Genomic DNA, 115,343 nt, shown 5'->3' with positions numbered 1-115,343 from the left:
CGATGTGTGGCTCTTCAATGGCCTGATGAGCTATCTGGCCCATCGCGGCCTGCGTGACAACGCCTTCATCGCTGCGCATACGAACGGCTTTGACGAGGCACTGGCGGTAGCCGATGCCGACTGCGCCGATCCCGCCACGGTAGCGCGTCTGTGCAAGGTGGATCTGCAAGACCTGCTGGCCTTCTACGAAGCCTTTGCCGAGACCGAGAAAGTCGTCACCGGTTTTTCCATGGGCGTGAACCAGTCCTCGGTGGGCACCGACAAGGTCAACAGCATCATCAACTGCCACCTGGCCACGGGCCGCATCGGCAAGCCGGGCACGGGGCCGTTCTCCATCACCGGACAGCCCAATGCCATGGGCGGACGCGAGGTCGGTGGCCTGGCCAACATGCTGGCCGCACACATGGATCTGGATCAGCCCCTGCATCGCGAGATCGTGCAGGATTTCTGGCAATCCCCGCGCATCGCGGACAAGCCGGGCCTCAAGGCCGTGGACATGTTCCGCGCCATCGAGGAGGGTCGCATCAAGGCGGTGTGGATCATGGCCACCAATCCGCTGGTGAGCCTGCCTGATGCCGACCTGGTGCAACGCGCGCTGCAGAAGTGCGAGCTGGTGGTGTCTTCCGACGTCGTCATGCAGACCGATACCAATGCGCTGGCCCACGTGCTGCTGCCGGCACTGGCCTGGGGCGAGAAGGACGGCACGGTCACCAATTCCGAGCGCCGCATTTCAAGGCAGCGCGCTTTCCTCACCGCACCGGGTCAAGCCCGCGGTGACTGGCAGATCATCTGCGAGGTCGCACGACGCATGGGCTTTGCGGGATTCGATTTCGACGGCCCGCATGCGATCTTCGATGAACATGCGCGGCTCTCCGCCCATCGCAATGGCGAGACCGATGGCGGGCGTGCACGGCGTGTCTTCAACCTGTCCGGCCTGACCGGCATGGACAAGGCTGCGTATGACGCCATGGCACCGATCCAGTGGCCGGTGCAGCGCTTGTCCGATGGCAGCGTGAGCGGCACGGCGCGCGTCTTGCAGGATCATCGTTTCTCGCACCCCGATGGGCGTGCGCGTTTTGTACCGACCGCGGCGCGCGCGCCGGGGCATGCGCCCTGCGAGGATTACCCGCTGATCCTCAACACCGGTCGTGTGCGCGACCACTGGCATACCATGACGCGCACCGGCAAGTCGGCCACGCTGGCCAGCCATATTCCTGAATCCTTCATCGACATCCACCCGCAGGATGCGTTGCTGTATGGCGTGCGTGAAGGTGGCCTGGCGCGCATCAGCAGTCGCTGGGGCGCGATGGTGGCGCGCGTGCAGCATGGCGGCGGCATTCCGCGTGGCAATGTGTTCGTGCCCATCCACTGGAACGGGCAATCGGCCTCCGATGCGCGCGTGGGTGCGGTGGTCAATCCGGTGGTCGACCCGGTCTCGGGCGAACCGGAGTTCAAGCACACGCCGGTAGCAATCGAGGAATTCCGCGTGGGCTGGCATGGTTTCATTCTCACCCGCCATGCGCTGGACCTGGACGACATTACGCATTGGACGCGCGTACAGGGCCGCGACTTTGTGCGATATGAACTGGCCGGACGCAATCACATCAGCGACCACACGGCCTGGGCGCGCGCACTGCTGGGTGTGCAGGCCGATGATGCGGACTGGCTGGAGTATGAAGATTTGAGCGACGGCAGCTATCGCGCGGTCCACGTAGTGGAGGATCGCATCGACATGTGCCTGTTCATGTCGGCGCGACCTGACCTGCCCTCGCGCTCGTGGCTGGCGGGGCTCTTTGCCAAGGAGAAACTGGAAGAAGCGGACCGCGTCGGTCTGCTGGTAGGCCAGCCCATCGAGAAAGGCGCCGATACCGGACCGACCGTGTGTTCCTGCTTTGGCGTGGGCCGCAACACCATCTGCAACGCCATCCGCGCGCAGGGCCTGAGCGAAGTGAGCCAGGTGACGGCCTGCCTGAAGGCGGGCGGCAATTGTGGCTCGTGCGTGCCGGAGATCAAGAAGCTGATGGTGGAGATCAAGGTAGTGGCCGAGGCCGAAGCACGGGAGCGTGAGACGGCGGCCTAGGGCCTGACAGCGTGGATTACGATGTTTGTTGACCGTTTGCAAGGGATGCTGCTATTATCTCGCTTCTCGGAGTGTAGCGCAGCCCGGTAGCGCACCTGGTTTGGGACCAGGGGGTCCAAGGTTCGAATCCTTGTACTCCGACCACTCATCAAAAACGGGCTGTCGTGGACAGCCCGTTTTCTTTTCTGGATCGTTGACGGTAGCGCATTGGCGCAGCATCACACCGTCAGCCACGCCGAACTGCCCTTAGCTCAACTGGATAGAGCAATGGCCTTCTAAGCCATAGGTCGGGGGTTCGAGTCCCTCAGGGCAGGCCACATTTCCCGGCATTTTTCCTTGCAGATCAGGCACTTGTGGGCCAACGGCGGACGGCGTTCACCGGGCCCAGTCATTTATTTTACCTCGGCACTGTGCTCAAAGTGTGCTCAGGTTCCCGCCTTCCAACCCGTTTTGAAGCCCAGACGGCGCAACATCGCAAAAGTGTCACAGCACTCCACACCAACCTTTCGACTGACATCTGGCACTTTTTGATTGGCGCGTTGCTTTGCCGGCTTAGAAACCTCATTAGACACGACACACCTAGAAGCTGGATCGGATAGGCCGTATGCGATCAAGAACGGATCTCGTCCAACCTGCTCTACTTCCACATCAGTGAGGTTTGGGGCATATGTATCCATCACCCTTTGCAACAGACCGCCATCAAACTCCTCCGGCAAGACCAAGTTCTTCTCCACATCAGCAGAGTGCAACCACTCATTCAGCCCGTCCTTTTTGGCGTTTGGCCCACCCTTAACCTCCTCGAAAGTCTCTAGCGGCATGGCAACTCGACCGGATAAGGCACTATGCAGCAGCCACTCCCAAAACTCTGGAACCATGTCCACTGCGTAGTATTTGTTATGAGCGTCAATAAGGACGTTCGCATCGAGCAAATACAACTGAACAGGAGAAGATGCACTCATGCGCTCTCCACCAAGGTCGCAACGTTACTGGCCTTGACTCCAAGAACCTTTCCCGCCTTAGTGGGAGTAAGAATTCCCTCATCCAAAGTGCGTCTTACTACGTCCAGTAACGCGTTACCTAGACGATGGCGACGGACGACGAAATAGGAAGGCCCGCCCTCAGAGGTATCCGCCTTTTTCGCGCCCCGGTCCTGAAGCCACACTTGTCTGAAATGCTCAGTCACATCCTGCCAAATTGCTTCGTTCAACCGATCCGCCTTGAACAAGCGGTAGGCAACCATGCTACGACTCACGTTGCATCTATCTGCATACGCACTGATTGAGTTAATCAAGGCATCACGGCTGCTGGTGTCGAATCTTTGTGCACGCAAGTCATCTGCGGGCAACAATATCTCGCTCGCCACCTCATTACAGAAACGCTCTAGGCGTTGATCAAATGCCCCGCCGCTAAGGCCAGTAGCTCCGAGCCAAATGTGGGCGAGTTCATGGAGAAGCGTGAACGACCATGCCGCCTTTGCATCTTGGTCATTTATGATGATGAAGGGAGATATTTCGTCAGCGAGCGCGAAACCTCTAAATACCTCCGCGCTTATGTTCGAGTGGTGACTGCCCAAATTGCCAATCAAGAGTACAAAGACCCCGGTATGCTCTACCAAGCCACGAAGATACTTGAATGCCTCCTCTGCTGCTCGCTTACGACGGAACTCAGTTAGGTCAAACTGCAAACGTTTAACAAGCTTCGCGCTAACATCGGCCACAGGCTGATCCAGGCTGACGCTTCCCACGAAAGTAAGCGACACAGCCTCTTCCGCCTCCACCACCGCTTCACGGACTAGACGCTGACGAACAAACACGTCTCGCACCAACGCATCCAATGGCCCTGCACTCTCTTGGCGGCGCGCCTCTGGAATTGTCCTAAAGTCCTCGCCGCGCTCGCCCTGCAATGGGGGCTGAGCGAGATAGAAAGTGAGCAGCGGCCTCCTGTACACCTTGGCCATACGTAGCACCACACTCCGACTCGGAAAACTGGCACCTGATTCATACTGACTCAGTACTTCCTCGCCTCGGAGCTTTGCGTTACCTAGCTGAAGGCGCGCAGCAGCATCCACCAGAGAAAGACCCGCAGTCTCTCTGGCCCATTGCAACACTTGAGGATTTACACTGGACATTGCTAAATAAAACTGTTGTGACACATGGATTTGCAACAGACTACCATATCCCCAGCGTGGCCCATGAATATGAGTTACGGGCCAAAATTTGATCCAGATTTTCGTGGGGACTACTGCGCCCCGCGCTCGCCCGCACTCCCCCATACGCCCGCGCCGATATGACGCGCACGACAAGATACACGCGGGGGAAGAGAACGCACGCGCACGCTCCCGCCCAACACTTCGTTAGCTATCGATGCCTCTGGGGCTTGCGAGAACGAGCTACAAGGCCACCGCAGGCTGGCGGATGGTCGCTACCTACTTCAGTACTGCAAGGCTCATAGGGCTGCACACCCTGCCAACGAGCCGGTAATCAATCGACCGTTTCATTACCAGCCTGAACCCTGTTCAGAGGTGGTAAGAAAGTCCTTGTAAACGCATTGATTACCAGTCATAATTATTTCCACGTTTGTTTTCCATGGAATGCCATGACCGCTCATACCTCCCGCACCTTCCTGTACGCCCGCGTCTCTACCGCAGACCAGACCACAGACAACCAGCTCCTCCTAGCCCAGAAGGCCGGGTACGACATCCTCCCACGCCGAGTCCGTGCGGAGACCATCAGCGGCACCGTCCCGGCCATGGAACGGCCCGTGTTCGCGCAGCTAGTGTCAGAGCTTGAGCCGGATGACATCCTCGTGGTCGCCAAGCTGGATCGGCTGGGCCGGAATGCCTCGGACGTGGACCGAACGGTAGAGATGCTTCGACTGAAGGGCGTCCGGGTGGTGGTGCTCGACCTGCCGGTGATGGAGGTAACCAGCGCAGCCGGAGAGCTGGTGCGCCGCATGTTCGCTGCCTTCGCCCAATTCGAGAGGGATCAACTGGTTGAGCGTACCCACGCTGGACTTGCGCGGGCCAAGGCAGAGGGCAAAGCACTGGGCCGCAGGGATGTCCTTGCCGTGCTCGCAGAGAAGCGCGGGATGGGCCTGCCTCAATTGCACGAGGAGATACGCGGCAAGCTGGCTGAGGGAGCAACAGCGCGAGGGCTGGCGAAGGAGTACGGCGTCTCGCATCCCACCATCATGAAAACAGCACGGCTCACCGGATGACGTCAATCATCACATGCGCATCACAACTTGACAGCGGCAGCGGTAAGTCATCGAGCAACACGTGAGCGACCTGACGCACGTGCTTTAGCACCAGACGCTAGGGCCTCCGCTTCTCCCACATCGATGATATCTCTGAGTACACTCTGAAAATTGCTCGGTGTACTGTTTAGCCTCAATCCAAAAAATGTACCTTCAAACGAGCATGGCTCAATAAGTCTTTCCTGCTTACGTCCCACAAGCATTGCTGTGCCACTCCCCAAAGCAAACCATCCAAAACTGGCCGCAAGTTCACTGAGCACATATAACCCGTATCCCGAATTATCATAAATATTCTCGACTTCGCTAAGCCCTGCAGTGCGTGACACGCCAGGTCGGACAGCAAGCGGCAGAGCCTCATCATCGAAGAAAAAATCATGTGTTCTCGATAGTGTCCTCGCGATGCCTACCCCCTCATCGACGATGGCAACCTCGACCTGCCCGCCGTACCAACGCTGCCCACAGATGAAACACTCGTCCGCTTGGGAATGTTCAAATACGTTACGGATAATCTCTCTCACGGAATACGTGTACGTTCTCAATCGCTCCGAATCGTCGAAAGAGCCCGCTAAAACTCCGCCGATCCGCCTTGCCTCTTCCTCAATGGCCTCATACCAGCTCTGAACGCCTCGAATCACTACATCCACCTCCGGCCTCCTGATGGAGCGAATCGGTAGGTAACGGACTGATCCATTCCTTTGCCCAACCTTATTACCTCGATTCAAGTGAACAAAGTCAAAGAAGCCCATGTGCATAAGGTATGAATGAGCACTCACAGAAGCGCTAACGCCGCGCTGGTATGTGGCATAGCCACACTCCCGCCTATAACTGACCCATCGTCGCAATTTAGAGCCTACAACTAACATCCCGCTCGGATAGGAGTACTTGAGCTGTGAGAAGTCCACTGTTACGTTATCTTCGTCAAGCGAAGAGTCTAGTTGCAAACACAACGCGTCCAGCGCTTCGCGCTCAAATTTAGCCGGCATTAGAACATCCATCTTGCTATCCAATTGAATAAACCCTGCGTACGACCGTGGGCAATATGGCCAGAATAAAATCGTGACCTGATTGAGAACCTTTATTCCATAAAGCCGGAAATCCGTACCGGAGCAAGACATCTAAACTGCCCCGCAAAAAACTCTTGCAAACAAAATCCGAATTCTTGTAATATTCGGTCCCCGGCGAAAAAGAGTCGGGAGTTCGCTACGGCGAGCTAACCAATGCTGTCGTGCCCGCGTGTGATTTCACACCAAAACATAACGACGCAAACCGCTGACGAGCTCTAACCCTCGTTAGTCGGATTCCAAAGGGCCACTACTTATACCTTCCTTCGCTGGAAGTCGTGTAAGCGGTGGCCCTTTTTGCGTTTTGGATTCGGCTCTTTGGTTCGTTCTTTAACAATTTGATAGTCACTGGCAGCGTAGTGAACTGCTGGTGAGCCGTAGACAGACTCGGCAAGTTTACTCACTGGCAAGCCAAGACCGGCAGGCTATTGAACGCCTGCTATACCAACCAACAGGAGAAAATATGCAAGCCACGAAAATCACCGCATCCACTCAGCTGGACAACACCTTTTCCGATGGTACCCGCTGGCTGATTCGCCGTATTCGCTATTCGTTGAGCCAGATGTTGTACCAAACCGAGGATATCTGGAACCGTTTAACGGGCACAGAAAAGGCACAGCGTGTTACAGAGTTCCGTAATGCTCGCAATTTACTGATTGAGCTAACCCAAGACCAAAGCCCAACTATCGAGTCTCCTTGGAGTCAGTGCGAGAGCGAAGAAGAATATCTGAGCATGGGGGCCGATCATCGCTACCCCGACAAGTGGTACAAGTTCGCGCCGGAATGGATGCAAGTAGCTCACGCCCACCTGATGGTGGCAGTTACCGAAGAAGATACTCGCTTGAACGGCAGAACTTAACTTAGTCGCCACCGCTCTAGTCGTCGAAAAGGTAGCAGATTAGAAATGTAATGGCAACCATCCTAACAGGGCCAGCCGGGGGCAATCCGGCTGCCCTTATTTCCCGCCGTGCTATTTCGGTCAGCTATATGACACACAGAAGCCGCATAAGTGGGCTGGGTGGTCTGTACGTGGTGGCTCACGTTAAAAGGCATGTGGCCGTACGGGCAGAGGGAAACCTCTGGGTCACAAGGGAGGCTCTGTAAATAGGTACGAATCCGACGCGACGTCAGGGTAACTATGAGCCATCTTCGTTTGCATGGTGCTTCTTCTGGAGTATCTGTGGAAACGGGGAGGGAAGATGTAATAGGAAACGATCCTCCGCTCTGTCAGAGGAGTAATACCTAGGGTATTCCTTGGGGTATCCCAGAGTATCCCAAAGGATGGGCACAAGGAGTACCTGCCTAAACCATTTCACAGAAGACCTACGCGGGATACACTGAAGACACATCAGCAGTCCGTGCAACATCCTCCGTATTCCGTCCGTACTCACCTTCTATCCATTGCACAGCGTCCAGTACCACACCCGGTACCGAACCTGCCATAGCAGCACCTTTGCCTCCCTCTTCGAACACAAGCCAGCCAAGCCTAAGAGCCCACAGAGCACGCCATGACCAGCACTCGCACCTCTGAATCCCACATACCTGAACCTCATCCACTTGAACATAACGAAGTAGAGCGGCAGCACTTCCTTAGCACTCTGGATTGTGCATCTCCTATCGGCAGGAGCGCGTACCGCCGTGCTGTTGAAGCCCTCACCGGATCGCTGCCAACATGGGCCATCCGTGGCAAGCCGGGACGGAAGCCGTCTAGCAGGGAAGCACCACGAGTCTAACAAGAACAGCAGGTTCAGCCCGAACAGGAGGCCAGCCTGCATTGCACAGTACAGAGCAGCACTTAACCAGCAAAGGACAGCAACATGAAGAAGCAGGACTACAGCGGCACCACTGAGTATCAAGAGGGCTACACGAAAGGTGAAGCAACAGCCGGGACATGGCGAATAGCAAAGCGGACATCGCTGTGGAAGCGCGGCACCCGCACCGAATTCAGGAATGACGCCATCAGGCGTGATCTCCGTTTCCGGAACATCCCCGAGAAGTCCACCGAGGGGCAAGCGTTCAGCCAAGGTTTTATCGCGGCATACACCCGTGCCTTTGCCCGTACCTGCGGTCACTAAGGAACATCCAGCATGGGATGGGCAGCATTAGCAAAGGCGGCAATGGACTGGACGGGCAGCTACTTACAGGCCCGTACACAACACAGCATCAGCTTGGCACAAGGCATCATGGACGATGCCAACACCTACGCACAGAACCTCGTCAACAACGCCAACACGGACGCGGCCAACCTGACCCGGCAGGGCCAGAACCAAGTCGCAGCCGCCGAGGCATCGCTCGGCAACGCGCAGCGGAGCATCAGCAACCAGAACAAGCTGGATGCCGCAGGCACCCAACTCGACACCCAAGCCCAGAATTTCGCCCGTCTGCAAGATCAGATGACGCGGGGCGGGCTGGAGGACAGCCTCCGGGCGTCCGAGCAGATGGGGGCGCTACACGCGCAGCAGGCCGCCTCGGGTACCGGTGGATCATCCGCAGCGATGATGCACGCCACGCTGGCTCTCTCGGTGGCACGGCAGAACACCATCCGAGACAACAACCAGCAGTACACGAACTACGACATGCAGCAGCAGCGCATGGGCCTGATCCAGAACACCATCAGTAGCTTAGACGAAGGGCAGACCTTCGCCCCTATCGACTACAACGTGAACGTGGCCCCGCTGGTGCAATCTCCGCTCCGCATGGATCAGTTCGCGGGCAGTGCTGTATCGCAAGCTTGGGTCGGCATGCTGGGTAAGGACGCAGGTTCCCTCACTCAGAGTATCGGCTCGTGGAAGGGCGGTACGGACTGGAGCAAGGTACAGGCCGACGATAGCAACGTAGTCAACATGAATGACGGCTGGAACAACTTCAGCACGAAGAACTTCAGCTCTACCCCGAACCTCGGCTCAGGAGTCTACGGGATGGGCGGTAGCGCAGGTAGCAGCGGCAACTTCTTCTCCTCGGAGTCTTACTCCGGGAGCGGTAGCTACCAGTTGTACTAAGTGCATTGAGTGCAGGCGCGGGGCTTCGGCCCTGCTCCTCGCTTCTCTGTTTGCGCGTGCGCCATCTGTTTCCTTTGCTCCAACTTGAAGTGCACGCGCAAGGCCACGCATGCTGCCCTCGCTGCGGGCGACTGATGCGCCGCGCCCTGCTCTATCTGTTGATTGCTTACACGCTGGTGGTTGATGTGGCCGTGGCCGCTTTCATCGCCAGCACTGCATACCACAAACACCTCCCGTCCTGCGCCTGGACTCAATCGGCCCAAAACTGGGCCCATTAAAGGAACCTACGATGACACCCAAGCTGCTCGCTGTGACTCCGACCATGACCACCGTGGAAATCGCCCTGCTCACGGGCAAGGCGCACAAGCATGTGATGCGGGATACGCGCCAGATGCTGACCGAGCTGCGCGGAGAGGCAAATCTCTCTACCTTCGAGGCCAGCTACACCGATGACCGCAACCGCACCAAGCCTGCCTTCGCTCTGCCCTACCGCGAAACCATGATCCTCGTGTCCGGCTACAGCCTCCAGATGCGGGCGAAGATCATCGACCGCTGGCAAGAGCTGGAGCAAGCGGCCAAGGCACCGGCCATCAACCTGAACGATCCGGCCTCCCTGCGTACTGCGCTGCTAGGCTACACGGAGAAGGTGCTGGAGCTGAAAGCCACAGTGGCAGAACAGGCACCGAAGGTGGAGGGATTCGAGCGAATCGCCGATGGACACGGCCCGCTGGCCATGCTGGCCGCTACCAAACTTGGACTGTTGACACCATACTCATCACCTTCTATTACGAAGCAACAGACTCACGCCCCCCGCAAGATTCTCCACAGACAAATCTGTAGTTGAACTGATATCGCTAGTTGCTCGGCCAAATTCGTCGTCTATTTGCAGGGTTGTCGCCATTCGAAGCGCCTCCATCTGCGCCCTACTCAGATGGAAATTTGCCCGAAACGTAGCCCAACCATCTCTTTGATTCAACTCAAAAAACCAAGCGTCCAATGCTTTGGGGCGGATTTTCTGACGTTGATCGACTATGAATTGAATATTCCCTTGTTCAGACACAGGAAATTGGCCTAGTCGGGTCGCTTGGAACTGCTGAAGTGAGAACGCTGCCATCACGCTAAGAAGATATTCCCCGCCAACTTCTACGAATGACAGAAGCACCATATGCCCCGATGCGATTTCTTGCCGTACTGTTAGTCGGGGCACTCCGCTCTTCTCGACAACGATACTCCAGCTAGAGAGAGGAGAAATTGTGTTATCGATTCGTAGTTGACGCGCAACTTCAGGGGCTATCCAACGTATGCTATTACTTGCGGTTACTGACGCGATGTCGATCATTTGACGATCCACTCCCATCGAAGCAACGTAACTCGCAAGAGTTGTAACCGTGACTTGCGAATCGCCTTCACTCAGATTTCCGCCTATTGTCGAGAACTGGTGAACTCCGAATCTACCTCCTTGGGCAATAGTTCGGCGCACTCCGCCAATGAAAGCGAGTGAACACGCAGAGGCACAAATTACGTCCGTCGCCACAATTCGATCATGATAGCCATCGGGACTACGATCTCGAACTTCTTCCGTGTATATCGGAGCAAGTTCCGTATCGAGCTTCAAACGCCGTATTAGTCGCCCTAGCGCTATGCGCCCTAACAGGCTTCCCCCTGGGCTATCGAAGACAAGCGTTGGATTCTTGTTGAAGTATTTGTCCTTCGCGGCACGGCTCGTAAGAAACGCCTGTAACTTATCAGCTGAATCGGTCTCTATCCTGCCTTTGGCCAGGACGCGCATACCACAAAAATCTCCGTTCCCAGAACAAGGCGTGTAGGTCTCGAAAGTCATGGGTTCATTTGACATCGCTGAAGCCCCGCTTGCGCAGCCAGTCAAGATCGTCGCTGCGAGGAATTTCACCAATAGTCGCCGACACCACATATCGAATGTCGCAGTGCATCGCATCGTTTTAGCAGAGTTTCCCACTATGAAGGCGTTACGATTTTCGTTTTCCAGCCTCATCCCATCCCCGTATATTAAAGTCCGCTTTACAAATTATGGGGCACGGAAGTGGGTATTGGAATACTTGACGCTGGTATACCCGCACGCGTAAACTTCTGTCTGTCGCGAACAAAGACGCGGCCGGGTTTAGCAGCCCGAATGACAGAGGCGGACAACCGCCACTCGGCGGTATTTTTACGTCCGTATCTCGGCACCTCCTATGGGCGGCAGTGATGGGGAGGCTTCGGCCTGCCGGTTTCCTTTGTCTCCGGTCTGCTAACCCCGTCATTTGCTGCCCACCCCGTTTAGCAGCGGGATGCGTGGTTCTTCACCGACAAAGGAGGCACTATGCTAAGCATCATCACGTCCATATATCTCAGGGTGACATTCCCCACCCCCGCCGCTAGTGCTCACCAGCAGGACACATTCTCCGCCATTGCAGCAGCGCAGGGGGCCGCATGAAGGTCTGTGCACGCGGCAAGTACCGCATGAACGTGTATGACCGCTATGGTGACACCATGTCCCACCGTTGCTACAACAGTAGCACCAGTTGCGCCAATGCAGCATGCGCGTTGCTCGGACGCGGGTACTGGGCAAGGACTGTGACCGTGACTGATTTTGGGACGCGCTACGACCCTTTGAGGCACGTCGGGAGAGCCGCTGCCTAACTGGCATTCCGTCTACCGATAAGTAAGGCCCGCCTATGACGAAAATAGATTAGTCGAGCTTCAAAGCTAGTTTAGACGCCTCAAGGTGGGTGTATCGCTGGAGCATACGCATGTCCTTGTGGCCGCTGATAGATGCCACCTCTATGGGATGGAGCCCCTTTTCAAAGAGCCGCGTGACCGCCTCATGTCTCAAATCATGGAAGCGCAAGTCCTCGATTCCGGCGCGCTTACGGGCGTTCTGGAAGGCCCGCTTAACTGCCTCGCCGGTCACTCCGGGGAACACAGGGCCAGCACGATCCGGCGTTGGCTCAATGAGCGCAAGCCTTCGCAGTAACGCAATTGCTCGCATCGAGAGCGGCACAGTCCTATGGTCGCCGTTCTTGGTGTCGGGTAGGTGCGCCGTGCGCTTATCCAGATCGATATGACTCCAATCGAGCGACACTATCTCTCCTTGGCGCATGGCCGTCTCGATGGCAAACAGAATAATGGAGGGCAGGAAGCCGCCCTGTGCCGCCTCAGCAGCAAGAAGCAACCGATCTAACTCATTGCCACGTAATCGCCGTATCCTACCCTTAGAAAGCTTCGGCTTGCGCGGCAGCGCGAACGGGTTACTTGCCAGCATCAGCCCCCATTCTCTCCGAGCCATGTTAATCACGGCCGACATGAGGTGCATCTCACGGGTCACAGTATCGGGGGCAACCTCCACCAAACGACGGTCCCGCCATTGTGCAATGATCGGCGGAGTGAGGCTTCCCACCGCGTGACTTGAGATATTGTCCCGCATCAGCTTACCAAGCCGCAGCACTTCACTCTCCGCTGACTTCTTCGATGGTGATATAAGGACACTGTACTGCGCCATAAGATCGCGGAACGGCGTTGCTCCCGAAAACAAAGCCGGCTCTGGCGGCGCGGGGATAGAATGGGCTAGGGGCCGCAATTGCCGTTTCCTTGGCCGTGGCTCTTCCCGCAAATTCGCGTTCTGACGTAGCTCGGCCTCCACTGCCTCAATCCATTGTTCGGCAGCCTCTCTTGAGTGGAAGGTCTGCGATCGTGCTGGGTAGCCTCCTAGGCGCACACGAGCTTGGTATGTGGTCGCCCTCTTGTTATCGTCCCGTACTTGGATCGTGCCCATACAACTCTCCTCGGAGTGGAATCGTCGCGGGGCAAAACCTCGTATTAGGCAGCACCTCTCAGCCCTTGTGGGGCGACACCAACGCCCTTAAGTGCGTGTGGGGTGAAGACCTTCAGTGTGCCACACAATATGTTGAACATGCTCATTGGACAGCACGCACTCAATCTGACGGATAGAATAATCGAATACGAACAGAACGGATGCTGACATGTGGTCAACAGCAATGTGGGGCTTTCTGGGGCTGACTGCAACGGTCGGACTCACTTGGGTATCAATGACTGGCCCGCTGGAGAAATGGGGAAGCGTGCTAATTGCCACGACTTCGATACTAGGAGTAGCCACTCTCTTCTGCTTTGTCATGATGCTTTTGGGAATTGTCCGGAAGCGGTCTCATGGCGGCCCGAAACTGGAGCTGCTGGTGGGGCAAGAAGGGCGGTATTTTGAAACACGTAGCCACAATATCTATAATCTGTCGAAAACCGTACTGATCGGGGTAAAGAACTCGGGGAGTACCTTGCTCACCAATTGCAAACTGGAGTTTGAAGCCACCGACAAGGACAGCGGTAAACAGCAAACTTGGCACAGAGACGGGCCGTTCAGCCTATACATTGGGGAGGAGCGCCTTGTCAGCCTCGCTATGTATGGCGAGCCGGTTCCTCCACATCCTCAGGGAACGGACAGAATTCAACTCAGTGCAATACCAAGCTCCAACTTTTGGCGTCCGCCCGCATTACCCTTGGCCGGTGGAGTCGTCAAAGTAAGAGCCTTCAGCAGCGAGACTCCACCGTACGAACTGCATTGCAAGCTCTGGGTAGAAAACGATAAGCTGAAATGGGAGAGACTATAAGCGAATCAGCCGAGCTTTTGCACCAGCATGGATACGTCGAGGTGCGTATAGCGATCCAACATAGCCAGCGTCTTGTGCCCGGTGATTCGGGCCACCTCAATGACGTTAAGCCCTTTCTCAAATAGCCTACTCGTTGCCTCATGCCGTAGGTCGTGGAAGTTAACCTCCCCCATCCGGGCGCGGACGGCTGCACGCTTGAACGCTTGGGTAACGGAGTCGGGGGCGAGAGAGAAGACCTTCCCGGCATCTTCCGGCCTCATGCCCTCCAGTAGCTCTAAGGCCACCGTGGACAGCGGTACAGTCCTTGGCTGGTCGGTCTTCGTCTCGGGCAAGTAAACAGACCTTAGTTGTAGATTGACGTGCTCCCAACGGATGCCGACTATCTCGCTCCTCCGCATGGCTGTCTCCACGGCGAATCGGATGATGATCTTCAGTTCTGGGGATTCTGTTGCCGCCACGAGCCTGTTCACATCCTCGGGAGGTACCCGCATGTCCCGCCCCTTGGGCATAGAGGGCCGCTTCGTCCTCGGGATACCATTGGGTAACACCACGCCCCACTCCTCGGCGGCTGTCTTGTATGCCCGATGAAGGAGGTTCAACTCGTGGATGACGGACTGCGGCCCGACCGAGAGCAGACGCTTGGCCTTGTACTGGGCGAGGATGATGGAAGTCAGGGTATGCACCCGGTAATCGCCGAGGGCGGCGTACAGGTGCTGAGAGCGGGATAAATCGGCTTTGTGGGATGCCTTGGCGACGGACACCTCTTCGAGATACCTCTCCAGCATCTCTCGGATGGTCATGGTCTGGCCCGAGGTAGAACCCGCGAACTGCTGTCGAGCCATCTGAGACTCTACGTCGCGGCCCCATGCTTGGGCCTCGGCTTTCGTGTCGAATGTCTTTGTTTGTTGTGGATAGCCCTGCATGCGGACTTGTGCTTTCCACCTCCCACGGTACTGACTGATTGTTGCCATTGCGACCTCACATACGGTCGCCGTCACTTAGGTAGTAGTGTGCTCAAAATGTGCTCAGGACTGCTCAACTGGATACAGCGCCGCGTCCCGTAAGGGATGCAAGCCAACGAGCAATGGCCTTCTAAGCCATAGGTCGGGGGTTCGAGTCCCTCAGGGCAGGCCACATTTCCCGGCATTTTCATTGCAGCACACGCAACCGCGGCGCTCAGGATCAGTGGTGACCGCCTGATCTGTATCGACCATCAATGCAATGGCAGGCAATGACTGACCACCAGCCACCATTGTTCAGCGATCCCAAAGAAATGAGCTCGCTGATTCCGCATTGAAGAACAGCAAGACAAGAGGGACGCCACGCTGCATCCCTCTTGTCTTCACCCATGCGCGTGCGCACCGACCAGCAGCATTTCACCGCTGCGCTCCGCGACTGGTGCCACGGCCACGGGCGTGGCTGCGGGCACCATCTCAATGGGCTTGTCCCTTTCAGGATCAAGCTTGAACACCTGCACCGCCCCCGCCAACTGTACCGCCTGCTCCTGCAAGGACTGCGACGCCGCAGCCGCCTGCTCCACCAGCGCCGCATTCTGTTGCGTCGCCTGATCCATCAATCCGATGGCCTGATTGACCTGGACGATGCCGTCACTCTGTTCGGCACTGGCGGCCGTGATCTCGCCCACGATATCGGCCACGCGATGCACACTGCCCACGACCTGCTGCATCGTCGCACCCGCCTGCGCCACCAGACGGCTACCGCTTTCCACCTTGCCGACCGAATCATCGATGAGCTCCTTGATCTCACGGGCCGCCGCTGCCGAGCGCTGCGCCAGTGAGCGCACCTCGGAGGCGACCACCGCAAAACCGCGCCCCTGCTCGCCTGCGCGCGCCGCCTCCACGGCAGCATTCAGGGCAAGGATATTGGTCTGGAAAGCGATACCGTCAATCACGCTGATGATGTCAACGATCTTCAGGGACGAGGCATTGATCTCTTCCATCGTCTTGACCACCTCCTGTACCGCCTGACCACCCTCGCTGGCCACACCGGAGGCAGAAATCGCCAGCGCATTGGCCTGCTGGGCGTTATCGGCATTCTGGCGCACGGCAGCGGTGAGCTGTTCCATGGCCGAAGCGGTCTCTTCAATGGACCCGGCCTGGGATTCAGTGCGGCTGGACAGATCCAGATTGCCAGCCGCGATTTCTGCCGTGGCTGTGCCAATGGTATTGGCGCTATTGCGCACATTGCTCACGATGCGCACCAGACTGTCGGTCATCTGCTGGATGGCCTGCATCAACTGGCCGACCTCATCATTGGCGCGATGACGGATGCGGGTGCTGAGATCACCCGTGGCAATGGCGCGCGCAGTCAGGATGGCTTCACCCAGCGAGGTGGAAATGGCGCGCGAAATCAGCTGCCCCACCAGCGCCACCACCACACACACGAACAGGCTCATCAGCACGGCCTGGTAGATCGCCGAACGCAAACTGTTCTGGGCCGTCTGCACACCCTGCTGGCCGAGCTGCTCGTTGTGGCGGCGATGTGCAGCCAGCGCGTTGATGAGCTTGGTACCGGGCGGAACCACGTAGTGCTCCACGGCCGCCAGCGCTTCCTCGTTCTTGCCTTCGGCACCCAGCGCGATGACCCGCTGTCGGTTCTTCTCATACTCGGCAAAGGCATCACGGTCTGCCTGCAGCAACTGCCGGTCGGTGGCATCGGAGAGGACGTCCTTCTCGTAGCGATCAAAGGTGGCAAGGACCTGGTCACGCAGCGTGCTCATGGATTTTTCCAGCTGGAGACGGGCGGCGGCATCGGTCGCGGCGGCATAGCGCCAGATACCGACACGGATACCGAAAATCGCCTCGCTGGCCTCGCCCAGTACCAGCAGACTGGGCACGGTGTTGACCGAAGAATAGCTGGCCGCATCGGCAATGCGATTGCTGTGATAGATGCTCAAACCGGTGACGCCGGCCAGGCCCAGAACGACGGCGAGCAGAAGCAGACGGATTTTATTGGCAATGGTCATGATCAGGTTTCCTGCGCTCGATGTGGACGCGCATCAGGTGGATGGACTGAAATGGGTTGGGTTGACGCCAAAAAATTATATGTCCGCAAAAAATATGGAAAATCCACATGTGCCCGCATCTTGATACGAATCATGATTGCTGCCTGGAAAACGACGCTGGATCAAACGAGCGTAAAAACTAAGTTGCATCCTCCGCAAAAGCGCGTATAAGTGGACTCATTCAATAAAAAGAATTAGTAAATCCGGCAAAAGAAAATAGTCCCCGCAAGCTCAATTCAGCCAGTGAGTTCAATGGATCGAACCAGGGAGAAAGAAAGTACATCCGGAAGAAAGGCAAGGAAAACTAAGTTTTTCGCCATGCCTTTGGCGTACGCGGAAAAGAAAACAGCGGAGCCATCCTGCGCTCCGCTGATTCAGAAGACGATGAATCTGCTGCTATGCGCCCTGCCGATAAATATCCGGACGCGAGATATGCCACACGAAGTCACCGCGATTGATGGCCTCGAAACCACAGCTGGCATATAGCCACGGTGCGGTAGAAGTGGTCAGCATGACCCGACGCAGTTTCTGCAGGGTCGGATGCTGGTTCACCGATTCGATCATCCAGCGCCCCAGACCCTGGCCGCGCAAGTCGCCGACGACGAAGACGTCGCACAGGTAGCCGAAGGTGGCATGGTCGGTCACCACGCGGGCAAAACCGATCTGCTGCTTGCCGCGATAAAGACCGAAGCAAAGGCTGTTGGCCAAGGCGGTACGCACGGTGTTGAGGTCGATGCCGGGGGACCAGCTCGAATGGGTCAGTACGTCGTGGATGAGAGGGATGTCCAGCCGGTCGGGATCGGTGTCGATGAGGAAATCATCGCGCCGCCAGATCAGGTGATGGCTCATGGTCGTTCCTTGCTTGATGGCTTGTTGTCGTAAAAAGTTTGCCCTGGTGCATGTTGCCTGTTACTGCGAAAAACAATTTAGAACGTTTCTCCTCTTCCGGAATGGGCACGCCAACCCGCCCTGGCGAGCTGCTGCAGCGCGTGCTGACGGGCTTGACGACGGATCTGCGACAGTGCAAAAAATCGCCCGATTTATCTTTTCCGTGGATGAGATTCGTTCCGTGGCCGTTCATGATGCCACAGCCGCCCCCGCCTTGCGCAAGGCTTTCCATCGGGCAAGAGCGTCTGACTGACGCTTTCGGCTGAAACATTGCTTGCACTTCCGTTACACCTTGTCGACTCAAGCTGGCAGACCATGAATTCACTTCGGTGCGACGGCAGCGACCACGATCACCCGTATGGCTCCCGCGCACGCCATTGGCAAGGAGAACGACATGAACAAGATATCCCTGGCCTGGGCTACCTGCCTGGTCTTTTCGCTGGTCTCGGGCCTGCCCGTGCAGGCGCAGACGGCCTATGCGCCACCTGCACCGGTCTATACCCAGCAGCAGCTGGACCAGATGCTGGCACCGGTGGCGCTCTACCCGGATTCCCTGCTGGCCCAGGTCCTGATGGCCTCGACCTATCCGCTGGAGGTGGTGCAGGCCCAGCGCTTCGTGGAAGCCCGACCTGGCCTGCAAGGCGATGGGCTGGCCCGCGCCGTGGCCCCCATGCCCTGGGACCCGAGCGTGAAGGCGCTGGTGCAGTTTCCCTCGGTGCTGGCCATGCTCAATGACCGCCTGGACTGGACCCAGCAACTGGGCCAGGCCTTCCTCGGCCAGCAAGCCCCCGTGATGGATACGGTGCAGAACCTGCGCGAGCGTGCCCGCATTGCCGGCACGCTCGAATCCAGCCCGCAGCAGCGCGTGGTGGTGCAGGATGAGATGATCGAGATCGTGCCGGTCAATCCGCAGGTGGTCTACGTGCCCTACTACAACCCGACCGTGGTCTATGGCAGCTGGTGGTGGCCCTCGGCCCCGCCAGTGGTGTGGGCACCGCCGCCGCGCTATCGGCCGCCCAGCTATGAACCGGGCTTCTCGGCCAGCATCAGCTTCGGGGTGGGCATCGGCGTGATGCGTGCCGTCTTCGGTGAGGCGCGGCCGGACTGGCGCCAGCGCCAGGTACTGGTGACGCAGACCCGCATCAACAACGTCACCAACGTCAACAACACCAACATCATCCATCAACGCTATGTCAACAATGTCACCGTCAACCGCAACGTGACGATGAACCAGCGCCCGGTGGTATGGCACCACGATCCACGCTATGCCGGTGGGCGCTATGCCCAGCCATCCGCGCCCGCCGTGGCACCGCCGCCGGGACACCATGCACCGGCTGTGCGGCCACTGCCGGTGGTCGACAACGTGCAGCAGCGCCTGGCCCAGCAAGACCAGTTCCGCCAGCGCCAGGCCGTCGAGCAGCAACGCCAGCGCGAACAACAGGCCAATGACCAGCAACGCCAGCGTGAGCAGATGATCCGCGATCAGCAACACCAGCGCGAGCAGCAAGCCCAAGAGCAGCGCCAACGGCAACAGGCCGAGCAACGGCAGTGGCAGCAGCACCAGCAAGGTCAGCAGCAGAGACAGCAACAGCGCGAGCAGCAGATGCGCGAGCAGCAGATGCGCCAGCAGCAGATGATGAACCAGCAGCGCGAGCAGCAGCATCGCCAGATGGAGCAGGCCCGGCAGCAGCAACAGCAACAACATGAGGTCGCGCAACGTGAGCAGCACCAGCAGCAGACGCGGCAGCATGAAGCTCATCCGCGCCGTGACGACCGGCGCGACGAGCGCTCCTGATCTGGTCACAACGCCGCCCGCCCGGCCCTGAGCAGCCCGCCGCCCGCACGTTGCCCATCAGCAAACATGCGGGCAAGCGGGCCGCTTCAGTTATAATCTCGGGTTTTCCAGAGCTGTCGGAACAGGGCGTGCGGCGCCTCCTTGCCAAAGGAACAGTGCGCGCAGCCCGAGGCCATGCGGGTTGGATCGTCCAGCCGCGCCGGGGGCCGTGTTCCGCCCGGCTCCCACCCCGACCGATCCGCCATGCAAGAACCCAGCAACGAACTCCCCGACGTCGCCGCCACCGCTCCTGAGGCCGCTGACGCAGATAACGCCAGCGCGCCTGGCGCCACCACCAAGGTCTCTTCCGACCTGATCGCGCGCGAAGTCAAGCGCCGCCGCACCTTCGGCATCATCTCCCACCCCGACGCCGGCAAAACCACGCTGACCGAAAAGCTGCTGCTGTTCTCGGGCGCGATCCAGCTGGCCGGTACCGTGAAGGCCCGCAAGAGCGGTCGCCACGCCACTTCCGACTGGATGGAAATCGAAAAGCAGCGCGGCATTTCGGTAGCCAGTTCGGTGATGCAGTTCGAGTACCGCGACCACGTGGTCAACCTGCTCGACACCCCCGGCCACCAGGACTTCTCGGAAGATACCTATCGCGTGCTCACCGCCGTGGACTCGGCGCTGATGGTGATCGATGCCGCCAAGGGCGTGGAAGAGCAGACCATCAAGCTGTTGAACGTCTGCCGCATGCGCAATACGCCCATCATCACCTTCATGAACAAGCTGGACCGCGAAACCCGCGATTCGCTGGAGCTGTTGGATGAGCTGGAATCGGTGCTGAAGATCCAGTGCGCGCCGGTGACCTGGCCGATCGGCATGGGCAAGAATTTCCGTGGCGTGTATCACCTGCTGCGTGACGAGATCATGCTGTTCAAGGCCGGTGAAGAACGCGCCAACGGCAACGTGGAAATCATCAAGGGCATCGACAATCCCAAGCTGGCCGAGATGTTCCCGCTGGAAATCGAACAGCTCAAGATGGAAGTGGAACTGGTGCATGGCGCCTCCCACCCCTTCAACCTGGAGGACTTTCTGGCCGGAGTGCAGACCCCGGTCTTCTTCGGCTCGGCCATCAACAACTTCGGCGTGCGCGAGATCCTCGATGCGCTGCTGGACTGGGCACCGGGTCCGGGCGGACGCGATGCCACCGTGCGCGAGGTCAAGCCGACCGAGGAGCCGTTCTCCGGTTTCGTCTTCAAGATCCAGGCCAACATGGACCCGGCCCATCGCGACCGCATCGCCTTCCTGCGCGTGTGCTCGGGTCGCTTCGAGCGCGGCATGAAATTGAAGCACCTGCGCCTGAACCGCGACATCAAGGTGTCTTCGGTGGTGACCTTCATGGCCTCCAGCCGCGAACAGGTGGAAGAAGCCTATGCCGGCGACATCATCGGCCTGCCCAACCACGGCAACATGCAGATCGGCGACAGCTTCTCCGAAGGCGAGATGCTGCAGTTCACCGGCATCCCCTACTTCGCCCCGGACTTCTTCCGCGTGGCACGCATCCGCAATCCGCTCAAGATCAAGCAGTTGCACAAAGGCCTGCAGCAGCTCGGCGAAGAAGGCGCGGTGCAGGTCTTCAAGCCGGTGACTGGCAGCGACCTGATCCTGGGCGCGGTCGGCGTGCTGCAGTTCGAAGTGGTAGCCAGCCGCCTGCTGAATGAATATGGCGTGGATGCGGTGTTTGAAGGCACCAGCATCAGCAGCGCCCGCTGGATCAGCTGCGATGACAAGAAGAAACTGGCCGACTTCGAGAAGTCCTCGGCCGGCGCCAACCTGGCCATCGATGCGGCCGGTAACATGGCCTACCTGGCCAGCTCGGGCGTGAACCTGCGCCTGACCCAGGAACGCTGGCCGGAGATCACTTTCCATGCGACCCGTGAGCACGCGGCCAAGCTGGATTGACCAGGCGTTGAGCGCATCGACCGGCCCGCGCCGGTCATGAAATGAAAATCGCCCGACAGGCGCAAACCTGTCGGGCGATTTTCTTATGCCTTGCTGATGGGGAATTACTTGGCGTTCTTGAACGCTTCCACACCGGCCAGGATTTCAGCACGGGCAGCGTCCGGGCCTTCCCAGCCCTCGACCTTGACCCACTTGCCCTTTTCCAGATCCTTGTAGTGTTCGAAGAAGTGCTTGATCTGGTTCAGACGCAGTTCGTTCAGGTCTTCCGGCTTTTGCCAGTGGGTGTAGATCGGCAGGATCTTGTCGACCGGCACGGCCAGCAGCTTGGCGTCGATGCCCGATTCATCGGCCATCTTCAGCACGCCGATGGGGCGGCAGCGCACCACCACGCCCGGGATCAGCGGGAACGGGGTGATCACCAGCACGTCGACCGGGTCGCCGTCTTGCGACAGGGTCTGGGGAATGTAGCCGTAGTTGCACGGATAGTGCATGGCGGTACCCATGAAACGGTCGACGAAGATGGCGCCGGTGTCCTTGTCCACTTCGTACTTGATCGGATCGGCGTTCATCGGGATTTCGATGATCACGTTGAAGTCATTGGGCAGGTCGCGGCCAGCGGGGACGTTGTTCAGGCTCATGGGATTCTCACTAGGGAAAGAAACGAAAAGCGGTTTTCGGGTCGCCACCGCCTGAGCTTAATGCTCGATGCAATAAGCATTAAGCTGGGCTTAATGCTCAAACCAGGCCGTGCCAACACCGGAAAGCCGCAATTATAGCGGCATTCAGGCTCAGTCCGGCATCTTGGCCGGTGCAACTTACGCCAACATGACAGCGCCCGGCCATGGTCATGAAAAAGGCGGAAGGGCTTGCGCCGCTTCCGCCTTGGTCATTGACCCGCACAACAAGTTCAGCGGATGGCCGTCGCCAGGGCGCATTGCTTGTAGTGGGCAGCGGCCTGGTCGGGCTGGTCCAGGGCCTCATGCAGCTGGGCCAGGGCCAGGTGCGATTCACGCACGGTGCGGGGTTCGATGGCGTCCGAGAGGGCTTGCTCCAGATGGCGCTGGGCCTTGCCCCACAGCTTCTGGCGCAGGCAGAACATGCCCAGGGTCAGCGCCAGTTCGGCATCCGTCGGGTTCTTGGCCAGCCAGGATTCGCAATGCTCGATCTGCGACAGCAAGGCCGGCGAGCCGGCTTCGGCGGTCGACTCACGATAGGCGCGCAGCAGGCGGATATCCCAGTCGGCAGCCAGGGCGCGTTCCAGCAGACTGCGCGCCTCGTCATGCAGGCCACGGCTGGAGAAGGCCTGGGCCGCCCGCACGGCGATGTAGGGCTTCAACTTGTCGGCACCGGGTACGCCGTTCCACAGCAGGCGAATCGATTCGGCATCGTGCGAGCGGTCCGACAGCAAGGCATCGTAGGACATCTCGCGCAGGCGATTGGACAGGGCCGGATGCAGGGCATTGCGCTTGTCCAGGGTCTGCACCAGGCGCAGTACCTCGGGCCAGTTCTTGGCTTGCTGGTTGGCCTTCAAGGCCCACTGCAGGGCCTGGATGTGGCGGGTGCCGTTGGCGTTCAACTCTTCCACCGTTTCCAGCGCCTGTTTGAAGTGATGTTCGTCCACTTGCAGTTCCAGTGCCGTCATCAGGCGCGCAGCTTTCAAGGTCGGATCGACTTCGGTACTGGCCAGCCAGATGTCGCGGCGCTCGCCCTGGCGCATGCGGTGCGCGGCACGGGCTGCGATCAGGGCGGCGATGCCGGCGTTGTCGGGCAGGTCGGAGGCGCGTGTGGCAGACTTCTCGGCCTGGCCGAAGCGGCCTTCGAAATAGGCCTTCAGGGCATCGCGCAGGGCCTTGTTGCTTTCATTCTCGCGCTTGGCACGACGATAGGCGATCACGCGGCCGGGCAGCTTCTGCGTCAGGCGGATGGCGCGGATGACCACATAGATGGTCAAAAACACCGCCAGCACGGCGAAGAGGAAGAAGTTCAGGGACAGGTCGATGCGGTACGGCGGATAGAACAGCACCACATTGCCCGGGTTGAAGCGCGCCAGCACGGCCAGGCCGATGGCGGACGCGAAGAGGGTCAGAAGCCAGAGCAGTATTTTCATATCAGGTTCCCGTCAGCGGCTCACGGACGGGCCTTGTAGTTGCGCACGGCGTTGAGGCTTTCGGCCAGCGTGGGCAACTGAATGGAGACATTGCTGCCCTGTACCTGCTTCAACAGCGCCTGGGTAGTCTGGACCTGCTTGGCGCGGGTATCGAAATACTTGGCGATGGTGTCCTGGGCCGACGACAGGTCATTGCGGAAGGCGAACTCGTTGCGTGAAAGCAGGGCCAGGCGCGCATTGAGCAGGCGCAGCTTGAGGTTCTCTCGCACGAAGTAGGCCTGGCCCGGCGAGAGCAGGATCGCTTCCGGTGTCTGCACTTCACGGATGCGCACCAGCTGGCGCAGTTCGGACCACATCTCGGTGCTCATGCTCTGCCAGGTCTCACGCGCACCGGCCAGCCATTGCGACCAGGCCGAGGCTTCGGCGGGTGCGGCTTCGGCCCGGGTCTTGCCATGCTTGGTCTCGCCCTTGGCGGCGGCCTTCACCGGCTGCGGCTTGGGCTCGCTGGCCGACTCCACCGGATGCTCGTCCACCAGCAGCGGCAGGGTATCGACCTGGCCGATGGCGCTATCGAGGCGCACGGCGATGCCGGCGATGTCCACCGTCGGCAGGGCCTTCAGGCGCTCGATGTCATGCGCAATGGCACGACGGATCACGATGAACTGCGCCTTGTCCGAACGCGACAGGCTCTTGTCGGCATTCTGCAGGGCAATCAGCGCACCTTGCACGTTGCCGGCCAGCTCCAGCTGCTGGTCTGCAGTGGAGAGCACTTCCTCGATTTCGGAGAGGGCCCAGTCGTCGCGGTTCTTGTTCAAGTCCTGGTACATCTGCTCCAGCGCCAGCTGCTGGCTCTGGGATTCGGCCTGCTTGCTGTCCAGCACGCTGACCTTGGATTGCAGCTCCTTGGTGCTTTCCTGCACTGACTTGAGCACGCCCTTGAGTTCATTGCTGTTGTTGTCGCCATTCTGCAGGCGCTGCGCGACTTCGCTGCGCAGGTCGCGCAGTTCGGTATGCGAAACCCACCACTGCGCGCCCAGGCCGGCGATGACCAGCAGCAGCACGATGGTCTGCGCACGCTGGCGGCGACGCAGCACCGCCGTGCCATCGGGCGGGGTGAAGGTATAGGACGCCTGCGGCGCCGCTGCACCAGCGTTGTGGCTGGCTTGCGGTTGAGGCTCCGGCAATTGGGGGGTGGGTTGCTGTTCGTTCATGGGCTGGATTGTAACGCGGCAAATTACGCGGCCGCTCAGGGAGCGGGTGGAGCAAGGGCGGCAAGCAGGCGTTCGTCACCCGATCCGGTCAGGACCACCTGCACGAAACCCTGCTCCCGCGCGGTCTCGGCGATCCTGTGGTGAGAGACGACGATGCGTTGTCGTTGCAGTTTTACCACACGTTCCTCACCTCCGGCTAGTCTTGCCAAGTGAAGCAAATTGCGCAAGGCCTCGGAACTGGTGATGACCCAGTCGGCCCCGCCATCGAGCAAATCCAGCAGTTGCAGGCGGCTTGGCGCATCCAGTTCGGGGGCCAGGCGGCGATAGGCGGTGAGGAATTGAACCTCCACGCCCTGTTGTTGCAAAGCTTCACTCAGGAAATCGCGGCCGGCCTGGCCGCGCACAATCAGAGCACGCCTGCCGCGCAATTGTTCCAAAGGGAGGGATTTGAACAATTCCTCGGAATCCATCTTGTCGGCGCGTTGGGGGCCGTAGATGGTGGCATTGCCCCCATCGACGCCATGTCCGCACAAGGCCACCCTGCTGCCCTCTCCCACGATGCCGATTGGCACATCGCGCGGCCATTGCTGCAGATGGGCAAAGACGGCATCGATGGCATTGGGACTGACGAAGACCACCAGTGCGAAGTCTTGCAGGCGCGCCAGCGCGGCCTTGAGTTCGCTGTCATCGTCCACCGGACCGATGACCAGGAGCGGAAACACCACGGCACGCCGGCCCAACTGCTGCACGCGCTCGGCAAAGCTGGCGGCCTGTTGCAGTGGCCGCGTCACGACCACTGGCAACGATGCGGGGGGTTCAGGCCGAAGCGGCATCAGCCTGGGCCTTGCAGGCCGCCAGAATGGCATCGGCGCCGCGCGCCTTGAGCAGCTCGGCCACTTGCGCACCGAGCGCCTCGGGCGCATCCGGCGAACCTTCGGCCTCGGCGGCAGCGGCTTGCGCGCCATCGGGGGTGGCGATCATGGCGCGCAGGTGCAGGCGCTCGCCCTCCAGCGTGGCATAGGCCGCCAGCGGAATCTGGCAGCTGGCTCCAAAGATGCGCGAGACCGAGCGCTCGGCGGCCGAGACCACGGCGGCGGGCTCGTCATGCAGGGGAGCCAGCAGGCGCTTGATATCGTCACGGCCCTCGGGGATCTCGATGGCCAGCGTGCCCTGGCCGGGCGACGGCAGGCTCTGTTCGGGATCGAGGAAGGAGCGGATGCGCGCCTTCAGACCCAGGCGGTTCAGTCCGGCCACGGCCAGGATGATGGCGGCATAGTCGCCGCGATCCAGCTTGGCCAGGCGGGTATCGAGATTGCCGCGCAGCGGCCTGACCACCAGTTGCGGATAACGCGCGGCGATCATGGCCTGGCGGCGCAGGCTGCTGGTGCCGACGATGGCGCCAGCGGGCAGCGCATCGAGCGAATCGTAGTCGTTGGAGACGAAGGCGTCGCGCGGATCTTCGCGCTCCAGGATGGCGGCCAGCTCGAAGCCTTCGGGCAGGTCCATGGGCATGTCCTTCAGGCAGTGCACGGCGAGGTCGGCGCGGCCTTCGGCCATGGCCACCTCCAGCTCCTTGACGAACAGGCCCTTGCCGCCGACCTTGGAGAGCGCGCGATCAAGAATCTGGTCGCCACGGGTGGTGGTTCCGAGGATATTGATGCTGCACTGCGGATATAATGCGGCCAGACGGTCCCGCACGTACTCGGCCTGCCACATGGCAAGGCGGCTCTCACGCGAGACGATGACGATGTTGGAAGGAGGAAATTCTTTCAAGACGGGCTTTCCGATTCAGTCGTGGCACCCGCGGCCGAGGAGACAGGGAAAGCAGGAGACCGGCGAATCCAGACTGAACAATACGATTAAAAAAAGCGATCGAGGGCAAGCAGCAACGAACATCGATCACAGAGACCAGAAGCGAGACGCACACCAAAAACGAGGCAAACAAACGAGCCAAATTCTAGCACGCACACCCACGGCAATCCGATCCACAAGCACGACTTTCTCCTCCGAAAACCGCAGCAACCGTTGATCATGGCGACCAAAAATCCAACACCACGCAGTGCCCGTTCCACTCCCTCCACCCCCCGCGCCACCGCTGCCACCAAGAGCAGCCCGGCCAGCAAGACCATCAGCAAACCCGCCCGCAGCACCGACAAGGATGCGCCGCTGAAGGAAGACATCCGCCTGCTCGGGCGTCTCTTGGGCGAAGTCGTGCGGGAACAGGAAGGCGATGACGTCTTCGAGGTGGTGGAAACCATCCGCCAGACCGCCGTGCGTTTCCGCCGCGAATCCGATGCCAAGGCCGGCGCCGAGCTGGACAAGCTGTTGAAGAAACTGACCCGCGACCAGACCAATTCGGTGGTGCGCGCGTTTTCCTATTTTTCGCACCTGGCCAACATCGCCGAAGACCAGCACCACAACCGCCGCCGCCGCGCGCACCTGCTGGCCGGCTCCGAAGCCCAGCCCGGCAGCGTGGCCTATGCCCTGTCGCGGCTGGATGATGCTGGTGTCTCGGGCGCACAAGTGCGCAGCTTCCTGAAGGAAGCACTGGTCTCGCCGGTGCTCACCGCCCACCCCACCGAAGTGCAGCGCAAGTCCATCCTGGACGCCGAGCGCGAGATCGCCCGCCTGGTGGCAGAACGCGACCTGCCCTTGACACCGCGCGAACTGCGCCACAACACCGAACTGCTGCGCGCACGCATCGCCACGCTGTGGCAGACGCGCATGCTGCGCTATACCAAGCTGACGGTGGCCGACGAGATCGAGAACGCCCTCTCCTACTACCGCATCACCTTCCTGCGCGAACTGCCGGCGCTGTATGACGACATCGAAGCCGAGATCGACAGCCAGTTCCCCTCGCGCGCCAAGACCCGCACCGCAGAACTGCCGCCCTATCTGCAGATGGGCAGCTGGATCGGCGGCGACCGCGATGGCAATCCCAACGTCAATGCCGCCACCATGCAGCATGCCTTGAAGCGCCAGTCCACCACCATCTTCGATTACTACCTCGACGAAGTGCACACGCTGGGCGCCGAGCTGTCCATCTCCACCCTGATGGTCGATGCCAGCCCGGAACTGCTGGCCCTGGCCGATGCCTCGCCGGACCATTCCGAGCACCGCGCCGACGAACCCTACCGCCGTGCCCTCATCGGCATCTATGCGCGCCTGGCCGCCACCGCCCGTGCGCTGGGCGTGGTCAACATCCTGCGCCAGGAAATCGGTGCCGCCGCCCCCTACGCCAGCCCGGCCGAATGCGTGGCCGAACTGGAGGTGCTGGTGAGCTCGCTGCAGGCTCATCACGGTGCCGCCCTGGTCAAGCCGCGCCTGGCCGGATTGAAGCGTGCCGTGGAGATCTTCGGCTTCCACCTGGCCACGCTGGACATGCGCCAGAGCTCCGACGTCCACGAGCGCGTGCTGGCCGAGCTCTTTGCCAAGGCCCAGGTCGAGGCCGACTATGCGGGCCTGACTGAAGAACGCAAGATCGCCCTGCTGCTGGGCGAACTGTCCAGGCCGCGCCTGCTGTATTCGCCCTATCTGCAGTACGCCGATGAAACCAATTCGGAGCTGACCATCCTGCGTGCGGCGCGTGAAATCCGCCGCCGCTATGGCGAACGCGCCATCCGCAACTACATCATCTCGCACACCGAAACCCTCTCCGACCTGCTGGAAGTCTTGCTGCTGCAGAAGGAAACGGGGCTGCTGCACATCGAAGGCAACCAGTTGCACGCGCTGGATCTGATGGTCATTCCGCTCTTCGAGACCATTCCCGACTTGCGCTGCGCCGCCGAGATCATGCGTGGATGGCTGACCCTGCCGCAGGTCAAGGGCTTGATCGCCAAGCACGGCAAGCTGCAGGAAGTGATGCTGGGCTATTCGGATTCCAACAAGGATGGCGGCTTCCTGACCTCCAACTGGGAGCTCTACAAGGCCGAAAACCAGCTGGTGGAACTGTTCAATGAAGCCGGCGTGACGCTGCGCCTCTTCCATGGTCGCGGCGGCACCGTCGGTCGCGGCGGCGGCCCCAGCTACCAGGCCATCCTGGCGCAGCCACCGGGTACCGTCAACGGCCAGATCCGCCTGACTGAACAAGGCGAAATCATCGCCTCCAAATTCTCCAATCCGGAAATCGGCCGCCGCAACCTGGAGCTGCTGGTCGCCGCCACCCTGGAAGCGAGCCTGATGCCGGCCGCCGCCGACGGCAAGGAAGCCAGGAAGCTGGCCGAGTTCGAGCGCGTCATGGAAGAACTCTCCGAACGTGCCTATCGTGCCTACCGCAACCTGGTCTACGAGACCCCGGGCTTCACCGATTACTTCTTCGCCGCCACGCCCATTGCCGAGATCGCGCAACTGAACATCGGTTCGCGTCCGGCCTCGCGCAAGGCCACGCAGCGCATCGAGGATCTGCGCGCGATTCCCTGGGGCTTCTCGTGGGGCCAGTGCCGCCTGCTCTTGCCGGGCTGGTATGGCTTCGGCAGCGCGGTCTCGGGCTGGCTGGAAGAAGCCGGCAACGCGAGGGAGAGCGCAAAACGCCTGGCCACCCTGCGCGCCATGTGCAAGGAATGGCCGTTCTTCGCGGCCCTGCTGTCGAACATGGACATGGTGCTCTCCAAGACCGACCTGGCCGTGGCCTCGCGCTACGCCGGGCTGGTGGCGGACCGCAAGCTGCGCAACACGATCTTTGGCCGCATCACCGGCGAGCATGAACGCACCAGCGCCATGCTCTCGTCCATCACCGGAACCAAGGATCGGCTGTCGGGCAATCCGCTGCTGGCACGTTCGATCAAGAACCGCTTCGCTTATCTCGACCCGCTGAACCACCTGCAGGTCGAGCTCATCAAACGCCATCGTGCCACCGCTGCAGCCAAGCGTACGCCGGAAGAGCGCGTGCAGCGCGGCATCCACCTCACCATCAACGGGGTCGCCGCCGGCTTGCGCAATACCGGCTGAGCCAAGCTGTCGTCATGCCAACAAGAGGGCTGCCCGCCGATGCGGGCGGCCCTTTTCGTTTGGATTGCTGCCAGGAGACGCCCCGTCTCAAGTTCAGCGTTTGCATGCCGATAACAGATGGCTGTGATGACATTTGACGAAGCGACAAGCTGTTGCGGGCGGCGCACAAATGCGCCCACGCTTTTGTGATGGATCAGTTTTTTTGCACCGCAAAACTGAATCCATCCTGCCGCTCAGCGCTTCACTTTTGTAAAATGTAAGCTGAAGAATTCAAATACACATAATCGTTGCAATCCATGAAGCATATTGCTTCAGCGACCATGTTCTTCCGAGATGGGAATGGTTGCCGGGCGACGATCGGGCATCGAAACAGGGAATCAGACATCATGCGACATTGGGGAAAACCACTGGCTGCGTTCTGCATTGCAGCATCGCTGGCCGTGATCGGCACCTGGGCGCAGGCGGCCGCCTATTCGGCGCCGCCGCCACCACTGGAAGCGCGCCGCGTATCGCTCACCAGCGTGGACAACAAGGGGGGCAAGGCCACCGCGCTCTATGGGGTGTGGATCAAGGCACGCAGGACGCTCAACAGCAAGGGACCGTATCCGACCGTGATCGCGCTGCATGGCTGCGGCGGACTGTACAGCATCATCAAGGATGGTCGCGGCGAATTCACGCCGCGCCACCTGGCCATGGCACGGGTTCTGACCGATGCCGGCTACAACGTCCTGTTCCCGGACAGCTTCACCCCGCGCGGTCGTCGTTCGACCTGCCAGGACTCGGTGGCCCAGCGCGAGGTCAGCGCCATGAACCGCCGCTTCGACGTCGAAGCGGCCCTGCACTGGGTGACCGCGCAGCCGGACGTGGACGTCAAGCGCATCGCCCTGCTGGGCTGGTCGCATGGCGCCTCGACCGTGCTGGCCTCACTGAACCTGGCCGAAACCGATGTGGCCATCCGCAAGATCCAGCCGCGCGCGGCGGTGGCCTTCTATCCGGATTGCCGCCCCTACGCCAAAACCAGCGAACCCTTCAAGCCGGCCGCACCGCTGCTGATCCTGATGGGCGAAAACGATGACTGGACCCCGCCCCAGGCCTGTGAAGCCATCGAACAGAAGATGCAGGGCAGCGATACCGAGATCGCCCTGCGTCTCTATCCGGACACCTATCACGACTTCGACGCCCCCGGTCTGCCGGTGCATGTGCGCATGGACGTGGCCGGCGTCGGCAAGCGCGGCGAAGGTGTCACCAGCGGAGGCAACCCGGATGCGCGCGCCCAGGCCTATCGCTCCATGCTCAACTTCCTGGACGCCAAGCTCAATTACTGAGACAAAGACCGCCGCGGCGCCTCGCGGATTTCGGTCAATGGCTTCACCAACGACAATGCCGGCCCCTTGCGGGAGCCGGCATTGTCGCTTTGCTCGACCTGTTTCTTCACATCGGCCGGAAACCACCGTCCATCGGCGCTCTCCGGCTTGCCTTGCGGTCAGGCGATCAGGTCCTGCATACCCTCGCCCAGTTCGGCCAGCGGCGGCATGTCCTCGGTGAAGGTGCCTAGGGTCAGGCCCAGCCTGGCGGCCACCTCGCCCGGGAAGGTCGATTCCAGTTCATCGGCCGAGTATTTGTTTTCCTCGGCGCGGGCGCGCCAGGTGGCCAGGTGGACGATGGCGGCGTACGCATCGAACTGACCTTCCAGCGGCTGCGGGAAGGCCTTGATGACCTGCGCGAACTCATCCGGGAAACGCCAGCGGCGCGCCAGCTCGGCTCCCACATCGGCAAAGTCGTAGCCGAAGGACTTGCGCTCCACATCGAGGCGACGGGCATCCAGGGGACCGGCCACCTTGTCCACCTGCAAGGCCTGCTCGGGCATGGCCGCGTGCATGACCAGTTGGCCGATGGCGTGCATCAGGCCCACCGTGAAGGCGAAATCGGAATTGAGCTTGACCTCTTTGGCCAGCCACTTGGCGACCAGGGCGGTATCGAGGCTGTAGCGCCAGAACAGCTTGAGGTCCACGCCTGGCAGCTTCTTGAAGCTGCCGGCCATGCCGGTACTGACCACCAGGGTGCGCACGGTCATGAACCCCAGCATCAGCACTGCATCATCGACGGTGCCGATGGTGCGCGAGACGTGGTAATAGGACGAGTTCGCCAGACGCAAGATCTTGGCACTGAGGACCTGGTCGGCGGCCAGCTTCCTGGCGATCTCCTCGATCGAGACCGCGTCGTTGTTGAAACTTTCGATGACTTCCTGCACCACCTTCGGAATGCTCGGCAAGGCAGTTTGCTGCTGAAACAGTGCTTCCAAATTCATGCTTCTCTCCTGTAAGACGACCCCCAGACATCTTGCTCGCTCTTCGCTTGTCAGGACCACCCCCGTGGCATGCCCGGTCGGACGACGCCCGGCAACATCGACGGCAATCGCATCATCCCGGCTGCGCCTCGGCTGGCAGCCCCTTTTCTTCACCGGAAACCTGCAGAACTTCCCCCGGATCAGTCATCGCGCCTTGAGTATAGCGTCAGCCCTTGTCATCAACACAAGGCTTTTTTGCGGTGCAGGAGAGCTTGCACAAATACAACAAGCAAAAATGATGCCGCATGGCAACTTCGAGTGATTTCGTGTGGACGTGCGCCGCATTTCACCAGCAGCCGGGAACCCCTGAAAAAACTGCCCACAGCAGCGCGCGCCAATGCGAAAAATCCGCATCCCGCAGCATTTCCGGCTGCATTGCCGTGGCTTGGCGCAGTTGTGCTTGCTATAATCGCCCATTCTCCGGAATTCCCTATATGACAGACCAATTTGCTAAAAAGGGCGAAGCCTGGTCGGCTCGCTTTTCTGAACCCGTCTCCGATCTCGTCAAGCGCTATACCGCATCGGTGTTCTTCGACAACCGCATGGCCCAGGTCGACATCCAGGGCTCGCTGGCGCATGCCGAGATGCTGGCCCACCAGGGCATCATCAGCGCGGCCGATTACGCCGAGATCCAGCGTGGCATGGCCCAGATCAAGGGTGAGATCGAGTCCGGCCAGTTCGAATGGTTGCTGGACCTGGAAGACGTCCACCTGAACATCGAGAAGCGTCTGACCGAGCTGGTCGGCGACGCCGGCAAGCGCCTGCACACCGGCCGTTCGCGCAACGACCAGGTGGCCACCGACATCCGCCTCTACATGCGCCGTGCCGTCGACGACATCATCGGCCTGCTGCGCGATCTGCGCGGCGCCCTGCTGGACCTGGCCGAACAGCACGCCGACACCATCCTGCCGGGCTTCACCCACATGCAGGTGGCGCAGCCGATCACCTTCGGCCACCACGTGCTGGCCTATGTCGAGATGTTCGGCCGCGATGCCGAGCGCATGATCGATGCCCGCAAGCGCATCAACCGCCTGCCGCTGGGCGCAGCCGCCCTGGCCGGTACCACCTTCCCGATCGACCGCCTGCGCGTGGCCAAGACCCTGGGCTTCGACGACGTGTGCCGCAACTCGCTGGACGCCGTCTCGGACCGCGACTTCGCCATCGAATTCTGCGCCGCCGCTGCATTGGTGATGACGCACATCTCGCGCATGTCCGAAGAGCTGGTGATCTGGATGAGCCCGCGCGTGGGCTTCATCGACATCGCCGACCGCTTCTGCACCGGCTCGTCCATCATGCCGCAGAAGAAGAACCCGGACGTCCCCGAACTGGCGCGCGGCAAGACCGGTCGCGTCAATGGTCATCTGATCGCCCTGCTGACCCTGATGAAGGGCCAGCCCCTGGCCTACAACAAGGACAACCAGGAAGACAAGGAGCCGCTGTTCGACACCGTCGACACGCTCACCGATACCCTGCGCATCTTCGCCGACATGGCCCGCGGCATCAGCGTCAAGCCGGAAGCCATGCGCGCGGCGGCCCTGCAAGGCTACGCCACCGCCACCGACCTGGCCGACTATCTGGTCAAGAAGGGCCTGCCCTTCCGCGACGCCCACGAAGCCGTCGCCCACGCCGTGCGTACCTGCGTGGACAAGGGTTGCGACCTGGCCGACCTGTCGCTGGATGACCTGCGCGCCTTCTCCGACCTGATCGGTGAAGACGTATTCGCCGTGTTGACCCTGGAAGGCTCGGTGGCTGCACGTGACCATATCGGCGGCACCGCACCCAACCAGGTGCGTGCAGCCATTGCGCAACTGCGCAAGGAACTGAACTAAGCAAGACCTGGCACCACCCTTCGTCCGCAGGCCGGACGTTGTTCGCATGCCGCCGTGGCGCGCCCTACCCGGGCGCGTTGCAGCGGGTTGTAATTGCTGGCGCAGCCTGCCTTTTCGGGTATGCTGTGGCGGCTGTATCGAAAGAGACCGCACAACGGTCTTCAGAGGATGGAGCACAAGTCCCGGCCATCCCGGGCGCCTTTTGCATCATCCTCGATGAAGGAATCACCCTGTGACGTCGCGCGACCCTGTCGAGCGCGCCGTGATGCGGACGATTTCTACAATATCTAACTGAGGAGAGAACTCGATGCAATTCAATACCATGCTCAAGACCATTCCGGCCCTGCTGATCGGTGCCACCCTGTCACATGCCGCGCTGGCTGCCGACATCAAGCTGGGCGTCGCTGAAGCCCTGACCGGCCCGGCCGCCAAGTATGGCGTGGCCATAAAGAATGGCTTCACCCTGGCTTCCGAAGAGATCAATGCCAAGGGCGGCGTCAACGGCAACAAGCTGGCCCTGGTGATCGAAGACGAACAAGGCAAGAAGGAAGAAGCCATCAACGTCTTCAAGAAGCTGATCTTCCAGGACAAGGTGCTGGCCGTCTTCGGCCCCACCCTGTCGAACTCGGCCTTTGCCGCCGACCCCATCGCCAACGCGGCCAAGGTCGTGGTCTTCGGTACCAGCAACACCGCTGACGGCATCACCGCCATGGGCCCCTTCACCTTCCGCAATTCCGTGATGGAAGCCGACGTGCTGCCCGTCACCGTCAAAGCGGCCGTGAAGCACTTCGGCATCAAGAAGGTCGCCGTGATCTACGGTAACGACGACGCCTTCACCAAGTCCGGCTACGACGTCTTCAAGGCCACCCTGGAACAGCAGAAGATCCCCGTCACCACCACCGAGGCCTATGCCAAGGGCGACGTCGATTTCAAGGCCCAGCTGACCAAGATCAAGGCCGGCAACCCGGACGCCATCGTCTGCTCCTGCCTGGCTGAGGAAGCCGCCAACATCATCCTGCAAACGCGCGCGCTGGGCATGAAGCAGCCCTTCATCGGCGGCAATGGCCTGAACTCGCCCAAGCTGTTCGAGATCGCCAAGGATGCCGGCGACAACACCCTGATGGGCAGCCCCTGGTCGGCCGAAAACCAGACCCCGGCCAACAAGGCCTTCATGGCAGCCTACAAGGCCAAGTTCGGTTCGGACCCGGACCAGTTCGCCGCGCAAGCCTATGACGCCATGTACATCATGGCCGATGCGATCAAGAGCGTGAAGCTCTCCGGCAACCTGGCCAAGGACCGTGACGCCGTGCGCGCCGCGCTGCCGGCCGTGAAGATCGAGGGCGCCACCGGCAAGTTCGCCTTCCGCGCAGCACCGGCGGTAGCGGGCAAGCAGGTCGGCTTCGATGCGGACCAGGAAGCCATCGTCAACATCGCCAAGGGCGGCAAGTTCGTCCTGCTGAAGTAAGCAGCCCGAGGCCGTAACAACGGTCGCCTCCGGAGCACCGGCGGCGACCGTTTGCAAGTGATCGCGCGCCGCGCGGCGCTTGGCATCTCATCACCCATTGCAGGTTCCCATGTTAGAACAACAGCTCATCAATGCCCTCTCGCTGGGCAGCGTGTATGCGCTCTTCGCGCTCGGTTTCACGCTGGTCTTTGGCGTGTTGGGCGTGATCAATCTTTCGCACGGCGCCATCTTCATGCTGGGCAGCTATGCCGCCCTGCTGCTGGTGGAGCAGATGGCGCTGCCCCTGTGGGTGGCACTGCTGCTGGCCATGGTGGCCACCGGTCTGCTCGGCCTCATCATCGACGTGCTGGTCCTCAAGCCCTTGCGCCGCCGCAATGCACCGCACCTGATCCCGATGATCGCCACCATCGGCGTAGCCATCATGATCACCAACATTTCGCAGGGCATCTTCGGTGCCGAGAACAAGCGTTTCCCCCAGGGCACCATCCCTGAAGACAGCGTGAACCTGGGCAACCTGCACATCACTGCGGTCCAGGTGGCCATCATCGTGATTGCCTTCGTGCTGATGGTGGTGCTGCTGGGCGTGATGCGCAAGACCCAGCTGGGCCGGGCCCTGCGCGCCATCGCCGAGTCGCCCAAGGCGGCTTACCTGCTGGGCATCAACGTCGAGGGCCTGTTCCTGCTGACCTCCTTTGCCGCTGCGGCCCTGGGGGGTGCGGCCGGCGTATTGGTGGGCGTGTCCTTCAATGCGATCTCGCCCTTCATGGGACAGCCGATGCTGCACAAGGGCATCGCCGTCATCATCCTGGGCGGCATGGGCGATATCCGTGGCGCCATGATCGGCGGCCTGTTCCTCGGCTTTGCCGAGGTGTTGACGGTGGCCTATATCTCCAGCGACTTCCGCGATGCGGTGGCGTTCGGCCTCCTGTTCCTGATCCTGCTGGTAAAACCCTCCGGCATGTTTGGCAAAGTGCTGGAAAGGAAGGCATAAGATGGGCTTCATGGATTGGTGGGATGGCTTCTGGGCCACCTACAACACGGTCATTTTCAGCGTCGGCGTCAATGCCATGCTGGCGCTCTCGATCTACGTCACCCTCTCCTGCGGCCTGCTCTCGCTGGCCAATGCGGCCTTCATGGGAATTGGTGCCTACACTGCCTCGCTGTTGACGATGCAGTTCGACATGCCCTTCCCTGTTGCACTGGCCGCTGGCGGCGTGTTGCCCGCGCTGGTGGCGCTGGTGATCGGCATTCCCACGCTGCGCTTGTCGGGCGTGTATCTGGCCATGGCGACGCTGGGCTTTGGCGAAGTGGTACGGGTCATCGTGCTGAACCTGGACATCACCGGCGGGCCCATGGGCCTGAATGGCGTACCGCCGCTGACCGAGTGGTGGCACATCGTGCTGCTGCTGGGCGTGACCGTCTACGCCCTGGCGCGCCTGCGCCGCTCCAAGACCGGCCGCGCCTTCGAAGCCATCAAGGAAGATGAAGTCGCGGCACGTCTGATGGGCGTGAACGTGGCCGGCTACAAGCTCTTGGCCTTCGTCATCGGGGCGGCCATCGCGGGCGTGGCCGGTGGCCTGAACGCGCACTTCACCTTCACCATCGGCCCCAACAACTATGGCTTCGAGAACGCGGTCGACATCCTGACCATGGCTGTCTTCGGTGGTACCAGCAACCTGATCGGCCCGATGATCGGTTCGACCATACTCTCGCTGCTGCCGGAAGTGCTGCGTCATTTCAAGGACTTCCGCCTGGCCATCAATGGCCTGATCCTGATCCTGGTGGTGCTGTACCTGCCCAAGGGCATCTGGGACCCGCGCCGCATCCGCGCCTTCCTGGGCCGCAACGCTGAGAAGAAGGTGAAGTAATGCTTCTACAACTGAACGACATCAGCAAGAACTTCGGTGGCCTGCAAGTGCTGCAGGGTGTGAACTTCAACGTCAAGGAAGGCGAGATCTTCGGCCTGATCGGCCCCAACGGTGCCGGCAAGACCACCGTCTTCAACCTGATCACGGGCCTCTTGCGCGCCTCCTCCGGCAGCATCCGCTTCAATGACGACGACATCGGTGCCGTCGCCCCGCACAAGATCACCGAGCGCGGCATTGCCCGTACCTTCCAGAACATCCGGGTGTTCAAGGAAATGACGCTGCTGGAAAACGTGGTGGTCGGCATGCACGAACACCTGAACTATGGTGTGACCAGCATGCTGTTGAACCTTGGCGGTTTCCGCAAGGCCGAAAGTGAAGCCCGTGAACGTGCGCTGGAACTGTTGTCCTGGGTGCGCCTGGATCACAAGGCGCACATGCTGGCCGACAGTCTCTCCTATGGCGAGCAGCGCAAGCTGGAGTTCGCCCGTGCCCTGGCGACCAAGCCCAAGCTGTTGTTGCTGGACGAGCCGGTGGCCGGCATGAACCCGGCCGAGAAGACCGAGCTGATGAGCGAGATCGTCAACATCAAGGCGCGCGGTTTCACCATCTTCATGATCGAGCATGACATGCGTTTTGTCATGGGCCTGTGCGAGCGCATCGCGGTGCTGAACTTCGGCAAGATCATCGCCGAGGGCACGCCAGACCAGATCAAGAACAACCAGGAAGTGATCGAGGCCTATCTCGGCAAGGAAGAAGCATGAGCGCCAGTGGTAACAAGCAACCCATCCTGCAGGTCGAGGACCTGGCCGTGGCCTATGGCCACATCGAAGCGGTCAAGGGCATCAGCCTGTCGCTGAACGAAGGCGAAATCACCGCGCTGGTCGGTGCCAATGGTGCCGGCAAGAGCACGTCGCTGCTGGCCATCTCCGGCCTGGTGAAGGCACAGCGCGGCCGTGTGCTGCTCAACGGGCAGGATTTGCTGCAGATGTCACCGCACCGCATCGTTGAATCCGGCGTGGTGCAGGTCGCTGAAGGCCGTGCCACCCTGACCACGTTGAGCGTCGAAGAGAACCTGGCCCTGGGCGCCTATACCCGCAAGGACAAGGAAGGCGTAGCGCGGGATCTGGAGTGGGTGTATTCCCTCTTCCCGGTACTGAAGAACCGTGCAGCCGGGCTGGCGGGCAATCTCTCGGGCGGCGAGCAGCAGATGCTGGCCATTGGCCGCGCGCTGATGGCCAAGCCCAAGGTGTTGTTGCTGGATGAACCCTCGATGGGGCTGGCCCCGCTGATCATCCAGGAAATCTTCCGCATCGTGCAGGAGATCAACAAGACCGGCATGACCGTGCTGCTGGTGGAACAGAACGTGCGCCAGGCGCTGCGCATTGCGCAGCGGGGCTATGTGCTGGAGACGGGCAAGATCGTGCTGGAGGATAGTGGCGCCAATCTGCTGGGCAATCCGAAGGTGGTGGAGGCTTATCTGGGTGGTTGATGGGCATGAATGTGGGGCCTGCGAAAAATAATAAAAAATTTTTCAATTAGGTGTTGACCATCAGCCTGATAGGCCTTAATATGCAGCCTCTTTCAAGCACAGCAAGTCACCGCTGATGCCAGAAGGCCCACGTGGCGGAATTGGTAGACGCGCATGGTTCAGGTCCATGTGCCGCGAGGTGTGGGGGTTCGAGTCCCTCCGTGGGCACCAAAACATAAAAGGTCGAATGATGAAAATCATTCGGCCTTTTTCGTTTTGGGGGTTGGAAAAGCGTTTTATTTATCGAGGGTTTTCTTTGAAAATTACTTCTTCAATTTTTTAGGTTTTAGGGGTCTTCTTCACTCTTGGGTACCGATTTTTTTATTAGTTTTTTCGGAGTAAAAAACTTGAAGAAAATAGGTGACAACTTAAAAGTTGTCCCTTAGAATGCAGCCTCTTTCAAGCAATGCAGTTTGAACGCATTGGCAGAAGGCCCACGTGGCGGAATTGGTAGACGCGCATGGTTCAGGTCCATGTGCCGCGAGGTGTGGGGGTTCGAGTCCCTCCGTGGGCACCAAAATAGAAAAGGTCGATTGACGCAAGTCAGTCGGCCTTTTGTATTTTTCGGGGGGCACGTCATGACGGCTAAGTTATCCGAAGTGTCGTTTTTATTATTTCTTGCGCGCCGTGCAGAATACTCAGAGTCGATCAAGAAACGACATCCTCAATTCCCACGCTTGCCCACCACCTTGCCACCTGGTCGCTCCACCGCCCCCCGCACCTCAAATCGCACCCGATCCAGTTCCTTGCCGGCCTTGTCCTGCAACACCAGCACATGCTTGCCCGGCCAGGGCATCCAGTCGAAACTCAAGTTCTCTAGCGCAGGCGCAGACGTGCTCGCCACCACCTTCTGTGCCTTCACCCTGCCCGCCTGCATGACCTCCTGCGGCATCAGCTTGCCGTCCAGCATCCAGCGACTACCGGCAGGCGCACCCTGGGCGCGGAAGCGGATGCGCTGACGCGCAGGCGGAATATCCGGGTCCAGTGCCGCCAGCATGCCCGTGGTGGGATAGGTGATGGCAGGACGGATATCGCGCGCATGCGCCAGCCGGATCTCAGCCTGCGCCGTGCCGGGCAGAAAATATTCCGTGCGCGCCGCTTCCACCTCCTGCTCATAACGGATCACCTGCGCCTGCACGCCAATTGGTTTGGCAGGCGGTCCGTTGCCTGCATCGCGGCCACCGTTGCGTCCACGCTCATGCAGATACTGCATGACTTCCTGCCACACCGGGGCCGCCCCCGTCACACCGGACACGTCCCACATCGGCGCACCAGAAGCGTTTCCGACCCATACCCCGACGGTATAACGCGAGGAATAGCCCACGCACCAGTTGTCGCGCATGTCCTTGGAGGTGCCGGTCTTGACCGCCGTCCAGATGCGCGTGGATAACGCATTCTCCAGACCGAAGGTACGGGCGCGCGCACTGCGGTCCGAAAGAATATCGCCGACGATGTAAGCCGCATCTGGGTCCATGACCTGCATGGTGCGCGCTGTGGTACGGGCCTCATCGAGTCGCGTGCGCAATGGCGTGTAGCGCCCCTGATTGGCCAGCACGCGATAGGCATTGGCCAGGTTGGCCAGGGTCACATCGGCACTGCCCAACGCGAGGCTGTAGCCATAGTAATCGCCGCTCTCGCGCAGGTTGAAACCCAATGCCTGCAAGCGCCGGAAGAAGCGTTCGGGCGTCACCATCACCAAGGTGCGCACGGCGGGGATATTGAGGGAGGAAGCCAGTGAGGTGCGCAGGCTGACCAATCCCTTGTATTGCTTGTCGTAGTTCTGGGGGATATAGAGCCCCGCCGAAGTGGCAAGGTTGACGGGAGAGTCGTCCAGCAGGGAGGCGGCCGTCAGCCATTTCTTTTCGATCGCCAGTTCGTACAGGAAGGGCTTGAGGGTCGAACCCGCCTGCCGCTGTGCGACTACACCATCCACATTGGCCGCCGCCGACAGCGGGCCGCTGGAACCAACCCAGGCCAGCACCTCGCCGCTGGCATTGTCGATGACGATAATGGCACCGTCCTCGATGTTGCGGTCGGCCAGTCCGGCCAGTTGATGACGCAAGACTTGTGTGGCAAAACGCTGCACGGGCGCATCGAGTGTGGAGCGCAATTGCTGGCCCGGTGCGTTCAGTAGCTTGCGCGCCAGATGCGGTGCCAGTTGCGGCGCTTCGCTGGTGCCCGGCAAATCACGTCTGGCTGACACGCGCGCCACGGCCAGTTCGGTGCGACCGTCCATGCCGCTGCACTGCTGCGCTGCCCCCTCCTCCTTGAGGATGGCGCAGGCACGTTCGGCCACGCGGCGCGGCGGCGCATTGGGCGCGCGGATCAAGGCGACCGCAATGGCGGCCTCACCCTGGTCGAGTCCGCTGGGATGCTTGCCGAACATCACCCGCGACAAGGCGTGCACCCCCACCAGTTCCCCCCGGAAAGCGACCAGATTGAGATAGGCCTCCAGGATCTGATCCTTGCGCCAGCTGCGTTCCAGTGACTGCGCAATCCATGCCTGCGAAACCTTCTGCGTGAACGAACGCGCGCCGGACTTGCGGTGCAGATCGTCATAGAGCAAACCCGCCAGCTGCATGGTGATGGTGGAGGCGCCGCGTGTCCTGGTGTTCCACAGATTTCCCCAGGCAGAGGCGGCCACGGCACTCCAGTCGATACCGCTGTGCTGGTAGAAGCGTCGGTCTTCCGAGGCAATCAAGGCATGGCGCAGGGCCGGCGAGACGTCTTCCAGTTTGACCCAGGCCAGCTTGCGCTCGTCCATGTTGATGCGCATGCGCTGCAACAGCTCGCCATGACGGTCCAGCAGACTGGCTTCGGAGGGCAGGAAATCGCGCTGCACCTCGTTGAACGAAGGCACCGCAGCCGCCGCTATCGGCAGCAGCAAGGCCAACATCAGCGCGCCCCTTGCACACAGTGCGCCGGGCCGGGATATGCGTGTGGTCATGCCGATCACGGCGCTGCCTTCACGACCAGCTTGCCATTGGGGATTTCACCAAACATCTCGGGCGCGTACATCGCTTCCACCCGCGTGGGCGGCAGGTTGAATTCACCGGCGTTGTTCAGACGCACGGTATAGCTGATGCTGGTGCGACCCTTGGGCATGGCCTCGTAGTAGGCGCGATAGGCTTCAAAGCTGCGCTCTTCATAGGCCAGCCAGCCCATGCCATGCTCACGCGGGGCCGCCTCTTTGCCCTGTGCGATGACGGAGTCGCGCCCCAGGCCGGAACCCAGCAGGGTGGCACCGCCCGGCACCGGATCGCTGACCACCACCCAGGTCATTTCGGCCTGGGCATCGATGTCCAGCGTCACGCGCAGCACGTCGCCACGGGTGTAGACGCCGGCTTGCTTCTGCTCGATGGCCTCGACCTTGCGGGTGATGCGATAACCGGCGGCGAAGGGCTGCTTCAAGGGCACCGCGGCCAGACTCTGCAGGGTGACCCATGGTTTGCCATTCCCCTCTTGCACCACGCGCACGCTGCCACCTTGCGCATTGCCTTGCGGCCACGGCAACTGCAACTTGCCGCCGTTGGCTGCGCCGCTCCAGGCCAGGCTTTGCGTGGCGGCGCTGGCACCGTTCTGCTCCAGCGTGGCGCGGGTGGTACCGGTGACCGCTTCGGACTCGAACTTGCGGGCGAATTTCTCCAGCGCCAGGCTGCCCCAGACGTTGGCCGTGGTGGTGCTCCAGTGGCCGCGCTGCTGCCGGCCGATGGCGCCGGCGATCAGGCGCGGCATGTCCTCGCGCCAGGCCGGGTTGTTCAGCTCCAGCAGGATCAGACGGTTGGCATTGGCATCGGCGCTGCTCATGAGCCACCACCAGTAATCACCCTCTTCATTGGAGAAGCCCATGCGCGTACCCTGGAAGTTCAGGCGGGCGCGCAGGATCTGGTCAGCTTGCTCCAGCTTCTTGTCGCGCTCGGTGATGGCGGCGACCCGCTGCAGGATGCCGATCCAGTCCAGCAGTGCCGATGTGGGCCAGACATTGGGGTTGATCTGGATCGAACCCAGCATCGCAGGCTGGACGCGGTTATAGCGCGACAGCGCTTCCAGCGCGGCCAGCTTGCGCACATCCAGATCCTTCTGCGGCGACCAGAATTCGCGCATGACCTTGCCTTCCACGAAGGCTGCCAGACCATCGAGCATCTTGTCGCGGCTGGCTTGCGGAATGGCGTAGCCGGCCTCGTTGGTGGCGGCCAGCAGATAGGCCGTCAAGGTATCGCTGCCCCGGCGCGCAGCACTGTCACTGGGCGGGAAGTAATAGGCCAGGCCGTCGCCGTCCAGATAGGTCGGCAGGTCCGCCACGATCTTCTGCCAGGCCACTTCATCGCGCAGACCGATGGCCTTGGAGGTCTTCTGCTCCAGGCAAGCAAAGGGATAGTTGACGAAGTAGCGGGTCAGGGCATCACTGCCACCGGCCAGGCTGGGCTTGAGCGAGATCGCCAGGCCACCGCGCCCGGGCAGGCTGTCGGCGGGCCGCGCCACGTTCATGGCAGCACTCTTGTCCAGCTGGAACAGCGTGGCCTGCTGCACCGTGACCGGCACGGCGGGCACAACGCGCTGGGTGAACTTCATCGCGTCACGCGCTTGCTGACCGCCCTGCTCCCGGGCGCTGATTTCCCAGGCCAGCTGGCTGATATCTTCGGGCGTCTGCACCGGCCACATGACTTCAGTGGACTGCCCGGCGGCGATCTTCACCTCACGTTCAGGCAGTGTCAGCGTACTGCTTGCAGTGCCCCCCTGCGCACGTGCGGCGACCTTGATGGTCATGTCATGCGTGGTGGTGTTGCGTACGGTGACGGTGCCATTGAAGTTGTCACCTTCACGGACCAGCGGCGGCAGACCGGAAATGAGCTGCACATCCTGCGTGGAACGGATGCTGACGCTGCCGGTACCGAAATCGCTGATGCCGTTCTCGGCGATGGCAACGATGCGGAAGGAGGTCAGCGCATCATTGAGCGGCACATCGAGTTGCGCCTTGCCCTCTGCATCCAGAGTGACGCTGGGCTTCCATACCAGCAAGGTATCGAACAACTCACGCGTGGGCGCACGACCACCGCCACCGCCGGCCGGGGTGGCCTTCTTGCCGTAGTGGCGCTTGCCGACCACCTGCATCTGCGCGGTGGAGGTTTCCACGCCATAGCTGCGCCGTTGCAGCATCGCGTGCAATACATCCCAGCTGCCATTGGGCTGCAGTTCCAGCAAGGCTTCATCGACGGCGGCGAGCGCGAATTCACCACCGGCGGCGGGCTTGCCGTTGGGCAGCTTCACCTGCACTTGTACTTTCGCCGTGGCGCGGATCGGATACGTCGGTTTGTCCGTCGTGACCGCCACCTGCAGACGATGGCCCGCATCACCGACGTTGACTTCGGCAATACCGAATTTCCAGGCCGGCTTGGAAAGATCGACGACGGGGCCCGGTCCCTGGTATTGGCGGAATTCATGCCACCAGTTGATCGGTTCCTTCCAGCCCCAGATGAAGAAGGAATACCACGGCACCTCGCGCATGCGGCCACGCACAGCCAGGACCGACACATAGACGTTGGGACCATACTCGGCCTTCATCGGCACACTGATGGCGGGATCCTGGCCGGACAGCTGCACCACGCGCGTATCGATGACACCCTCGCGTTCGACCGCTACCAGGGCGGTAGCATGGCGGAATGGCATGCGTACCTGGAAGGTGGCGGTCTCACCGGGCTGATAACTTTTTTTCTCGGGCAGGATATCGATGCGGTCCTGGTTCTCGCCATCGAACCAGACTTCGCCGCGTCCCGTGACCCACACCGAGGAGCGGGCGGCAGCGGCGTTGCCATGGCCATCCCTGGCGCTGGCGATCAATTCCACATTGCCCGCTTCCGACAATTCCGTCTCGCAGGTGAACATGCCGTGCGGGTCGCTCTTGCCGGAGCAGAGCTTGCCCAGGTCCTGCTTGCTCTCATCGTTTTCATACGCATAGAAGCCGCCGACCATGCGCTTGCGGTGCGAGTTGGTCTTGCGCGCCAGGCCACGGATTTCCACCGGCACACCGGCTTGCGGCTGGCCTGCGGTATTGAGGGTGACGGCAGTCAGTGTGAGCTTCTTCTTCACCGAGACCCAGTTGCCGGTGCGCAGGCCGACCACCACGGCGGAAGGCCACAAGGGCGTAACGCTGGAGATGGTCTGCACCTCGCCATTGGGGTCGCTGTAGGTCATTTCGGTGAGCAGTTCCTGCGGGCGTTGCAGCGCGGGCAGTTTGCCGATCACGGCGCGGCCTGCACCGTTCTTGTCGAGCGTGACGGCCAGCTTGTCGGCGACGATCTTCTGGTCGTCCGCGTTGCTGTCGTCATCCTCGCGCGGCGCATCGAAAGAGAAACCGTCGTAACCGGACATGTTCAGCGACCGCGAGCGCAGCAGCGAGGACACCTGCACCGCCTGGTTGGCCGCTGCGCCACCGTTGATGTAGTTCAGCTGCAGGTCCAGCGGCAGTTCCTTGATGGCGACCTGCGCGCCCTTGGGTGGCGTGATGCGCCCCTGCATCAGCGGCAGGCGGAATTCCTCCACGCGGAAGGTACCGGTGACGTAGCTGCCACGGCCATAGTGATCTTCGTCATCATCGTCAGTCTGCTCACCCGTATTGGACCTGACGCGCCCCTGGTCGAGCACGACTTCATAGCTGCCCAGCCTGGCTTGCCTGGGCAGGACGAAGGTGGTCTCGGCGCTCTTGTTGCCGCGCCAGGTCAGCGGGAACTGGTATTGCTGGCCACTGCCGAGATGGCTGATGCGAATGCGCGTGGGCAGGTCTTCCTTGCGCATCAGGCCAAAGCCTTGCATGGTCTCGGTGCGGATGACGTGCTTCATGGATACCGTTTCTCCCGCACGGAACAGGGTGCGATCGAAGATCGTGGTAGCGCGCGTGGTGAACGACTTGTCCATGTCGGTGGGCAGGTTGAAGCGCCAGGATTCGATGCCCTCGTTCCACGAGGTCAGCGCGAAGGCCATGTCCTGGCGCCCCTTCTCGTCGGTCTTGCGGGCGCTGACAAAGAGGCCATTGACCTTGTCGGCGTTCTCGGGGCTGTAGCCACGGTTGGCGCAGGCATCTTCCAGCACCGGCATCATGGCCACGCCGCTGGCATTGGTCCGGCCCTGCCAGAGCTGGGTGCCGTCGCAATTGGAGACGCGGATCTCGGCATCGGCCACCGGCCTGGCATCATCCAGTCGGGTTACCCAGACCGCACCATTGACGCGACCCAGCTTGACGTGCACCGACAGGTTGGTCACCAGCGCGCTGGTGCGCACGTACATCGGCTGCGGCTTGCCCAAGAGCGAGGCACCCAGTTTCTGCGATTCCAGTTCGACCACGTAGAAGCCGGGGTCCTTCAGCGGAATGCCGATCACTTCAAACGGCCATTGGCCATCCTTGGCGTCCTTCTGTGCGGGCAGATCGAGTTTCTTCGCGCCCGGTTCCCTGGCCAGCAGGCTGACGCTGCGCGTATCTATCTTCTTGGGATCCCCCCATTTCTCGTGATATTTGTTCAGGCGCGTGAGCCAGGCGATGACGGCCTTGTCGCCATCGACCTTCAGGTCCGCGACCTGGCCGGGCATGGCGCGGCCATCCTTGCCGCGCACCAGCAGACCGGCTTCCACGCGGCGCAGGGTGACTGGCAAGGTCGGATCGGCGTTGAGTTCAATGATGCCGAAGGGCGCGGCCGGGAATTTGGCCAGCGGCGGGAAATCGGCCAGCGCCGATTTCAGCGGGAAGCTGCCCGCATTGGCCAGCGTACGCCCATCCTCATCCTTGAAGCCCGAGGGCAGGCTGATGGTGAAGTCAGATTTCTCCGGGAATGGCGGCTTGAAGCGCAGCTCGCGCACCGCTTCATCCTTGTCACCTTCCAGGGTCGGCTTGATCTTGCCGGTGGTGGCGTTCATCACCACCTGTTCGGCCAACTTGCGCGGCACCGGAGCCGAGAACGACAGCGTCACCGGCAGGATCGGCGAGCAGGCCGCATTGGCGTTCTCGCGCTGGCACGACAGGCTGGCGGCGAATTCGCTGCGTACCTGGAAATTGAAGACCTGCGGCTTGGAGGTGACGATGGAAGGCGCATTGGCGGCGGCGATGCCGCGATCCCAGACCAGTTTCACGTGCGCCTCGTTGGGCAGGCGCTGCTGGCACTGCACGATGGTCACCGACGCCGGGTCCACGCCTTTGGCGAACTGCAGCAGCAAGGCCTTGCGATCAGCGTCTCCGACGGCTTTGGTGGGGATGCGCTCGTTGATGCCTTCGGCTTCGCAATACAGGTGCTCGCGCACCGTGGCCTCGGTGGCCGGGCCGTTCTGGAACAGGATGAAGGCCTGGTCCTCGGTGATCCGGGCGACATCGTAGGGCTGTACGCGACTCACGGCCGGGCCGCCCGTGCTGAACTGGAAGCGCGTCTTGCCGCTGACGGTATTGCCGGCCTGCGAGCGTACGTCGCCGCGCAGGCTGAAGCTGCAGCGCGTACCGGGCGGCAGGTCGCGTTCGAAGTCGTAGACCCAGTTCTTGTCATCGACCCAGCGCGCCGTGCCGCTGACGGCGCAATCGGCATCGAAGGGTGAGGCGGCCTTGGGATCGCCGAACTTGATCATCGATTCCGAAAAGCGCGCCCGTACCTGGCGGATGCGCTGCACGTCGCCCTGTGGCGAAAAGGACAGCACGCTGGCATTGGCGGCCTGCGCCGCCGGTGCAGTGAGCACAGTGGCCGTGCCCAGCGTGACCAGCAACGCAGCCGCCGCCAGCAGCCCTCGCAGCGGGCGGCACAGGGCCGTGAACCATGGACGGCCTGTTGCCATGCCGTTTTCCGTTTGCTTCATCTTGTTCTCTCCGGATCAATCTTGTCTTGATGACAGCCACAGGACGCTTCCCCCTTGCGGCAACGCTGGCGCTCAGACTGGAATAACGGCAAAACGTTTCCGATTTACAGCTTGCACTGCAAAAAATCCAGGAAACAGCTGATGCGGCGTGACAATTGGGTGTTGTGATAGTAGACCGCCGAGATCTTCTGGCGAAAACCGCTATCGTAGTGCTCCAGCAGCCGGACCAGGCGCCCGGCGGCCAGATCGGCAACGGTCATGAAGTCGGACAGGCAGGCAATGCCCTGCCCCTGCAAGGCCAGGTGACGGAGGGTCTCGCCACTGGAGGCGCGGATCGCCGGGCGGACCTGGTAGCGGTCCCCGGCGGTGTGGCGTAGCGGCCAGTGATTGAGGATGTCCGGCTGGGAAAAACCGATCAGCTGGTGCTGCTCCAGCGCTTCCACCGACTCCGGCGCGCCGTGGCGGGCAAGGTAATCGGGACTGGCCACGATGTTCAGGCGCGCCGAACTCAGGGGCCGCGCATGCAGGGTGGAGTCCTGCAGTTCGCCGATGCGGATGGCAATGTCGGCGCGCTGCTCCACCAGGTCGATGAAGCGGTCATTGGTGGTCAGCTCCAGTTCGATGTCCGGGTAGGCTGCGCGGAAAGCCCCTACATGCGGAACAATACAATGCAGCATGAAAGGCACGGCCGCATCCACACGCAGCTTGCCAACCGGCTTGCGGGTGCGCATGCGCACCGTGTCTTCGGCTTGCTCCATGGCGGCCAGGATGGCGCGCGCCTGCTCCAGGAAGGCTTCACCCTCTTCGGTCAGTTCCATGCGGCGCGTGGTACGGGTCAAGAGGCTCGCACCCAGCTTCTCTTCCAGCCGCGACAACGCCCGGCTCACCCCTGAGGTGGTCTGCTCCAGCACTTCGGCGGCCGCCGAGAGCGTGCCCGCCTCCACCACGGCGACGAAGGTGCGCAATTCCTCGGACTGAATGCTCATTGTTGACTCCGGATCAAATATTCTTTGATTTTAACGGTATTTTTCTCAACAAAGTCTGCGCGCACAATCCTTCATATCGCTGGCAATCCCCCCCTCTCGGATCAGCCGGCCCGAAAACCTCACCTTTCAAGGATTGCCATGCCAATTGCACTTTGGGCGCTGACCATCAGCGCATTCGCCATCGGAACCACCGAATTCGTCATCATGGGCTTGTTGCCCGAGGTGGCCAACAACTTGGGCGTGAGCCTCTCCTCGGCCGGCCTGCTGGTGACCGGTTATGCCCTGGGCGTGTTCGTGGGGGCCCCGCTGGTCACCGCCACTACCGGACGCCTGCCGCGCAAGACCTTGCTGATCGCCTTGATGGTGGTCTTCGTCATCGGCAACCTGGCCTGTGCCATCGCGCCGGACTATGCCACGCTGATGATCGGGCGCGTGGTGGCGTCCTTTGCCCATGGTGCCTTCTTCGGGGTCGGCTCGGTGGTCGCGACCGGCCTGGTCCCCAAGGAAAAGCAGGCCTCGGCCATCGCCCTGATGTTCACCGGCCTGACGGTGGCCAACGTGCTGGGCGTGCCCTTCGGCACCTGGCTGGGCCAGAGCCATGGCTGGCGTGCCACCTTCTGGGCGGTGACCGCCATCGGCGTGGTCGCGCTGGCCGCCACCGCCGTGCTGGTGCCCCGCTCGCAAGGCGGAGAAGAAGCCGACTTCGGCAAGGAAGTGCGCGTACTGATGCGCCCGCAGGTGATGCTGGGGTTGTTGATGACGGTGCTGGGCTTCGGCGGGGTATTTGCGGCCTTCACCTATATCGCGCCTATCCTCACCGACATCAGCGGCTTCCCGCCCTCGGCGGTCTCGCCCATCCTGCTGCTGTTCGGCCTGGGGCTGGTGATCGGCAATCTGGCCGGCGGCAAGCTGGCCGACAAGAAGCTCATGGCAACCCTGCTGGGCAGCCTGGTGCTGCTGGCTGCGGTGCTGTTGCTGTTTGGCCTGACCAATGAAAACAAGATCGCCGCCATCATCGGCGTGGGCCTGATGGGCATGGCAGCGTTCGCCACCGTGCCGCCCCTGCAAATGCGCGTGCTGGAAAAGGCGACCGGTGCGCCCAACCTGGCCTCCTCGGCCAACATCGCCGCCTTCAATCTGGGTAATGCCGCCGGTGCCTGGCTGGGCGGTGTGACCATCGATCATGGCCCGGGCCTGCACGCGGTGCCTTATGTCGCTGCACTGCTGCCGCTGGCGGGCATCGTGGTGGCCCTGGTGAGCTGGAAGATGGATGCACGGCCGGCCGCGCTGTCCCGCACCGAACGCACCACGACCTGCTGATCCCCGGAGAGCGCCATGACCCATTCCGCAATCGCTACCCCGCCGCAGCGCCATACCGCCCTGGTGGTAGGTGCCCACGGCGTGATCGGTAGTCAGTTGATCGCACACCTGCTATCCCTGCCGCAATGGGAGGTCATCGGCCTCTCGCGCCGGGGTGGCGAATCCCGCAAGCAGGCGCGACTGCGCTACGTCGCCGTGGACCTGCTCGATGCCGCCGACACCGAACGCCAGCTGGCACCGCTGGAACAGGTCACGCACGTGTTCTACGCCGCTTACCAGCACCGCCCCAGCTGGAGCGAGCTGGTCGCGCCCAACCTGGCCATGCTGCAGCACACGGTGCAGACGGTGGAAGCCCGTGCGCCGGGCTTGCGGCATATCAGCCTGATGCAGGGCTACAAGGTCTATGGCGGCCATCTCGGTCCCTTCAAGACGCCGGCACGCGAGAGCGATGCGCAGTTCATGCCGCCCGAATTCATGTTCGACCAGCAGCGCTGGCTGGCGCAGCGGCGCATTGATTCAGGGTGCAACTGGAGCTGGTCGGCACCGCGCCCGGCCGTCGTGGGAGGCGCGGCCCTGGGCAATCCGATGAACCTGGCGCTGGCCATTGCACTGTACGCCTGCATGAGCAAGGCGCTGGGGCTGCCGCTGCGCTTTCCCGGCAAGCCCGGCGCCTACGACAAGCTGGTCGAAATGACCGATGCCGGCCTGCTGGCCAAGGGCACCGTATGGGCTGCCACCACCGAGACCGCGGCCAACCAAGCCTTCAATTTCGGCAATGGCGACCTGTTCCGCTGGAGCGAGATGTGGCCCAAGATCGCCCGTTATTTCGGCATGGAAGTCGGTACGCCGCTGCCGCTGAAGCTGGCCGAGGTGATGGCCGACAAGGCGCCCTTATGGGAAAGGATCGTCACGGCGCATGGCCTGAAGCAGCATCCTTATGCTTCACTATCGGCGTGGGAATTTGCCGATTTCGTGTTCTCCTGGGACTACGACATGTTTGGTGATGGCAGCAAGGCGCGCCGGCTGGGCTTTCATGAGTATGTGGAAAGCGAGCAGATGTTTTATCAGCTCTTTGATACCTTCAAGGAACGCAAGGTCATTCCGTGGTCCTGATGCCTTGCCTCGCCTCGGCGGATGAAAAAAAGAGCTTGCCGCAGCAAGCTCTTTTCACATCTGCCTCCATGAAACTGAAGCAAAAGGTCAGGCACCCTTCTTGATCCAGGCCGCCAGCTGATGCGGGCCCAGGCCGTCATATTCTTCGAACGGCTGGTGAATCCAGGGGTTGGTCGGCAGGTAGTCGATGTGGAAGTCAGGTTCCACCACCGAGCAGGCCTTCCACCACAACACGGCACTCTTGATCTCGGTGACGGCAGGGTAATGTTCCTTCAGGTGGACCATCACCTTCTGCAGGGTCACGCCCGAATCGACCAGGTCGTCCACCAGCAGGATGCGTCCACCCAGGGTTCCCTTGGTGATGGTGATGTACTTGGCGATGTCCAGGGAGCTGCGGATGGTGCCGGCCGCTTCACGGTAGGAGCTGGTCGAGAGGATGGCCAGCGGGACATCGAAAATGCGCGACATCACGTCACCCGGGCGCAGGCCGCCGCGCGCCAGGCACAGCACCTGGTCGAACTGGTAGCCGGATTCGTAGACCTTCAATGCCAGTCGTTCGATCAGGCGGTTGTAGTCGTCCCAGGAGACCCAGAGGTCTTTGTCGTCAGAGATCTTCATATTCTTGATTGCTTCGTAGTGCCTTGTGCCCTTGCGGGCGATTGCGTGGTGAATTACTTGAACGGATGGCGCAGGACGATGGTCTCTTCGCGGTCCGGGCCGGTGGAGATCATGTCGATGGGCACGCCCACCAGTTCCTCGATGCGCTTGATGTAGGCGCGGGCGTTGGCCGGCAGTGCGTCCAGCGACTTGGCGCCGACGGTGGTCTCGGACCAGCCGGGCATTTCTTCGTAGATCGGCTCGCAGGCGGCTGCCTCTTCAGCGCCGACCGGGAAGATGTCGACGGTCTTGCCATTGAGCTTGTAGCCGGTGCAGAGCTTCAACGACTCCAGGCCGTCCAGCACGTCCAGCTTGGTCAGGCACATGCCCGAGACACCGTTGATCTGCACCGAGCGCTTCAGCAGCGCGGCATCGAACCAGCCGCAGCGGCGCGCACGGCCGGTGACGGTACCGAATTCATGGCCAACCGAGGCCAGGTGCTTGCCGGTGCCGGCGTCCGTCGGCAGTTCAGCCGGGAACGGACCCGAACCGACGCGGGTGGTATAGGCCTTGGTGATGCCCATGATGTAGTGCAGCATGCCCGGACCCACGCCCGCACCGGCGGCGGCATTGCCGGCCACGCAGTTGCTGGAGGTGACGAACGGATAGGTGCCGTGGTCCACGTCCAGCAGGCTGCCTTGCGCGCCTTCGAACAGGATCTTGCCGCCGGCCTTGTGGATGGCGTACAAGTCGCTGGAGACGTCGGTGACCATGGGCTTGATGCGCGGTACGTTGGCCAGGGCATCGTCCAGGGTCTTCTGGTAGTCCACCGGCTGGGTCTTCAGGTAGTGGGTCAGGACAAAGTTGTGATAGTCCAGGTTGGCCAGCAGCTTTTCGGCAAAGCGCTTTTCGTTCAGCAGGTCAGCCACGCGGATGGCGCGACGGGCCACCTTGTCTTCGTAGGCCGGGCCGATGCCCTTGCCGGTGGTGCCGATCTTGTCGACGCCACGGGCGGCTTCACGCGCCACGTCCAGGGCCACGTGATACGGCAGGATCAGCGGACAGGCGTCCGACACCTTCAGGCGCGAGCACACTTCCACGCCGGCGGCTTCGAGCTTGTCGATCTCGCGCAGCAGGTCGGGCACCGACAGCACCACGCCGTTGCCGATGTAGCAGGCCACGCCTTCGCGCATGATGCCCGAGGGGATCAGTTGCAGCGCAGTCTTCTTGCCGCCGATGACCAGCGTGTGGCCGGCATTGTGGCCGCCCTGGAAACGCACCACGCCTTGGGCGTGATCGGTCAGCCAATCGACGATCTTGCCCTTACCTTCGTCGCCCCATTGCGTACCGATGACGACGACATTCTTTGCATTGCTGTTCTGTAACATGACTCAACCCAAGTTTTTGATAATCCAGTTTCCATTGCTGAAATCGAGTGCGCGATCGCAATCGAATTCGTCCTGATCGTGTTCGTGGCCGGGAAGGCTTTGGATCACGATCTCTCCCGCTTGCCGCAATTGCGCTATTTTCTCACGCAGACCGGCGTCCCTGCCCCAAGGGGCGAGGATGGCGCGTTTTCGTTCCGCGCCCGGCATCAGTCGTGCCAGTTCACGCAGGTCCAGGGAGAAGCCGGTGGCCGGCCGCGCACGGCCGAAGGCTTCACCCACATGGTCGTAGCGGCCGCCGCGCACCACCGCATTGGGCAGGCCGGGCACGTAGGCAGAGAACATCACGCCGCTGTGGTAATGATAGCCGCGCAGGTCGGCCAGATCGATCGTGACGGCCGCGCCTTCATGGCCGGCAGCCAGTTCCACCACGGCCTGCAGCTCGTCGAGCGCCTGGCCGATGCCAGGCAGAGCCGGCAAGGTGATGCGGGCGCGCGCGATGACGGAAATGTCGCCATACAGGTTGGGCAGCGCAAGCAAGGCGGCGCGAGTACCGTCCTGATAGCCGGCGGTGATTTCCTTCAGGCCAGGCACATCCTTGGCCTGCAGCAGGCCGAAGAGCTGCGCCTCGTCGCGCTTGGCGGCGGCATCGTTGGCAATGATGGCGCGCAGCACGCCGACGTGGCACAGATCCAGGCGGATGGTGCGCATGCCGGCCAGGGCCAGCGAATTCAAGGCCAGTTCCTGAATCTCTGCGTCGGCTTCGATGCCGGCATGGCCATAGATCTCGGCACCAATCTGGATTGGTTCGCGGGTGGCGTGCAGGCCGGTCGGGCGAGTATGCAGGACACTGCCGGCATAGCACAGGCGGGTGACCGAGGCGCGATTGAGCAGATGGGCGTCGATGCGCGCCACCTGCGTGGTCATGTCGGCGCGCACGCCCAGAGTGCGACCGGAGAGCTGATCAACCAGCTTGAAGGTACGCAGGTCGGTGTCCTGGCCGGCGCCGGTGAGCAGCGATTCGAGGTATTCCAGCAGCGGCGGCATGACCATTTCGTAGCCGTACAGGCGGAAATTGTCGAGCAGGCGCCGGCGCAGTTCCTCGATCTTGCGCGCTTCGGAGGGCAAGACATCGGCGATGTTTTCGGGAAGAAGCCAGTTAGGCATAAACAAAAGTCAAAGCAGAAAAAAACGGTTTGCGTACTTGCGTGGTGCGGATGACAACAAGACAAGCAGGCGCCCAGACGAACAATCGGGGCGGTCCGCAAATGCCTGCCGCCTCTCTTCTTGTATTCCGGGAAAATTGCACCCCGGAACATTGTGTCCGACCAAAAAAGGAAAGATGCCCTTTACCAGCGGCATCCATCCGGTTCGCCCTGCCCGCCGCAAACCTGCGGCGGCGCAGAACACTTCACATTATCGCCTGTTAAGCAGATTTTTACTTCTTCGCAGCGCTGGTGGCGCCGCCGCCCACTCCCTTGAAGTACTTGAAGAACTCCGAGCTCGGATCCACGACCAGGAGATCGTGACGGTTCTTGAAGCTGGCGCGGTAGGCTTCCAGGCTACGGTAGAACTTGTAGAAGTCGGGGTTCTGGCCGAAGGCCTGGGCGTAGATCTGGGACGCCTTGGCGTCACCGGCACCGCGAATCTTTTCGGATTCGCGGTAGGCTTCGGCCAGGATCACCACGCGCTGGCGATCGGCATCGGCACGGATCTTCTCGGACTCGGCCGCACCGGTGGAACGCAGCTCATTGGCCACGCGCACCCGCTCGGACTTCATGCGTTCAAACACCGAATTGTTGATCTGGTCAACGTAGTCCACGCGGCGCAGGCGCACGTCGATGACTTCGACGCCGATCTGCTTGGCTTCGTTGGCCACGCGGGCCTGGATGGCGTCCATGACGTTGTTGCGCTGGCTGGAGATCACTTCGCGCACGGTGCGCTTGGTGATTTCATCGTTCAACGCAGCCTTGACGATCTGCGACAGACGGTCCTGGGTGCGACGCTCGTCGGCACCGAAGCTGACGAAGTACAGGCGCGGATCGATGATGCGCCACTTGACGTAGGCATCGACCAGCACGTTCATCTTTTCGGCGGTGATGAAGCGGTCGGCGTCCGGGGTATCCAAGGTCTGGATGCGCTTGTCCAGGTACATCACATTCTGGAACGGTGGCGGCAGCTTGAAGTGCAGGCCGGGCTCGGTGATGACCTGCTTGACTTCACCCAGGGCGAAGACGATGGCCGAAGAACGCTGGTCCACCACGAAGATGGTGGACGACGCCAGCCAGATCGCCACCACGGCGACGATGACGGAAGTAACGAGGCGGCCCATCAGCGCACCTCCCTTTCGCGCGCATCACGGGGATCGCGGTTTCTCGAATCTCGCATCAGCTCGGAAGAATACACGGTGTCGTTTCCTGCAGTCGAAGTGGTGGACGGCGCGCCCGCAGAGGGCTGGACGGTCGCCGAAGCCTGCGCCTTGCCACCGGCCGGGGCCGCTTCGCTGGCGCTTTGCTGGATCAGCTTGTCCAGCGGCAGATACAGGAGGTTGCTGCCGCTCTTGGCATCGACCATGACCTTGGTGGTGTTGGCAAAGATCTGCTGCATGGTTTCCAGGTACATGCGCTCGCGGGTGACCGCCGGCGCCTTGGCGTAGGCTTCTTGCACCTGGGTGAAGCGGGAGGCATCACCTTCTGCATTGGCGACCACGCGGGAGCGGTAGGCCTCGGCTTCTTCCAGCAGGCGCGAGGCGGCGCCGGATGCGCGCGGGATCACGTCATTGGCATAGGCCTGGCCTTCGTTCTTGAGGCGCTCACGGTCCTGGCCGGCCTTGACGGCGTCGTCGAAGGCGGCTTGCACCTGTTCAGGCGGTTGCACGCCCTGCATGGTGACGTTGGTGATCTGGACACCGGACTTGTAGCGGTCCAGGATCTGCTGCATGCGCTGGCTCACGTCCAGCGCGACCTTTTCACGGCCCTCATAGAGAACAAAGTCCATCTTGCTGCGACCGACGATTTCACGGATGGCGGTCTCGGCGACCTGGCGTACGGAGTCATCCGGGTCGCGGTTGTTGAACAGCCATTCGGCGGCGTTCTTGAGCTTGTACTGGACGGCGAACTGGATATCGATGATGTTTTCATCATCGGTCAGCATCAGGGATTCCTTGAGCTGCTTGTTGCGCACATTGCCGCGATAACCGATCTCGGCAGTACGCACCTGGGACATGTTGACGATCTCGTGGCCCTGGATGGGATACGGCCAGCGCCAGTTGAAGCCCGGCAGCGTGGTGTGGCTGTAGCGACCGAAGGTAGTGACCACGGCGGTCTGGCCTTCCTGCACGATGAAGAAGCCGCTGGCCAGCCAGAGGAAAGCCACGATCACGGCGATGACGCCCACGCCGATGCCGGCACCCTTGACGTCGCCACGATTGAAGCCGCCGCCACCGTTGCCGCCGTCGGATCCGCCACCGCCCTTGCGGCCCAGGAGGCCGGCGATGCGCTGGTTGAAGTCGCGCCAGAGCTGGTCGAGGTCAGGCGGACCGTCATTGTTGCCGGACGGTTTTTCGGGCCGTTTGTCGCCGTTATTTCCGTTATTCTGATTCTCGCGGTTGTCGTTTTGCGAACCACGTCCCCATTGGGGGTCGTTCAACGAAAACTTGACACCGATTTTCCTGAATAAAGACACAAGCATGCGTTTGCGTTCCGGCTGAAGTAATGGATTAAGAGAATCAAGGAGGAATGCGCGCCAGGAACGTGCAAAAAGCCGTCCCCTCGAACGGCTCAAGCGTGCATGTCTGCGGAATCGACTGGCTCGGAACGGCTGCGACCCCTGGCCTCCAAGGCGGCCTTGAGCGAAGCGGCGATCGCTTCGCGCAGCAGATCCAGGCCAGCACCGGACTTGGCACTGACGAAAACCCGCTGGATTTTACCATACTCGTCATACTCGACCGTCGGTTCCAGACCGGCGGCGTCGATCTTGTTCCAGACCAGGATCTGCGGCACGTGATCTGCGCCGATTTCCTTCAACACCAGGTTGACCTGCTCGATCTGTTCCATCCGTACCGGGCTGGCCGCATCCACCACGTGCAGCAGCAGGTCGGCGTGAATGGTTTCTTCGAGGGTGGCGCGGAAGGCCTCGACCAGTTGGTGAGGCAGTTCGCGGATGAAGCCCACGGTATCCGAAATCACCACGTGCCCGACCTCACCCAGGTAAACGCGACGGGAAGTCGTGTCCAGCGTGGCGAAGAGCTGGTTGGCGGCATACACCCCAGCCTTGGCAAGGGAATTGAAGATAGTCGACTTGCCGGCATTGGTGTAACCCACCAGCGAGACCGAGAAGGTTTCACTGCGCCCCCGCGCGCGACGCTGCGTGGCATGCTGCCGGCGCAGCTTGGCCAGCACGGCCCGCAAGGCCTTGACACGCTCGCCCAGCAGACGGCGGTCGGTTTCGAGCTGGGTTTCACCGGGTCCGCGCAGACCGATACCCCCCTTTTGCCGCTCCAGGTGAGTCCAGCCGCGGATGAGGCGGGTGGCCAGGTGTTGCAACTGGGCCAGCTCAACCTGCACCTTGCCCTCGTGGCTCTTGGCGCGCTGCGCGAAGATATCGAGAATCAGGCTGGTCCGGTCGAGCACGCGCACCTTCAGCACCCGCTCCAGATTACGCTGCTGGGCCGGTGAAAGAGCGTGATTGAAAATGACCAGTTCGAGCTGGAGGTCGGCAACGGCGTCGGCCACTTCCTGTGCCTTGCCGGTACCTACGAAAAGCGCGGCATCCGGACTGGCACGGCGACCGGTGATGGTGATCACCGGCTCCGCACCAGCCGATTTTGCCAGAAGGAGGAGCTCATCCAGACTTGCGGCGAAATCGTTCTTGCCGAAGTCCAGGCCGACTAACGCGGCACGCATGTCAAAATGCCCACGGCGTCAAGCCGGCCAGGTAGACCATTATTCGTCGGACGAGGATTCGAGACTGAGATTGACCGCACGTGCAGGCACGACGGTAGAGATGGCGTGTTTGTAAACCATTTGCGTAACGGTGTTACGCAGCAGGACCACGTATTGATCGAAAGACTCCACATGGCCTTGCAGCTTGATGCCGTTGACCAGATAGATAGAGACGGGAACGTGCTCTTTTCTCAATGCGTTCAGGAATGGGTCTTGTAACAATTGCCCTTTGTTGCTCATGGCAGCTCCACGGTGTTGTTGTGATTAGGACTTGGAGGCACTTCAAGGAATATCAAGTGCTTGACCAACTTTATGCTATTCAATTTAAACGATTTTCGCTCCAACGCCAAAAACATTGATCGAATAGCAGGATTTACGATTATTTTTCCTGCCGGATGAAAGGATTCTTGCCCGACTTGAACTCGATACGCAGTGGAGTGCCGACCAGGGAGAAAGTTTCCCGGAAGTGCTTTTCCAGATAGCGTTTGTAATTGTCATCGATGGCTTCCAGCGCATTGCCGTGGATCACCACCACGGGAGGGTTCTGCCCGCCCTGGTGCGCATAGCGCAGCTTGGGACGAATCGAACCCTTGCGGCGCGGCTGCTGGTGTTCCAGCGCCTCTTCCAGCGCGCGCGTCAGGCGCGGCGTGCTCAGCTTGGCCATGGCAGCGGCGTAGGCCGAATCGATGGATTTCATCAGCGGACCGATACCGGTGGACTTGAGTGCCGAGATGAAGTGGAACTTGGCGAAGGAAAGGAAATTCAGTTTGCGCTCCAGATCCATCTTGATCTGGTTGCGCTGATCGCTTTCCATGCCATCCCATTTGTTCACACCGACCACCAGCGCCCTGCCCGACTCCAGCACGAAGCCGGCGATGTGGGCATCCTGCTCGGAGATGTCCTGCTGGGCATCCAGCAACAGCAGCACGACGTTGGCATCTGAAATCGATTTCAGCGTCTTGACCACGGAGAATTTCTCGATGGCCTCGAAGACCTTGCCACGGCGGCGGATGCCGGCGGTATCGATCAGGGTGTAGTGACGACCTTCGCGCTCGAAGGGAATTTCAATCGAATCGCGCGTGGTACCCGGCATGTCGAAGGCAATCACGCGCTCTTCGCCCAGCAAGGTATTGACCAGGGTCGACTTGCCCACGTTGGGACGACCGACGATGGCGATCTTGGTACCGCGCATGGCCGGCTCTTCGGCTTCCGGCTCCTGGGCACGCTGGGCCTCGATCTGATCGAGGGCTTCCTCGACCAGGTCAGCCACGCCGTCACCGTGGGCGGCGGAGATCACATAGGGATCGCCCATGCCCAGCTCGTAGAAGTCGGCGGTGACCGAGGTGTACTTCATGCCCTCGGACTTGTTGACCACCAGCAGCACGGAGCGGCCGCACTTGCGCAGGAAGTCGGTGATGGTCTTGTCGTGCGGCGTCAATCCCTGGCGACCGTCGACGATGAACACCACGATATCGGCCTCGACCACTGCCTGCTTGGTCTGCTTGGCCATCTCATACATGATCCCGTCCTTGGCGACGGGTTCGAAGCCACCGGTATCGATCACCAGGAACGGACGTTCGCCGACCCGGCCTTGGCCGTAGTGACGATCGCGCGTCAGGCCGGGCAGGTCCGCCACCAGCGCATCGCGGCTGCGGGTGAGCCTGTTGAACAACGTCGATTTGCCGACGTTGGGACGGCCTACAAGTGCAATTACCGGTTTCATTTCTTTTCTTGGGGGTCGTTCGTCACAGCCACTTATTCGGCAACGACGGAGACCACGGTTCCTGATTTGGTTTGGAAAACGACAGACGAACCGGTCGAAACCGGAGGCGCCTGGATAGCACTGCCGTCGGTAGCCAGACGGGCCACGAAGGCGCCATCTTCCCGCGACAGGAAGTGAATATAACCCTGGAAGTCACCCACCGCCACCGCTTTGCCAATGGCGATCGGGCTGGAGAGCTGGCGGTTCTTCAGACGGTCGTTGCGCCAGATGACCGCACCGGTATCACGCGCAAACTCGGTCACGGCACCGCCGACATCGGCCGCGTAGACATAGGCATCATCCAGATTGACGCCGACATCGCTGGAAAACTCCTTGATCCAGCGCACATTGCCATTGAGCAAGTCAAAGCAACCGATGCGCCCCTGGTAGGAGGCGGCGCAGATGTCGGTCGCGCCCAGCGCCGGCACACCAGATACATCGGAGATGCGTTCCAGTTCGGTCGTGCCGCGCGGATCGCCGACCGGCACTTCCCAGCGCGGACCGCCATTGTTCAGTGCCAGCGCCGACAGGCGGCCGCCCGGCAGAGCCACGAAGGCGGTCTGCGAAGCAATCACGATGCCCGGCGCATTGCGCAGCGTCAACGACGGCACGTTGCGCTGGACCATCCAGCGCTGGCTGCCATTGTCGGCATCATACGCGGTCACGCGGTTGTCGATGCTGCGAATGACCACCAGCCCCTCACCCACGGCCGGGGCCGACAGCACTTCGCTGGGCGCCTGGGCGCTCCAGGTCGGCTTGCCGGAGCCTGCATCGAAGGCCTGGATACGGCCCTTCTCGCCCACCACCACGACAGTGCTGCCATCGGTGCCGACACCGGCCGTCAGGTCACCCTCGGCACGGCTGCGCCACAGGGTCTGACCATTCTGGGCATTGATGCGTACCACGGTGCCATCATTGGCGGCAGCAAAGATGCTGCCGGCAGCAAAGGCCGGGCTGAACTGGTAGCTGCCGGACTTGCCGACCGAGACCGTCCAGGCGGACTGGGCGCGCATCTTCTGGGTGAATTCCACCAGCGGCGCCGGCGGATTCGGATCTTTCTTGCTGGAGAACAGCGAGCAGCCGGACAAGGCCACCACGGCGGCCATGGCCGCCACGTTCAGCGCCAGCTTGCCGGCGCGGCGGGATCGAGCAAAGGATGTTGCCTGGGCAGCAGTGGCTGTCACACTACGCATATTCTGTTTCCTCTAAGCGATGGATGGATTCGCGGTGGGATTGCGATTCAATTCGTGGGTTGCACCAGCAACCCTGCGGGTCACCGGTCCGCCGCAGCAGACCGATCACCGGGGCATTCAGTCAGTCGCGCGGGCGCCGGCCTCAGGCCTTGGGCGCTTCGCCGCCAATGGCGTCGAGCTTGATCTGGATCAGCTGGCGCGCCGGATCCTTGGCATCGCTCTTTTCCAACGCCAGCTTGTAGGCGGTACGGGCTTCGTCACGCTTGCCCTGCGCCGCCAGCACATCCCCCTTGCGGTCGGCGATGGCGCCGGCAAACTGGGCCGGATAGTCACCCGACAAGACCTTCAGCGCTTCATCGTACGCCTTGGCATCAAGCAGTACCCCGGCCAGACGCACGGCGGCGATGGCCTTGTACTCCTTGCCACGGCCATGGTCGATCACCCATTGCAGCTGTTTCTTGGCCGCTTCCATGTCATTGGCATCGAAGGCCGACTTGGCGGCCACCAGCGCGCTCATTTCGGCGTAGGCGGTACCGCTGAACTTGTCCTGAATGTCGGCGGCGGCACGTTGCACCTTGGCATTATCCTTGGCGGCCAGCGACTTCTGCTGCTCTTCGTAGAGCACCGAGGCTTGCGCCGACTGGCGGCCCTGATAGGTGTTCCAGCCGGTCCAGGCGGCGTAGGCGGCCAACACAATGATCAGCGCCCAGGTCACCAGGTTGCCGTACTTCGCCCACCAGGCCTTGATGGAATCAAGCTGTTCTTGTTCTTCGAGATCGTATGCCATGTAACTCTGCGTTTAGATAAGTTGACGGTCGAGGAGGACGGGTCTTCAGGGGTGATAGTGCACGTGGTCGTGATCATGGTCGTGATCGCCCACGATCTGTTCCACGATGTAATCGACCACGCCGTCGAAGGCCATGTTGCTCTGATTGGCACGCCCTTCCTCGGCATTGCCTTCGCGCATGTGCTTGACGGTGGCGGTCCCGGCCTTGAGCTCGTCTTCGCCGATGATCACGGCAAAGGCGGCACCGCTGGCGTCGGCGCGCTTCATCTGCGCCTTGAACGAGCCACCACCATTGGACGATGCGCAATGTAGCACAACATCGAGCCCGGCAGTCCGCAAACGTTCAGCCAGGACAAAAGATTGCAATTGTGCATCCTCGCCTTGATGGACCAGATAGACGTCGCACTGATTCGGTGCGTACTGTTCGCCATTGGCCTTCATCAGCTCCAGCAGGCGTTCCACGCCCATGGCGAAGCCGCAGGCCGGAGTCGGCTTGCCGCCGAACATTTCGATCAGCGGGTCGTAGCGGCCACCGCCACAGACGGTGCCCTGCGAGCCCAGCTGGTCGGTGACCCACTCGAACACGGTACGGTTGTAGTAGTCCATGCCGCGCACCAGGCGCGGATTGATGGTGAAGGGAATGTTGTTGTGACGCAGGATCTTCTGTACGCCCTCGAAGTGCGCGCGCGATTCTTCACCCAGGTAATCCAGCAGCTTGGGCGCGGCATTCACCATCTCCTGCATGGCCGGATTCTTCGTATCCAGGATGCGCAGCGGGTTGGCGTGCAGGCGACGCTGGGCGTCGGTGTCCAGCAGTTCCTTGTGCTGTTCAAAGTAGGCGATCAGGTCGGCGCGGTGCTTGTTGCGCTCCTCGGCATTGCCGATGGAGTTGAGCTCCAGGCGGATGTCGGACAGGCCCAGGTCGTCCCAGAGGCGCTGGCACATCATGATCAGCTCGGCATCGATATCCGGACCGCTGAAGCCCACGGCCTCGGCCCCCACCTGGTGGAACTGGCGATAACGACCACGCTGCGGACGCTCGTGACGGAACATCGGGCCGACGTACCAGAGGCGCTTGGGGCCGTCGTAGGTCAGATTGTGTTCAAGGGCGGCACGCACCACGCCGGCAGTGTTTTCCGGGCGCAGGGTCAGGTTGTCGCCGTTCATGGAATCGGTGAAGGAATACATCTCCTTCTCGACGATGTCAGTCACCTCGCCCAGGCCGCGCGCGAACAGTGCGGTCGGCTCGACGATGGGCGTGCGGATCTGCTGGAAACCATAGCTCTTGAGCACCGATTGCACGGTGTTCTCGAACAGTTCCCACAACGGGGCGTCGGCCGGCAGGATGTCATTCATGCCTTTGACGCCAACGATTTTTTCGACTTTCTTTTGTTCTGACATACCGAAATCCGGAATTTTGCTTTTTACTTCATTTTTGGAAGCTGGAATATGTCGCATCTTTCGTGCGACGGGCCAGCGCAAGTGTACTGCATGGCCTGGAACACCCTAGGGTGACCGGCCACGCGGTGATCAGGCATGACTACCCTGACCGTAATGCGATTCGACGTATTCCAGCACCACGCTCTGGAATTCCTCGGCGATGCGTTCGCCGCGCAGGGTCATCTTCTTTTCGCCATCGATGAACACCGGGGCCGCCGGCGACTCGCCGGTGCCGGGCAGGCTGATGCCGATGTTGGCGTGCTTGGATTCGCCGGGACCGTTGACGATGCAGCCCATCACGGCCACGTTCATGGCTTCCACGCCGGGATACTTTCCCTTCCACACCGGCATCTGCTCGCGCAGGAAGGTCTGGATCTTGTCCGCCAGGTCCTGGAACACGGTCGAGGTGGTGCGGCCGCAACCCGGGCAGGCGATCACCATCGGGGTGAACTTGCGCAGCCCCATGGTTTGCAGGATTTCCTGGCCGACCACCACTTCCTTGGTGCGGTCGCCACCCGGTTCGGGAGTCAGTGAGATGCGGATGGTGTCGCCGATGCCTTCCTGCAGCAGCACCGACAGCGCAGCCGTGGAGGCGACAATGCCCTTGCTGCCCATGCCCGCCTCGGTCAGGCCAAGATGCAGCGGATAGTCGCAGCGACGCGCCAGTTCGCGGTAGACCGCGATCAGGTCCTGCACACCGGAGACCTTGCAGGAGAGGATGATCTTGTCGCCTGCCATGCCGAGTTCTTCGGCGCGCTGGGCGTTCTCGATGGCCGAGGTGACCAAGGCTTCATACATCACCGCCTGCGCCGACCAGGGTTCGGCGCGGCCGGCGTTCTCGTCCATGATGCGCGCCAGCAGGGCCTGGTCCAGGCTGCCCCAGTTGACCCCGATGCGCACCGGCTTGTCGTACTTGCAGGCCACTTCGATCATCTGGGCGAACTGGGTATCGCGCTTGGCGCCCTTGCCGACGTTGCCGGGGTTGATCCGATACTTGGAAAGCGCCTGGGCGCACTCCGGATAGTCGGTCAACAGAGTGTGGCCGTTGTAGTGGAAATCACCCACCAGCGGCACGTCCACGCCCATGCGGTCGAGCTGCTCGCGAATGGCCGGCACGGCTGCCGCGGCCTCGGGCGTATTGACGGTCAGGCGCACGATTTCGGAGCCCGCGCGGGCCAGCTCCTTGATCTGGATGGCCGTCCCGATGGCGTCGGCCGTGTCGGTGTTGGTCATGGATTGCACCATCACCGGCGCACCGCCACCCACGATGATCTCGCGCGTCCCGTGGCTGATGACCACGCGGCGGCTGTTGCGGCGGGCCAGCGGCCCGGAGGCGATCGGGAAGGAAGACATGTCAGTCAGTCGGTTCAGTTCAGGTTCAGGCGTGCAACATTGCTGCCGCCCGGGGTTTTCAGGTCCAGCGGCTGGCCGCGCAGCGTCGCGTCGACACCGGCGGCGTTGCCGATGATGAGCGTGGTCGCATCGGAGACGTCGAAGGTCTCGGTGGTGCCGGCCTTGAGCAGACGTGAAATCACGGTGCTCTTGTCAGCACGGCGGATTTCCACCCAGGAATCCTCGCGGAAGGTCAGGCGCAGCAAATCCTTGCTGTTGACGATGTTCAGCCCGCCGGGCACGGTGGTCGAGGCCATCTGTGCCGGCGCGTTTGCCGTCGCTGTCGATGCCGCCGGGGCAGGCATGGAAGCCGGCTCGCTGGCCGCAAGCGTGGACGGCTGCACCGGCTCGGGCTTGGTCGATGCAGGGGGCTGGGCCGCCGGGGCCGGGGATTGTGTGGCCGGCACGGCTTGCTTGACCGGTTCCTCGGCAGGCGCGGGCGTGATGGTCTCAACGCGCGCATTGACCGGCAGCTCGCTGGAGGCGGTCTCCGCACTCTGCGCGTTCTGCGCATCCTGTGCGGTTTCCGGGGCTGTAGCAGCATCCACGTGATGCGACTTGAGGAAGGCCAGCTGAGGCAGCTTGGTCCCCAGCTCGGTCCAGCGCACGGCTGCAGCGCCTGCCAGCAGGGCCACCACCACGACACCGGCGATGATGGGCAAGGCTGAGCTGTTGCCGCGCGTACTCATCATCATGGCCGGCAACGGGCCTTCCGAGAAGGGTGTCGACAGTGAATGCTGAGGCACGATGTGATCGCGCTGCTGCACCGCCGACTCCTGCGGCATGGCCGCCGCCAGGGCATGGCTATCCAGCCCCAGCACCTTGGCATAACTGCGCACGAAACCGCGTGCCACCGCGAGGCCGGGCAGGGCCGCATAGTTGTCGGCCTCGATGGCCTGGATCTGGCGTGGCGCCAGCTTGACCAGGCTGGCCACCTGCTCGACGGACCACCCCTTTTTCTGCCGCGCCGCCGCCAGCGTAGCGCCCGGCAAGACCTGGGCCTGGGACGGTTGACCGGGATCTTGCGGTTGCTGCGACGACATTTCGTTCATTTGTTGATCACTCATCAAATGCTCCACATGGAAAAGCTTTTTTTAGCCGGACCTGGCCGGATTCTTCTGGAGCGTCCCTGCGCGGCGTGCGCCGCGTCCCTCCGGGGAAATTCGACAACTTCAGCACAGCCCGCCCGACCTCGGCAAGACTGGCATTGACTTCAGCAACAACGCGAAAGGGACGTGCGATGGCTGCGCCACAGCGCAACATCGACGCCCCCGTCACCCATTCTGTAAAAAGCGGCAGCTGTGCCCCCGCCGCGGCGGCGAAGGCTGGTACCGCAGGACCAGCAAGGACATGGGACCACCCTGCCGTCACCCGGAGATCTCCACGATGCGACCGAAGTCCTTGCCGAACTTGGCCTGGTATTCGGCCATTTTCTGCATGCGTTCCTGCACCCGGGTACGATCCTTGACCTCGCCGGCCAGTTGACCGCAGGCGGCATCGATGTCATCGCCACGGGTCTTGCGGATGGTGGTCACGATGCCCGCATCCATGAGGATCTGCGCAAACGCCTTGATGCGCGGATTGTGCGAGCGCTTCAAGCCCGACTCGGGAAAAGGGTTGAAGGGAATCAGGTTGAACTTGCAGGGGATGGCGGTCTCGCCTTCCTTCACCAACGCGACCAGTTCGCGGGCATGGGTGTCGGTGTCGTTGACGCCATCGAGCATGCAGTACTCGAAGGTGATGAAGTCGCGCGGCGCGAATTCCAGATAGCGCTTGCAGGCCAGCATCAGCTCGCGCAGCGGATGCTTGCGGTTCAGCGGAATGAGCGAGTCGCGCAGCGCATCGTTGGACGCGTGCAGCGAGACGGCCAGCGCCACCGGACATTCTTGCGACAGCTTGTCGATCATCGGCACCACGCCGCTGGTGGACAGCGTCACGCGGCGGCGCGACAGGCCATAGGCATTGTCGTCCAGCATCAGGCGCAAGGCCGTCACGGTCGGATCGAAGTTGAGCAGCGGCTCGCCCATGCCCATCATCACCACATTGGTGATCTGGCGCTCGCCCTTGGGGCCACCTTCGATGCCCTTGGTCTTGCGCAATTCGAATTCCGCCATCCACAACTGGCCGATGATTTCGGCCACGGTGAGATTGCGATTGAAGCCCTGCTTGCCGGTGGAGCAGAAGCGGCAATTCACGGCACAGCCCGCCTGCGTCGATACGCACAGCGTGCCGCGGTTTTCTTCAGGAATGAACACGGTTTCCACCGCATTGCCCTGGCCCACGTCGACCAGCCACTTGCGTGTGCCGTCGGTGGAGGTATGGTCGCTGATGATGGCCGGCGCACGGACTTCGGCGCGGGTCTTGAGCTTGTCGCGCAGCGATTTGGCCAGATCGGTCATCTGATCGAAATCAGACACGCCGAACTGGTGTATCCAACGCTGCAACTGCTTTGCACGAAACGGCTTCTCACCCAACTCGCCGCAGTAGGCGACGAGTTGCGCGGGATCCATATCCAGCAGATTGGTGAGAGCTGTAGTCATGATGCTTGCGGTCGGGACCAGGACAGAAAGACGTTGCAGGGATTGCGACGCCGGTTTTTGCCCCAGCCCGGAAGACCGATGGAAAACAGGAACAGATTAACGCGAATAAACGTTCAGTGCCGGGAAGAAGTAGCTGATTTCGACCTTGGCGGTTTCTTCAGCGTCCGAACCGTGCACGGCGTTGGCATCGATGGAGTCGGCGAAGTCGGCGCGGATGGTGCCCTTTTCAGCCTTCTTCGGATCGGTCGCGCCCATCAGGTCGCGGTTCTTCAGGATGGCGCCTTCGCCTTCCAGCACCTGGATCATCACCGGGCCGGAGACCATGAAGTCCACCAGATCCTTGAAGAAGGGGCGCTCGCGGTGCACGGCGTAGAAGCCTTCTGCTTCAGCGCGCGACAGTTGTGCCATGCGGGCAGCGATGACCTTCAGGCCAGCGTTTTCGAAACGGGTGTAGATCTGGCCGATCACGTTCTTGGCGACGGCGTCGGGCTTGATAATCGACAGGGTGCGTTCAATTGCCATGAGAAAAACTCCAATAAAAATAATGGCTTAAAGCCAAGAATTGATAATTCAATGAACCTTGTATTTTAGCATGAAACCATCAAATATCATGTCAATTCACCTCCTTTGACGCTGCCTGCGGGCAATGATGCACCACCGCAGGCGACCACGCGCGGGAACCGGGTTCATATAAAGTGCCCGCATCTCGAACCATAGCGAGGGAAGACTTGTCTTAGCAGTGAGCCGGCGTGCTATTCTCTGGCTCGCATTCAACGCTTTGGAGGACATATGAACCAACTGGACACGACCTTCGGCCACTCGACCACGAGCCTGGCCGCCCGCAACCGCGTACTGCGCAACACCTACTGGCTGCTGGCGCTGTCGATGATCCCGACCGTACTGGGCGCATGGCTGGGGGTGCAGATGCACTTGAACCTCTTTGCCGCCAGCCCGATGATCGGCTTCGTGCTGTTCCTGGCGATCGCCTTCGGCTTCTTCTTCGCCATCGAGAAGACCAAGAATTCCGGCTGGGGTGTGGCTTTCCTGCTGGGCTTCACCTTCTTCATGGGCCTGATGCTGTCACGCCTGATCGAATACACGCTGGGCTTCTCCAACGGTGCCGGCCTGATCATGACTGCCTTTGGCGGCACCGCCATCATCTTCTGCGGCATGGCCACCATCGCCACCGTTTCCAAGCGCGACTTCTCGGGCATGGGCAAGTGGCTCTTCGCCGGCGTGCTGGTGATCCTGGTCGCTTCGCTGGCCAACATCTTCCTGCATCTGCCGGCGCTGCAACTGACCATTTCAGTGGTCGCCATCGCCATCTTCTCGGCCTACATCCTGTTTGACGTGCAACAGGTCGTCAACGGCGGCGAAACCAACTACATCTCGGCAACGCTGGCCATCTACCTGGACGTCTACAACGTCTTTGCCAACCTGCTGTCCATCCTGGGCATCCTGGGCGGCAACCGCGACTGATAGCGCAAACATTGCTTCATCAGCAATAAAAATGCCGGCGAAAGCCGGCATTTTTTTCGTCTACAGCGGGGCGCTTACGCTGGCAAGTCGAACACGGCAATGGATTCCACATGCGCCGTATGCGGGAACATGTTGACCACGCCCGCGTACTTGAGAGCATAGCCACCCAGATGTACCAGCATGCCGGCGTCACGTGCCAGTGTTGCCGGGTTGCAGGAGACATAGACGATGCGCTTGGGCTTCAGATGCTGCTGTTCGGGCGGCAATTCCACCAGCGCCTTGCAGACTTCCATGGCGCCTTCGCGCGGGGGGTCGATCAGCATGCGATCGAACTTGCCCAGCGCCACGAAGTCCTCGGGCTTGGCTTCAAACAGGTTGCGACAGTAGAAGCTGGTTTTGGCATCCACGCCATTGACCTTGGCATTGTCCAACGCGCGCTCGGTCAGCGCGGTGCTGCCTTCGATGCCGACCACTTCGCGCGCCAGGGTGGCGATGGGCAGGGTGAAGTTGCCCAGACCGCAGAACAGGTCCGCTACCCGGTCTTGCGGCTGCACATCCAGCAGGCGCAGGGCGCGCGCCACCAGTACGCGGTTGATCTGGTGATTGACCTGGGTGAAGTCGGTGGGCTTGAAGGGCATGCGGATGCCGAATTCAGGCAAGGTATATTGCAGGCGCGACTCGGCCGGATAGTAAGGCGCTGCCGTATCAGGCCCCTTGGTCTGCAGCCACCACTCGATCTTGTGCTCGTCGGCGAAGCGCTTGAGCAGGGTTTCATCGGCCGGGCTCAACGCCTCCATGATGCGCAACACCAGGACGGTGACCTTGTTGCCTTCATCGCCCTCACCGACGGCCAGCTCGATCTGCGGCATACGGTCACGAATAGACAGTCCTGCCACCAGTTCACGCAGCGGCACCAGCATGGCTGAGACATTGGGCGGCAGGATTTCGCAAGTCTTCATATCGGCGATGAAGGACGAGCGTTTCTCATGGAAGCCCACCAGCACCCCACCCTTCTTGGCCACGTGGCGCACCGAAATGCGGGCGCGATAGCGATACCCCCAGGTCGGCCCGTAGATGGGGCGCAACATCACCTCGGCCTTGGTCTTGCCAAGGTGCCAGAGGTTGTCTTCCAGCACGCGCTGCTTCATGGCGACCTGGGCCGACGGCTCCAGATGCTGCATGGCGCAGCCGCCGCAGGTGCCGAAATAGTCACATCTGGGTTTCACGCGCAGCGAAGACTCGCGGTGCAGCGTGGTCATCACACCCGCTTCCCACTTGGCTTTCTTGCGATAGGATTCGAAACTGACCCGTTCGCCCGGCAGCGCGCCTTCGACGAAAATGACCTTGCCTTGCGTGCCATCCTCGTTCTCGAGGTGACCAACGCCGCGCCCGTCCATGTCGAGCGACTTGATTTCAATGATGATGTCTTGTTGCATGAGGGAAACCACAGGGTAGGACCGAAGCCCGCTGCCGAAAACAAAAGCGGTATTGTCCGCGATCCGGGAGCGGGAGGGAAGCAGCAAGCGCATCCGGCCAATGCCGGCGCACAGAAATCCACTGCAATGAAGGAATGCGGCCTAGAACAGCGCGTCGCGACTGACACCACGCGAAGTCAGCAGGCGCTTGAGCTTGACCAGAGCCTCCTGCTGCACCTGGCGCACACGCTCACGCGTGATACCCATTTCGCCGGCAAGTTGCTCCAGCGTGGAAGGATCGTCGTTGTCCAGCCCGAAACGCCGGGCTACCACGACACGTTGCTTTTCCGACAAACTTTTCAGCCATTCGCGGATCAGCAAGGCCATTTCCTGGCTCTCGGCGCGGGTGTCGGGATGTTCTTCGACGGCGCTGGGCAACAGGTCCATGAGACTGGCCTGCGGGTCGTTGTCCAGCGGGGTATCCAGCGAGGCGGCATGCTCGGACAGCGCCAGCACATCCTGTACCTCTTCCACCGGACGGTCGACCAGGTGCGCGATGTCTTCCGCACTGGCGTCTCTTCCGTCACGTTGTTGCGCTTCCAGATGATATTTTGCGCGCAGGATCTGGTTCAGCTCGCGCACCATGTGCACCGGAAGCCGCACGGTACGGGCCTGATTCATGATGGCGCGCTCGATGCTCTGGCGTATCCACCAGGTGGCATAGGTGGAGAAGCGGAAACCGCGCTCGGGCTCGAACTTGTCGATGGCGCGCATGAGACCAAGATTGCCTTCTTCAATCAGGTCAAGCAGTGCCACGCCCCGATTGATGTAGTGCTTGGCGATCGACACCACCAGCCGCAGGTTGTGCTCGATCATTTTCTGGCGGGCCAGGAATTCACCGGCCTTGGCCCGGGTGGCGAAGTGCAGCTCCTCGGCCGCCGTCAGCAGGGGCTTGGCGCCGATCTTGTTGAGGTAATGCTGGGTGGTGTCGGTGGAGAGCTCGGCGGCGAGCACCTTCTTGAGCTCGTCCACGCCCTCGGCGGGGGCCGGTTCCCGGGGCTGGTCAGCAGCATCGCCGTCGATCACTTCCGGCTCTTCGATCTCCTCGATGGGATCGTCCATGTCCTCTTCATGAGGATCCTGGTCTGGCAAGTGATCGCGGCGATTGCTTGTCATACGCTAGCGTGGCGGTAAGTATTTGGAAGGATCAACAGGTTTGCCCTGTTGGCGGATCTCAAAATGCAGTTTCACGCTGTCGCTGTCGGATTTGCCCATTTCAGCGATCTTCTGGCCCTTGGTCACGGACTGGCCCTCCTTGACCAGAATGGTCTTGTTGTGCGCGTACGCCGACAGCAGGTTGTTGGTGTGTTTGATGATCACCAGGTTGCCATAGCCGCGAATGCCGCTGCCGGCATACATGACCTTGCCCCCGGCAGCCGCCAGCACAGCCTGACCATCCTTGCCGGCGATGTCCACGCCCTTCTTGCCACCCTCGAAGGTGCCGACCACCTTGCCTTCGGCTGGCCACATCCAGGAGACACCTTCATCATCCACAGTCGCAGGCTGGCTGGCCGCGGCCGGCTTTTCGGCCGCATGCGACGCTTCCGGCTTGGCTGCGGTCGCCGGGGCGGCTGTGGCCGGTGCCGCATCGGGCTTCTCCAGTTCGGCCAGGGCGCTCTCCGAATAGGCGCGCTTGTCACCCCGCGGACCGGTCTTGTTGCCGCCCGGGGCCATCGGCGCAGCTGCCGGCGCGGCAGTGCCAGGCGCCCCCAGCGGCTTGACGTCCAAGCCCGCCCCCGGTGCGGCAGCAACCGCAGCGGTCTGGACCGGCCCGGTGCGATCCGGCGGCGCCACGCGCAACACCTGATCGACCTTGATGTCATTCGGATTGGTCAGGTTATTCCAGGCGACGATGTCGCGCCAGTTCTGCCCGACGTCCAAAGCGATGCGATAGAGCGTATCGCCCTTCTTGACCGTGTAGTAGCCACGTCCAGACGGAACCGGCACGGCCGGAGCGCTCACGGCGTCAGCCGGCCTGGCGGTGCTGCTGGTGCGATCGACCACCGGTGCCGGCTGCTGATTCGGTGTCGAGCCGCAGGCGGCCAGCAGACTGACGACACTGCCCAATACAGCCAAACGAATTTTCTTCATGCTCTTACGTTAGATTTTGTACGACGCTAGTTGACAAGCAGCCAGCGCCAGAAGTTCACCAGGGAAATGCGGCCCCCTCGCCTGCCCATCCGCTCTCTTCATCGACCCGCGGCTTGGATGCTTGTGCTTGTTGCCGCCCGTTCCCTGTTCGATGATACGTGGCGGACCTGATCTCCGCCGGTACTGCGCATTGCGTTCTGCGTTCTGCGTTCTACGTTCGCCGACACTCCCGAGATCACACCGTTCCCGGGCGCAACGGCACGAAATGGCACTGCTCCAGGGTAGTACGGCGCCAGTCGCGCTGGCCGACACGTTCAATCAGTTCCAGCACCTGCTGGCGTTCGCCCACGGGTGCCACCAGCCGGCCGCCAATGGCCAGCTGTTCCAGCAGGGCCTGCGGCACTTCCAGTCCGGCCGCCGCGAGGATGATGCCATCGAAAGGCGCAACCTGCGGCAGGCCAAGCATACCATCTCCGTAATGCAAGCGGAGGTTTGCCACGCGCAAGGGACGCAGATTGGTCTTGGCCAGTTCATGCAGGGGCTTGATGCGCTCGATGGAATACACCTCGCCCGCCACGCGCGAGAGCACGGCGGCCTGGTAGCCGCAGCCGGTACCGATCTCCAGCACCCGGTCCAGACGTCCGCCATGGCGGTTCTGGCGCATCAGCTCGATCATGCGCGCCACGATGTAGGGCTGCGAAATGGTCTGATGATGGCCGATGGGCAAAGACGCATCGATATACGCCTGGCTGGCCAGACCGGGCTCCACGAACATGTGGCGCGGCACCGCCTCCAGCGCCGCCAGCACCTTGGCATCGGCCACCCCCTGCTTGGCCACGCGCGCGACCATGGCCTTGCGCACCGCCTCGGAGGCCAGCGGAGAAGCGTGGTGCGAGGCATTGGTCTGGGTCACCGTCATCACGTTCCGGACCGCGGTGCGCGGCGCCGGCGCCGCACTCAGCAATGGCTGGGTCGGCGCCACCGGCGCGCGCGGCGGTGCCGGCGGCGGGCGCAGCGCCTGGGCCAGGCCCTGCTGCACCGGCTTCAAGGCGGCACGCTGCAAAGACTGGGCGGCATTCTTGGCCGCCGTCTGCGTGGTGGCCGGGGTACGGCCAGCCGCGTCCCGGCCGGCACCGGCGGTCTTCTTCTTGTCGACCACCGAGGACAGGCTCAGCGGAAAGCGGCTGGGCTTGTCGTTCATGCAAGCGCTTTCTTGAGGTTGTCCAGTTGTGCAGTATGGGTGAGATCGATCTGCAGCGGCGTGATGGACACATAGCCGTTGGCAGTGGCATGGAAATCGGTGCCCTCGCCGCCATCCTTGGCCGCCCCCGCCGGTCCGATCCAGTACAGGTCACGGCCGTACGGATCGGTCAGCTTGTGGACCGGCTCGGACATGTGGCGCTTGCCCAGGCGCGTGGCCACGCTGCCCTTGATCTGCGCGTACGGCAGGTTGGGAATGTTGACGTTGAGCAGGTAAGGCTTGGGCAGGCTGTCGAAGCGGCGCTCCACGATCTCGCGAGCGATGCGCGCGGCCGACGCCAGTTCGCCCCAGCCCTTGTGCAGTTGCGAAAACGCAATGGAGGGGATGCCGAACAGGAAGCCCTCGGTCGCCGCCGCCACCGTACCGGAATAGAGCGTATCGTCGCCCATGTTCTGCCCCTGGTTGATGCCGGAGACGATCAGGTCGGGACGCTCCTTCAACAGTCCGGTGAGGGCCACGTGGACGCAGTCCGAAGGCGTGCCGTTGAGGTAGTAGAAGCCGTTGGGGGCCTGCTCCACCCACAGCGGACGATCCAGCGTCAGGGAGTTGGAGCTGCCCGAGCGATTGCTGTCGGGCGCCACCACGGTGATATCGGCGATCGGTGCAAGCGCCTCGGCCAGGGCATTGATGCCGGGCGCAAGGTAGCCGTCGTCGTTGCTGATGAGGATTTTCATGGGCTGAATTTTAACCGAAGCCGAGCCTTGGGCAGACCCTCTTGCCGACATTCTCATCCCCCGCGCACCCTCTATTCCTGCATGGTCAGTTCCTGATAGACATAGGCCGACAGCACCAGCTTGTCGCGCACCGTCAGTTGCGCAAATTCCACCCCGTACTGATGGAAATCGGCCTCACCCAGCGATTCTACCGCCCGCAACACCACCGGAAGCTCCAGCGGCAATTGCTGGTCCGCCACCGAAGCCACGAAGCGCAGCTTGCCCGTCACGCCCTTCTTTGCCGCCACCTTGCCGGAGAGCGAGGTCGCCACCAGCGAGGCGCCGGCCAGGCTCAGGTCGATCACGCTGGCCGCCAGCGGCTGGCTGCCATCCACCGCCAGGTAACCTTCCGCGCCAACGGGCACGCGGGTAGCCTGACGGATCACAGTGGAACGGACTTCCCTGGGCAGGGAAAGATGCAGGTAGACGAACGGTGTGTGCTGATACTTCAGCAGTTGCGCCGCAAAGGCATAGGCACGGCGACCGGTCAGAGCGCGCACGACAAAGGCCTGCCCCTCGCGCAGGAAGATCTGCTTGCCCTCCTTTTGCGGTGCCGTGACCAGGATGCTGCGGTTGGGCAGGCAACCCACCAGCGAGACCGCATGGCGCTGGCCGACATCATCGGCAAACTGCAGCCAGAGCGTATCTCCGATCTGCCAGCGCACTTCGTCCAGGGTAATCACGCTTTCCTGGCCGCGCACCGCCGCCGAGGGCTTCAGAGGCTTCTTGCCGCCCTGCTTCTTGCGCAGCACGTCACGTGCCTGCGGCAGCCGAACCGATTCCGTATCCGGCTCGGCAATCCAGTTGGCATTGCGATACAGACCATTCTCGATCAGGCCGGCCAGTTGGTCCGGAGTATCGATCAGGGTGCCCCGTGCCAGCAGCAGCTTGCCGGCTTCGTTGTAGATCGGCCAGGGCGCAGGACGGCCCAGAGCCAGTTCGGAGGCGCGCACCGGCACCAGCGAGGTGTGGTCCGCCATGTCAAGCCTCCGCCGCAGCGTCCTCGCCGCCAGCCGCAGCCGCCCGGCGCGCATCCTCTTCGCGGAAGAAGGCCTGCACCACCTCCAGTTCGCGCGTGCGCTTGAAGGGGGGCAGGCTCTGCCAGATGCGACGACCATAATTCTTGGTAATGATGCGCGGGTCGCAGATCATCAGCACGCCACGATCGCCCTCATCACGGATCAGGCGGCCAGCGCCCTGCTTGAGGTTGATGATGGCGGCCGGCAGTTGATGGTGCACGAAACCGTTCAAACCCTGCTTTTCCATCTCGCTGATGCGTGCAGCCAGCACCGGATCATCCGGCGGCGAGAACGGCAGCTTGTCGATGATCACCAGCGAGAGCGCATCTCCGCGCACGTCCACGCCTTCCCAGAAGCTCTGGCTGCCGATCAGCACGCCATTGCCCGCCGCACGGAAACGGTCGAGCAACTCCGTGCGACCGGCCTCGCCCTGCACGAACAGCGGGAAGTCGTGACCACGCGCAGCGAACTCGGTACGCAGTCGCTCGGCGGCGCGATTGACCGCGCGCAGGGTGGTGCACAGGAAGAAGCAGCGACCACCGGCGGCCTCGATGGTGGGCAGCGCGGCATCGATCACCGCATCCGTGTACTCAAAGGAATTGGGCTGCGGCAGGTTCTGCGGCACGTACAGAAGGCCCTGCTCGCCATAATTGAAGGGACTGGGCCAGGATTGCGCAGGCGCATTCCACAAGCCCATCTGGGCGGCATAGTGATTGAAATCTTTCTTCACTGCCAGCGTCGCGGAAGTGAATATCCATGAGCGTGGCGTACCCTCGCGCTGCTTGTTGAAGATGGGCGCGATGGACAGTGGTGTACGGTGCAGCTGCAGCGAGGACTGGAAGGCTTCCACCCACAGCACGTAAAAGGGTTTCTGGGCCGGCGGCTCTTCCTGCTCCTCGCCCGCTGCCTCCCGCTTGTTGTCGGCGGGCTTGGCCGCTGCCTTGGCGGCGGCTTCGGCCTGGATCTTGGCCAGCTCGTCGGGCGTCCCCCAGTTCTCCAGCTGGCGCAGCAATTCATTGGCGCGGTCACGGCATTGCTCGATGGTCTCGGCACGCTCGGCCTGTTTTTCCAGCACGGCGATCATGTCGTCCATGCAGTCTTTCAGGGTATCGAGCGCGGGGAAGAAGGCGCTGGAGGGAGCGATCTGGTTCAGCGCCAGCCGTACGGATTCTTCCGGGAAGGCCAGCCGCAGATCCCGCGCCGCCCGCTCCACCGGCGCCACCAGGCGCGCCCAGTCGGCGCCGTCGCGGGCGTGCGACAGGCCTTCGGCCAACACGTCGCGGCACAGTTCCAGAATCTGCGAGGTGGAAATGGTTTCGCCGAAGAACAGCGTGGCGGTATCGGGCAACTGATGCGCCTCGTCGAAGATGACGGTGTTGGCCGAGGGCAGCAGTTCGGCGATGCCGGTGTCCTTGAGCGCCACATCGGCAAAGAACAGGTGATGGTTGACCACCACCACGTCGGCCTGCTGCGCTTCCTTGCGCGCCTTCATCACGAAGCAGTCCTGGTAGTACTGGCATTCGGCGCCAAAGCAGGTATCGCGGGTGGAGGTCACCAGATTCCATACCGAGGCCGTCTCGGGCACCTTGGTCAGCTCGGCCTTGTCACCGGACGAGGTGGATTTGACGAAGCGCGAGATCTCGCGCAGGTAACCGACATCCTCGCGTGCGGTCAGGCGACCGTTCTGCAGTGTGCGCTCCAGATGGAAATGGCAGACGTAGTTGCTGCGCCCCTTGAGCAGTGCCACAGAGACCGGTGCATGCAAGGCCTTGCGCACGGTCGGGATATCGCGATTGAAAAGCTGATCCTGCAGCGTCTTGGTGCCGGTGGAGACGATGGTCTTGCCGCCCCACAGCAGCGCAGGGACCAGGTAGGCAAAGGTCTTGCCGGTACCGGTACCGGCCTCGGCGATCAGCGTACCCTGGCTGGTGATGGCCGCGGCGATGGCCTTGGCCATTTCGGTCTGGGCATGACGCGGACGGTAGCTGCCGACGGCACCACCGAGGGGACCACCAGCACCGAAGAGGCGCTCGACCTCGGCATCATGGATGCCAGGTGCGTCGGGATTGGTACCCTCGGTCTCGGCGGGAACGGTGCGGGCGCGGCTGTCGGCCATGTCGGCGGGGGCGTCTGGAGCTGTCACTGCGGCAAACCTGTAGGAAAACACGTGCGGCGCAGGCATCGGTGACGCCGGCGCAACTTGCACGTCATTGGGAACAAGGCGCTATTTTACGCGGAGTCGGCAGCGCGCCCCTGACTGGCATGAAAGATCCGTGCCATCGCGCTTGAGAATTCGTGAGCGACGCCTGCACAGGCAGGCGGACAACGGGATTCAGGCGGGGATATCGGGTACCAGCTGCATCTTCAGCAGCGCGATGTGGTCCTTCAATTGCAGTTTGCGCTTCTTGAGGCGGCGCAGTTGCAGGTCCTCGGAACGGGCATCGCGGGTGAGCATGTCGATCACGCTATCGAGATCACGGTGCTCGACTTCGAGTTCGATGATGCGGCGCTGGATGTCTTCGCGATGCGTACTGGTCATGATGGCGGCTGGTTGCTGATGTGCTTGCTAGTGTAATGCACCCGCCGGTACACGCCAAATCGACGTGTACGGCGGAAGAAAAGTCCAGCCGCCAAGCGGCTTGCCTGCTTACTTGGCGACGGGCTGCTGCGATTGCTGCTGTTGCTGTTGCTGATCCAGTTGCTGTTGCTGCTTCTGCTTGCGCTCGGCACGTTCCCGCTCGTTCTCGGCCTTCTTGCGCTCTACTTCCAGGCGATGCTCCTCGGCTTGCTGGATGCGGCGCTGGCGTTCAGCGGCGTTGGCCGCACGGGCCGGTGCGCGCGCGGCTTCCTCGGCCTTCTGGCGCTGTACCTCGGCCTCATGCTGACGCACGCGGTAATCGGCGGGTACATCCTTGCTCTGGTCGATCCGCTGCTGCACTTCGCTGTTCTTGGCGCGGCTTTCCTTGACCTTGCGGGCGGAATCGGCCTCCTTCTGCTTCTGCTCGGCCAGACGACGGGCGGAATCCTCCTCGTCCTTGGCGCGCTGCTCGGCCAGCGAACGATCACGGTCATCTACTGCGGCCTGGCGCTGGAAGACCTTGGCCTCGTATTCCACGGCCTTGATGCCCTTGTCGGTCAGACGCTTGCGGTCACGCGCGGCTTCCAGGCAGTCCGAGACCAGGAACTTGGGATAGCAGGCACGCTGGTCGAGGATGTAGCGCAGCTCGGCCGCCTGGCGATCCTCAGCCGCTTCCTCCAGCGCTTTCTGGGCCAGCTCGTCCGACTTGATGGACCCCGCAGGGTAACGCTGCGCGATGGGCGGACGCGCTTCCAGTTCGTCGAAGCGTTCACGGCTCATCGTCGCTACCGGTGCCGCCGCCGGGGATACCGGGCTCGCCTGGGTCTGCGCCGGTTGCACGCCCGCAGCGGCCTGGGTCGATGCCTGCCCTTGCGCCATGGTGGCACCAGCGACCAGGGTCAGCATCAGGCCGCACAGGGAAGAGGTAACGCCTTTGGCATCGGCAAAAAGACCTTGCATGGATTTCTTGTTCATCAGATGGTTGTTCAGGAGAGGCTGTCGGCAATCGTGCGGCGATCCGCATCCAGGTATTCCTTCGACTGCATCTCAATGATACGTGAAACGGTGCGGTGGAATTCGTTGGAGAGCGTACCGACGGTGTAAAGCTCGTCCGGCTCCACGGCGGCCGACATGATCAGCTTGACCTTGTGATCATAGAAGACGTCGATCAGCCAGGTGAAGCGGCGCGCCTCCGAGGACATCGCCGCCGACATGCACGGAATGCCTGACAGGATCACGGTCTGGAAGCGGCTGGCCAGTTCCAGGTAATCGTTCTGCGAGCGCGGGCCACCGCACAGCGTGGCGAAGTCGAACCAGATCACACTGCCCGCACGGCGCAGGGCGCGGATCTCCCGGGCTTCGATATGTACGCGCGGATCTTCGTCGGCGGCTTCGGCGACGGCGGCAAAGGCGCTGCGCAATTCTTCATCGGTCTTGGCATTCAACGGGGTGTGATACACCTTCACCTGCTCCAGTACCCGCTTGCGGTAGTCGATGCCGGCGTCGATATTCATGACGTCCAGCTTGTCCTTGAGCAATGCAATGGTGGGCAGCATGCGGTCGCGATGCAGGCCATCCGGGTAGAGCGTGCTCGGCTCGTAGTTGGAGGTCATCACGAACGACACGCCATGGTCGAACAGGCCCTTCAACAGGTTGTAGAGGATCATCGCATCGGCGATGTCGGAGACGTGGAATTCGTCGAAACAGATCAGGCGATACTTCTTGGCGATGCGCTTGGCGACTTCATCGAGGGGATCGGAAATCCCCTTCAATTCATCAAGCTGGCGATGCACGTCGCGCATGAATTCATGGAAGTGCAGGCGCGTCTTGCGCACCACCGGCACCACGGAATAAAAGCTGTCCATCAGGAAGGACTTGCCGCGCCCTACCCCACCCCACATGTAGACACCGCGCGGCACCGCAGGCCGGCTGATCAGGCGCTTGAAGGCGGAGGCGCGCTGGGCCTTGTAAGCGACCCATTCCTCATAGGCGCGCTGCAGGCGCTCGATGGCGCGCAGTTGCGCCTCATCGGATTGATAACCGCGCTGGGACAGCGACTGTTCGTAGAATTGACGGACATCCATGGTGTGGTCTTGTAAAACGACAATGGGCGAGCCAGGCTCGCCCATTCGGTTGACATCTCAATGCGCACTATGCGGGCAACTCAAACCTGGCCATGCTGGCAGGCATGAGCGACCCGTATTGTCGCACTGATCGCGCATCAGAAGTTCAGTGCGCGCTTGTCGACGGCCAGAGCCGCTTCCTTGGTCGCTTCGGACAGCGAGGGGTGAGCGTGGCAGATACGGGCGATGTCTTCCGACGAAGCACGGAATTCCATCGCCACCACGGCTTCGGAGATCAGCTCGGAAGCCATCGGGCCGACGATGTGCACACCCAGGATTTCATCGGTCTTGGCATCGGCCAGGAACTTCACCATACCCGAAGTATCACCCAGCGCACGGGCGCGACCATTGGCCAGGAACGGGAAGGTACCGGCCTTGTACTGCACGCCTTCGGCCTTCAATTGCTGCTCGGTCTTGCCGACCCAGGCGATTTCCGGCGAGGTGTAGATGACCCAGGGAATGGTGTTGAAGTTGACGTGACCATGCTGGCCAGCGATACGCTCGGCCACGGCAACGCCTTCTTCTTCCGCCTTGTGGGCCAGCATCGGGCCGCGCACCACGTCACCCACCGCCCACACGTTGGGCAGGTTGGTCTTGCAGTCGCCGTCCACGGCGATGAAGCCGCGCTCGTCCAGCTTCAGGCCCACGCCTTCGGCGTTCAGGCCAATGGTGTTGGGGGTACGGCCGATCGAGATGATCAGCTTGTCGAATTCGCCGGTATGGGCTTCGCCCTTGGCATCGGTGTATTCGACGGAAACGCTGTTCTTGCCGGCCTTGATGGTGCCGATCTTCACACCCAGGTTCACGGCCAGGCCTTGCTTGGTCAGCAGCTTCTGGGCTTCCTTGGCGATCTGTTCATCCACCGCACCCAGGAAGGTCGGCAGTGCTTCCAGCACGGTCACTTCCGCGCCCAGGCGACGCCAGACCGAACCCATTTCCAGGCCGATCACGCCGGCACCGATCACGCCCAGCTTCTTCGGCACTTCGGTGATGGACAGTGCACCGGTGTTGGAGAGGATCAGCTTTTCGTCGAACTCGGCGCCCGGCAGTGCACGGGCGTTCGAACCGGTGGCCACGATCACGTGCTTGGCAGTGATGGTTTCTTCGGCAGCACCGGCGACCTTGATCTCGTAGCCATTGGCATCGCCCTTGACGAAGGAGCCACGGCCGTGGAAGAAGGTGACCTTGTTCTTCTTGAACAGGTACAGGATGCCGTCGTTGTTCTGCTTGACCACGGTGTTCTTGCGACCCAGCATCTTTTCCAGGTTCAGGCCCAGGCCCTTGACTTCGATGCCGTGCTCGGCGAAGCCGTGGCTGGCGTGCTCATAGTGTTCGGAGGATTGCAGCAGCGCCTTGGAGGGGATGCAGCCGACGTTGGTGCAGGTGCCGCCCGGTGCGGGGCCGCCCTTTTCATTCTTCCATTCGTCGATGCAGGCGGTGTTGAAGCCCAGTTGCGCTGCGCGGATGGCGGCGATGTAACCGCCGGGGCCGCCACCGATGACGACTACGTCAAAATTCTTGCTCATGTGTGTATTCCTGATTCGTTGTGCGCATCCGCTCTGATCTCTTGGTCCGAAGCGGATGCAAAAAGGCGCTGAATGCCTGGGGGCCGTTCAGCGCCTCGCTCACGCCGTGATGGCCGGTTGCTTACAGATCCAGCAGCAGGCGTGCCGGATCTTCCAGTGCTTCCTTGATCGCGACCAGCGACAGGACGGCTTCGCGGCCGTCGATGATGCGGTGGTCATAGGACAGCGCGAAGTAGTTGATCGGACGGACCACGACCTGGCCGTTTTCAACCACAGCACGTTCCTTGGTGGCGTGGATGCCCAGGATCGCCGATTGCGGCGGGTTGATGATCGGGGTCGACAGCATGGAACCGAAGGTACCGCCGTTGGAGACGGTGAAGGTACCGCCCGACAGTTCTTCGATGGACAGCTTGCCGTCCTTGGCCTTCTGGCCGAATTCACCGATCTTCTTCTCGATGTCGGCAATCGACATCTGGTCCGCATCACGCAGGATGGGCACCACCAGGCCGCGCGGCGAACCGACGGCCACACCGATGTCGAAGTAGCCGTGGTAGACGATGTCATTGCCATCGACCGAGGCGTTGACGATCGGGTACTTCTTCAGGGCATGCACGACTGCCTTGACGAAGAAGGACATGAAGCCCAGCTTGACGCCGTGTTCCTTCTCGAACTTGTCCTTGTACTTGTTGCGCAGGTCGATGACCGGCTGCATGTTGACTTCGTTGAAGGTGGTCAGGATGGCGTTGGTCGATTGCGACTGGACCAGACGCTCGGCCACGCGGGCACGCAGGCGGCTCATCGGCACGCGCTGTTCCGGACGGCTTTCCAGACCGGCCTTGACCGGTGCGGCCACTTGCGCCAGGGCCGGCTTGGCGGCAGCAGCAGGTGCAGCGGCAGGCGCCGACAGGGCGCCCAGCACGTCGCCCTTGGTCACGCGGCCATCCTTGCCGGTGCCGGTGACTTGCGAGGTCGACAGGTTGTTGTCGGCCAGCAGCTTGGCAGCGGCGGGCATGGCGACATCGCCCTTGGAAGCCAGCTCGGGAGCGGCAACCGGAGTCGGTTCGTTGGTGGCTTGGGGAGCGGGAGCGGCCTTGACTTCGGTCGGGGCCACTTGGGCGGATGCGTCGGTGTCCAGGATGGCGATCACTTCACCGGCCACGACGGTGGCGCCGTCGGCCTTGATGATCTGGGTGATCACGCCGGCGTCCGGCGAGGGCAGTTCCAGCACGACCTTGTCGGTCTCGATGTCGATCAGGTTTTCGTCACGGGCGACGGGTTCGCCAACCTTCTTGTGCCATTGCAGCAGGGTCGCTTCGGCGACGGATTCCGACAACTGCGGGACTTTTACTTCGATTTGAGCCATTTTCAGGATTCTCCGATTTTCGGGTGATTTCGTTCTTATGGAAACAGGGACGCACTGCCCTCGCAGCGCGTCCCGTTTGCATCGATGATTACTTGGTCAGCACAAAGCCCTTGAGCTTGGCGAAGGCGGTTTCGATCAGTGCCTTTTGCTGTGCGTAGTGCTTGTCGTAGTAACCGACGGCCGGCGAGGCGCTGGCCGGGCGGCCTGCATAGGCCAGCTTCTGACCTTCGGAGAGATTCTCGAAGATGTTGTGCTGGATCTGCAGCCAGGCGCCCTGGTTCTGCGGCTCATCCTGTGCCCACACCAGTTCGTTGAAGTTGGGGAACTGCTTCAACGCGGCCGCGAAGGCCTTGTGCGGGAACGGATACAGCTGCTCGACGCGGATGATGGCGGTATCGGTCTGGCCGCGTTCCTTGCGGGCGTTGACCAGGTCGTAGTACACCTTGCCCGAGCAGGCGACGATGCGCTTGACCTTCTTGGCGTCGATGGTTTCGTCGACTTCCGGGATCACGGTCTGGAACGAACCCTTGGCCAGGTCGGACAGGGGCGAACCGGCATCCTTGTTACGCAGCAGCGACTTCGGGGTCATGATGATCAGCGGCTTGCGGAACAGGCGGATCATCTGGCGGCGCAGCAGGTGGAAGATCTGCGCAGCGGTGGTGGGCTGCACGACCTGCATGTTGTTGTCGGCGCACAGCTGGAGGTAACGCTCGATACGTGCCGAGGAGTGTTCCGGACCCTGGCCTTCGTAGCCGTGGGGCAGCATCTGCACCAGACCCGAGGCACGGCCCCACTTCACTTCGCCGGAGCTGATGAACTGGTCCATCACGACCTGGGCACCGTTGGCGAAGTCGCCGAACTGGGCTTCCCAGATGGTCAGGGTGTTCGGTTCAGCAGTCGAGTAGCCGTATTCGAAGGCCAGCACGGCTTCTTCGGACAGCACCGAGTCGATCACGGTGAAGGTGGACTGGTTCTCGGCCACGTTCTGCAGCGGGATGAAGGTACCGGCATCCCAACGCTCGCGGTTCTGGTCGTGCAGCACCGCGTGACGGTGGGTGAAGGTGCCACGGCCGGCATCCTGACCGGTCAGGCGCACGGCATAGCCGGAGGAGACCAGGCTGGCGTAGGCCAGGTGTTCGCCCATGCCCCAGTCCAGGTTCATTTCACCACGACCCATGGCGGCGCGGTCGTTCAAGACCTTCTCGACCAGCGAGTGCACCTTGAAGCCTTCCGGCACGGTGGTGATCTTGGTGGCCAGGCGCTTCAGTTCCGCCATCGGCACGGCGGTTTCGGCGGCGTCGGTCCACTTGCGGTTCAGGAACGGCAGCCAGTCGACGGCGTACTTGCTCTTGAAGTTGGTCAGCACCGGATCGATGGCGTGCTTGCCGGCGTCCATCGCAGCGCGGTAGGCCTTGACCAGCTCTTCGCCGCCATCGGCGGGGATGGTCTGCTGGGTCACCAGCTTGTCGGCGTAGAGCTTCCGGGTGCCGGGGTGTTGGGCGATCTTCTTGTACATCAGCGGCTGGGTCAGAGCAGGGGTATCTTGCTCGTTGTGGCCCAGCTTGCGGAAGCAGATGATGTCAACCACGATGTCCTTCTTGAACTTCATGCGGTAGTCGACAGCGATCTGGGTGGCGAACACGACGGCTTCCGGATCATCGCCGTTGACGTGCAGCACCGGGGCTTCGATCATCTTGACCACGTCCGAGCAGTACAGGGTCGAACGGGAGTCGCGCGGGTCGGAAGTGGTGAAACCGATCTGGTTGTTGATGACGATGTGAACGGTGCCGCCCGTGCCGTAGCCACGGGTCTGTGCCAGGTTCAGGGTTTCCATCACCACGCCTTGACCAGCGAAGGCGGCGTCGCCGTGCACCAGGATCGGCAGCACTTGCGAACCATCCTTGTCGCCGCGGCGATCCATACGGGCCTTGACCGAACCTTCGACCACCGGGTTGACGATTTCCAGGTGGGACGGGTTGAAGGCCAGCGACAGGTGGACCGGGCCGCCAGGGGTCGACACGTCCGAGGAGAAACCTTGGTGGTACTTGACGTCACCGGCCGGCAGGTCGTCAGCGTGGCGACCTTCGAATTCGGAGAACAATTCCTGCGGGGTCTTGCCCAGGATGTTGACCAGCACGTTCAGACGGCCGCGGTGGGCCATGCCGATCACGATTTCCTGCACGCCCTTTTCACCGGCGCGCTGGATGGTTTCATCCAGGGAGGCGATGAAGGACTCGCCGCCTTCCAGCGAGAAGCGCTTCTGGCCGACGTACTTGGTATGGAGGTAGCGCTCCAGGCCTTCTGCAGCGGTCAGGCGCTCCAGGATGTGCTTCTTCTTGTCGGAGGAGAAGCTGGGCACGGCACGGGTCGGTTCCAGGCGCTCTTCCAGCCAGCGCACTTCCGACATGTCGGAAATGTAGGTGAACTCGGCACCGATGGAGCGCGTGTAGGTGTCGCGCAGCATCTGCAGCAGGTCGCGCAGGGAGGCGGTTTCCGGGCCGAAGTAGGTGTTGTTGATGTTGAACACGATGTCCATGTCGGCATCGGTGAAGCCGTAGAAGGAGGGATCGAGTTCGGGGATGTTGGGGCGTTCCTGGCGTTGCAGCGGGTCCAGGTTGGCGAAACGGGAACCGAGGTCACGGTAGCCGGCGATCAACTGGGTAACAGCGACGCGCTTGCGGCCCATGTCGGAGTCGGCGGAAGCGATGACGGTGCGGATCGGGCCTTGCTTGGCACGTTCGGCGAAGGAAGCGATCACCGGAGCGTGGGCCACGTCAGGACGGGTGGAGCCGTCGGTAGCGGGAACGTGTTGCACGGCGTCGAAGTATGCACGCCAGTTGTCGGGGACGGAGCCGGGATTGTTCAGGTAGGCTTCGTACAGTTCTTCGATGTACGGAGCATTCCCACCGAACAGGTAGGAGTTGATGTTGTATTGCTCGTAGAGCTTTGTCATTTGCTCACCTTTCTTCGCGCTTCGCGAGATTAGCGGGTTTCTACACCTTCCGCGACACGGCCTGACCGGTTAGCGGATTGCATCAAGTTGTGGGGGAAGGACCTTGTCTACCTGAACTTCTGTACGTCATCCAGTCAGCGCATCGGAATTATATCTCCTAATATCAAATAAAAAAGCGAATCCTAAGGGATTCGCTTTTTTATTTGAAACCTGAAGCAAAAGGCGTTTCCGCCCACCAACGCCGGCCCGCAAAGCCTTGCTGCGCGGGCCCCGCTTCCCTCCCCCATCACTCCCGGGAGACGGGAAGCACAGCGCTGGAGCCGCCTTTGTTGTCCGGCCGACAAGGCAGACGGACAACATCCGGCGATCAGCGCTTGTCGATCGGGGGAACGTCGCGACGCGGCGAGCCGACGAACAGCTGACGCGGACGGCCGATCTTCTGTTCCGGATCCGAGATCATTTCGTTCCACTGGGCGATCCAGCCGATGGTACGGGCCATGGCGAAGATACAGGTGAACATCGAGGTCGGGATACCCAGGGCGCGCTGCACGATGCCGGAGTAGAAGTCGACGTTCGGGTACAGCTTGCGGGAGACGAAGTAGTCGTCTTCCAGGGCGATCTTTTCCAGCTCCATGGCCAGCTTGAACAGCGGGTCGTCGTGCAGGCCCAGTTCGTTCAGGACTTCGTAGCAGGTTTCGCGCATCAGCTTGGCACGCGGGTCGTAGTTCTTGTAGACGCGGTGACCGAAGCCCATCAGCTTCACGCCGGAGTTCTTGTCCTTCACCTGCTTGATGAACTCGGGGATGTTTTCCACGGAGCCGATCTGTTCCAGCATGTTCAGTGCGGCTTCGTTGGCACCGCCGTGGGCAGGACCCCACAGGCAGGCGATACCGGCGGCGATACAGGCGAACGGGTTGGCACCGGAGGAGCCGGCCAGACGCACGGTCGAGGTCGAAGCGTTCTGCTCGTGGTCGGCGTGCAGGATCAGGATGCGGTCCAGTGCGCGCACCAGGACTTCGTTGACCTGATACTCTTCGCACGGATTGGCGAACATCATGCGCATGAAGTTGGCCGTGTAGGACAGGTCATTGCGCGGGTACACGAAGGGCTGGCCGATGCTGTACTTGTAAGCCATCGCCACCAGGGTCGGCAGCTTGGCGATCATGCGGATGGCCGAGACTTCGCGGTGGTTGGCATTGGAGATGTCCAGCGAGTCGTGGTAGAAGGCCGACAGCGCGCCCACCGAGCCGGTCAGCACCGCCATCGGGTGCGCATCGCGGCGGAAGCCACGGAAGAAGAAGTTCATCTGCTCGTGCACCATGGTGTGCTGGGTCACGGTCTTGACGAATTCTTCCTTCTGGGTGGTATTGGGCAGTTCACCGTGCAGCAGCAGGTAGCAGGATTCCAGGAAGTCGCAGTTCACTGCCAGCTGTTCGATCGGATAGCCGCGGTACAGCAGCTCGCCCTTGTCGCCATCGATGTAGGTGATGGACGAGTTGCAGGAAGCGGTGGACATGAAGCCCGGGTCATAGGTGAACTTGCCGGTAGCGCCGTAGAGCTTGCGGATATCGATCACATCAGGGCCGATGCTGCCCTTGTAGATAGGAAAATCTACGGACGGAGAGCCGTCGGAGAACGACAGGGTAGCTTTGATATCGGTATTGGACATAGCTTTTCCTTTTGCTGGGATGGTGAAACCGTTAATCAAACGCCGCGACCGCAAGCCGGGCGGCATCGTCGTTCTTCAGATGCGCCGGGTGGCGAGTGGAAACAGGCCGCGATCGGGCAAAATCGGTCTGGCTTGTGGCCAGGCGCAATATTCGTGCAACAGTCAGGCAGTACGCAGTTTCTTCAGCAACGCATGCACTTGGGGCAGGTCAACCGCCGCTTCGGGCTCCTTGCGGGCCAGCAGCAAGTCCATCAGGTCGTTGTCGGTCAGGTCCATCAGGCGCGAGAAGGCATCGACCTCGTCGTCGCTCATCTGCGCCTCGTTGGCGTCGAGATAGCGGGTGAGGATCAGATCGTTCTCCAGCAGCCCGCGCCGCGCACGCCAGCGCAGTCGCGCCCGCTTGGCCGGATCATCCTGGTGACGCTGTTCAGTCATGAACTCGCTCATTTCTAGTCTTTCCATTCACTTCAACCGGACCAAAACCGAAGGAACCGGTCGGGGAAGCCGCTTGCAGCCCGGCTCCCCCTTGCTGCCGCCCGCCATGGACGGCGGGTCTGGCAGGCATCACACCGATCCGGCTTACACCGAACGGCGCACCATCAGTTCCTTGATCTTGCCGATGGCCTTGTTGGGGTTCAGACCCTTGGGGCAGACATCGACGCAGTTCATGATGGAACGGCAACGGAACAGGCGGTACGGGTCTTCCAGGTTGTCCAGGCGCGCGCCGGTGGCTTCGTCGCGGCTGTCGGCGATGAAGCGGTAGGCTTGCAGCAGGCCAGCCGGGCCGACGAACTTGTCCGGGTTCCACCAGAACGACGGGCAGGAGGTCGAGCAGCAGGCGCACAGGATGCACTCGTAGACGCCGTCGAGTTCTTCACGCTGTTCGGGCGACTGCAGACGTTCCTTCTCGGGCGGAATGCTGTCGTTGATCAGGTAGGGCTTGATCGAATCGTACTGCTTGAAGAAGTTCGTCATATCGACGATCAGGTCGCGGATCACCGGCAGGCCAGGCAGCGGCTTCAGAACGATGGGCTCAGTCAGTTCGTTCAGGTTGGTGATGCAGGCCAGGCCGTTCTTGCCGTTGATGTTCATGGCGTCGGAACCGCACACGCCTTCACGGCAGGAGCGGCGCAGCGCCAGGGAATCGTCGACGTCGGACTTGATGCGTTGCAGGGCGTCCAGCAGCATCTTGTCGGTGGGCTTCAGTTCCACCGTCAGGTCCTGCATGTACGGCTTGTCGTCCTTGTCCGGATCGTAACGATAGATCTTGAATTTCAGGGTGCGAGTCATGTTGCGACCTCTTAGAAAGTACGTGCTTTAGGTTTGAAAGTCTCGACGGTCAGCGGCTGCATGTTGACCGGCTTGTAGTCGAGACGATTCCCCTCGGAGAACCACAGCGTGTGCTTGAGCCAGTTCACGTCGTCGCGCTGCTCGTAATCGCTGTGCGCGTGGGCGCCGCGCGATTCCTTGCGAGCCGCTGCCGAGGTGATGGTGGCCTTGGCCGTTTCGATCAGGTTGTCCAGTTCCAGCGCTTCCACGCGGGCGGTGTTGAAGACCTTGGACTTGTCCTTGAAGGAGACGTGCTTGCGGCGCTCGTCCAGCTCCATGATCTTGGTATAGCCTTCCTGCAGCAGGGCGTCGGTACGGAACACGCCGCAGTACTTCTGCATGGTGGCACGGATGTCGTTGGCCACGTCCTGCACGCGCTCGGAACCGGTGCTGCTTTCCAGGTGCGCAATACGTTCCAGCGAGCGGTCCAGGGCGCCGGCCGGGATCGGCTTGTGGCTCTGGTCCTGCAGGCGGCTGCCGACGATGTGGTTGCCGGCTGCGCGGCCGAAGACCACCAGGTCCAGCAGCGAGTTGGTACCCAGGCGGTTGGCGCCGTGCACCGACACGCAGGCGCATTCGCCGATGGCGTACATGCCCTGCACCACTTCCTTCATCGAACCACCCTTGGGCGCGACCACCTGGCCGTGGATGTTGGTGGGGATGCCACCCATCTGGTAGTGGATGGTCGGCACGACGGGGATCGGTTCCTTGGTCGCGTCGACGTTGGCGAACTTGTGGGCGATTTCCAGGATCGAGGGCAGGCGCTTCTTGATGGTATCGGCGCCGATGTGGCGCAGGTCCAGCAGCACGTGATCCTTGTGGGGACCGACGCCGCGGCCTTCCTTGATTTCCTGGTCCATCGAACGCGAGACGAAGTCACGCGGGGCCAGGTCCTTCAGGGTCGGCGCATAGCGCTCCATGAAGCGTTCGCCGTTGCTGTTGATCAGGATGCCGCCTTCGCCGCGCACGCCTTCGGTAATCAGCACGCCCGCGCCGGCCACGCCGGTCGGGTGGAACTGCCAGAATTCCATGTCCTGCAGCGGCAGGCCGGCACGTGCGGCCATGCCCATGCCGTCGCCGGTGTTGATGAAGGCATTGGTCGATGCCGCCCAGATACGGCCTGCACCGCCGGTGGCGAACAGGGTGGTCTTGGCGTGCAGCATCATGATTTCGCCGGTTTCCATTTCCAGCGCGACCACGCCGAGGACGTCGCCCTCTTCGTTACGGATCAGGTCCAGCGCCATCCACTCCACGAAGAAGTGGGTCTTGGCGCGCACGTTGCGCTGGTACAGGGTGTGCAGCAGGGCGTGACCGGTACGGTCAGCCGCAGCACAGGCGCGCTGCACCGGCTTTTCGCCCAGGTTGGCGGTGTGGCCGCCGAACGGACGCTGGTAGATGGTGCCATCCGGGTTGCGGTCGAAGGGCATGCCGAAGTGTTCCAGCTCGTAGACGGCCTTCGGTGCTTCGCGGCACATGAATTCGATGGCGTCCTGGTCGCCCAGGTAGTCCGAACCCTTGACGGTGTCGAACATGTGCCAGTACCAGTTGTCTTCGGACATGTTGCCCAGCGAAGCGCCGATGCCGCCTTGGGCAGCCACGGTGTGCGAGCGGGTCGGGAAGACTTTGGACAGGACAGCAACGTTCAGGCCGGCTTCGGCCAGTTGCAGCGAGGCGCGCATGCCGGAGCCACCGGCGCCGACGATGACCGCGTCAAAGCGGCGGGTAGTGATGGCGGATTTGATTGCAGCCACGATTAGTTTCTCCACAGAATCTGCGCGGCGTAGCCAGCGCAACCGATCAGCCACACGATAGTGGCAACTTGCAGGACCAGGCGAACGCCAACGGGCTTGACGTAGTCCATGAGCGCGTCACGCACGCCGATCCAGGCGTGGAAGAACAGGGCCATGAACACGGCAAAGGTAGCCACCTTGAACCATTGATGCGAGAACAGCGCCGCCCAGCCTTCGTAGCTGAAGTTGGTCGCCGTGAAGAAGCACACCAGCAGGATGACGGTATAGACAGCCATCACGACGGCGGTGGCGCGTTGTGCCAGCCAGTCACGCAGGCCATAGTGGGCGCCGACGACCAGGCGCTTGGGTCCGATGTTGTTATCAGCCATTTTCAGAATGCTCCGAACAGTTTCAATGCGACCAGGACCATCAGCGTGATGCTGATCACCAGGACAGTTGCCGAGGACTTGCGTGCGCTGTCCTTGTCCAGACCGACGTGGTTGTCCATGATCAGGTGACGGATGCCGGCGCAGAAGTGGTGCAGGTAGGCCCAGGAAAGCGCCAGGATGACGAGCTTGACGAACCAGCCCGAAGTGAAGCCCTTGAGATGGGCGAAGGTACCTTCCGAGAGCAGGCTGCTGTCCAACAGGAACAGGATGAAGGGCAGCATCAGGAACAGGAACAGACCGCTGATGCGGTGCATGATCGAGACGATGGCAGCCAAAGGCATGCGATAGCCGGCAATTTGGGTTAGGTGTATGTTACGAAATTGCGGCCGTTGTGGTTTAGCGGCTTCAGACATACAAGGTTCTCCTCAGTTTAAAACAATCATGCAATTTTCGCCGATTTTCGAAATCACCATCAACTTTTATTGCGCTTCGCAGCATGCCGAAAAGGCTTGACACCGGTCCTTCTGCACTGGACAGGCGCGTTGCACCTGAGGCTGGAATGACCGACCCGGCTTTGCTCAGCTCAACTCGCTTTGGTAATGGTGATTCGTCGTCAGGTACAGTCCGCGCCGCATTTCCACCGGCTTGTCGCCATAGGTAAATGAAGCCCGCTCCACACTCAGCAACGGCGTTTGGGGCGCTACGCCCAGAAACTCTGCGGCATCCTGATCCGCCCCGACGGCACGGATGCGCTCTTCGGCACGGATCATGCGTGTACCGAACTCGGATTCGAACAGACCATACAGAGGCCCGCGATATTCCACCAGGCGCTCGGCCGTCAGCCCCTTGAAGATGGCGCCAGGCAGCCAGATGTCTTCGAGGATGATGGGAACGCCGTTGAAGGATTTTACCCGGCGAATGAAAATGACGGAGTCACCCGACTTCATGTCGAGCTGACGGGCCACTTCGGCCGAGGCGCGTACGCGCCTGACTTCGATGATCTTGTTGGCGGGACGCTGCGGCTCGTCGCTGTCGGCCATGAGCCTGAGGAAGCGGAACTGCGCCTGCGTCTCGTGATGGGTGGCCACGAAGGTCCCCTTGCCCTGGCGACGCACCACCAGGTTTTCGGCTGCCAGTTCGTCGATAGCCTTGCGCACCGTACCCTGACTGACCTTGAACCGGCTGCCCAGCTCCACCTCACTGGGGATCAGCTCGCCCGGCTTCCACTCGCCCGCTTCCAGGCGCTGCATGATGAGCGCCTTGATCTGCTGGTACAACGGACTGAAGGTGGGCGCCGGACTGGCAACACCCGCCCCCGCGGCTTGCGCGTCGACGTTGTTCGGATTGGGCAGGATCGAGCTCATAACCTCGAATTTCACCACAAAACTCCTTACGGCGTCCAGCAAAAACTAGGCAATAATATGTCTTATATAAGACATAAGATATTGATTGACAGCGGTCTTTCGCAAGCCTACACTCGCGAGCAACCTGAAGAGCCGCAAGGCAGGCAGGGAGCGATCTACCGGCCAGTAGACGATAACGAGAATCGCTCTCATCAAGACCTCTCCGATGCGACCATTTTCTGCAGGCAGAACACAAGTTTGACAGCTTTTTGATTTGTCGGCAGGACCCGGCCCGAAAGCACCTGACTCACTGCGTTTTCGACGGTATCATGGCGGCCTAACAAGAATTCGAGGAAAACCGCGCATTTTTCATGCGCACCCCTGAAGCAACCGCTACACGGCCCTGCCGCGCCACGCGCGACCTGACCGCAGCGGCCGCTTCGATGCAGTCTGAATGCTTTTTTTCATCACCTCTTTTGGAGATTCAACATGGCTAAAGCCCCCATGCGTGTTGCCGTCACCGGCGCCGCCGGTCAGATCGGTTACTCCCTGCTGTTCCGCATCGCCAATGGCGACCTGCTGGGCAAAGACCAGCCGGTCATCCTGCAACTGCTGGAAATCCCCGATGAGAAGGCACAGAAGGCCCTGAAGGGCGTCATCATGGAAATCGATGACTGCGCCTTCCCGCTGCTGGCTGGCGTGACCGCCCACAGCGATCCGATGACCGCCTTCAAGGATGCCGACATCGCCCTGCTGGTGGGTGCCCGCCCCCGTGGCCCCGGCATGGAGCGCAAGGACCTGCTGGAAGCCAACGCCCAGATCTTCACCGTGCAGGGCAAGGCGCTGGACGCCGTCGCATCGCGCAACGTCAAGGTGCTGGTGGTCGGCAACCCGGCCAACACCAACGCCTACATCGCCATGAAGTCGGCCCCCAACCTGCCGGCCAAGAACTTCACCGCCATGCTGCGCCTGGACCACAACCGCGCCCTGTCGCAAGTGGCTGCCAAGATCGGCAAGCCGGTCTCGGCCATCGAAAAGCTGTGCGTGTGGGGCAACCACTCGCCGACCATGTACGCCGACTACCGCTTCGCTACTGCTGATGGCGCATCGGTCAAGGACACCATCAACGACCAGGAATGGAACAAGAACGTGTTCCTGCCCACCGTCGGCAAGCGCGGCGCGGCCATCATCGAAGCCCGCGGCCTGTCCTCGGCCGCTTCGGCAGCCAACGCGGCCATCGACCACGTGCGTGACTGGGTACTGGGCACCAACGGCAAGTGGACCACCATGGGCATCCCCTCCGACGGTTCCTACGGCATCCCCGAAGGCACCATGTTCGGCTTCCCGGTGACCACCGAAAACGGTGAGTACAAGATCGTCCAGGGCCTGGAAATCGATGAGTTCTCGCAAGAGCGCATCAACATCACCCTGAAGGAACTGCTGGAAGAGCGCGAAGGCGTCAAGCATCTGGTCGGCTAATTGACCATGGCGCGGCCGCCCTTCGGGGCGCCGCGCCTGCCGTTTCGTATCCGTGTCACATCGCCCGTTTCGATAACCTCTACCCTGCTTTCATTCGCAGCAATGCTTCCTTCCCAGGTCTTGTTCCCAGGTGCCCAGCAACCGGTTTCGCTTCCGGTGTGCGATCACTACGCCGGCTCCGAAAAGCTGATGCGCAAGTCGATGGCCCTGCAACAGGAGCTCGGCCCCTTGTTCGACATCACCTTCGACTGCGAAGACGGTGCTGCCGCCGGCAATGAAGCCGCGCACGCCGAACTGGTCGCCTCGCTCATCGCCAGCCCCGACAACGTCTACCGCCGCATCGGCGCGCGCTTGCACGACGTGGGGCATGCGAATTTCGAGCAGGACGTGGCCATCATCTGCGGCGCCGCTGCGCGCGAGCTGGCCTATGTGATGCTGCCCAAGCCCGAAGGCATCGATGACGTGCAGCGCGCCCTGGAGAGCATCAACCGCGTGGCCCGCTCGGCGGGTCGCCCGCAGTTGCCGGTGCAGGTATTGATCGAGACCCATGGCGCCCTGGCCGATGTCGCCAGGATCGCCGCCCTGCCCCAGGTGCAGTCACTGTCCTTCGGGGTGATGGATTTCGTCTCGGCCCATTACGGAGCCATTCCCGGCAGCGCCATGCGCTCGCCCGGACAGTTCGACCATCCGCTGGTGCGCCGCGCCAAGCTGGAAATCGCCGCCGCCTGTCATGCGCATGGCAAGGTGCCGTCGCACAACGTGAGCACCGACATCAAGAATTCCGCCGCCGTGGCCGACGATGCGCGTCGCGCGGCACAGGAGTTTGGCTATACCCGGATGTGGAGCATCCATCCGGACCAGATCCGGCCCATCGTGCAGGCCATGTCCCCGACCAGCGAAGAGGCCGGGACGGCGGCACAGATCTTGCTCAAGGCGCAGGCGGTGCAGTGGGGCCCGATTCAGCATGAGGGCAACCTGCATGACCGCGCCAGTTATCGCTATTACTGGAGTATCCTGCAACGCGCGCACGCCACCGGCATCGCGCTGCCGCCGGAGACTGCCCCCTGGTTCGCCCGCGGCGACGCCCTCTCAACCACGCAGTAACATCGTTTCAACCGACGTCCATGAAAAAGCACCTGACTCTCCTCGCCCTGCTGGGCGCCCTGTTTGCCACCGCCGGCATCACTGCGGCACATGCCCAACCCGACACCAAGCCGGCGGCCAAGAAAAAGGTCGTCAAGAAGGCGCACACCAGCAAGGCGCACGGCAAGAAGGCCGCCGCTGCCGCTGCCCCGGCCGCCAAGATGCCGTTCTCTTCCGATGCCGAGGATGACGACAGCGAACCCGACCTGGGCGGTACCGTCTCGGCCGACTTCCAGTGCGAAATGGGTCAGAAGCTGACCATCTGGAAGAACGAAGCCGATGACAAGCACATCGCCATCCGCTGGAACAAGCGCATCCACCGCCTCACCCGCGTGGCCACCACCACGGGTGCCAACCGCTTCGAAAACCACAAGATGGGCCTGGTCTGGATCGGTATTCCGGCCAAGGGCCTGCTGCTGGATTCCAAGAAGGGCCAGCAGTTGGCCAACGAATGCAAGAACGCCGAGCAGATGAAGGCAGCCGCCGCAGCACCGGCCGCCCTCCTCGCCGCGGCACCCCACCAGAACTGAGCCGGCAGCCGCCGGCGCAGTGTTTCAAGCAACACAGAATCAGGCAGCACCCCGCAGTTCACCATTGCAGCGCAAACCGGATTCGACTAGCTAGCATCACTAAATTGCCAAATTAAGGAGAAGAGGCCATGTCTCGCAACACATTGAACACCCTGAAGGAATTCAAGATTTCCGGTTCCAAGAAGGGCAAGTTCTACTCCCTGCCCGCCCTGCAAAAGTCGCTGGGCGTGAATATCTCGCGCCTGCCGGTGTCGATCCGCATCGTGCTGGAATCGGTGCTGCGCAACTGCGATGGCCAGAAGGTCACCGAAGAACACGTCAAGCAACTGGCCAACTGGGGCGCCAAGGCCGCCCGCGTCGATGAGATCCCCTTCGTGGTGGCCCGCGTGGTGCTGCAGGACTTCACCGGCGTGCCGCTGCTGGCCGACCTGGCCGCCATGCGCAACGTCGCCAGCAAGCTGGGCAAGAACCCCAAGAACATCGAGCCGCTGGTGCCGGTGGATCTGGTGGTGGACCACTCGGTGCAGATCGACCACTTCCGCGAGAAGAAGGCGCTGGACCTGAACATGAAGCTGGAATTCTCGCGCAACAACGAGCGCTACCAGTTCATGAAGTGGGGCATGCAGGCCTTCGACACCTTCGGCGTGGTGCCCCCGGGCTTCGGCATCGTCCACCAGGTCAACCTGGAATACCTGGCACGCGGCGTGCACAACAAGACTGGCGTCTACTACCCTGACACCCTGGTCGGCACCGACTCCCACACCACCATGATCAACGGCATCGGCGTGGTCGGCTGGGGCGTGGGCGGCATCGAAGCCGAAGCCGGCATGCTGGGCCAGCCGGTCTACTTCCTGACCCCGGACGTGGTCGGCGTGAACCTGACCGGCGCCCTGCGCGAAGGCGTCACCGCCACCGACCTGGTGCTGACCATCACCGAACTGCTGCGCCAGACCAAGGTCGTGGGCAAGTTCGTCGAATTCTTCGGTGAAGGTACCGAATCGCTGTCGCTGACCGACCGCGCCACCATCGCCAACATGGCCCCGGAATACGGCGCCACCATGGGCTTCTTCCCGGTGGACGACGCCACCATCGCCTACTTCAAGGGCACCGGCCGCACCAAGGCCGAGATCGACGCCTTCGAAGCCTACTTCAAGGCCCAGGGCCTGTACGGCGTGCCCAAGGCCGGCCAGATCGACTACACCCAGGAAGTCTCGCTGGACCTGGGCACCGTCGCGCCGTCGCTGGCAGGTCCCAAGCGTCCGCAAGACCGCATCGAGATCGGCAACGTCAAGACCACCTTCTCCGACCTCTTCACCAAGCCGACCGCAGAAAACGGCTTCAACAAGAAGGCCGAAGACCTGACCGCCACCTACAAGAACGCCGACGGTGTGGACCTGCACAACGGTGACGTGCTCATCGCCGCCATCACCTCCTGCACCAACACCTCCAACCCGAGCGTGCTGCTGGCTGCTGGCCTGTTGGCCAAGAAGGCCGTGGAAGCCGGCCTGAAGGTCGCCCCGCACATCAAGACCTCGCTGGCCCCTGGCTCGCGCGTGGTGACCAAGTACCTGGAAGCGGCAGGCCTCTTGCCGTACCTGGAAAAGCTGGGCTTTGGCGTGACCGCCTATGGCTGCACCACCTGCATCGGCAACGCCGGCGACCTGACCCCGGCCATGAACGAAGCCATCGTCAAGAACGACGTGGTGGCCGCCGCCGTGCTGTCGGGCAACCGCAACTTCGAAGCCCGTATCCACCCGAACATCCGCGCCAACTTCCTGGCCTCGCCCCCGCTGGTGGTGGCTTACGCCATCGCCGGCAATGTCACCCGTGACCTGATGACCGAACCGGTCGGCAAGGGCAAGGGCGGCAAGAACGTCTACCTGGGCGACATCTGGCCGACCTCGCAAGAGATCGAAAAGCTGCTCAAGTTCGCCATGAACGCCAAGACCTTCAAGGAAAACTACGCCGATGTGAAGGGCGCTCCCGGCAAGCTGTGGGAAGCCATCAAGGGCGTGGCCAAGGGCGAAGTCTACAACTGGCCGACCTCGACCTACATCGCCGAGCCGCCGTTCTTCGAGAACTTCAGCGAAGAACCCAAGGCTGCTGCCACCGGCATCAGCGGTGCCCGTGCCCTGGGTGTGTTCGGCGACTCGATCACCACCGACCACATCTCCCCGGCCGGTTCCATCAAGGAATCCAGCCCGGCCGGCAAGTGGCTGCAAGCCAATGGCGTGCTGAAGGCTGACTTCAACTCCTACGGCTCGCGCCGTGGCAACCACGAGATCATGATGCGCGGCACCTTCGCCAACGTGCGCATCAAGAACCTGATGATCCCGGCCAAGGAAGACGGCTCGCGCGTGGAAGGCGGCATCACCATTCACCAGCCTTCCGGTGAAGAAATGTCGATCTACGACGCCGCCATGAAGTACGTGGCCGAAGGCACCCCGACCATGGTCTTCGGTGGCGAAGAATACGGTACCGGCTCCTCCCGTGACTGGGCTGCCAAGGGCACCCAGCTGCTGGGCGTGAAGGCCGTGATCGCGCGTTCCTTCGAGCGTATCCACCGTTCCAACCTGGTGGGCATGGGCGTGCTGCCGCTGCAGTTCCTGGGCAACGACAGCGTGCAGTCGCTGGGCATCACCGGTGAAGAAAGCTTCGACCTGAAGGGCCTGGAAGGCGAGATCAAGCCGCAACAGGAAGCCACCCTGGTGATCCACCGCAAGAACGGCCAGACCCAGGAAGTCAAGCTGCTGCTGCGTATCGACACCCCGATCGAAGTGGACTACTACAAGCATGGCGGCATCCTGCCGTTCGTGCTGCGTCAGCTGCTGGCAGCCTAAGCAGCGCACGTCCTACCTTGCAGCAAGGAAAACGCCGGATTCGTCCGGCGTTTTTTATTGTCCCTTGGCGCTGCGCAAAGGCGGCGGCTGACAGGGCTGACAAATCAACTACAATAGGCGGTTTCGTTTCCACAGATACAGATAGCCTACATGCGTCGTCCCGCCAAACGTTCCTCCTCCAAGCTTTCTGCCGACAGCCAGCATCTGGTGACCTTTGCGCAGGCCATCGCGCAGGCCTCCAGCCGGCTCGAAGAGCGCGCCTGGCTCAATCCCCTGGACGCCCTGCTCAACAAGCTGCTGCGCACCGGCCACCAGGGCTTGATCGATGCGGCCCTGGATCACCTCTTCAAGGCCGACCTGGATGCCTACGACGTGCTGATCGAAGCCGTCGAGGCCGGCAGCGAATCCACCTCGCTGGAACACGACGGCCAGCAATACGACGTGCAGCTGCTGGTGCTGCCGGTACTGGCCTGGACCCGCTTTGCCATCGCCTCCGGCCCCATCGGCAGCGAGCTGCTGGCGGCCATCGGCGCCCACCTGCACGCCCATGTGCTGGCCAAGGATGCCCGTCTGGCACTGGCGCCGACCCTGTTCTCCATCGAACAGCTGCCGCGCATGCACGCCGACGTCTTCGCCCTGACCCGCCAGATGGGCCAGACCGCCTTGAAGACCGGTCCGGTACAACTGCGCGGCGAACAGCCGCCCACCGCCGCCTTCCTGGCCGATACCCGCTATGTGATTGCGGCCGTGGTGGTGCCGGCCGGCGGCCCCCTGTTCCACTGGCAGGAAAGCGAACAACAGAGCCATTTCTCGGCCAGGAAGGCGGCAGCCTCCGAGGCCTGGACCCAGCAGGCCACACCGCTCTTCACGCGCCTGCTACCCGGCTGCAGCGTCGAGCTGCTGCTGCCGCAAGCCTATTTCTTCGGCTGCCGCGAGGCCGACAAGCGCATCCGCCCGGCCTCCATCCGCGCCGCCGACTATTTCCTGACTCAGACCCTGGACATCTCCTCTGCCGAACTGCATGCCAGCATCGGCGGCTTCTCCGAGGACATCAATGGCCAGATCGATGAATACCGCATCGGCTTTTCCATCGGCGGCGATCCGACCGTGGTCTATGGGACCGTCTGGCCGCTGTATGAGCAGGAAAGCGGTGAAGAACTGCCCATGATCATCCCCGCCGGCGCCGGCCTGCTGGAGGGCATGCCCGCCAGTCCGCTGCAGCAGATCCTCACGGTGCTGCGCGAATGCGGCATCGTGCACATCAAGCATCATGCAGAACGCTTCACCATGGAGTTTTGCGACGACTGCGGCGCACCGCTCTTCCCTGATCGGGAAGGTGAACTGGTGCACGCGGAAATGCCGGAAGATACGCCTCCTCCGGTCGAGCACTTCCACTGAGAGATGAAGCAAAGTGCTGCTGCCGGGCAGCACGCGCGGCGCCGGACATGGCCGGCCTGCACAAAGCTTCACAGGCGCCGGACAGCGCCCATAAAAAAGGCATCCACCACAGGGCGGATGCCTTTTTCTCTTCTGTATCGGGCTATCGTGCCCGCTTTTCCTGCGCGACCGAATGACGACGGACGTCAGATCCGGCCTGCGTCTCCTCCGGATCCTCTGCGACCTGCCTGAGCAGCCTCAGCGACTCAGGCTGCCAGCTTTTCGATCAGACCCATCTCGGCGCTGGACATCAGCTTGTCGATGTCCACCAGGATCAGCATGCGCTGTTCCAGGGTACCCAGACCGATCAGGTAGTCGGAATCGAAGGTGGTGCCCATCTCCGGTGCCGGCTTGATCTGTTCCTGGGTCAGCGTGATGACGTCGGAGACGCTGTCGACCACCATGCCCACGACGCGACCGCCGATGTTCAAGATGATGACCACGGTGAACTGGTCATAAGTCGGCTCGCCCAGCTGGAACTTGATGCGCATGTCCACGATGGGGACGATGATGCCGCGCAGGTTCACCACGCCCTTGATGAAATCGGGCGAGTTGGCGATGCGGGTTACGGCTTCGTAGCCGCGGATTTCCTGAACCTTCAGAATATCGATGCCGTATTCTTCCTTGCCCAGGGTGAAGGCGAGAAACTCGTTTCCGTTGCTGTCGGTCTTGTCGCCGAAGCCGGAAAGATTCTTGGTTGCAGTGTCAGACATGTTGAGGCCCTTTAAATATCAGGAAAATACAGATTCGTCATTCAGTTGGCGGCTGGATCGCAGCAAGGCTGCCACATCGACAATCAGAGCGACGCCGCCGTCGCCCAGAATGGTAGCACCGGAAATGCCAGCGACCTTTCGATAGTTGGATTCCAGGTTCTTCACAACGATTTGCTGTTGTCCGATCAGGTCATCCACGAAAAGTGCCGCCTTTTTCCCATCTGACTCCAAAATGACCACCAATCCTTGCGAGGGATCGGTGAATGAAGGTTCGATGTTGAAAATCTGATACAGCGGGATCAGCGGCAGATATTCGCCACGTACACGCAGCACCTTGCCCTGACCGGAAATTTCCTTGATATCTTGCGGCAAAGGCTGCAAAGATTCAACCACATATCCTAGCGGCAATATGTAAACTTCTTCACCGATGCGAATCGACATCCCGTCCAGGATCGCCAGCGTCAGCGGCAGCGAGATCGAAATCGTGGTGCCGAAGCCCTTGCTGGAGCGAATATCCACCGCGCCGCCCATGGCCAGGATGTTGCGTTTGACCACGTCCATGCCCACGCCGCGGCCGGACACGTCGGTGACCTGCTCGGCGGTGGAGAAGCCCGGTTCGAAGATCAGTTGCCACACTTCGGCGTCGGTCAGGCTGTCGGTCACCGGCATGCCCTGCTGCTTGGCCTTGGCCAGGATCTTGTCGCGGTTCAGGCCGCCACCGTCGTCGGTGACTTCAATGATGATGTTGCCGCCCTGGTGCTCGGCCGACAGGGACAGCACACCGGCCTCGCCCTTGCCGGCAGCGCGCCGGGCCTCGGGCTGTTCGATGCCGTGGTCGATGCTGTTACGTACCAGGTGGGTGAGCGGATCGACGATGCGCTCGATCAAGCCCTTGTCCAGCTCGGTGGCCGCGCCGTGGGTGACGAACTCGACCTGCTTGCCCAGCTTGTGCGCCAGGTCGCGCACCATGCGCGGGAAGCGCGAGAAGACGTAATCCATCGGCATCATGCGGATCGACATCACCGATTCCTGCAGATCCCGCGTATTGCGGCTCAACTGGCTCACGCTGTTGAGCAGGTGTTCATGGTGCATCGGGTCGAGCTTGCCCACGCGCTGCTCGATCATGGCCTGGGTAATCACCAGTTCGCCGACCAGGTTGATGAGCTGGTCGACCTTTTCGATGCTGACCCGGATGGAGGAGGACTCCTGGCCGGTGCCGCCCTTGGCCGCCCTTTTTTCGCCGCCATGGTCGCCCTGCAGATGGCCATCGTCATGATGGCCATTGCCGTTGCCATTACCGTTACCGGCGCCACCCGCATGGGCCTCGCCATCGGCCTTCTTGGCGCTGATGTCCAGGGGCACGAAGGGCGCGAAGAAACCGTAGCCCTGCTCGCGCTCCTTGTCCTCGATGGCGGTGTGATTGTCGAAGAAACCGTAACCCTGGGTGCGCTCACGCTCCTCCTGGGTGACGAAATTGTCGAAGAAGCCATAGCCGCGCTCTTCGTCGCTGCTCTTGGCGGTTTCGACGGCCTGCGAAATCTTCAGGTCGGCGACATTGACGATGAAGGCACAGATGGCGACCACGTCATCGATCGGTTCAGCCGTATCCAGAATGAAGATCCACTTGCCCTCGGGCGATTTGGACTTCTCCAGCTTGCCCAGCATGGAGAGCTCGTCGGCCAGGGCTTCGGCATCCTTGTCGGCGATCTCGGGCATGTCCAGGCGGTAGCGGCGCACGCCGCCCGGACCGACCACGACCGCAGCGCCCCCCTCCGCCTTGGGAGCGGCGCTGGAACTCTTGCCCTGCGACAGCGCTTCGAGCAGCATGCGCACGTCGCCGACCGCATCCTGATCGACCTCGGCGCCGTGCTTGTGGCCGTCCAGCATGGACTTGAGCACATCCTTGGCCGCCAGGAAGGCATCTACGTGCTCCGAGGTCAGCTTCATCTGGCCCTGGCGGATGCGGTCCAGCAGCGACTCCAGGACGTGCGTGACTTCGGCAATATCGGTCAGGCCGAAGGTGGACGAACCACCCTTGATCGAATGCGCGGCACGAAACACCGCATTGAGGTCTTCCGGATCGGGAGACGCCACATTGACGGCCAACAACAGCTTTTCCATTTCCGCGAGGCCTTCCTCGGCCTCGTCGAAAAAGACCTGGAAAAACTGGCTCATATCAATGCTCATGCCTGGGCTCCATGCTGGATGCTGTACGTATCTTCTTGTTATCCCGGCAAGATCAGCCGATCACCTTGCGCACCACCTCGGTCAGGCGCTGCGGATCGAAGGGCTTGACCAGCCAGCCATTGGCACCGGCGGCCTTGCCCTTGGCCTTCATCTCGTCGCTGAATTCGGTAGTCAGCATCAGGATGGGCACGCGCGCATAGCTGGTCAGCTCGCGCAGGGAGCGGATCAGGGTCAGGCCGTCCATGCGCGGCATGTTCTGGTCGGTCAGGACCAGGTCGAAGGTATGCGTCTTGGCCTTTTCCAGCGCGTCCACCCCGTCGACCGCCTCGGTCACGTTGTAACCCGCAGCTTTCAGACTGAATACCACCATCTGACGCAGTGACCCGGAATCATCTACTGCGAGAATCGTTTTGGACATCGTTACTCCCTGTTTCTTCAATAAGGCTCATGCGCGTATGTATTATGCCGCACCCTTGGCCACCCACCTATCGTCCCGCCAAGGCCGGAATGACCTAGTTCAATCTTGTACCACTCAGCCAGGCCACCGCTCAGAACAGCTCGATATCGCCACTTTCCATGCGGGTCTGGCGCACCGCCTTCCACAGTCCGGTGTCAAGCACATTCAAGCGCTCCTCCATGACCTGTACCGTGCTGGCCAGCAGTTCCTTGACCTCTTCATCGGTCTGGCCCTGCTCGGGCACGATCTCGAAACTGTTTGCACTGAGCACGCCCAGCGCTTCACGCAGGCCGATCACGCGGCGCACGATGCGCTCGAGCAGCTGGCTGGTCATGTCCTGGAACTGCAAGCCGGTCACCGCCGCGTTGACGTGGTGGCTGACCTCTGCCTGGGTGGCCTTGAGCTGCTCGATGCTCTGGCCGTCGAAATGACCGGTGCCGTTCATCAGCCCTTCCAGGATGGTCTGCTGCAACTGTACCGAGCGATGCAGTTCCATGAAGCTGTTGCCCAGCTTGCCTATGGCTTCGCCCAGCAGAATGTTGGTCTGGACCAGGTCCGACTCCACTTCCGTCAGTTGGCGGCTGCCGCCGCTGGCAGTATCGAGCAACAAGCGCTTGAGCTCCTGCAGCATGGTCTTGGTCGGCATATCCGGCTCTCTTCCCCTGTTCAAATGGAACACTTCTGCTTCATTGGCAAACCCCACGTACAACCGCGCAGGCCTGGCACCTGCGCTCAGTTCTTGGCCGGCGCACTGAGCCCCTGCTGCACGTCTTCGCCGCTGGCGTCGGTGGGCACGTTCAACGAGCCGCTGTCCTTTTCCACCAGTTCCTCAGCCTTCTTGTTCATGACGATGATGCTGATGCGACGATTGATCGGGTTGAAGGGATCTTCCTTGTCCAGCAGCACCGCCGAGGACAGACCCACCACCCGCAACACCTTCGATTCATCCATGCCGCCGATGATCAGTTCGCGTCGCGAGGCGTTGGCGCGGTCCGCCGACAGCTCCCAGTTGCTGTAGCCCTTCTCCCCCTGCGAATAGGGCGTGGCATCGGTGTGACCGGACAGGCTGATCTTGTTGGGCACATCGTTGAGCGTGCGACCGATCTCGTGCAGGATTTCCTTGGTATAGGGCTGCAACTGGGCACTGGCCAGGGCAAACATGGGACGGTTCTTCTCGTCGACGATCTGGATGCGCAAGCCTTCGGAGGTGATGTCGATCAACAGCTGATTCTTGAACTGCTTGAGGGTCGGATTGGAATCGATGGCCTTTTCGATCCGCGCTTTCAACTCTTCCAAGCGGCTACGCTCGGCGCGCTCCAGCTCCTGCTGCGCCTGCTTGAGGTTCTGCTTGCGCGAGACCACATCGTTTTCACCCTTGCGCAGCTGGCCGTCCTGGCGGGTCAGATCCTTGCCGCCCCCCGGCAGCACGGTGTTGGCGTCGCCGCTGCCGGAACCACCGGCCATGGCCACCTTCAGCGGGGTCTTGAAGTATTCGGCAATACCGTTCAGGTCCCCCTTGGCGGTCGACCCGAGCAGCCACATGAGCAGGAAGAAGGCCATCATCGCCGTCACGAAGTCGGCGTACGCAATCTTCCAGGCGCCACCGTGGTGACCCCCGCCGCCTTTCTTGATGCGTTTGACGATAATGGGACGTAGACCTTCGTCGGCCATGCCTGTGCTCCTGCTTCAATACTGATGTCTGTGTGAATCGCCCTGCAAGCTGATCTCCCCGGACCAGCCTGGCAGCCTTACTTGCCCTTGGCCTGCTTGACGTGCTCTTCCAGTTCGAGGAAGGTCGGACGCTCGGTCGAGAACAGGACCTTGCGGCCGAATTCGATCGACAGGGCCGGCGCATAGCCATTGAGGCTGGCCAGCAGGGTCACCTTCACGCACTGGTAGATCTTGGTCGATTCGTGCAGCTTCTGTTCCAGCAAGCTCGAGAGCGGGCCCACGAAACCGTAGGCCAGCAGAATACCGAGGAAGGTACCGACCAGCGCGTGCGCGATCAGCATGCCCAGCTCGGAGGGCGGGATCCCCACCGATTCCATGGTGTGCACCACGCCCATGACCGCTGCCACGATACCGAAGGCCGGCATGCCGTCGCCCAGCTTGGCGATGCAGTGCACCGGAATTTCGCCCTCATGGTGGTGGGTCTCGATTTCGTTGTCCATCAGGTTTTCGATCTGGAACGCATCCATGTTGCCCGAGACCATCAGACGCAGGTAATCGGTCATGAATTCGATCAGGTGATGGTCCGCCAGCACGCCCGGGTACTTGCTGAAGATGGGGCTGCTCTCGGGCTCTTCGATATCGCCTTCGATCGACATCAGACCTTCCTTGCGGGATTTGGTCAGGATTTCGAACAGCAGCGCCATCAGTTCCATGTACAGCGCCTTGGTATAGGCACTGCCCTTGAAGACGGTGGGCAAGGCCTTCAGGGTCGCCTTGATCGCCTTGCCGTTGTTACCGACCAGGAAAGCGCCCCCTGCAGCACCGCCGATCATGAGCAGCTCGATTGGCTGGAACAGTGCCCCCAGGTGGCCCCCTGCCATGGCAAAGCCGCCGAAGACGGACGCCATGACCACGATATATCCAATGATGACTAACAAGTGCCTACTCCCGTCCCTGTGGCGTTGAGTGTATTTTCACGTTCATCAGATTACAGGTATTCCAATCAAGCAAATGAGGGAATACATATCCGAAAAACGCCCTTCCTTTTTGATTTACGGCTGAATTGGCACAAACTTGATACGTCGCGTCTCGCAGCCGCTGCCAAGGGCCTGCGCGGCTCCCAGCCCTCACATGCGCCACCCGTGCAGCACCCTGCCGCCGTCCTCGGGGGCGACCACGACATCAGGTGTAGCACCGGGAATATGAAACTCATAGCTCAGAAGCAGCGTCCCCGGCCGCATCTCGGCGCGCGCCTTGTGCCACAGCGCCTCCATCGCCGCCGGTGACAGGTAGGCGAACACCACGTCGTAATCGCCGAAATCGAGCCGCAGGTAGTCGCCGCGCACGAAACGGCAGCGATCACCTGCCAGCATCGCGCGCACCCGGCTGACCAGCCAAGGCAGGGGCGCGATCTCGATACCGGTGAATTCGCTCTCGGGGCGGCGGCGCGACAGATCCAGCACGGCGCCACCCAGGCCGCTGCCGATATCCATGAAGCGGATCGGCTGCCCCTCCGGCAGCAGGCCGGCCACCGCATCCCAGGCGCGCTGACCGGAAGGATAGAACGGCACCTGGCTGCGGAAGGTCGACCAGAACAGCACCAGCATGAACAGGAATACCGCCAGGAATACCCACGGCGGCACGTGCAGCTGCGCCACACCCAATGCGGCCACCGGGAACACCAGCAGGATCAGCCACCACCATATGGCCATGCGGCACAGACGCGCCAGCAGCGCGGCCATCACGCCATGCAGCAGGGCAGTCTGGAGGGGGGAAAGAGGTGCAAGACCGGCGCGCTGAAAAAGCACATCCAGCACATTGGCGCCGACCAGCGCCAGCGCCAACAGCAGCAGGGCCCGCAGCGCCGGCGCCTGCCACCAGGGCCTGCGACCGGCAGCGGGGTGATTCTCAGGTTCGGACATCGAGGCAATCGGCCTTATTCTTTTTTGGTTGAACACCCTGGCCCATTACCGCCTCGCTGCAGACCTGCAGCAAGGCATTGGTACATCCCTGCTCCGGCTCAGGCCACAGCGGCCAGGACCGACGTGGCGACCAGGGGCGCGGCAGCAGCCACCGGCAGGGCAGCCTCGGCCAGACCCATGGTGACAGCATCCTTGGCCTTCTTGGTCTTGCCGGCCCGCGACGGCATGTGGCACAGACCGCACAGGTAATCCTGGTGCAGGTCAAGGCGATGCACGACGAAATGGCCATTGCACTTGCAGCAGGGCGTGGTCATGAGCATCTTGCTTTCGAAGAAGCGCACCAGCGTCCAGGCGCGGGTCAGCGAGAGCACGGGTTCGCCGGCATCGTTGTAGCCAACCTGCTCCAGGTAGAGCTTGTAGGCCTTCATGACGGCTTCGATGCCATTGATGCGGGCGTGCTCCACCAGGTAGCGATGGATATTGATGAACAGCGACGAATGGATATTGGGCTGCCAGGTGATGAACCAGTCCGTGGAGAACGGCAGCATGCCCTTGGGCGGCGAGACGCCCTTCAATTCCTTGTACAGCTTCAGCAGACGCTCGCGCGAGAGTGAAGTTTCGGATTCCAGCAACTGGAGGCGCGCCCCCAGATTGATCAGTTCGATGGCCAGCTGAATTTCCTGCGCCTCTGTGACAACGCTCTTCTTAGCCATGGTGCTACCCCCCGGTGATTTCGTAATAAGTCTGCCTGACCCCGACTCGCGTGCCGCCGGCAAGCGAACTCTCAGGCATGAATGCAAGACACAAACTTGATAAAGCGTTGAACGTCTTCCCCTCCGGCGCGTTGACTTCCCCTGGACACGCCGGCCCTGCCTTGTCTTGTTGTTTTACGAAATTTGTTCGCTGGGCTGACAGGCCATCAGAATGGCCGCATGCGACTGCGCCAGGCTTTTGTCCTTGTTGTAGTTGGTCAGCATGCCGAGGATGGCACCATCGTCGAAACGGAAACGCGTCAACATCATGTTGGTCGCCGCCAGTTTCATGATCTGCACATTGGACAGACCTTCGATCAGATCGGCAATCTCGGCGCTGATGCCCAGACGGAAGATTGCGGTCGGCTTGTCCGAACGGATCATTTGCTGCGCCAGCATGAGATAGCTCAGGTTGGCATCACGGATCTCCGCCATCATGTCGTTGGTATTCATTTGCACCCCACCTCGGTATGAGAACTTCCTACGGCTCGCGCTCAGGCTGCGTCGAGCTGCTTACAATCGCTTACATTTACTTGACTGCAAGCCAATTCTGAGGGGGGCAGGACAGGCGGGAAATTAGACTTGGTCGGTATTTTTAGACGGAGAACACCCGGCGCAACTTGTAGGAGTTCGTCTTACACGAGGACGGGATATGCGTGAAGTTTTCTGCGTTGAATACGAGAGAGTCAGGATGCTTGCGCCTTCCCGCTCCTATCAGGGATTTCCTGATCAAAAGGTTTCTTGCCTGAAATGACAACAGAAACTTGTCTTATAAGAAACTAAATAAGTTGTAAATATTCGAGGATTTCTCCCTGATTGTTGCTGGAGGGCGACTAGCTCATCCACATTTCTTCTCATATTGAGGGATTCAACTGTAGTTTGCTTCAGCTTCCCGACTAAGAAAACTTGCAGTTATTTACCTGCCTTGATGATTTTTGCGCAACATCTTCACAGGAAAAACCAAGGTATCGAGAATGGCTACCATTCTATGATGGTGGGCCAGGCCTCAAAACGATAAACAGATACGCCATTTACCTTTATTCAATTTCTGGCAGGCAAACTGAACCTTGGCGCAGGGGCGACCGGGCCGCTCGCCTGCGGCCGGTGCGGGGATGGCAGGCGAGCAGGCAGCTTACAACCGGGCCAGGGCCTGTCCGATATCGGCGATCAGGTCATCCGGTGCTTCCAGCCCGATGTTGAAGCGCACCAGCACGCCGTCGCGCTGCCACTGGTGGCGCATGCCGCGCATCCGGTACGGCACGCACAGGCTGTGGGCACCGCCCCAGCTGTAGCCGATCTTGAAGAGCTGCAGGCTGTCGACGAAGCGGTCGGTTTGCTCTTCGCTGTAACGGGGATCGAAGATCACCGAGAACAGCCCCCCTGCCCCGGTGAAATCGCGCTTCCAGTGGGCGTGTCCGGGGCAATCCTCGAAGGCGGGATGGAGTACGGCGACGATTTCCGGACGTTGCTTGAGCCAGGCCGCCACCTTGCGCGCAGCGGCATCGTGCGCCTCGAAGCGCAGGCGCATCGAGGACAGGCTGCGCAGCACCATATAGACATCGTCCATGCCCACGCCGAAGCCCAGGCGCATGTGGGCCAGTTCCAGTTTTTCGTTGAGGGCCTGGTCGCGCACGATGACCGCGCCCATCAGCACGTCCGAACCGCCGGACTGGTACTTGGTGACAGCCTGCATGACGATGTCCACGCCATGCTCGAAGGCCTTGAAGGCGATGCCGGCCGACCAGGTATTGTCGATGGCCACCAGCACGCCCTTCTCATGGGCGGCACGGCACAGGGCCGGGATGTCGGGCACCTCCATGGAGACCGAACCGGGTGCCTCGGTCCACACCAGGCGCGTATTGGGCTGGATCAGCGCGGACAGGCCGGCGCCGATCATCGGGTCATAGAAGCGCGCCGTGATCTGGAAATCGCGTTCCAGCCACTGGCCCAGATCCTTGCTGGGTCCGTAGACGTTATCGGGCAGCAGCACGTCGTCGCCGCTCTTGAGGAAGGCGAAATTGACCATGGCGATGGCCGCCAGGCCGCTGGGGGTGACACGGCAATAAGTGCCGCCCTCGATCTCGGCCAGCCGGGCTTCGAGCACGAAGCTGGTCGGCGTGCCATGCAGGCCGTAGGTGTAGCCGAGCTTTTCACGCCAGTCGCGTGAACGCATGGCCGCCACGTTGGGGAACAGCACGGTGGAAGCGTGATGGATACCGACCGGGAAGGCCTCGAAACCGTCGGGAGCACGGTAGCGACTATGGACCAGTGCGGTCTGCGGATCGAGCGGAAGGGAGGATGCGGGGAACGTTGCGTTGGAATCGGACACGGATCTGCCTCAGGAAACGATGGCGCCCCGGGAGCGGGGCGCAAAAGTCTCACTATACGCGCAGCTTGTTCACATCGAAAGCAAGAGCATGGGCCGCAGGCCCGCTGGCGACGGCGATGCTTGCGCAAGAGGCTGAACCAAGCTTCATATCACCTTTTCAGCGCCCCTGTCCGAGGCTGTCCGTGGGCGGGGCAATCAGGGCAACTGCAGCGCAAAGGGCTTGTTGATGCTGCCATCGGCATTGGACCAGGTACCGGTGATGGACTGGCCCTGGCGGTGCCCTTCCCATTGGCCGGAGACGTCCTTGCCGTTGACGGATTCTTCCATCAGCAGATCGTCACCGTCGACCTCACCGGCCACCAGAATCTCGGGCGAACCGCCGAAGAAGAAATAACGCCCTTCCAGGCCATCCTCGTTCTTCTTGGGTTGCAGCGAAAGCTGGATCTGGCGCCCGTCGATCTGGCCGCGCAGCACCACGGCGTGCGTCATCAGGGTCTGCCGCAGCGAGCCTTCCGGGGCATTGGCGACCGGCCCGGAGGAAGCCGCCCGAGCCGGCAGGAGCGCGCTGGCGCTGCACAGCACCAGTGCCGCCAGCAGGGGGCGGCGCATCGGCAGTACGTGCATCACTCGGCGGCACCCCAGAGGTCGTGGGCATCGGCGGCGGTGATGCGCACGTCGACGAACTGGCCGACTTCCAGCTTGCGGTGCGGTTCGAAGGGTGGTTTTACGTAGACCACGCCATCGATCTCGGGCGCATCCGAATAGGTGCGGCCGGTACCGCCGTTGCGGTCCACTTCATCGATAAGCACGCGCAGGGTCTTGCCGACCTTGGCTTGCAGACGCTTTTTGGAGATGTCTTCCTGCAGCTGCATGACGCGGCCACGGCGCTCTTCGCGCACTTCTTCGGGCACCGGATTGGCGATCTCGTTGGCGGTGGCGCCTTCCACCGGGGAATAGGCGAAGCAGCCCAGGCGGTCGATCTCGGCTTCCTTGAGGAAGTCCAGCAGGTACTCGAATTCAGCCTCGGTTTCGCCGGGGAAGCCGGCGATGAAGGTGGAGCGGATCGTAATATCCGGGCACAGCGCGCGCCAGGCCTGGATACGCTCGATGTTCTTCTCGCCATTGGCGGGACGCTTCATGCGCTTGAGCACGTCCGGGTGGGCGTGTTGCAGCGGCACGTCCAGGTAGGGCAGGATCTTGCCTTCGGCCATCAGCGGGATGATCTGGTCCACGTGCGGGTACGGGTAGACGTAGTGCAGACGCACCCAGGCGCCATATTGTTGTGCCAGCTCGCCGAGGGCACCGACCAGTTGGGTCATGTGGGTCTTGATGGGCTTGCCGTTCCAGAAACCGGTACGGAACTTCACATCCACGCCATAGGCGCTGGTGTCCTGCGAGATCACCAGCAATTCCTTCACGCCGGCCTTGAAGAGGTTCTCGGCTTCGAGCATGACATCGGCGATGGGGCGCGAGACCAGATCTCCGCGCATGGAGGGGATGATGCAGAAGCTGCAGCGATGGTTGCAGCCTTCCGAAATCTTCAGGTAGGCGAAATGCTTGGGGGTCAGCTTGACGCCCTGCGGCGGCACCAGGTCGATGAAGGGCGCATGCGGCTTGGGCAGGTGCTTGTGCACGGCCTGCATGACTTCGCCCACGGCGTGGGGGCCGGTCACTTCGAGGACCTTGGGGTGGATCTTCTGGATGATGTCGTCGCCGTCGGCATCCTTCTTGGCGCCGAGACAGCCGGTGACGATGACCTTGCCGTTTTCGTTCAGGGCTTCGCCGATGGCGTCCAGCGATTCCTGCACGGCAGCGTCGATGAAACCGCAGGTATTGACGATCACCAGATCGGCGCCGTCATAGGACTTGGCGGTATCGTAGCCTTCGGCGCGCAGCTGGGTCAGGATCTGTTCGGAATCGACCAGTGCCTTGGGGCAGCCGAGGGAGACGAAACCGACCTTGGGCAGGGCCGGGGTGGCGGGGGAAGACGGGTTGGACATGGCAGATGGCTCAGTGAGGCGGGCCGGAAACGGCCGACAATACGGGAAAAAGCAAAAAATGCTTTAAAAATCAGGGCGCTATTGTACAACGTCCACTGCCGGGCGCTTGCTTTTGACGGTTTCGGGTGTACTTCGGGTGGGATCGCAACCGTCTCGGTCGCCTGACTGGTACTTGGCGAGAACGTGAGCTAACAGCAATTCGACATGCCAAGCTGGATTGATGGCTTCTTCGATCTGGAAGGATTTGATGGTGATTCAACCACCGTCTGCAAATGATGGGATGATATTCCCTCTGCTGACATCAAGGTAGCGTAGCGCTGACGCCAGATCGGGAACCCTCCCCCAAAACGCGGTCAAATTTCAAACCTTGTGAGCAACGTCACAATCAATATGGGTGTTGCACATGATGGAAGAGATGGTGGCGCACCGCCAGTCTTCACGAGCTATATGCAGCTTTTTGACTTTCTTCAACTTGGTGTAGATCGGTTGCGGCATGTCCAGCGCCGGAATACCTGGCGAAACGACGATCGAAAGCCGCCGCATCCATAGGGTGTTGCTCGCTTCACGCGAAAGATTATCCAGCTTATACAACAGGACTTGCCCCAATTGAAGCCCGGCAGCAAAGCAACTCGACAAAGCCCAGCTCTCCGTAATATTTTTGCGGTCCGGCAACACGATGGCAGAGGCATTGAGCGCCCCCTCATTGAGCATCAGATCATTAATGACGATAGATTGCTTTTCCTGACCGACGACAAACTGGCTCTTCCGCAGCTCGCGCAAGAAAACGAGGCTGACCTTCATGCTGGAGATCTCCATCTCCAACAAGTAGGTTCCGGGTCGGGACTCGCGGATACTGCCATTGAGTGGAATTGCTTCCAGACACTCTTCCACCGGGTCTTTTCCGGCGAATACCTCCATTTTCTCAACAAGCTCAATAGAGAATTCATCGCCGGGAAAAGCCTGGTGGAATACACGGCCTAGGCATTCGATTGCGAACTCGATTGCATCGATGCTGCTGAGATGTGGCTTTTGCATGCTGCCGCCTTTCGCGGACCACACGTCTGGCAAGAGCACAGAACCAATGCAGGAGAAGCCCAGAGTTTCTCCATTCTCCGCCAGGGAAAAATCTGAAATGACCTGCTTGGTGTTGACGTAGCCAAACCCGAAGTACCGCGACTCACGTGCACCCAAAAATTCATCTATGGATTGATAGTAACTGAATGACATATTGGCTTTCCACAAATCAAAGGTCAATCACATTATCAATTGGTCGTATTGGGCTTGTGCCATGCCTACCGCATCCGAGATCGACATGACTGGCTTTCGTCCGATAATTCCGGCGATCCGCTTGGCACGTTCTTCGATTGAACCACCAACGATGTAATAAGGAATCGCCAGTTCGTCAAAAGCAGCCTTCAGCAAGCCATCAGACGCTGAACGAAACAGTTCATTGACTGGGCGATGCCCGTCTTTGGTCAATGGCAGCTCGTTAGGCAGATGCACGAACAAGTCAAAGGAATTTTTCACGTGCCGCTTGAAGACCTTACCCAACTCGCCCATTACCGCTTCGAAGTAAGCCAGTTCGTCAGTCCGCGCGACGCACTGACCAGGTTGCAAGCTGATCGACGCATTTGGATTGATACCATACACAACGCGGACGCTGCCATAGATCCACTCCTGCAGCGAACATCCATCCGATATAAAAACGGGAGACAAGTCATGTTCATGAACGACTCGCTCCATGTGGCGAATCACAATCATTTGGATCAGCTCCAGAGATGTGCACTGTTCGAGATCCTTTCCTGGCGCTGCTTCGGGAAGGATCTCACGCATGGTGCGCGCCTCAGTGCGCGGCAGCCCCAAGTAATGGCCAAGAACGAGCGAGGTCATGGTTTTGCCTGAAGAATAGGTTCCTGTGATGCCCAAGCGCATGGACTTGTCCCCGAATCAGAAGTTGGATGCAATCTCTACAGCCTGCTGCTCCGCACGCTGCCTGGTCTGCTCGAAGTCAGGATTGACCACGGTAGGCGCAAAGTGAATTTGCTGAATATCCTCCACGCCAACGAACTTCAGCCAGTCGGTCAGATAGGGCGTACTGAAATCGGATCCGAAGTTCACCGGAATACGATGGTGATAGACACCACTGGCATGTATGATGCAAGCCTTTTTATTCTTCAGAAGGCCGCTGTATCCCTTCTCAAGATCGAAGCCGAATGCCCAGCCCGGCTGGGTAACGACGTCAATGAACTGCTTGAGAATATAGGGCAGGCCGTTGTTCCAGAGGGGTACGTTGATCACGTAGGCATCGGCAGAAGCAAACCGGTCAAACACTTCCCTGATGCCGGCCCATGCGCGTTTTTGTTCGGTGGTCGCCTCTGCGCCGGTAAACAGGGCCATCTTCGCACTGACGGCTAGCTCCCCGAACTCCGGCAGTTTTCCGGAGAACAAATCGAAGCGATCAACTTCAATGGCCTTGCGCTTTTTCAGTTCGCACAGAAACACTTCCGCGAGCTGCAACGAACGGCTGTCTGTACTGCGAGACGACGAATTGATATGCAGAATCTTCATGCTGTAGGTCCTCCTTGAGTTAAGTTTTTTAACTCTAAAGCAAGGATTTCCCTGAAGGAATTCCCAAAAATCAGACTTCCTCTGTGCATAAATACCCATATGAATAGCTTGCAATGGGACGATGTTCGATATTTCCTGACCTTAAGCCGCGAAGGTAGCCTGTCCGCCTCAGCCAGATTGCTCGAAGTCGAACACTCAACGGTAGCGCGCCGCGTAGGCAATCTTGAAAAGACGCTCAAGGTCAAATTGTTTGACCGCTTGGCACGTGGATGGGTATTGACCAGGGAAGGCGTGGAACTGTCCAGGCAGGCAGAGTCGCTGGAAATGGAAATGCTCTCGCTGTGGCGTACGGCGTTAGCTAACACCACGCTGTCAGGCACGGTGCGTCTGTCGGCGCCGCCGATCCTGATGAGCGACTTTCTGGTTCCCAGATTGTCGTCTTTTCAGGAGAAATACCGGGAGATCGAGCTGGAGCTGATCGGCGAGAGTCGCGGCGCCGACCTGAGTCGCCGAGAAGCGGATATCGCATTACGCATGAGCGAACCAAAGAGTCCGCAACTGGTGGCACGTCTGTTGTGCAATGTGAACTACAAGCTCTATGGGGTACCGGCATGGCTGGAGAGACCGGAATCCGAGCGTTCATTCATTGGGCTCGACCTGAGGAGCGGCTGCTGGCAAAAGATCTGGCTGGAAAAATATGTAAGCCCACGCAGTTACGCGCTAAGGACCAACGACATTCGCGCCATGTACCACGCCGCATTGTCCGGGATCGGCATGGCGCTCTTGCCGCGATTCATGGTGGCAGAAGACAGTCGGCTTGTGTCCATACCGATGCCGAAGTCCCCGCCGCCCTGCCCCTTGTACCTCGTCATGCATTCCGACGTACGCAGAGCACCACGCATCCGCGCGACGGCTGACTTTCTGATCGACCTGGTGCAGTCGCACGCCCACAACTTCTGAGCGGTCCAGTCAGCCTGCGGGGAGGAGAAAGAACCGTTTATTTC

At 61.3% G+C, this 115,343-nt stretch carries 95 protein-coding genes and 5 tRNA genes (2 of these 100 running past the window's edge); 32 read left to right on the top strand and 68 right to left on the bottom strand.

Annotated elements, in window-relative coordinates:
- From HWE01_RS12870 to HWE01_RS12860, 3 genes are all read left to right on the top strand, one after another.
- Nucleotides 1–2,080 carry the 3' portion of a nitrate reductase gene (locus HWE01_RS12870; RefSeq protein ID WP_241822003.1) on the top strand. 689 nt of this gene lie to the left of the window's left edge, so 2,080 of the gene's 2,769 nt are visible here — the last part of the coding sequence; its start codon lies beyond the left edge, outside the window; the stop codon is at nucleotides 2,078–2,080.
- A 67-nt stretch (nucleotides 2,081–2,147) separates the two neighbouring features.
- Nucleotides 2,148–2,224: transfer RNA gene (locus HWE01_RS12865), tRNA-Pro, on the top strand.
- Nucleotides 2,225–2,320: 96 nt separating this feature from the next.
- Nucleotides 2,321–2,397: transfer RNA gene (locus HWE01_RS12860), tRNA-Arg, on the top strand.
- A gap of 108 nt (nucleotides 2,398–2,505) precedes the next feature.
- On the opposite strand, the gene HWE01_RS12855 is transcribed toward HWE01_RS12860, so the two are convergent.
- Both HWE01_RS12855 and HWE01_RS12850 read right to left on the bottom strand, forming a co-directional pair.
- The gene (locus tag HWE01_RS12855; RefSeq protein ID WP_241822002.1) at nucleotides 2,506–3,039 is read right to left on the bottom strand and encodes a DUF4411 family protein; all 534 of its coding nucleotides are present in this window, start codon (nucleotides 3,037–3,039) and stop codon (nucleotides 2,506–2,508) included.
- Nucleotides 3,036–4,208: an ImmA/IrrE family metallo-endopeptidase gene (locus HWE01_RS12850; protein ID WP_241822021.1), complete on the bottom strand. Its 1,173-nt coding sequence runs from the start codon at nucleotides 4,206–4,208 to the stop codon at nucleotides 3,036–3,038. The genes HWE01_RS12855 and HWE01_RS12850 overlap by 4 nt, the downstream gene beginning before the upstream one ends.
- A gap of 467 nt (nucleotides 4,209–4,675) precedes the next feature.
- On the opposite strand from HWE01_RS12850, the gene HWE01_RS12845 reads away from it, so the two are divergent.
- Nucleotides 4,676–5,296, top strand: coding sequence for a recombinase family protein (locus HWE01_RS12845; protein ID WP_241822001.1), 621 nt, complete (start codon nucleotides 4,676–4,678; stop codon nucleotides 5,294–5,296).
- Between the two features lie 47 nt (nucleotides 5,297–5,343).
- Here the strand turns inward: HWE01_RS12845 and HWE01_RS12840 are convergent, their stop codons facing one another.
- Nucleotides 5,344–5,979: an ATP-binding protein gene (locus HWE01_RS12840; RefSeq protein ID WP_241822000.1), complete on the bottom strand. Its 636-nt coding sequence runs from the start codon at nucleotides 5,977–5,979 to the stop codon at nucleotides 5,344–5,346.
- Nucleotides 5,980–6,859: 880 nt separating this feature from the next.
- On the opposite strand from HWE01_RS12840, the gene HWE01_RS12835 reads away from it, so the two are divergent.
- The 4 genes from HWE01_RS12835 (at nucleotide 6,860) to HWE01_RS12820 (ending at nucleotide 10,239) form a co-directional block, all read left to right on the top strand.
- Nucleotides 6,860–7,255 carry a hypothetical protein gene (locus tag HWE01_RS12835; protein WP_241821999.1) on the top strand — a complete coding sequence of 132 codons (396 nt, stop codon included), beginning with the start codon at nucleotides 6,860–6,862 and terminating at the stop codon, nucleotides 7,253–7,255.
- A 958-nt stretch (nucleotides 7,256–8,213) separates the two neighbouring features.
- Nucleotides 8,214–8,471, top strand: a complete 258-nt coding sequence (locus HWE01_RS12830) for a hypothetical protein (protein WP_241821998.1) — start codon at nucleotides 8,214–8,216, stop codon at nucleotides 8,469–8,471.
- 12 nt (nucleotides 8,472–8,483) lie between these two features.
- Complete coding sequence (locus HWE01_RS12825; protein WP_241821997.1) at nucleotides 8,484–9,395, top strand: virion core protein, T7 gp14 family; 912 nt, start codon at nucleotides 8,484–8,486, stop codon at nucleotides 9,393–9,395.
- Nucleotides 9,396–9,684: 289 nt separating this feature from the next.
- Entirely contained in the window at nucleotides 9,685–10,239 is a 555-nt protein-coding gene (locus HWE01_RS12820; RefSeq protein ID WP_241821996.1) for a Rha family transcriptional regulator, read from the top strand.
- On the opposite strand, the gene HWE01_RS12815 is transcribed toward HWE01_RS12820, so the two are convergent.
- Together HWE01_RS12815 and HWE01_RS12810 are read right to left on the bottom strand one after the other, a co-directional pair.
- Nucleotides 10,171–11,235: a COG3904 family protein gene (locus HWE01_RS12815; protein ID WP_241821995.1), complete on the bottom strand. Its 1,065-nt coding sequence runs from the start codon at nucleotides 11,233–11,235 to the stop codon at nucleotides 10,171–10,173. The genes HWE01_RS12820 and HWE01_RS12815 overlap by 69 nt on opposite strands.
- 867 nt (nucleotides 11,236–12,102) lie before the next feature.
- Nucleotides 12,103–13,185: an integrase gene (locus HWE01_RS12810; protein WP_241821994.1), complete on the bottom strand. Its 1,083-nt coding sequence runs from the start codon at nucleotides 13,183–13,185 to the stop codon at nucleotides 12,103–12,105.
- A 208-nt stretch (nucleotides 13,186–13,393) separates the two neighbouring features.
- Here HWE01_RS12810 and HWE01_RS12805 point away from each other — a divergent pair, with 208 nt between their 5' ends.
- The gene (locus tag HWE01_RS12805; protein WP_241821993.1) at nucleotides 13,394–14,032 is read left to right on the top strand and encodes a hypothetical protein; all 639 of its coding nucleotides are present in this window, start codon (nucleotides 13,394–13,396) and stop codon (nucleotides 14,030–14,032) included.
- A 5-nt stretch (nucleotides 14,033–14,037) separates the two neighbouring features.
- Here HWE01_RS12805 and HWE01_RS12800 read toward each other — a convergent pair whose 3' ends face one another.
- Nucleotides 14,038–14,832 carry a site-specific integrase gene (locus HWE01_RS12800; RefSeq protein WP_241821992.1) on the bottom strand — a complete coding sequence of 265 codons (795 nt, stop codon included), beginning with the start codon at nucleotides 14,830–14,832 and terminating at the stop codon, nucleotides 14,038–14,040.
- Nucleotides 14,833–15,064: 232 nt separating this feature from the next.
- On the opposite strand from HWE01_RS12800, the gene HWE01_RS12795 reads away from it, so the two are divergent.
- A tRNA-Arg gene (locus HWE01_RS12795) sits at nucleotides 15,065–15,166 on the top strand.
- Between the two features lie 208 nt (nucleotides 15,167–15,374).
- Here the strand turns inward: HWE01_RS12795 and HWE01_RS12790 are convergent.
- Nucleotides 15,375–17,018 carry a methyl-accepting chemotaxis protein gene (locus HWE01_RS12790; protein WP_241821991.1) on the bottom strand — a complete coding sequence of 548 codons (1,644 nt, stop codon included), beginning with the start codon at nucleotides 17,016–17,018 and terminating at the stop codon, nucleotides 15,375–15,377.
- Between the two features lie 435 nt (nucleotides 17,019–17,453).
- Nucleotides 17,454–17,906 (bottom strand): GNAT family N-acetyltransferase, encoded by a 453-nt coding sequence (locus HWE01_RS12785; protein WP_008329813.1) that lies wholly within the window; start codon nucleotides 17,904–17,906, stop codon nucleotides 17,454–17,456.
- Between the two features lie 433 nt (nucleotides 17,907–18,339).
- Between HWE01_RS12785 and HWE01_RS12780 the strand changes: the two genes are divergently transcribed.
- Nucleotides 18,340–19,740, top strand: coding sequence for a DUF3300 domain-containing protein (locus HWE01_RS12780; RefSeq protein WP_241821990.1), 1,401 nt, complete (start codon nucleotides 18,340–18,342; stop codon nucleotides 19,738–19,740).
- Between the two features lie 243 nt (nucleotides 19,741–19,983).
- Nucleotides 19,984–21,684, top strand: coding sequence for a peptide chain release factor 3 (locus tag HWE01_RS12775; RefSeq protein ID WP_008329817.1), 1,701 nt, complete (start codon nucleotides 19,984–19,986; stop codon nucleotides 21,682–21,684).
- Nucleotides 21,685–21,788: 104 nt separating this feature from the next.
- Here the strand turns inward: HWE01_RS12775 and ppa are convergent, their stop codons facing one another.
- The 5 genes from ppa to hemC all read right to left on the bottom strand — a co-directional run bounded on the left by ppa (nucleotide 21,789) and on the right by hemC (nucleotide 26,775).
- Nucleotides 21,789–22,322, bottom strand: a complete 534-nt coding sequence (gene ppa, locus HWE01_RS12770; protein ID WP_006463345.1) for an inorganic diphosphatase — start codon at nucleotides 22,320–22,322, stop codon at nucleotides 21,789–21,791.
- Nucleotides 22,323–22,591: 269 nt separating this feature from the next.
- Nucleotides 22,592–23,791: a heme biosynthesis protein HemY gene (locus tag HWE01_RS12765; RefSeq protein ID WP_008329818.1), complete on the bottom strand. Its 1,200-nt coding sequence runs from the start codon at nucleotides 23,789–23,791 to the stop codon at nucleotides 22,592–22,594.
- Between the two features lie 20 nt (nucleotides 23,792–23,811).
- Nucleotides 23,812–25,002, bottom strand: a complete 1,191-nt coding sequence (locus HWE01_RS12760) for a uroporphyrinogen-III C-methyltransferase (protein ID WP_241821989.1) — start codon at nucleotides 25,000–25,002, stop codon at nucleotides 23,812–23,814.
- A 35-nt stretch (nucleotides 25,003–25,037) separates the two neighbouring features.
- Nucleotides 25,038–25,835 carry a uroporphyrinogen-III synthase gene (locus HWE01_RS12755; protein ID WP_241821988.1) on the bottom strand — a complete coding sequence of 266 codons (798 nt, stop codon included), beginning with the start codon at nucleotides 25,833–25,835 and terminating at the stop codon, nucleotides 25,038–25,040.
- The gene (hemC, locus tag HWE01_RS12750) at nucleotides 25,819–26,775 is read right to left on the bottom strand and encodes a hydroxymethylbilane synthase (protein WP_008329821.1); all 957 of its coding nucleotides are present in this window, start codon (nucleotides 26,773–26,775) and stop codon (nucleotides 25,819–25,821) included. Before hemC ends, HWE01_RS12755 begins: the two co-directional genes overlap by 17 nt.
- A 258-nt stretch (nucleotides 26,776–27,033) precedes the next feature.
- Here hemC and ppc point away from each other — a divergent pair, with 258 nt between their 5' ends.
- Together ppc and HWE01_RS12740 are read left to right on the top strand one after the other, a co-directional pair.
- Nucleotides 27,034–29,949, top strand: coding sequence for a phosphoenolpyruvate carboxylase (gene ppc / locus HWE01_RS12745; protein ID WP_241821987.1), 2,916 nt, complete (start codon nucleotides 27,034–27,036; stop codon nucleotides 29,947–29,949).
- A gap of 386 nt (nucleotides 29,950–30,335) precedes the next feature.
- Complete coding sequence (locus HWE01_RS12740) at nucleotides 30,336–31,274, top strand: dienelactone hydrolase family protein (RefSeq protein WP_008329829.1); 939 nt, start codon at nucleotides 30,336–30,338, stop codon at nucleotides 31,272–31,274.
- A 158-nt stretch (nucleotides 31,275–31,432) separates the two neighbouring features.
- Here HWE01_RS12740 and HWE01_RS12735 read toward each other — a convergent pair whose 3' ends face one another.
- Nucleotides 31,433–32,257, bottom strand: a complete 825-nt coding sequence (locus HWE01_RS12735) for an HDOD domain-containing protein (protein ID WP_008329834.1) — start codon at nucleotides 32,255–32,257, stop codon at nucleotides 31,433–31,435.
- 473 nt (nucleotides 32,258–32,730) lie between these two features.
- Here HWE01_RS12735 and argH point away from each other — a divergent pair, with 473 nt between their 5' ends.
- The 8 genes from argH to HWE01_RS12695 all read left to right on the top strand — a co-directional run bounded on the left by argH (nucleotide 32,731) and on the right by HWE01_RS12695 (nucleotide 39,503).
- On the top strand, nucleotides 32,731–34,125 hold the full coding sequence (gene argH / locus HWE01_RS12730; protein ID WP_241821986.1) for an argininosuccinate lyase: 1,395 nt from the start codon (nucleotides 32,731–32,733) through the stop codon (nucleotides 34,123–34,125).
- 307 nt (nucleotides 34,126–34,432) lie between these two features.
- Nucleotides 34,433–35,590 carry an ABC transporter substrate-binding protein gene (locus tag HWE01_RS12725; RefSeq protein ID WP_241821985.1) on the top strand — a complete coding sequence of 386 codons (1,158 nt, stop codon included), beginning with the start codon at nucleotides 34,433–34,435 and terminating at the stop codon, nucleotides 35,588–35,590.
- A 109-nt stretch (nucleotides 35,591–35,699) separates the two neighbouring features.
- Nucleotides 35,700–36,581: a branched-chain amino acid ABC transporter permease gene (locus tag HWE01_RS12720; RefSeq protein WP_008329841.1), complete on the top strand. Its 882-nt coding sequence runs from the start codon at nucleotides 35,700–35,702 to the stop codon at nucleotides 36,579–36,581.
- 1 nt (nucleotide 36,582) lies between these two features.
- Nucleotides 36,583–37,458 (top strand): branched-chain amino acid ABC transporter permease, encoded by an 876-nt coding sequence (locus HWE01_RS12715; RefSeq protein ID WP_008329842.1) that lies wholly within the window; start codon nucleotides 36,583–36,585, stop codon nucleotides 37,456–37,458.
- On the top strand, nucleotides 37,458–38,219 hold the full coding sequence (locus tag HWE01_RS12710; RefSeq protein WP_008329843.1) for an ABC transporter ATP-binding protein: 762 nt from the start codon (nucleotides 37,458–37,460) through the stop codon (nucleotides 38,217–38,219). Before HWE01_RS12715 ends, HWE01_RS12710 begins: the two co-directional genes overlap by 1 nt.
- Nucleotides 38,216–38,947, top strand: coding sequence for an ABC transporter ATP-binding protein (locus HWE01_RS12705; protein ID WP_008329845.1), 732 nt, complete (start codon nucleotides 38,216–38,218; stop codon nucleotides 38,945–38,947). The genes HWE01_RS12710 and HWE01_RS12705 overlap by 4 nt, the downstream gene beginning before the upstream one ends.
- A 125-nt stretch (nucleotides 38,948–39,072) precedes the next feature.
- Nucleotides 39,073–39,157, top strand: a tRNA-Leu gene (locus HWE01_RS12700).
- Nucleotides 39,158–39,418: 261 nt separating this feature from the next.
- Nucleotides 39,419–39,503, top strand: a tRNA-Leu gene (locus tag HWE01_RS12695).
- 147 nt (nucleotides 39,504–39,650) lie between these two features.
- On the opposite strand, the gene pbpC is transcribed toward HWE01_RS12695, so the two are convergent.
- From pbpC to HWE01_RS12680, 3 genes are all read right to left on the bottom strand, one after another.
- Nucleotides 39,651–41,933, bottom strand: coding sequence for a penicillin-binding protein 1C (gene pbpC / locus HWE01_RS12690; protein WP_241821984.1), 2,283 nt, complete (start codon nucleotides 41,931–41,933; stop codon nucleotides 39,651–39,653).
- 5 nt (nucleotides 41,934–41,938) lie between these two features.
- Complete coding sequence (locus tag HWE01_RS12685) at nucleotides 41,939–47,812, bottom strand: alpha-2-macroglobulin family protein (protein ID WP_241821983.1); 5,874 nt, start codon at nucleotides 47,810–47,812, stop codon at nucleotides 41,939–41,941.
- A gap of 104 nt (nucleotides 47,813–47,916) precedes the next feature.
- A complete protein-coding gene (locus HWE01_RS12680; protein WP_008329851.1) occupies nucleotides 47,917–48,798 on the bottom strand; it encodes a LysR substrate-binding domain-containing protein in 882 nt (293 codons plus the stop codon).
- Between the two features lie 138 nt (nucleotides 48,799–48,936).
- Here HWE01_RS12680 and HWE01_RS12675 point away from each other — a divergent pair, with 138 nt between their 5' ends.
- Together HWE01_RS12675 and HWE01_RS12670 are read left to right on the top strand one after the other, a co-directional pair.
- Nucleotides 48,937–50,118 carry an MFS transporter gene (locus HWE01_RS12675; protein WP_241821982.1) on the top strand — a complete coding sequence of 394 codons (1,182 nt, stop codon included), beginning with the start codon at nucleotides 48,937–48,939 and terminating at the stop codon, nucleotides 50,116–50,118.
- 15 nt (nucleotides 50,119–50,133) lie between these two features.
- Complete coding sequence (locus tag HWE01_RS12670; protein ID WP_241821981.1) at nucleotides 50,134–51,231, top strand: SDR family oxidoreductase; 1,098 nt, start codon at nucleotides 50,134–50,136, stop codon at nucleotides 51,229–51,231.
- 87 nt (nucleotides 51,232–51,318) lie between these two features.
- Here HWE01_RS12670 and HWE01_RS12665 read toward each other — a convergent pair whose 3' ends face one another.
- From HWE01_RS12665 to ndk, 15 genes are all read right to left on the bottom strand, one after another.
- Nucleotides 51,319–51,849, bottom strand: a complete 531-nt coding sequence (locus HWE01_RS12665) for a phosphoribosyltransferase (protein ID WP_008329857.1) — start codon at nucleotides 51,847–51,849, stop codon at nucleotides 51,319–51,321.
- 53 nt (nucleotides 51,850–51,902) lie between these two features.
- A complete protein-coding gene (locus HWE01_RS12660) occupies nucleotides 51,903–53,216 on the bottom strand; it encodes an adenylosuccinate synthase (RefSeq protein WP_008329859.1) in 1,314 nt (437 codons plus the stop codon).
- A 3-nt stretch (nucleotides 53,217–53,219) separates the two neighbouring features.
- Nucleotides 53,220–54,380, bottom strand: a complete 1,161-nt coding sequence (locus HWE01_RS12655) for an ATP phosphoribosyltransferase regulatory subunit (protein WP_241821980.1) — start codon at nucleotides 54,378–54,380, stop codon at nucleotides 53,220–53,222.
- A 271-nt stretch (nucleotides 54,381–54,651) separates the two neighbouring features.
- On the bottom strand, nucleotides 54,652–55,545 hold the full coding sequence (gene hflC, locus HWE01_RS12650; protein ID WP_241821979.1) for a protease modulator HflC: 894 nt from the start codon (nucleotides 55,543–55,545) through the stop codon (nucleotides 54,652–54,654).
- Nucleotides 55,545–56,903, bottom strand: a complete 1,359-nt coding sequence (hflK, locus tag HWE01_RS12645) for an FtsH protease activity modulator HflK (RefSeq protein ID WP_241821978.1) — start codon at nucleotides 56,901–56,903, stop codon at nucleotides 55,545–55,547. The genes hflC and hflK overlap by 1 nt, the downstream gene beginning before the upstream one ends.
- Nucleotides 56,904–56,992: 89 nt before the next feature.
- The gene (gene hflX / locus HWE01_RS12640) at nucleotides 56,993–58,117 is read right to left on the bottom strand and encodes a GTPase HflX (RefSeq protein WP_008329868.1); all 1,125 of its coding nucleotides are present in this window, start codon (nucleotides 58,115–58,117) and stop codon (nucleotides 56,993–56,995) included.
- A gap of 39 nt (nucleotides 58,118–58,156) precedes the next feature.
- Complete coding sequence (gene hfq / locus HWE01_RS12635; protein ID WP_006463311.1) at nucleotides 58,157–58,396, bottom strand: RNA chaperone Hfq; 240 nt, start codon at nucleotides 58,394–58,396, stop codon at nucleotides 58,157–58,159.
- Between the two features lie 139 nt (nucleotides 58,397–58,535).
- On the bottom strand, nucleotides 58,536–59,879 hold the full coding sequence (gene der, locus HWE01_RS12630) for a ribosome biogenesis GTPase Der (protein ID WP_008329870.1): 1,344 nt from the start codon (nucleotides 59,877–59,879) through the stop codon (nucleotides 58,536–58,538).
- A 32-nt stretch (nucleotides 59,880–59,911) separates the two neighbouring features.
- Nucleotides 59,912–61,111: an outer membrane protein assembly factor BamB gene (bamB, locus tag HWE01_RS12625; protein ID WP_008329871.1), complete on the bottom strand. Its 1,200-nt coding sequence runs from the start codon at nucleotides 61,109–61,111 to the stop codon at nucleotides 59,912–59,914.
- Nucleotides 61,112–61,253: 142 nt separating this feature from the next.
- A complete protein-coding gene (locus HWE01_RS12620) occupies nucleotides 61,254–61,898 on the bottom strand; it encodes a YfgM family protein (RefSeq protein ID WP_008329877.1) in 645 nt (214 codons plus the stop codon).
- Between the two features lie 45 nt (nucleotides 61,899–61,943).
- Entirely contained in the window at nucleotides 61,944–63,299 is a 1,356-nt protein-coding gene (hisS, locus tag HWE01_RS12615; protein WP_175344314.1) for a histidine--tRNA ligase, read from the bottom strand.
- Between the two features lie 129 nt (nucleotides 63,300–63,428).
- Entirely contained in the window at nucleotides 63,429–64,691 is a 1,263-nt protein-coding gene (gene ispG / locus HWE01_RS12610; RefSeq protein ID WP_008329879.1) for a flavodoxin-dependent (E)-4-hydroxy-3-methylbut-2-enyl-diphosphate synthase, read from the bottom strand.
- 14 nt (nucleotides 64,692–64,705) lie between these two features.
- On the bottom strand, nucleotides 64,706–65,797 hold the full coding sequence (locus HWE01_RS12605; protein ID WP_008329880.1) for a helix-turn-helix domain-containing protein: 1,092 nt from the start codon (nucleotides 65,795–65,797) through the stop codon (nucleotides 64,706–64,708).
- Between the two features lie 300 nt (nucleotides 65,798–66,097).
- On the bottom strand, nucleotides 66,098–67,270 hold the full coding sequence (rlmN, locus tag HWE01_RS12600) for a dual-specificity RNA methyltransferase RlmN (RefSeq protein ID WP_241821977.1): 1,173 nt from the start codon (nucleotides 67,268–67,270) through the stop codon (nucleotides 66,098–66,100).
- Nucleotides 67,271–67,366: 96 nt separating this feature from the next.
- Nucleotides 67,367–67,792 (bottom strand): nucleoside-diphosphate kinase, encoded by a 426-nt coding sequence (gene ndk, locus HWE01_RS12595; RefSeq protein WP_008329884.1) that lies wholly within the window; start codon nucleotides 67,790–67,792, stop codon nucleotides 67,367–67,369.
- A gap of 267 nt (nucleotides 67,793–68,059) precedes the next feature.
- Here ndk and HWE01_RS12590 point away from each other — a divergent pair, with 267 nt between their 5' ends.
- Entirely contained in the window at nucleotides 68,060–68,749 is a 690-nt protein-coding gene (locus tag HWE01_RS12590) for a Bax inhibitor-1/YccA family protein (RefSeq protein ID WP_008329886.1), read from the top strand.
- 74 nt (nucleotides 68,750–68,823) lie between these two features.
- Here HWE01_RS12590 and rlmD read toward each other — a convergent pair whose 3' ends face one another.
- From rlmD to HWE01_RS12490, 20 genes are all read right to left on the bottom strand, one after another.
- Nucleotides 68,824–70,185, bottom strand: a complete 1,362-nt coding sequence (gene rlmD / locus HWE01_RS12585; RefSeq protein WP_175344318.1) for a 23S rRNA (uracil(1939)-C(5))-methyltransferase RlmD — start codon at nucleotides 70,183–70,185, stop codon at nucleotides 68,824–68,826.
- A 141-nt stretch (nucleotides 70,186–70,326) separates the two neighbouring features.
- Nucleotides 70,327–71,340, bottom strand: coding sequence for an RNA polymerase sigma factor RpoS (gene rpoS, locus HWE01_RS12580; protein WP_034350447.1), 1,014 nt, complete (start codon nucleotides 71,338–71,340; stop codon nucleotides 70,327–70,329).
- Nucleotides 71,341–71,343: 3 nt separating this feature from the next.
- Nucleotides 71,344–72,315: a peptidoglycan DD-metalloendopeptidase family protein gene (locus HWE01_RS12575; RefSeq protein ID WP_241821976.1), complete on the bottom strand. Its 972-nt coding sequence runs from the start codon at nucleotides 72,313–72,315 to the stop codon at nucleotides 71,344–71,346.
- Between the two features lie 235 nt (nucleotides 72,316–72,550).
- Complete coding sequence (locus HWE01_RS12570) at nucleotides 72,551–73,516, bottom strand: protein-L-isoaspartate(D-aspartate) O-methyltransferase (protein ID WP_241821975.1); 966 nt, start codon at nucleotides 73,514–73,516, stop codon at nucleotides 72,551–72,553.
- A complete protein-coding gene (gene surE, locus HWE01_RS12565; protein ID WP_241821974.1) occupies nucleotides 73,513–74,250 on the bottom strand; it encodes a 5'/3'-nucleotidase SurE in 738 nt (245 codons plus the stop codon). The genes HWE01_RS12570 and surE overlap by 4 nt, the downstream gene beginning before the upstream one ends.
- Before the next feature lie 71 nt (nucleotides 74,251–74,321).
- Entirely contained in the window at nucleotides 74,322–75,269 is a 948-nt protein-coding gene (locus tag HWE01_RS12560; RefSeq protein ID WP_008329899.1) for a flagellar brake protein, read from the bottom strand.
- Between the two features lies 1 nt (nucleotide 75,270).
- Nucleotides 75,271–77,424: a DNA repair helicase YoaA gene (gene yoaA, locus HWE01_RS12555; RefSeq protein WP_241822020.1), complete on the bottom strand. Its 2,154-nt coding sequence runs from the start codon at nucleotides 77,422–77,424 to the stop codon at nucleotides 75,271–75,273.
- A 216-nt stretch (nucleotides 77,425–77,640) separates the two neighbouring features.
- Nucleotides 77,641–77,847 carry a YdcH family protein gene (locus tag HWE01_RS12550; protein WP_008329904.1) on the bottom strand — a complete coding sequence of 69 codons (207 nt, stop codon included), beginning with the start codon at nucleotides 77,845–77,847 and terminating at the stop codon, nucleotides 77,641–77,643.
- Between the two features lie 108 nt (nucleotides 77,848–77,955).
- Nucleotides 77,956–78,861, bottom strand: coding sequence for a hypothetical protein (locus HWE01_RS12545; RefSeq protein ID WP_008329906.1), 906 nt, complete (start codon nucleotides 78,859–78,861; stop codon nucleotides 77,956–77,958).
- 11 nt (nucleotides 78,862–78,872) lie between these two features.
- Nucleotides 78,873–79,970 carry a cell division protein ZapE gene (gene zapE / locus HWE01_RS12540; RefSeq protein ID WP_241821973.1) on the bottom strand — a complete coding sequence of 366 codons (1,098 nt, stop codon included), beginning with the start codon at nucleotides 79,968–79,970 and terminating at the stop codon, nucleotides 78,873–78,875.
- Between the two features lie 137 nt (nucleotides 79,971–80,107).
- Nucleotides 80,108–81,535 carry a dihydrolipoyl dehydrogenase gene (gene lpdA, locus HWE01_RS12535; protein WP_241821972.1) on the bottom strand — a complete coding sequence of 476 codons (1,428 nt, stop codon included), beginning with the start codon at nucleotides 81,533–81,535 and terminating at the stop codon, nucleotides 80,108–80,110.
- A gap of 121 nt (nucleotides 81,536–81,656) precedes the next feature.
- A complete protein-coding gene (gene odhB, locus HWE01_RS12530) occupies nucleotides 81,657–82,898 on the bottom strand; it encodes a 2-oxoglutarate dehydrogenase complex dihydrolipoyllysine-residue succinyltransferase (RefSeq protein ID WP_008329921.1) in 1,242 nt (413 codons plus the stop codon).
- A gap of 88 nt (nucleotides 82,899–82,986) precedes the next feature.
- Nucleotides 82,987–85,851, bottom strand: a complete 2,865-nt coding sequence (locus HWE01_RS12525; protein ID WP_008329922.1) for a 2-oxoglutarate dehydrogenase E1 component — start codon at nucleotides 85,849–85,851, stop codon at nucleotides 82,987–82,989.
- A gap of 367 nt (nucleotides 85,852–86,218) precedes the next feature.
- Nucleotides 86,219–87,520, bottom strand: a complete 1,302-nt coding sequence (gltA, locus tag HWE01_RS12520; protein WP_008329923.1) for a citrate synthase — start codon at nucleotides 87,518–87,520, stop codon at nucleotides 86,219–86,221.
- A gap of 162 nt (nucleotides 87,521–87,682) precedes the next feature.
- Nucleotides 87,683–87,967 (bottom strand): FAD assembly factor SdhE, encoded by a 285-nt coding sequence (locus tag HWE01_RS12515; RefSeq protein WP_008329929.1) that lies wholly within the window; start codon nucleotides 87,965–87,967, stop codon nucleotides 87,683–87,685.
- Between the two features lie 132 nt (nucleotides 87,968–88,099).
- Nucleotides 88,100–88,810: a succinate dehydrogenase iron-sulfur subunit gene (locus tag HWE01_RS12510; RefSeq protein WP_006463281.1), complete on the bottom strand. Its 711-nt coding sequence runs from the start codon at nucleotides 88,808–88,810 to the stop codon at nucleotides 88,100–88,102.
- 11 nt (nucleotides 88,811–88,821) lie between these two features.
- A complete protein-coding gene (gene sdhA, locus HWE01_RS12505; RefSeq protein ID WP_008329930.1) occupies nucleotides 88,822–90,600 on the bottom strand; it encodes a succinate dehydrogenase flavoprotein subunit in 1,779 nt (592 codons plus the stop codon).
- 2 nt (nucleotides 90,601–90,602) lie between these two features.
- On the bottom strand, nucleotides 90,603–90,968 hold the full coding sequence (gene sdhD / locus HWE01_RS12500; protein ID WP_008329931.1) for a succinate dehydrogenase, hydrophobic membrane anchor protein: 366 nt from the start codon (nucleotides 90,966–90,968) through the stop codon (nucleotides 90,603–90,605).
- Nucleotides 90,969–90,970: 2 nt separating this feature from the next.
- Nucleotides 90,971–91,381, bottom strand: coding sequence for a succinate dehydrogenase, cytochrome b556 subunit (gene sdhC / locus HWE01_RS12495; RefSeq protein WP_034350450.1), 411 nt, complete (start codon nucleotides 91,379–91,381; stop codon nucleotides 90,971–90,973).
- 165 nt (nucleotides 91,382–91,546) lie between these two features.
- The gene (locus HWE01_RS12490; RefSeq protein ID WP_034350451.1) at nucleotides 91,547–92,332 is read right to left on the bottom strand and encodes a GntR family transcriptional regulator; all 786 of its coding nucleotides are present in this window, start codon (nucleotides 92,330–92,332) and stop codon (nucleotides 91,547–91,549) included.
- A gap of 468 nt (nucleotides 92,333–92,800) precedes the next feature.
- Here HWE01_RS12490 and HWE01_RS12485 point away from each other — a divergent pair, with 468 nt between their 5' ends.
- From HWE01_RS12485 to HWE01_RS22865, 6 genes are all read left to right on the top strand, one after another.
- Nucleotides 92,801–93,790, top strand: a complete 990-nt coding sequence (locus HWE01_RS12485) for a malate dehydrogenase (protein ID WP_034350453.1) — start codon at nucleotides 92,801–92,803, stop codon at nucleotides 93,788–93,790.
- Nucleotides 93,791–93,892: 102 nt separating this feature from the next.
- Nucleotides 93,893–94,894 (top strand): HpcH/HpaI aldolase/citrate lyase family protein, encoded by a 1,002-nt coding sequence (locus HWE01_RS12480; protein WP_241821971.1) that lies wholly within the window; start codon nucleotides 93,893–93,895, stop codon nucleotides 94,892–94,894.
- 20 nt (nucleotides 94,895–94,914) lie between these two features.
- The gene (locus tag HWE01_RS12475) at nucleotides 94,915–95,463 is read left to right on the top strand and encodes a hypothetical protein (protein ID WP_008329961.1); all 549 of its coding nucleotides are present in this window, start codon (nucleotides 94,915–94,917) and stop codon (nucleotides 95,461–95,463) included.
- Nucleotides 95,464–95,591: 128 nt separating this feature from the next.
- Complete coding sequence (gene acnA / locus HWE01_RS12470) at nucleotides 95,592–98,303, top strand: aconitate hydratase AcnA (RefSeq protein ID WP_241821970.1); 2,712 nt, start codon at nucleotides 95,592–95,594, stop codon at nucleotides 98,301–98,303.
- 150 nt (nucleotides 98,304–98,453) lie between these two features.
- Nucleotides 98,454–99,701, top strand: coding sequence for a DUF2863 family protein (locus HWE01_RS12465; RefSeq protein WP_175344329.1), 1,248 nt, complete (start codon nucleotides 98,454–98,456; stop codon nucleotides 99,699–99,701).
- Nucleotides 99,702–99,748: 47 nt separating this feature from the next.
- Nucleotides 99,749–99,877: a hypothetical protein gene (locus HWE01_RS22865; RefSeq protein ID WP_008329968.1), complete on the top strand. Its 129-nt coding sequence runs from the start codon at nucleotides 99,749–99,751 to the stop codon at nucleotides 99,875–99,877.
- 69 nt (nucleotides 99,878–99,946) lie between these two features.
- On the opposite strand, the gene HWE01_RS12460 is transcribed toward HWE01_RS22865, so the two are convergent.
- From HWE01_RS12460 to HWE01_RS12390, 15 genes are all read right to left on the bottom strand, one after another.
- Complete coding sequence (locus HWE01_RS12460; protein WP_008329969.1) at nucleotides 99,947–100,453, bottom strand: chemotaxis protein CheW; 507 nt, start codon at nucleotides 100,451–100,453, stop codon at nucleotides 99,947–99,949.
- Between the two features lie 18 nt (nucleotides 100,454–100,471).
- A complete protein-coding gene (gene cheA / locus HWE01_RS12455) occupies nucleotides 100,472–102,640 on the bottom strand; it encodes a chemotaxis protein CheA (RefSeq protein WP_241821969.1) in 2,169 nt (722 codons plus the stop codon).
- A gap of 52 nt (nucleotides 102,641–102,692) precedes the next feature.
- A complete protein-coding gene (locus HWE01_RS12450; protein WP_006463269.1) occupies nucleotides 102,693–103,058 on the bottom strand; it encodes a response regulator in 366 nt (121 codons plus the stop codon).
- 130 nt (nucleotides 103,059–103,188) lie between these two features.
- Nucleotides 103,189–103,743 carry a hypothetical protein gene (locus HWE01_RS12445; protein WP_008329972.1) on the bottom strand — a complete coding sequence of 185 codons (555 nt, stop codon included), beginning with the start codon at nucleotides 103,741–103,743 and terminating at the stop codon, nucleotides 103,189–103,191.
- An 86-nt stretch (nucleotides 103,744–103,829) separates the two neighbouring features.
- The gene (gene motB / locus HWE01_RS12440) at nucleotides 103,830–104,768 is read right to left on the bottom strand and encodes a flagellar motor protein MotB (RefSeq protein WP_008329973.1); all 939 of its coding nucleotides are present in this window, start codon (nucleotides 104,766–104,768) and stop codon (nucleotides 103,830–103,832) included.
- Between the two features lie 77 nt (nucleotides 104,769–104,845).
- The gene (gene motA / locus HWE01_RS12435) at nucleotides 104,846–105,706 is read right to left on the bottom strand and encodes a flagellar motor stator protein MotA (protein WP_008329974.1); all 861 of its coding nucleotides are present in this window, start codon (nucleotides 105,704–105,706) and stop codon (nucleotides 104,846–104,848) included.
- 189 nt (nucleotides 105,707–105,895) lie between these two features.
- Nucleotides 105,896–106,690 (bottom strand): class I SAM-dependent methyltransferase, encoded by a 795-nt coding sequence (locus HWE01_RS12430; protein ID WP_241821968.1) that lies wholly within the window; start codon nucleotides 106,688–106,690, stop codon nucleotides 105,896–105,898.
- Nucleotides 106,691–106,788: 98 nt separating this feature from the next.
- Nucleotides 106,789–107,403, bottom strand: coding sequence for a flagellar transcriptional regulator FlhC (flhC, locus tag HWE01_RS12425; protein WP_008329989.1), 615 nt, complete (start codon nucleotides 107,401–107,403; stop codon nucleotides 106,789–106,791).
- Nucleotides 107,404–107,577: 174 nt separating this feature from the next.
- Nucleotides 107,578–107,895, bottom strand: a complete 318-nt coding sequence (gene flhD / locus HWE01_RS12420) for a flagellar transcriptional regulator FlhD (protein ID WP_008329990.1) — start codon at nucleotides 107,893–107,895, stop codon at nucleotides 107,578–107,580.
- Between the two features lie 679 nt (nucleotides 107,896–108,574).
- Nucleotides 108,575–109,771, bottom strand: a complete 1,197-nt coding sequence (locus HWE01_RS12415) for a cystathionine beta-lyase (protein WP_008329991.1) — start codon at nucleotides 109,769–109,771, stop codon at nucleotides 108,575–108,577.
- Between the two features lie 195 nt (nucleotides 109,772–109,966).
- Nucleotides 109,967–110,380: a hypothetical protein gene (locus HWE01_RS12410; protein ID WP_008329992.1), complete on the bottom strand. Its 414-nt coding sequence runs from the start codon at nucleotides 110,378–110,380 to the stop codon at nucleotides 109,967–109,969.
- Between the two features lie 14 nt (nucleotides 110,381–110,394).
- Nucleotides 110,395–111,771 (bottom strand): 30S ribosomal protein S12 methylthiotransferase RimO, encoded by a 1,377-nt coding sequence (gene rimO, locus HWE01_RS12405; protein WP_008329993.1) that lies wholly within the window; start codon nucleotides 111,769–111,771, stop codon nucleotides 110,395–110,397.
- 360 nt (nucleotides 111,772–112,131) lie between these two features.
- Entirely contained in the window at nucleotides 112,132–113,025 is an 894-nt protein-coding gene (locus tag HWE01_RS12400) for an AvrD family protein (RefSeq protein ID WP_241821967.1), read from the bottom strand.
- A complete protein-coding gene (locus HWE01_RS12395) occupies nucleotides 113,026–113,703 on the bottom strand; it encodes a DEAD/DEAH box helicase family protein (protein WP_241821966.1) in 678 nt (225 codons plus the stop codon). It abuts the gene before it with no gap.
- A 15-nt stretch (nucleotides 113,704–113,718) separates the two neighbouring features.
- Nucleotides 113,719–114,339, bottom strand: a complete 621-nt coding sequence (locus tag HWE01_RS12390; RefSeq protein WP_008329994.1) for an FMN-dependent NADH-azoreductase — start codon at nucleotides 114,337–114,339, stop codon at nucleotides 113,719–113,721.
- 99 nt (nucleotides 114,340–114,438) lie between these two features.
- Between HWE01_RS12390 and HWE01_RS12385 the strand changes: the two genes are divergently transcribed.
- Entirely contained in the window at nucleotides 114,439–115,299 is an 861-nt protein-coding gene (locus HWE01_RS12385; RefSeq protein WP_241821965.1) for a LysR family transcriptional regulator, read from the top strand.
- A gap of 37 nt (nucleotides 115,300–115,336) precedes the next feature.
- Here the strand turns inward: HWE01_RS12385 and phaR are convergent, their stop codons facing one another.
- Nucleotides 115,337–115,343 carry the 3' portion of a polyhydroxyalkanoate synthesis repressor PhaR gene (gene phaR / locus HWE01_RS12380; protein ID WP_008329998.1) on the bottom strand. Its footprint extends 560 nt past the window's final position, so the window shows 7 of its 567 coding nt (coding positions 561–567); its start codon lies off the right edge, out of view; it ends in the stop codon at nucleotides 115,337–115,339.

It is taken from the genome of Herbaspirillum sp. C7C8 (assembly GCF_022627875.1).
Taxonomy (GTDB): domain Bacteria; phylum Pseudomonadota; class Gammaproteobacteria; order Burkholderiales; family Burkholderiaceae_D; genus Herbaspirillum.
The sequence above is the reverse complement of the archived record's forward strand: the minus strand, read 5'-3'. Positions and strand labels throughout refer to the sequence as shown.

What these genes read in the sequence shown, in the direction of transcription:
- HWE01_RS12855 (WP_241822002.1), bottom strand. Translation starts at nt 3,039, where the DNA reads ATGAGTGCATCTTCTCCTGTTCAGTTGTATTTGCTCGATGCGAACGTC.
- HWE01_RS12850 (WP_241822021.1), bottom strand. Translation starts at nt 4,208, where the DNA reads ATGTCCAGTGTAAATCCTCAAGTGTTGCAATGGGCCAGAGAGACTGCG.
- HWE01_RS12845 (WP_241822001.1), top strand. Translation starts at nt 4,676, where the DNA reads ATGACCGCTCATACCTCCCGCACCTTCCTGTACGCCCGCGTCTCTACC.
- HWE01_RS12835 (WP_241821999.1), top strand. Translation starts at nt 6,860, where the DNA reads ATGCAAGCCACGAAAATCACCGCATCCACTCAGCTGGACAACACCTTT.
- HWE01_RS12830 (WP_241821998.1), top strand. Translation starts at nt 8,214, where the DNA reads ATGAAGAAGCAGGACTACAGCGGCACCACTGAGTATCAAGAGGGCTAC.
- HWE01_RS12825 (WP_241821997.1), top strand. Translation starts at nt 8,484, where the DNA reads ATGGGATGGGCAGCATTAGCAAAGGCGGCAATGGACTGGACGGGCAGC.
- HWE01_RS12820 (WP_241821996.1), top strand. Translation starts at nt 9,685, where the DNA reads ATGACACCCAAGCTGCTCGCTGTGACTCCGACCATGACCACCGTGGAA.
- HWE01_RS12815 (WP_241821995.1), bottom strand. Translation starts at nt 11,235, where the DNA reads ATGACTTTCGAGACCTACACGCCTTGTTCTGGGAACGGAGATTTTTGT.
- HWE01_RS12810 (WP_241821994.1), bottom strand. Translation starts at nt 13,185, where the DNA reads ATGGGCACGATCCAAGTACGGGACGATAACAAGAGGGCGACCACATAC.
- HWE01_RS12805 (WP_241821993.1), top strand. Translation starts at nt 13,394, where the DNA reads ATGTGGTCAACAGCAATGTGGGGCTTTCTGGGGCTGACTGCAACGGTC.
- HWE01_RS12800 (WP_241821992.1), bottom strand. Translation starts at nt 14,832, where the DNA reads ATGACCATCCGAGAGATGCTGGAGAGGTATCTCGAAGAGGTGTCCGTC.
- HWE01_RS12790 (WP_241821991.1), bottom strand. Translation starts at nt 17,018, where the DNA reads ATGACCATTGCCAATAAAATCCGTCTGCTTCTGCTCGCCGTCGTTCTG.
- HWE01_RS12785 (WP_008329813.1), bottom strand. Translation starts at nt 17,906, where the DNA reads ATGAGCCATCACCTGATCTGGCGGCGCGATGATTTCCTCATCGACACC.
- HWE01_RS12780 (WP_241821990.1), top strand. Translation starts at nt 18,340, where the DNA reads ATGAACAAGATATCCCTGGCCTGGGCTACCTGCCTGGTCTTTTCGCTG.
- HWE01_RS12775 (WP_008329817.1), top strand. Translation starts at nt 19,984, where the DNA reads ATGCAAGAACCCAGCAACGAACTCCCCGACGTCGCCGCCACCGCTCCT.
- ppa (WP_006463345.1), bottom strand. Translation starts at nt 22,322, where the DNA reads ATGAGCCTGAACAACGTCCCCGCTGGCCGCGACCTGCCCAATGACTTC.
- HWE01_RS12765 (WP_008329818.1), bottom strand. Translation starts at nt 23,791, where the DNA reads ATGAAAATACTGCTCTGGCTTCTGACCCTCTTCGCGTCCGCCATCGGC.
- HWE01_RS12760 (WP_241821989.1), bottom strand. Translation starts at nt 25,002, where the DNA reads ATGAACGAACAGCAACCCACCCCCCAATTGCCGGAGCCTCAACCGCAA.
- HWE01_RS12755 (WP_241821988.1), bottom strand. Translation starts at nt 25,835, where the DNA reads ATGCCGCTTCGGCCTGAACCCCCCGCATCGTTGCCAGTGGTCGTGACG.
- ppc (WP_241821987.1), top strand. Translation starts at nt 27,034, where the DNA reads ATGGCGACCAAAAATCCAACACCACGCAGTGCCCGTTCCACTCCCTCC.
- HWE01_RS12740 (WP_008329829.1), top strand. Translation starts at nt 30,336, where the DNA reads ATGCGACATTGGGGAAAACCACTGGCTGCGTTCTGCATTGCAGCATCG.
- HWE01_RS12735 (WP_008329834.1), bottom strand. Translation starts at nt 32,257, where the DNA reads ATGAATTTGGAAGCACTGTTTCAGCAGCAAACTGCCTTGCCGAGCATT.
- argH (WP_241821986.1), top strand. Translation starts at nt 32,731, where the DNA reads ATGACAGACCAATTTGCTAAAAAGGGCGAAGCCTGGTCGGCTCGCTTT.
- HWE01_RS12725 (WP_241821985.1), top strand. Translation starts at nt 34,433, where the DNA reads ATGCAATTCAATACCATGCTCAAGACCATTCCGGCCCTGCTGATCGGT.
- HWE01_RS12720 (WP_008329841.1), top strand. Translation starts at nt 35,700, where the DNA reads ATGTTAGAACAACAGCTCATCAATGCCCTCTCGCTGGGCAGCGTGTAT.
- HWE01_RS12715 (WP_008329842.1), top strand. Translation starts at nt 36,583, where the DNA reads ATGGGCTTCATGGATTGGTGGGATGGCTTCTGGGCCACCTACAACACG.
- HWE01_RS12710 (WP_008329843.1), top strand. Translation starts at nt 37,458, where the DNA reads ATGCTTCTACAACTGAACGACATCAGCAAGAACTTCGGTGGCCTGCAA.
- HWE01_RS12705 (WP_008329845.1), top strand. Translation starts at nt 38,216, where the DNA reads ATGAGCGCCAGTGGTAACAAGCAACCCATCCTGCAGGTCGAGGACCTG.
- pbpC (WP_241821984.1), bottom strand. Translation starts at nt 41,933, where the DNA reads ATGACCACACGCATATCCCGGCCCGGCGCACTGTGTGCAAGGGGCGCG.
- HWE01_RS12685 (WP_241821983.1), bottom strand. Translation starts at nt 47,812, where the DNA reads ATGAAGCAAACGGAAAACGGCATGGCAACAGGCCGTCCATGGTTCACG.
- HWE01_RS12680 (WP_008329851.1), bottom strand. Translation starts at nt 48,798, where the DNA reads ATGAGCATTCAGTCCGAGGAATTGCGCACCTTCGTCGCCGTGGTGGAG.
- HWE01_RS12675 (WP_241821982.1), top strand. Translation starts at nt 48,937, where the DNA reads ATGCCAATTGCACTTTGGGCGCTGACCATCAGCGCATTCGCCATCGGA.
- HWE01_RS12670 (WP_241821981.1), top strand. Translation starts at nt 50,134, where the DNA reads ATGACCCATTCCGCAATCGCTACCCCGCCGCAGCGCCATACCGCCCTG.
- HWE01_RS12665 (WP_008329857.1), bottom strand. Translation starts at nt 51,849, where the DNA reads ATGAAGATCTCTGACGACAAAGACCTCTGGGTCTCCTGGGACGACTAC.
- HWE01_RS12660 (WP_008329859.1), bottom strand. Translation starts at nt 53,216, where the DNA reads ATGTTACAGAACAGCAATGCAAAGAATGTCGTCGTCATCGGTACGCAA.
- HWE01_RS12655 (WP_241821980.1), bottom strand. Translation starts at nt 54,380, where the DNA reads ATGCCTAACTGGCTTCTTCCCGAAAACATCGCCGATGTCTTGCCCTCC.
- hflC (WP_241821979.1), bottom strand. Translation starts at nt 55,545, where the DNA reads ATGGGCCGCCTCGTTACTTCCGTCATCGTCGCCGTGGTGGCGATCTGG.
- hflK (WP_241821978.1), bottom strand. Translation starts at nt 56,903, where the DNA reads ATGCTTGTGTCTTTATTCAGGAAAATCGGTGTCAAGTTTTCGTTGAAC.
- hflX (WP_008329868.1), bottom strand. Translation starts at nt 58,117, where the DNA reads ATGCGTGCCGCGTTAGTCGGCCTGGACTTCGGCAAGAACGATTTCGCC.
- hfq (WP_006463311.1), bottom strand. Translation starts at nt 58,396, where the DNA reads ATGAGCAACAAAGGGCAATTGTTACAAGACCCATTCCTGAACGCATTG.
- der (WP_008329870.1), bottom strand. Translation starts at nt 59,879, where the DNA reads ATGAAACCGGTAATTGCACTTGTAGGCCGTCCCAACGTCGGCAAATCG.
- bamB (WP_008329871.1), bottom strand. Translation starts at nt 61,111, where the DNA reads ATGCGTAGTGTGACAGCCACTGCTGCCCAGGCAACATCCTTTGCTCGA.
- HWE01_RS12620 (WP_008329877.1), bottom strand. Translation starts at nt 61,898, where the DNA reads ATGGCATACGATCTCGAAGAACAAGAACAGCTTGATTCCATCAAGGCC.
- hisS (WP_175344314.1), bottom strand. Translation starts at nt 63,299, where the DNA reads ATGTCAGAACAAAAGAAAGTCGAAAAAATCGTTGGCGTCAAAGGCATG.
- ispG (WP_008329879.1), bottom strand. Translation starts at nt 64,691, where the DNA reads ATGTCTTCCTTCCCGATCGCCTCCGGGCCGCTGGCCCGCCGCAACAGC.
- HWE01_RS12605 (WP_008329880.1), bottom strand. Translation starts at nt 65,797, where the DNA reads ATGAGTGATCAACAAATGAACGAAATGTCGTCGCAGCAACCGCAAGAT.
- rlmN (WP_241821977.1), bottom strand. Translation starts at nt 67,270, where the DNA reads ATGACTACAGCTCTCACCAATCTGCTGGATATGGATCCCGCGCAACTC.
- ndk (WP_008329884.1), bottom strand. Translation starts at nt 67,792, where the DNA reads ATGGCAATTGAACGCACCCTGTCGATTATCAAGCCCGACGCCGTCGCC.
- HWE01_RS12590 (WP_008329886.1), top strand. Translation starts at nt 68,060, where the DNA reads ATGAACCAACTGGACACGACCTTCGGCCACTCGACCACGAGCCTGGCC.
- rlmD (WP_175344318.1), bottom strand. Translation starts at nt 70,185, where the DNA reads ATGCAACAAGACATCATCATTGAAATCAAGTCGCTCGACATGGACGGG.
- rpoS (WP_034350447.1), bottom strand. Translation starts at nt 71,340, where the DNA reads ATGACAAGCAATCGCCGCGATCACTTGCCAGACCAGGATCCTCATGAA.
- HWE01_RS12575 (WP_241821976.1), bottom strand. Translation starts at nt 72,315, where the DNA reads ATGAAGAAAATTCGTTTGGCTGTATTGGGCAGTGTCGTCAGTCTGCTG.
- HWE01_RS12570 (WP_241821975.1), bottom strand. Translation starts at nt 73,516, where the DNA reads ATGAACGACAAGCCCAGCCGCTTTCCGCTGAGCCTGTCCTCGGTGGTC.
- surE (WP_241821974.1), bottom strand. Translation starts at nt 74,250, where the DNA reads ATGAAAATCCTCATCAGCAACGACGACGGCTACCTTGCGCCCGGCATC.
- HWE01_RS12560 (WP_008329899.1), bottom strand. Translation starts at nt 75,269, where the DNA reads ATGGCGGACCACACCTCGCTGGTGCCGGTGCGCGCCTCCGAACTGGCT.
- yoaA (WP_241822020.1), bottom strand. Translation starts at nt 77,424, where the DNA reads ATGGCCGACAGCCGCGCCCGCACCGTTCCCGCCGAGACCGAGGGTACC.
- HWE01_RS12550 (WP_008329904.1), bottom strand. Translation starts at nt 77,847, where the DNA reads ATGACCAGTACGCATCGCGAAGACATCCAGCGCCGCATCATCGAACTC.
- HWE01_RS12545 (WP_008329906.1), bottom strand. Translation starts at nt 78,861, where the DNA reads ATGAACAAGAAATCCATGCAAGGTCTTTTTGCCGATGCCAAAGGCGTT.
- zapE (WP_241821973.1), bottom strand. Translation starts at nt 79,970, where the DNA reads ATGGATGTCCGTCAATTCTACGAACAGTCGCTGTCCCAGCGCGGTTAT.
- lpdA (WP_241821972.1), bottom strand. Translation starts at nt 81,535, where the DNA reads ATGAGCAAGAATTTTGACGTAGTCGTCATCGGTGGCGGCCCCGGCGGT.
- odhB (WP_008329921.1), bottom strand. Translation starts at nt 82,898, where the DNA reads ATGGCTCAAATCGAAGTAAAAGTCCCGCAGTTGTCGGAATCCGTCGCC.
- HWE01_RS12525 (WP_008329922.1), bottom strand. Translation starts at nt 85,851, where the DNA reads ATGACAAAGCTCTACGAGCAATACAACATCAACTCCTACCTGTTCGGT.
- gltA (WP_008329923.1), bottom strand. Translation starts at nt 87,520, where the DNA reads ATGTCCAATACCGATATCAAAGCTACCCTGTCGTTCTCCGACGGCTCT.
- HWE01_RS12515 (WP_008329929.1), bottom strand. Translation starts at nt 87,967, where the DNA reads ATGAGCGAGTTCATGACTGAACAGCGTCACCAGGATGATCCGGCCAAG.
- HWE01_RS12510 (WP_006463281.1), bottom strand. Translation starts at nt 88,810, where the DNA reads ATGACTCGCACCCTGAAATTCAAGATCTATCGTTACGATCCGGACAAG.
- sdhD (WP_008329931.1), bottom strand. Translation starts at nt 90,968, where the DNA reads ATGGCTGATAACAACATCGGACCCAAGCGCCTGGTCGTCGGCGCCCAC.
- sdhC (WP_034350450.1), bottom strand. Translation starts at nt 91,381, where the DNA reads ATGTCTGAAGCCGCTAAACCACAACGGCCGCAATTTCGTAACATACAC.
- HWE01_RS12490 (WP_034350451.1), bottom strand. Translation starts at nt 92,332, where the DNA reads ATGAGCTCGATCCTGCCCAATCCGAACAACGTCGACGCGCAAGCCGCG.
- HWE01_RS12485 (WP_034350453.1), top strand. Translation starts at nt 92,801, where the DNA reads ATGGCTAAAGCCCCCATGCGTGTTGCCGTCACCGGCGCCGCCGGTCAG.
- HWE01_RS12480 (WP_241821971.1), top strand. Translation starts at nt 93,893, where the DNA reads ATGCTTCCTTCCCAGGTCTTGTTCCCAGGTGCCCAGCAACCGGTTTCG.
- HWE01_RS12475 (WP_008329961.1), top strand. Translation starts at nt 94,915, where the DNA reads ATGAAAAAGCACCTGACTCTCCTCGCCCTGCTGGGCGCCCTGTTTGCC.
- acnA (WP_241821970.1), top strand. Translation starts at nt 95,592, where the DNA reads ATGTCTCGCAACACATTGAACACCCTGAAGGAATTCAAGATTTCCGGT.
- HWE01_RS12465 (WP_175344329.1), top strand. Translation starts at nt 98,454, where the DNA reads ATGCGTCGTCCCGCCAAACGTTCCTCCTCCAAGCTTTCTGCCGACAGC.
- HWE01_RS22865 (WP_008329968.1), top strand. Translation starts at nt 99,749, where the DNA reads ATGGCCGGCCTGCACAAAGCTTCACAGGCGCCGGACAGCGCCCATAAA.
- HWE01_RS12460 (WP_008329969.1), bottom strand. Translation starts at nt 100,453, where the DNA reads ATGTCTGACACTGCAACCAAGAATCTTTCCGGCTTCGGCGACAAGACC.
- cheA (WP_241821969.1), bottom strand. Translation starts at nt 102,640, where the DNA reads ATGAGCATTGATATGAGCCAGTTTTTCCAGGTCTTTTTCGACGAGGCC.
- HWE01_RS12450 (WP_006463269.1), bottom strand. Translation starts at nt 103,058, where the DNA reads ATGTCCAAAACGATTCTCGCAGTAGATGATTCCGGGTCACTGCGTCAG.
- HWE01_RS12445 (WP_008329972.1), bottom strand. Translation starts at nt 103,743, where the DNA reads ATGCCGACCAAGACCATGCTGCAGGAGCTCAAGCGCTTGTTGCTCGAT.
- motB (WP_008329973.1), bottom strand. Translation starts at nt 104,768, where the DNA reads ATGGCCGACGAAGGTCTACGTCCCATTATCGTCAAACGCATCAAGAAA.
- HWE01_RS12430 (WP_241821968.1), bottom strand. Translation starts at nt 106,690, where the DNA reads ATGTCCGAACCTGAGAATCACCCCGCTGCCGGTCGCAGGCCCTGGTGG.
- flhC (WP_008329989.1), bottom strand. Translation starts at nt 107,403, where the DNA reads ATGGCTAAGAAGAGCGTTGTCACAGAGGCGCAGGAAATTCAGCTGGCC.
- flhD (WP_008329990.1), bottom strand. Translation starts at nt 107,895, where the DNA reads ATGAATACCAACGACATGATGGCGGAGATCCGTGATGCCAACCTGAGC.
- HWE01_RS12410 (WP_008329992.1), bottom strand. Translation starts at nt 110,380, where the DNA reads ATGCGCCGCCCCCTGCTGGCGGCACTGGTGCTGTGCAGCGCCAGCGCG.
- rimO (WP_008329993.1), bottom strand. Translation starts at nt 111,771, where the DNA reads ATGTCCAACCCGTCTTCCCCCGCCACCCCGGCCCTGCCCAAGGTCGGT.
- HWE01_RS12395 (WP_241821966.1), bottom strand. Translation starts at nt 113,703, where the DNA reads ATGCGCTTGGGCATCACAGGAACCTATTCTTCAGGCAAAACCATGACC.
- HWE01_RS12390 (WP_008329994.1), bottom strand. Translation starts at nt 114,339, where the DNA reads ATGAAGATTCTGCATATCAATTCGTCGTCTCGCAGTACAGACAGCCGT.
- HWE01_RS12385 (WP_241821965.1), top strand. Translation starts at nt 114,439, where the DNA reads ATGAATAGCTTGCAATGGGACGATGTTCGATATTTCCTGACCTTAAGC.